Genomic DNA, 115,343 nt, shown 5'->3' on the forward strand with positions numbered 1-115,343 from the left:
TCTTTGCAAGACAAGATCAAACATTAAAAAATGCTCCAGGGACGATAAGAAATGATTTAGTAGCAGCAAAAGGCGTTATGGATAGTGCAGCTGCATTTACTGACTTTTTAATGAATCCAGGTGTAGAACTAAATATTCCTGACTTGTCTGGAATGAATGGATTACCTGAATTCCCAGCGAGACCAGATCTTTCTAAGTTGAATAGTGATGGTTATAAGAGTATAGCGCAAAATATTAATCAAACAGTAAATAATGTTTTAAGTTCATCACGTGCAGGAACAGCTTATGGAAAAAGTGTTTTAAATGGATTGCAAAATGGTCAGTTTGATCCAGAACAAGCAAAGAAAGATTTAAATGCGGTATCAGAACGATTACAAACTGGTACAGATGGTATTTCATATCTTATTAATTTCTTTACTGAACTTCAAAAATCGGCGACTACTGATTTTGGTCAAAGCTTTTTCCAAGGGCGAGTGAATCACTTAACTAATGTTAAAAAAGGTATGGAAAATGCAAATAACGGTATTAAAGATATTGTAAATGTTATTGGCAAAGGACAAGAAGTAAAGAAAGATGTAACAGATGTAGCGAATCAAAAATTAGATGCAGCAAATGGATTAATTGATCAAGCTGAAAAAGATTATAATGAAACGTTTGTAGCAGATTATAAAAAGGCAGTTAGCACAGTCGATCAAGCCAAAGTTGATGCAAATGCAGTATATGATAATGCAAAAGCAGATTACGATAAAGTAAAAAATGGTATTGAGGGTGCAAAAGCAGATTTACAGAAAGCAAAAGAAGATGTACAAAATAGAGGTATTAACGGTTTAGATTCAACGAAAGTAGCTTTAAATAGCTTAAATGGTCAATTCCAATCTGGAATCGGTTTAATTGATGATATGATTCCAGTTCTAGAAAGTACAAATAAGGTTTTAGCGGATGTGAATAGTGATAAAAACCTTAATAATGGAATCGCAAAATTAAACAAAGCGAAAAGCAGCTTACAAAAAGGTGTAGAGGCAACGAATAAGGGAATTACACTTCTTAACAATGGCCAGAAACCTACAAAAGATGTAATTGAAAGTATTAACAATGCTGCGAAGGGCGGATCAGCTCAATTAACAGATGTATTATCGACGTATGATTCAGAAATTGTACCTAATTTCAATACAGCAATTGCTCGTACAAAAGAGATGTCGAAAAATACAACTCAAATTTTAAATGATGCAGACAAAAAGCTTCCAGATGTTAAAAAATTACTAGAAGATTCATCAAAAGGCTTAGTAGACGGGAAAAAGAAATTGGCAGATATTAAAGCTGAAATGCCGGAGACTGAGAAAAAGATTAAAGAATTAGCAGATAAAATTCGTGATTTTGAATCTGAAGAGGATTTAAAAGACATCATACGTTTATTGAAAAATGATGTTGAGAAGCAAAGTGATTACTTTGCGAATCCAGTAAATTTAAAAGAAAATAAATTATTTGCGATGCCGAACTACGGTTCAGCGATGTCACCATTCTATACAGTGCTTGCATTATGGGTAGGCGCATTATTAATGGTTTCATTATTAACGGTAGAAGTACACGAAGAGGGCGCAAATTATAAGAGCCATGAAATTTACTTCGGACGTTTATTAACATTCTTAACGATAGGTCTTTCACAAGCGTTTATCGTATCGATGGGAGATATATTCTTACTCGGTACGTACGTAGTCGATAAGTTCTGGTTTGTGTTATTTAGTTTATTTATTGGAGGAGTCTTCGTTTGTATCGTATACTCACTCGTTTCTATTTTCGGAAATGTTGGGAAATCGATGGCGATCATTTTACTTGTACTACAAGTAGCAGGATCGGGCGGAACATTCCCAATCCAAATGACACCAGCGTTCTTCCAAGCGATTTATCCGTTCTTACCATTCACATACGCAATTAGCGCAATTCGTGAAACAGTTGGCGGAATGCTTTGGGATATCGTAACGCGCGATTTACTTGTGTTAAGTGCTTTCGTAGTAGTTATGATTGTTGCTGCGTTATTACTGAAAACACCAATTAACAAATCAAGTGAAAAATTTGTTGAGAATGCAAAAGGAAGTAAAATCATTCATTAAGAAAAGGTTCCTACCGTGAGCGGTAGGAACCTTTTTGTTTAATCGAACTTTAATTTTTTTTAATGCGTCTGTTTGGTGATTCTTAAACGAGTTATGTCAATTATGGCTGATATATAAGGTGATCCTTACTGCACTTCTTGAAAACTGTGGTATATTAAACGGTATATAGTTAGTAAAGGAGTTTGAATAAATGGCAAAGAGTGTAGTAATTGCTGAGAAACCATCAGTTGCACGTGATATAGCAAAAGTATTAAAGTGTACAAAAAAAGGTAATGGATTTTTAGAAGGTGACAAATACATCGTGACTTGGGCTCTTGGGCATTTAGTGACGCTTGCAGATCCTGAGGCTTATGATAATAAGTATAAAACATGGAATCTTGAAGATCTTCCAATGCTTCCAGAACGTATGAAATTAGTTGTTATAAAACAAACGGGAAAACAGTTTAATGCTGTGAAACATCAAATTACCCGAAATGATGTTAATGAGCTGATTGTGGCTACCGATGCAGGAAGAGAGGGCGAATTAGTCGCACGTTGGATAATTGAAAAAGCAAAAGTAAATAAACCAATTAAGCGTTTATGGATTTCTTCTGTAACAGACAAAGCCATTAAAGAAGGTTTTAATAATTTGAAACCAGGTAAAGCTTATGACAATTTATACGCTTCAGCTGTTGCACGTTCAGAAGCAGATTGGTATATCGGTTTAAATGCTACTCGTGCACTAACAACAAAATTCAATGCGCAACTAAACTGCGGTCGTGTCCAAACACCTACTGTTGCTATGATCGCTAATCGTGAAGATGAAATAAAGAACTTCAAAGCTCAAACTTACTACGGCATTGAAGCACAAACAACAAATCAGTTAAAACTAACTTGGCAAGATGCAAATGGCAATAGCCGCAGTTTTAATAAAGAAAAAATTGATAGTATTGTAAAAGGTTTAGATAAACATAATGCTAATGTTGTGGAAATTGATAAAAAACAGAAGAAGTCATTCTCTCCTGGTCTTTATGATTTAACTGAATTGCAGCGTGATGCAAATAAAAAGTTCGGTTACTCTGCAAAAGAAACATTAAACATTATGCAGAAATTATATGAGCAACACAAAGTGCTAACATACCCTCGTACAGATTCGCGTTACATTTCATCTGATATCGTTGGAACACTTCCAGAACGTCTAAAGGCGTGCGGAGTTGGAGAATATCGTTCTTTAGCACATAAAGTATTACAAAAGCCTATCAAGGCTAATAAATCATTTGTTGATGATAGTAAAGTAAGCGATCATCATGCGATTATTCCAACAGAAGGATACGTTAACTTCTCAGCATTCACAGATAAAGAACGCAAAATTTATGATTTAGTTGTAAAACGTTTCTTAGCTGTTTTATTCCCAGCATTCGAATACGAACAACTAACGTTACGCACAAAGGTCGGCAATGAAACATTCATTGCACGCGGAAAAACGATTTTACATGCTGGTTGGAAGGAAGTATACGAAAATCGATTTGAAGACGATGATGTAACTGATGACGTAAAAGAGCAGATTCTACCTCACATTGAAAAGGGCGATACATTAACTGTAAAGTTACTTATGCAAACATCAGGTCAAACGAAAGCACCTGCACGCTTTAATGAAGCAACTTTACTTTCAGCAATGGAGAATCCTACAAAATATATGGATACGCAAAATAAACAACTTGCTGATACGTTAAAATCGACTGGTGGATTAGGTACTGTAGCGACACGTGCAGATATTATCGACAAACTTTTCAACTCTTTCTTAATTGAAAAACGTGGTAAAGATATTCACATTACATCAAAAGGTCGTCAATTACTTGATTTAGTACCAGAAGAATTAAAATCCCCTACACTAACTGGTGAATGGGAACAAAAACTTGAAGCAATTGCAAAGGGTAAACTGAAAAAAGAAGTATTCATTTCGGAAATGAAGAACTATACGAAAGAAATTGTTTCTGAAATAAAATCGAGTGATAAAAAATATAAACATGACAACATTTCAACAAAGTCTTGTCCAGACTGCGGTAAACCAATGCTAGAGGTAAACGGCAAAAAAGGAAAAATGCTCGTTTGCCAAGACCGTGAATGTGGTCATCGTAAAAATGTATCTCGTACAACAAACGCTCGTTGTCCTCAGTGTAAGAAAAAATTAGAATTACGTGGTGAAGGTGCAGGACAAATCTTTACATGTAAATGTGGCTATCGCGAGAAATTATCCACATTCCAAGAAAGACGTAAAAAAGAATCTGGAAACAAAGCTGATAAGCGCGACGTTCAAAAATATATGAAACAACAGAACAAAGAAGAAGAACCATTAAACAACCCATTTGCAGAAGCATTAAAAGGATTGAAGTTTAATTAAAGTGGATTCTTAATGAATACCAATGGATTGTCAAAAGATAAATTGTTTTATAATTTAAAAGAAACCAATGTACTTTTATTTTAAAGTTTAGTTCTTGTTTAGAAGCTTCGAAAGGAAACACAATTGATTTTTTTCCTAAACAAAACAAGAAACCAGAAGGCTGCAAAGCGCTTTTTCAAGAAAGCTTTGCGGTCTTTTTATTTTTCAAAGCCATGTGTTATAACAGTCTATAAGAACCCAGCTTATCCTGTAGCAATTGAACAGTTAAAAAAAGAAAAAAGCATACCTGATGGTATGCAATTTAGACAACAAAAGTACTTGAATAACATAGTAGAACAAGATCATCGCTTTATAAAGAAGCGATGATCTTGTTCTATGCTAGGGTTCAAATGTTTTGATACAGCTACATCCATTCTTTCTGGAGTAGGAGTCAAAAAGAACAGCTTGATTTACGGGACCAGTCTGTCCAAAATCAGAAAGAATTCATTCAGCAATTGTTTGGATTTGCAGCATAAGCTACAATTCCGTTAGGAATATATGCGCTTTATGCTCTTTTATTTTAGCAATAGAACTAGAATTACTTACTATTCTTTATTAAAAATACTCAGGCCATTTTGAACAGTGCGTTGTAATCGTTTAAATTCAAGTTCTAAAACTTCTTTACCTAAGGAGGTTAGTACGTAATATTTCTTCCTATCCATGGATGCTACCTCAACAATTAGCTTTTCATTCAATAACTTTTTTGTATTCCCATACAATGTACCAGGTCCAAGTTTGACTTCTCCATGTGTAAGAGTTTCTACCGCTTGCATAATTCCATAACCATGTAGGGGTTTTAGTAATGATAATAAAATATAGTATTTTGCTTCTGTTAATGGGATGTATTGCCCTGCTGCATTATTTATTATAGCCACCTCCGATATATCGTTAATCGATATTTTAAGGCGTTTTTCCAATAAAAGCAACCAATGTTATTTTTAATATATACATTGGAAGAAAAAATTGAGGCACGTTCAATTAATCTGTTTTGAAAGTGCACTCTAAATAAAGGTGGTGCTCATGCCGTTAATTTTGGGCATAGATAGTTTTAGTATTAAAGGACAGGTTTGAATCTTTATATTACCACTAAATTTTTTTTTGATTACTAGTTACTAAATGAATATGCATTATTGCATATTCATTATTCGTAATTTTGTGTTATCCTTAAATTGTTATATATGGTATTTATTTATTATTTTCCTCCCAGATGATGGGTGGAAAATAATAATTAAAAATCATATATTGAATCATTTATTTTGTTTATATATATAATTTAATAAATGATTTTTAGTTGATGCCTCTGAAGGATAAATGAAAGGAGATGAACGAATAATGTTATGTCTAAAATTCTTAGAAATTGAAACTGAAGAATTAAATTGCGGCTGGTGCATGGGCGCTGGAGTAGTTGTAGGTGCAGGTGCCTCTGTAGGAGTCGGTGTTGGCATTGCTATATTAACATAAGGAATGATTAATGTAATTATGAAAAAATTATACTTTAAAGAAATTCAATTAGAAGAACTGAACTCGACACCATTATGGGCTCAAACAGCAGCTATGGCTGGGGTAGGAGCAGCAGCAGGCGTTGGGGTACTTATTATCGTAACCTGATTATGTGTATATTTCATTTTGTAAGGAGGTGAAAAGAATGAAGAAATTATATTTTAAAGAAGTTGAATTAGAAGAGTTAAATTCGTTCTGGGAGGGAGTAGCTACTGGAGCAGCTATTGGAGCAGGTCTTGCCGGTGGATTACTTGTAATTACATGATCACAGCAGTAAAAAAATAAAAAATTCAAATAAGGAGGCGAAAAAGTATGAAGAAATTATTCTTTAAAGAAATTGAATTAGAGGAATTAAATTCACATGGTACGGACTTCTGGACTGGAGTGGGCATTGGAGCAGGTGTTGTGGGTGCAGGAGCTACAGTAGCTGGAGTAATACTTACATGATTAATATCCATAATCAGTATATATATATTATAATCCCTGCATTAATAGTGTTAGGATTGGTTGCTATTATTAATAGTACTAATTTATACATTAATATTCTTTTAGGAACGTTAATGACTATAGGCTCTGGGATTTTAGTAAGTAATGTACTACAGAAACGTAATAATTAAATTAAATAGATTGTAAGATAAAAAACTTCAGAGGTATCAACTAGAAAAATCAGGGGGACAAACTTATGATTGGAATTTCTTGTGTAATTGAGGAGCAAGGTTTATTTAAAAATGCATTAGAAAGTAACTCAAAAGAGTTACTTTCTAATGCATCTATCGATATACATTTTGATAAATTTGATTTTGATAATAACACATTTATTGATTTTGTTGACTATCTAGATTTTCAAGAGTATCAAAAATATATATTTATCGTCAGTGGTAGCTTGGAAAGAATATATAAGTTAGTGGGATTTTTAGAAAAGGAAGTAGAAGGAACTGAATTTTATATAGTAAATGATAATTTAGAAATGAAACATGGTAATTTAGAGTTGCTAGATGTATTACAGCCTTTAAAAGGAAAATTCCAAATAGATCAAGAAAAGATGAAGATGACTCATTTACTATATTTAAGAAATGGGTTAATGTCATTGTTCTCAGGGGTATACCCGCATACTATAAATAAAAATTTATTAAAACATCTATACATGGATAATAGCAAAAATATTAAAAGTATTAACGCGGAAGTTTACTATAATATGGCAATTAATAGCTCGATTTTTATAGATCAATCAAGTGAGGAAGTTGAATTTGAAGCGGATTCCTTGAAACAAGTACCTAATATTATTCTTTTTAACAATACATTAACAAATTTTCAAAAAGAGGATTTAATTTCTGTAGATAAAGATGAGTTCGATACCTTAATAAGCAAGTTTAAACAAACGAGTGTAGTCGAGAACATGCAAAGTAAAAAAGCAATTTTTGATTATGCAAGTTTGACAGAAACTATTACAAATAATAGATTATTTTTCTTTTCGGATGGAATTTTCAATGATTATATGAAAGAGAATCTAGTTTCAAGAAATATTAATTTAAGTTATTTTGATATTTTGTCAAAATATCAGACGAATAATGGAGAACAAGATAAGTATGATTCTGTAATTAAGAGTATATTTCCATTGATATTCAATCTATCATCATCATTTAAGGGGGATGAAACCACCTTTATTACGCCATATACAAAGAATACATTGGATCCATTAATAGATACAATTGTTGAATTTAAGCTAATTGGTATTAAAAACAATAAAGGTTCTTTTGTTTATAATATCCAGACAAATAAAATTTTTGAAACAAACGCAACGTTCCTTGAAATTTTAGAAGCGGATCAAAAAAATAATCATAATTTTCTAAAGGAACGTTTTAATGAACAATATGATGAGATTTTGAATGAATATAAGGGATTGGTGGAAAATGCATAGTAAGTATATATTTGGTCCCTTTTTGAAGAAAATACAGAAGGGGAACGTGGAAATTTCAGATAACATTTATTCAGATTCACATTTTGCTGAATTTTATAACCTTTCGGTAGGTGATAAATTTGAAATAAATGATTTAGATTTTTATAGAGAAAAAATAACTAAACGTGATGTAGTACTGGAAATAGGATCTGGTAACGGAAGGGTATTTAATGTTTTATCTAGAGAAGGTTTCAATATTTATGGTGTTGAACCACAATTGGAAATGATAAAATATATAGACCCTAAATATAGAGAGAAAATTTTTACTATTGGCATTGAGGATTTAGAAACTATTAATAAAAATAATTTCACAAAAATTATTATACCAGCTACAACTGTATCTTTATTTTCAGAAGAACAGTTTAAAAGCTTTTTAATAAAGGCTAAAGGTATTTTGGATAATCATGGGGAGATAATATTTGATTTTCTTAATCATAATTATATCAAAGATAATTATGGAGAAGTTTTGAATTATAAAACAGATGATAGTATGTTTTTTATAAGTAATTCCATTATAGATAATAAGTATGTTTTGAATATTTACATGGAGGGAAATGGTGTGAAAAAGGTAGGGTATTCAGTAAAGTTTTTACATACCATGGAATTCTTTAAGGAAGTTTCTCGAGAACTAAATTATAAATTAAAGTTATTATACAATGGGAAAATGTTGTATTTTTTGGAGCTGAAAAATAATGAAAAATAATACTTATGTTGTTCCAATGGGAAGTATTACTCAAACCACCTTTTATAATATCGAACTTGAGGAAGCTAAAGATAGTTATTTATTTGATACTAATGGAAAAAAATATTTAGACTTAAGAAGTGGTCTATGGAATGTCTCATTAGGATATAATAAAGAGTTATATCAAAGAGTATCATCTCAATTCGATTCGTATTTACAAAAATCATTGCCTTTTTTAGATATCCATGCTTACAACCATCATATTTACAGTGATTATAGTGATGCTTTATTAAATTTTATTAATGAAAAAGATTTTGTATATAATAAAGTCTTTTTTACTAATAGTGGTTCGGAAGGAACAGAATTGGTTACAAAAATTGTAAGGCATTTAAACATGAATGACAAAAAAATAGTTACTTATGATAAAAGTTATCATGGAACATTTTTTGCGGGTATATCAGCTAGTGGATTAGATGATCAGATTACTGAAGAATACAAACCTAAATTAGAAGGGTTTTGGAGTATTAAAACACCTGAAAATCAGGATGATGAAGAAAATGTGCTGAATTTTATAGAAGAAAATCATCAAAATATATCAGCCTTTTTATTTGAGCCCATTATTGGTTCAGGTGGGGTTTTTATTTTTAATAAAAAATTTATTATCGAATTATATAGAACATTAAAAAAATTTGACATATTACTGGTTTTCGATGAGGTTGCAACAGGTTTTTATAGAACAGGTAATCGTTTTTTCTTTAAAGAATTAGGAGTGCAGCCTGATATTTTAATTTTAAGTAAATCTATAAACAATGGAATTCTTCCTTTTGGGGCAGTAATAATTTCAAAAGAAATAGAAGACGCGCTCAAAAATAAACATATAGAGCACTTCTCTACTCAAAATGGTAATTTGCTAGGAGTTTTATCAGCGAAAATGACATTAGATTATATTCTAGAAAATGAACAATTCATTATTAGTAATGTACAAGAAATAGATAATATTGTATCAAATACTCTAAGTAAGCAAAATATCACTTATACGGGTATTGGAGGAATGTTTTCTATCCCTATAAATGATCAAATCAAAACTATAGAATTAGTTAACAAGTTAAAAGAGTTAGGTATCTTAGTATACCATTATATGAATAACGAAGATGATAATGGTATTACATTATTTCCTACGCTTTTAATAAATACTAATGTATTGTCAAAAGCTATGAAAATAATTGCAAAGAGGGTATTAGTTTGAAAGAGGTACATAATTTAAATGTTTGCAATGTAAACCTTGAATACTACATAGAAGATTATGTTTATATATATAACCCTAAAAATGAAAGAATGTTACAAGCAGATCAGAATACATTAGAGTATCTTAAAAGTTATAATATCGAAACAAGTGAAAAAGTTGAAGGGTTAGAAAGATTTTTATTTGGTAATAAAAAATATAACCTTTTAAATTTTAAGTTACTAACTTTAAGTGTAAGCACAAAGAGGTTTGAGACATTATATAAAATAGAAAACATTAAATTTTTTAAATACTTATTCCTATGTTTACTTATAATTTTTGGAACGACTTTTCCTTTTGTTATTAAGGAGGCTTATTCATTTTACAATAGCAACTCAATGAACTTTAATGTGTATTATTTATTGTATATATACATAGCTCAGCTATTTATAATTTCGTTTCATGAATTTTCTCATTATTATACCTATAGAAAGTATATAAATTCTAATAATATGCGTTTTGGAATAATAATTAGATATTTCTTTTTATTGTTATTTTTCACAAATGTTAACTATATGAGAACGCTTGAAAGAAAACAGAAAATATCTATAATGTTATCAGGTATTGTTGGCCAAATGCTTTTAGGAAGCTTATTAGCCATAGTGTATTTCCTTTCAAAATCCGATGTAATATTATATGTATATTTAATAAATTGTATAATTATTTTTATTAATATGATGCCGTTTTTAAAATTAGATGGTTATTGGGTTATAAATCTAATTATAGGTTCAGAAGATTATATGAAAAACTTCAAAAAATTTATATTAAATAGACAAAAGATAAAGTCTTCTGAGTTACTGTTAGGGCTAGTAAATTTTATTCTCATAACAGCAGTTATTTCGAGTGGTGTATATTGGGTATTCGATATTGTAAGGAGAGGAATAAATTGAGTGGTAATATACTGATACTAGGTGCTAATGGATTTATCGGTAAAGATTTACAATTAGAAATTGAAGATACAAAAAATATATACTGTATCGATAAAACTTATAAAGAAAAAAGAATGAAAGATACTAATAAATTCTATTTTAAATTAGATGTTAATCAAGAAGAAGATATTAGATTTTTATCCAATTACTTAGAAGAGAATAATATAACTATAGATTGTATTATCAACTTGATAGGGCTTAATACTTTATCTAATTTTTATAATGTGACAAATGCAGAGTGGGATAAAACATTTGATTTAAATATCAAGTGTTTTGTTTTTTTACTCAAATCCTTATACAGTTCATTTTCACAACGTGTCTCAATAATTAGTGTAGCCTCACAAAATGGTATAGTGGCACATGAGGATAGAATTGCATATGGGGCATCGAAAGCGGCTCTAATTCACTTAACTAAAAATTTAAGTATTGATTTTTTGAAGGATAAAAAGAGAGATATTAAAGTTAATTGTGTGTCACCTTCCTATATTATAAACGATAGTAACGAAAATTTATTGAAATCTTTTGAAGGGGATAAGTTATTAAAAAAGATACCGTATAGAAAATTTGTTGAAATTTCCGATGTTACAAATGTCATTTTATTTTTAATGTCTGATAAGAGCGATGCAATTAGGGGACAAAATATTGTGGTTGACTATGGATATACAATTGTATAAAAAAATCATTTTGGGGATTAAGGGTGTGGATAATGACTTTAATAATTAAAGATTTAACAAAGAAATTTGATGATCATGTCGCGGTAAATAATTTGAATATCGAGATACCGAAGGGTGAAATATTTGGATTCCTGGGTGGGAATGGAGCTGGTAAAACTACTACATTTCGAATGATACTTGGACTATTATCAAAATCAAGCGGATCTATTTCATGGAATGGTAAACCTATAAATTATGATGTTACTGATAAGATTGGCTATTTACCAGAAGAACGTGGTCTTTATGCGAAAATGACTGTCAAAGAACAAGTTAACTTTTTTGCAAAACTAAAGAACATGAAAAGTAAAGATGCAGAAAAGGAGCTTCTATATTGGCTGGAGCGTTTTAATATATCAGAGTATTTGAACAAAAAAGTAGGAGAACTTTCAAAAGGTAATCAACAGAAAATCCAGTTAATAACAGCGATTATACATAAGCCTGAACTTTTGATTTTAGATGAGCCATTTAGCGGTTTAGATCCAGTAAATGTTGAAATGTTAAAAGAAGCTGTTCTTGATATGCAAAAACAAGGTTCGTCAATTCTTTTTAGTTCGCATCGTATGGAACATGTGGAAGAGTTATGCCAACACATTTGTATCATGCATAAAGGAGTACCTGTTGTTCAGGGTGACATTGCTAAAATTAAAAGTGATTTTGGTAAAAAGAATGTTGTAATCGTTGGCGATCATGACTTTGACCATTTGAAAGAAATAAAAGGTGTAGAAAGTATTAAGAAACGTAAGAATGCGGTTACTCTTAAAATTTCGTATGAAGAAGTTTCACATGTTTTATTTAAAGAAATAACGAAGTTAGGGTATGTTAAAAAGTTTGCAGTAGAAGAGCCTACACTAAATGATATCTTTATTGCGAAAGTAGGTGCACAATATGAGTAGTTTCTGGACAATTTTTTTACAAAACTATAAATCTAAGGTGAAATCAAAATCATTTATTGCTATTACAATAATAATTTCTATGTTAATTATAGGATTGATGAATGTTGACAAGATTTATGACTTTTTTGTGGGGAATGGGGAAGAAAACGTTGTTGTTGTTACAGAAAAAGAAGAATTATATACAACAATTCATCAAGTATTTAAAAATGTCGATAGTAAATTACATGTAAAGCACAGTACGGATAAACAAAAGGCAGAATCGGGCGTTAAAAACGGTGAATATACATATGCAATAGTTATAGAGGAATTGGATAATAAACAGCTGAATGCTACGTATATAGCTGAGACAGATGTAAATCAGGAAGATGTTACAAAGGTTCAAACTATTTTATCTCAAATACAATCTTCAAATTTCGCTCAGCAATTGAATCTTTCGCAAAGCAATTTAAAGGTACTAACTACGCCAGTAGAAATACAGACCAAAACAGTTTCAGATAAGATTAAAGATGGAGAGCATAAAGAAAGTGTAGCAATTTTAATTAATGTATTTATTTTCCTTAATTATTTAATGATACTAATGTATGCTGCACAACTAGCTACAGATGTTGCAACTGAGAAATCTTCGCGTGTAATGGAGTTAGTTGTTTCAAGTATATCGCCTACAAAACATTTATTTGCAAAGCTCTTTTCAACATTATTAGCTGGGATTACTCAAATAATAATTTGGGGCTTTGTCGCAACTGTAGGCTATAAAACAGCAATTAATGGATCGAAGAATGATATTTTAAATGGAATTGATTTATATTCATTCGCTCCTACCTTAGTGGTGTATGGGATTATATTCTTCACTTTAGGATTTTTATTATATGGCTCATTATCTTGTCTATTCGGCTCCATTATTAGTCGTATAGAGGAAGCTTCTCAAGCAGTTATGCCGCTGACAATCATGTTACTTGCTGCTTTGTATATCGCACTTTATGGCATTTCAAATCCAAGCAGCTCTTTTATTACCATTACTAGTTATATACCATTCTTCACTCCTATTGTTATGCTCGTACGAATTGGATTCTTGAATATCCCAGTATGGGAAATTGCTCTTGCATTAGTTATTCTATTAACAACAATATTTATAATGATAGGTTTAACGAGCCGTGTTTACCGCGGGGGGGTACTATTATATGGTAAAGGTGCATTCAGTAATATAAAAAAAGCAATCAAGTTAGGAAAGTAATTGTAGTCCCATATGGTGTATTGATAATTGTTAGCTAGGTAGTCAACTTGATTAATTCATCTGAATACTCATTTTCATTTTCAGATTCTTTTAGCTTGGCAGATCTGTCTATTTTGGGTGAGCACACTTTTAGTTCTGAAATTAAAGCGATACGGTTAAAATCATTAATGTTTAACCTCGTACTAGAAGAATTTTTGAAGAGTGTATCTAATACTTTTATTACAGTAAATAAATAAGAGGCACATAATTTAAAGATAAATTATGTGCTTCTTTTTATGTACAATTATAAAAGTATTAGATACCACAGTTAAATTAAGGATGAAAGGTGTTTTAGGATTTATGTGCAATTATATTTTATAGAGATAAATCCGCGTCTGTTGCTACAATAATTTCATTTACATCTTTTCGAAGTAGCTGACTTTTTACAGCATTAAATTGTTTACCAGTTTGTTTAATAACCGTTAATTTCAAACGCTCAGGTAGCATCGGTAAATCTTCTAAATTCCACTTTTTATATTTCACATCATAACTTTCTGGATCTGCTAATGTAACGAGATGACCTAAAGCCCAAGTTACAATATATTTACTACCTTCAAGGTAGCCATTTCCTTTTTTATCGCACTTAAGTATACGAGCAATATCTCGTGCAACGGAAGGTTTTTCAGCGATTACAACGCTTTTTGACATATTAAAAACATCCTTTCAAATTTCCATAAGTTAAATATAGCATACATCTTCTTGAGATTCAGTTTCGCTCCATATTTGATCGGTTTTTAGTGGGATGAACAAAACACTCACTGATTAAAGTTTCACTTGATTATGTTTATTGTTATATAGGTTGCTTCTATATTAAATAGAAAAGTAAAAAACTTGTTATTTTAGTAGAATAAGAGTAGACTTTGAAGTAGATGAATAATAAGCACATGGGAGTTTGTGGATGCAAACTGAGAGTATGACTAGTCCGTCATTGACCATTTGAACCTGTTGGATAATGCCAGCGTAGGGAGAGTGTAAAAGTACATGTTCAGGCACTTTGCGTACGCGCAAAGTGTCTTTTTGTGTATCTCCCATCATTATAGTTAGGAGATGAAAAGGATGAATATGAAAGAAATTAGTAAAGTAGTGGATTTGGTGAGAGAATCTAATCCGCTCGTTCATAATATTACAAATGTTGTTGTAACAAATTTTACTGCTAACGGTTTGTTGGCACTTGGAGCATCGCCTGTAATGGCGTATGCAAAAGAAGAAGTAGCAGAAATGGCTAGCATTGCTGGAGCGTTAGTATTAAATATGGGGACACTTCGTCCTGAAGAAGTAGAAGCGATGTTACTCGCGGGTAAATCAGCAAATGCGAACAATGTGCCAGTACTATTTGACCCAGTTGGTGCAGGAGCAACTTCGTATCGAACAGAAGTTGCGAGACATATTCCAGCCGAAATAGATTTAGCAATTATCCGCGGAAATGCGGCTGAAATAGCAAATGTTATTAATGAGAAATGGGAAATTAAAGGGGTAGACGCTGGTACTGGAAATGGCAATGTTGTAAGTATTGCAAGGCAGGCAGCAGATGAACTAAATACAGTTGCGGTCATTACTGGAAAAGAAGATGTTGTTACAGATGGAGAGAGAACTATTGTTATTCGAAATGGTCACCCTATTTTAACGAAAGTTACGGGAACAGGTTGTTTACTAACTTCTGTAATAGGAGCATTTGTAGCAGTGGAAAAAGATTATGTAAAAGCAGCAGTAGCCGCATTAACGTTTTATGGTGTAGCTTCGGAACTGGCAGCTGCTAAGGCGGTAGAAAAAGGGCCTGGTAGTTTCCAAATTGAATTTTTAAATCAATTAGCGAATACAACTTCAGGTGATATTGAGAAGTATGGGAAGATTGTGGAGTTAGAGTAAGAGGGAGTGAAAGAAATGGCACGCATTGAAATAGATAAAATGTCTAAGCTATTGCAAGTGTATTTTATTATGGGAAGTAATAACTGCACGAGGGATCCTTTAGCTGTATTGAAAGAAGCGTTAGATGGTGGAGTGACACTTTTTCAGTTTCGTGAGAAGGGGGAAGGTTCTTTAATCGGAGAAGATAGAGTGCGCTTTGCAAAAGAATTGCAGACGCTTTGTAAGGAATATAGTGTTCCTTTCATTGTAAATGATGATGTAGAATTAGCCATTGAATTAGATGCAGATGGTGTTCATGTTGGACAAGATGATGAAGGAATTACATCTGTTCGTGAAAAAATGGGAGATAAAATTATCGGCGTATCTGCTCATACAATTGAAGAAGCACGTTTTGCAATCGAAAATGGAGCGGATTATTTAGGTGTTGGTCCTATTTTCCCAACGAGTACGAAAAAAGATACGAAAGCGGTTCAAGGAACGAAAGGATTAGCTTATTTTAGAGAACAAGGAATTACAGTGCCAATCGTTGGTATTGGTGGGATTACAATTGAAAATACAGCGGCAGTTATAGAGGCGGGTGCGGACGGTGTTTCAGTTATTTCAGCAATTAGTTTAGCGGAATCTGCGTATGAAAGTACGAAAAAATTAGTTGAAGAAGTAAAGAGAAGTTTGTAGGGAAGGAAGTGTAGTATTTTAAGTGCTACATGAAGAAATAGACTGCCCAAAATTTAAACAAATATTTGATTAAAAAAGCACAAACCTTTTTAAATAAAGGTTTGTGCTTTTTCTTTAAAACATAATTGAAATTAAGAGCATTCCAATTCCGATAGAAGTAAATGTTGCAATTAGGCCCGGAATCATAAAACTATGATTTAATACGTATTTACCGATACCTGTTGTACCAGTACGGTCAAAGTTAATGGCAGCAACGATTGTTCCATAGTTTGGAATGAAGAAATATCCATTTACTGCAGGGAACATCGCAATCAGTAGCGCTGGTGGAATACCAAGAGATAGTCCAAGTGGCATTAAGGCACGAACTGTTGCTGCTTGGCTGTACAGTAAAATAGATAGAATGAATAGTGCGATAGCAAATAGCCAAGGTGCACTTGTTACTAAATGCTGAATCGATCCTTGAATCATATTTAAGTTTCCATTAAAGAAAGTATCTCCCATCCAAGCGATACCGAAAATAGCAACAACTGCTGTTGCTCCTGCTTTAAAGACGTTACCAGATACAATGCTTTCTACATTTGGTTTACAGAAAATAATAATAAGAGCCGCGATAGTTAACATAACCATCTCAATTGTGTTCGGCATGGAAAGACGGGCTAACTTCCCATCAACTATCCATCCTGGACGAAGTGCTTCAAATGAACCAAGAAGTACAACAAGGAAGGTTCCTACAAGGAAAAGGATAACTGATAATTTTGCGCCCTTTACACCTACAAATTCTTTTTTCTCTTCAAGCTTAGGAATTAATCCTTCTTTTAATCGTTTTAAGTATTCAGGGTCTTCATTTAATTCTTTTCCCATCTTACTAGCAACAAATGCAGCTATCATACAAGCGATGAAAGTAGAAGGGATACTTACTTTTAAAATATCTAATAAGGTGATTTTATAGTCAGCTAACATTGCTAAAAGTGCAACTGTTGCAGCTGATATAGGACTAGCTGTAATTGCTTGTTGGGAAGCAATTACGGCAATGGACATTGGTCGTTCTGGTCTAATTCCGGATTCGCGAGAGACTTCAGCGATAACAGGAAGTACAGAATAAGCAACGTGACCAGTTCCTGCACAAAGTGTAAATAAATAAGTAACAATTGGAGCAAAGAATGTAATGCGTTTTGGATTTTTTCGTAATGCCTTTTCAGCTAGATGAACAAGGTAGTCCATTCCTCCAGCGGCTTGCAAAGCACCAGCAGCTGTAATTACTGCCAAAATCATAAGCATTACATCGATAGGAGGCGCCGTTGGTTGTAAGTGGAAGACAAAAACGAGTATTGCCATACCAACTCCACCCATTACTCCTAAACCAACTCCGCCTAGGCGTGCACCAATAAAAATACAGAGTAACAAGGTAAGAAATTGTAGCCAAAACATGATAAACTACCTCCGAAATTCATTAGTTAAGATATATTCGAATAGTTTAATTTGATTGAAAATTAAATAAATACCCGAAAAAATCCTTGTTATTAATACATTTTTTATTATATAACACAAAAAAAGTAACATTCACGTACTTTTTGAAATTATTTTGAAAAAACAACGCGTTAAAAATTTGTATTTATATCTCTAAATAAGTAGACATTTTGATTTATATGTTGTAATCTTTGAAAGAGAATAAATTAATTCTCATAGAACTCCCATATCGTTCAACTCGTTCAGCGAGAAAGGCAAACTGATGGAAACATGAGGACGCAAAACTACAGGAGCTAAGGTCGAAAGGCTATGCTAGCCAGTTACCGGACGGATAGGGTTGGTCTTGGCCAATGCTTTTACATTGGCTTTTTTTTATTCTCGAACATATTGAGAAACATTTTCAAACAAAATATTCATATATTTTGTTTTTTTGTTTATGTTAGTTAAGGAAGGTGGATATTAATGAAAAAATATTGGCATAAGTTATCGTTCCTTCAAAAGAACGTCTTATTAACCGTACTAGTTATTTTGACGCTTGTTGGAAGTATGGGTGCGTTAAGTTTCAACATGTTTCAAAATAGTATGATGTCTTTATTTGAAAGGCAGTCTATTGAAACAGGAGAAATAGTATTAAAAAAATTGGATTTAGAGTTAGTTAGAGACATGGCGAAAGATCCTACAGCCGAAAAAGTGAAAAAAGAAAAGTTAACAGAGAAATTAGATGAAGTTTCAAAAGAATTGAAAAGTGTTGGACAAACGTATGTTACAGGAGCAAAGCCGAATGAAAAGCGAGAATTACAACTCGTTGGTTTGACTACAGAGTTAACAAATGCGTTTCCTATAAAGCCGGGAGATTATTATGAACAACCCGCTCATTGGATGAAGGCATACGATAAAGTGATTGATACGAAAAAGGCCCAAATAACAGAAGTATATGAAGATGAAATAGGTTCGTGGGTGACAATATTAGAACCAATTACAGATGGAGAAAACAATATTGTTGCAATTATTGCGGCTGACTTAGATGCTTCCATTGTTCCTATTACAAAAGAGAAGTTTATGATACAGGGCTTACTCTTTATCATTATTTCATTAGCAATTGCGACTATTACTCAATTCTTTATCGTGCGTCACTCGTTAGCTCCATTAAAAGATTTACGAGAAGGGTTACGTAAAATTGGTGAAGGTGACTTAAGTGTTAAATTAAAAGAAAGACCAGATGATATTGGAATTATTAATGTTTATTTCAATAACACGATTGAAAAATTTAAAGGGATTATAGATAAAGTAAGGCAAACTGCTGAGCAAGTTTCTTCTTCTTCACAAGAATTGTCGGCGAGTACAGAGGAAAACAGCATGGCAGTTCAAGAGATTGCAAGTTCGATTGAAGGTTTAAGAGTAGGGGCACAGTCTCAAAAAACTTCAGTACAACAATGTTTAGGAATTGTACATGGAATGGAAGATAAGGTAGAAGAAATAACTGGGGCTGCAAAACAAGTTGCGGTTGCTTCTGAAGGTATGGAACAACATTCAATTGAAGGTAATGAAGTGATTGGACAAATTATTAATCAAATGAGTTTAATCCAAAATGCAGTACAAGATTTATCTTCCATCATTTATTCGTTAGAAACAAGGTCAAAAGAAATTAGTGATATCGTAACTGTAATTACAGGTATTTCAAATCAAACAAATTTATTAGCTTTAAATGCTTCTATTGAGGCTTCACGTGCTGGAGCAGCTGGAAGAGGGTTTGCAGTTGTTGCTGATGAAGTACGAAAATTAGCAGAACAAACGGAAGCGTCTGCTAAAGATATAGCGAAATTAATTGGTGAAACACAAGCTGAGACAGAAGATGCTGTAGTTTCCATGCAAAAAGGTTCAAGAGAAGTAGAAACTGGAATTTCGCTTGTTCAAAGTAGTGGAGATTTCTTTGAAAAAATCTCAAAATCAGCGCAATCTGTTACAGATCAAGTAAAAGCTGTTTCTGGTAATTCGAGTGACATTTTACAAAATAGCCAGAATATTGTTCAAGTCGTAAATGAATTATCACATATTGCAAATACTTATGCCAACAGCAGTAGTAATGTCGAAGAAAGCATGAAAGAGCAAGAAATATCAGTACAAGATATTGCAGAATTAGCGACTTCTTTAAGTTGGCTTTCTCAGGAATTACAAGAGCTTATTGGTGAGTTTAAAAGCGAATAAGGAGAAAGTTCAATTCTAATCAAGGGGGTATCTCCGCTACTGATTATGAATTGAACGAATCTGCCCTTTAATAAGGGATGAAAAAGGTGTGAATTTTCACACCTTTATTATATTTAAGAGAGGAATTTACATAAATATGAAATTAGCAATTTCTTATAATGAGATGGTAAAAGAATTTTTAGGAAAAGTAGAAGGAAGTATTAAAATACCTAAAGATGTGCAAGGAACAGAACTTAGGATAAAAAGGAAAACGGAACTGTTTTCAAATTTGACTCACATTGTAGATTTAATAGGAGCGACTGCAACGTGGTTATATCATATTTCTAAAGAAAAACATATTGTCGTGCTTTATCATGTAAGAGGAAATTTATTTCCAATTACTATTGAAGTTTCTAATTTTCTCTCCTATGAAAGTTTAAATTTACAAATTGAAGAGCAACTGGAGCAAATTAAAGAAATGAATGAGGAAGAAATAGAAGAGTTTCAAAACGGTAATACATTATATGAAATGTCACCTATTATTATTGGTGAAACATATTATGAGCTAAAAGACACGAATACATTACAATTTGTATTTAGTAAAAATATGCAAAGTGTAGAAATAATATTTAATAGTGTTAATTGGAAAGAGACAACGATTACTCGTTATGCACAACAAATACAAGGTGTTTTAGTTGATATATCACAAAATACTAATAAGTATATAAAACATTTTAATATTATTACAGAGGCCGAGATGGCACTTTATAGTCAAGTGAATGATACGACAGCAGTATATCCTGAGAAAAGTATCGTCGATATGTTCTATAATACTGTTACTCAATTTCCAAATCGTATAGCTTTATCTTCAAGGGAAGGTACTTTAACTTATGAGGAGCTAAATAAAAAAAGTAATCAAATAGCTCATATGTTAATTAAAAACGGCGTCCAATTAGGAGACTATGTTGGAATATTTATGAAACGTAGCATAGACACAGTAGTAAGTATGGTAGCTATATTAAAAGCTGGTGCAGCGTATGTTCCAATTGATCCAGATTATCCCGAAAGTAGAATACAGTACATTATTCAAGATAGCCAAGCGAAAGTTATATTGATGAAAGAGACGCCTATAACATGTGATGGGGTTCAAACAGTTTCAATGTATGATAGTGAAACTTATGAAGATATAGATGTAAAGTTGTCTATTCATTGTGACGATGTAGCTTATATGATTTATACATCTGGTTCAACAGGGAATCCAAAGGGAACGATGTTAGCACATAGAGGCGTTGTTAATCTGTACACTTGGATGAAAAAGCAATATGAATTGACAGAAGAGGATGTATTTGCTCAATTTCCTTCCTTTAGTTTCGATGCTTCTGTATGGGAGTCATTTGCTTCTTTATTCTGCGGAGGAAACTTGTATGTACTATTAGAGGAAGAGCGATTGTCTGTAGAGGCATTTGCAAATGCAATCTATAAAGTGAAAGCAACTTCAATCTTGGCATTAGCAACAATTTTTGTTCGACAAGTAGCAACTTATTTAGCAGAAGAAGATATATATAAGCTAGCTTCCCTAAAAAGAATTGCGATTGGTGGTGAAATGTTACCTGTAGAGGTTATTAAATTGTGGAGAGAAAGAATAGGTACAAATGTTGAAATTTATAATGTATACGGACCGACAGAATGTACTGTAGTGACGACAACCTATAAAATACCTAGTCAGTTAAATGAGGATGTTGCGAGTATTCCCATTGGTAAACCATGTGCTAATTATCAAGTTATGATTTTGGATGAGAATATGAATCTTTGTCCAATTGGTGTACCTGGTGAATTATATATAGATTCAGTGGGATTAGCAAAAGGGTATTTTAATAAGCCTAATAAAACAATTGAAGCTTTTATTCCGAACCCTTTTAATCCTATAGTTAATATATATAAAACAGGTGATATCGTTAAGTTGCTAGAGGATGGAAATATAGAGTTTTTACATCGGAAAGATGATCAAGTAAAAATTAGAGGACATCGTATTGAACTAGGAGAAATCCAAAGTAAAATTTCTCAAAATCATAATATAAAAGAAAATGCTGTTTTTGCTAAGAAGAGTAAGGAAGGTAGCCAATATTTAATCGCGTTCTATACAACTTTAAATAAAAAAGAAATACCAGAATTAGTTTATCAGTTACAAGAGCAATTACCAGATTATATGGTGCCATCTAAACTAATTTATATTAATGAATTACCACTTACACCTAATAAAAAGATTGATGTTAAGAAGTTAGCTCAGTTAGAAGAAAAGTATGAACCGGTTCGGCTACAAGAATATGTTGCACCTTCTAATAAAGCAGAAAAACAAATAGCGAACGCCTGGGCGGAAGTATTAGGAATTTCAAAAGTTGGAGTGCATGATGATTTCTTTACAATTGGTGGACATTCATTAAAAGTATTACGAGTCTTAACATTGTTAAAAGAAGATTTCTCACATTTAACAATTCAAGATTTCTTTAAAGAAAGAACGATATATGGATTAGCTCGAATTGAGCGAGAAGTAAAAGTAGAGAAAGAAGAAGTATTTCGTGAATATAAAGTGATTCACGAGCCAGATACTATCACGTATGCAAACGTTTTGGAAGAAACCCAGATTTCAAATGTCTTTTTAACAGGAGCTACTGGTTATTTAGGATCACACATATTATATGAATTGTTGAGAGATACATCTGCTACTATTTATTGTTTAGTAAGACCAACCAAAGATGTGCAGCAAAGAATTATAGATACATTAACAGGCTACTTTAATGATATATGTGAAGAATGGTTACAGCGTATACAGGCCGTAGCTGGTGATCTGGGAGAAGAGTATCTTGGGATGAGCGAAGAAGAATTTATGTTCATCAGTTCTAAGATGGATACGATAATTCATTGCGGTGCAGATGTAAGGCATTTTGGAGATGTAAAACAATTTGAAAATATAAATGTCCAAGGAACTAGCCGTATGCTAGCATTAGCGGAGAAAGGTGCTACATTCCATTTTATTTCTACAATTGGTATCCCGTTAGAATTAGCGGTAGATCAATGGGATACATACATGAAAACTGGTGATTTTAATTACAGTGTAGACTTAGAGAATGTATATTCAAATAGTAAACTACAAGCGGAAAACATTGTTCGTGAAGCAATGAAAAATGGTTTGCGCGGAAATATTTATCGTGCAGGTAATTTAGCATGTCATTCAGAAACAGGTTCGTTCCAACAAAATATTGAAGGAAACGCATTTTATCGTCTTATTAAAACAATGCTATTAATTGGGAAAGCACCAAATGTGAAGTGGAAAGTTGATTTCACACCAATTGATTTTGCTAGTAAATCAATTGTATCGTATTTACAAGATGCGCAAATTGTAGGAGAGACGTTACATATTTGTCATCCACATCAAATTGAGTTTGAACAATTTATACAGCTAATTGGAGAGTGTGGATACAATCTTGAAATGGTTCCACTTTCAGAATATGTAAATACCGGACTTGCATTAGCGAAGGGAAATGAAGTAATAGCAGAGTTAATTGCTTCTCAAGTTGCAGGAGATGGAGCACAGCAATCTGAAATTGTAATGGGTACACGTAGAACGAATGAATGGATTAAGAAAAAAGAATTGATAGTACCAGCAATTAATAAAGAATTTATACAGCAGTTATTAGCTCATGGTGAAAAAGTTGGTTATTTTCCAAAAATAATGAAATGATTATGCATGCTTTTGTTTGTTCAATAAAATAAATCATGCTACAATGAAAACGAATTAAGGACCGGGGAGCCAATTGGCTGAGAGGATGTAAGTAAACATCGACCCTCAACCTGATCTGGATAATGCCAGCGTAGGGAGTTACTTAAAGTGATGTAGCATATGTTATTCTGTAATAACTTGCATACAAGGCTTTCCTACGCAGTAGGAAAGCCTTTTCTTATTTTTGAAATTTAATTTTATAAGGGGGATTTTATTATGTCACAACAAGTTACAATGTCATTTTCAGTAGTACCACAAGCGAAAACGAAAGATGTATATTCTGTTGTCGATAAAGCAATTGAAGTTGTGCAACAATCGGGAGTTCGTTATGAAGTAGGGGCAATGGAAACAACTTTGGAAGGAGAATTAGATGTACTTCTTGATGTCGTTAAACGTGCGCAACAAGCTTGCGTCGATGCTGGAGCAGAAGAAGTGATTACTTCTATTAAAATCCATTATCGTCCAAGCACTGGTGTAACGATAGATGAAAAGGTTTGGAAGTACCGTGATGAATATGCAAAACCAGAAGCAATCTAAACTTATTACAACTATTTGGCTTATCCTTCTCATTGCGATATGGGAAGGATCTGTTTCATTATTTAAAATCGAACCGTGGATTTTACCAAAGCCTTCTGCCATTGTTCAAGAATTAATTGGGATGAAAGATTTACTATTACCAAATACGATGCAAACACTGCAGGAAGTTATAATTGGACTATTCTTTGCAATTTTATTGGGGACGAGCATCGCAATTATTATGGATGTTATACCGTTATTTCGTATTTTAATAAATCCATTGCTCGTTATTTCGCAAACAATTCCAATTGTTGTACTTGCACCGCTATTTATTATTTGGTTTGGATATGGGATGTTGCCGAAAGTAATGGTCGTAATACTCGTTTGTTTCTTCCCAATTGCGCTTAGTATTTTAGAAGGTTTTCAAACAGTAGATAAAAATATGCTGAAACTGTTACAAACAATGAAGGCGACGAAATGGCAAGTTTACCAGAAGGTAAAATTTCCAGCAGTGCTCCCATACTTTTTCTCAGGTTTAAAAATTGCAGTTACATATAGCGTAATGGGGGCAATTATCGGAGAATGGCTCGGTGCAAGTGAAGGATTAGGCGTTATGCTTACGAGGGCTACAAAATCCTTTTTGACTGCCCGAGTATTTGGTGTTGCAGCAATCATCGTTATGGTGACATTATGCCTGTATTTTATCGTAGAGTTTATGGCAAGAATAACAGCACCATGGATATATAGAAAGGACGGCAGAAAATGAAAAAAGGTTTGAAAGTTATGTTAGCTGCCTTAGTAGCGGTAGGTGTGGCTGGATGTAATCCGGCGAAGAAAGAAGAAAGTGCAAGTAAAGATCAAAAAGTAAAAGTAGTATTAGATTGGTTTCCAAATACGAATCATACTGGCTTGTATGTAGCGAAAACGAAAGATTATTACAAAAAGCAAGGATTAGATGTAGAAATTATTCAACCAGGTGACAATGTAACAGCAGAGCAAATGATAGCATCAGGAAAAGCAGACTTCGCAATAAGTGCACAAGAAAATGTAACGTTAGCTCGTGTAGAAGGAATTCCTGTTGTATCTGTAGGAGCGATTATTCAGCATAACACTTCAGCGTTTGCATCGCTTAAGAAAGACAATATGACGTCACCGAAAGATTTTGAAGGTAAACGTTACGGCGGCTGGGGAGGACCAGCAGAAGAAGCGACATTAAAGACGATTATGGATAAACATCAAGCTGATTTTAATAAAGTTGAAAAAATCATCTTAGGACAAACAGATTTCTTTAAATCAATTGGCCGTGATGCAGATTTCGAATGGATTTATTACGGTTGGGATGGTATTGAAGCGAAGCGTCAAGGAAAAGAGTTAAATACAATTATGGTGAAGGACTTAGATCCAGCGCTTGATTTCTATAGTCCTGTTATTATTACGAGTGAAAAACATACGAAGCAAGATAAAGACTTTGTGAAAAAGTTTATGAGTGCAACGACAGAAGGTTATAATTTTGCAATTAAGGAACCGAAAGAGGCTGCTGATATTTTAATTAAAGCTGTTCCAGATGTGAATAAAGATTTAGTTCAAGAAAGCCAAAAATGGTTAAGTACGAAGTATCAAGATGATGCTAAAGCATGGGGAGTACAGAAGGAAGAAATTTGGACGAATTACATGAATTTCTTATATGACAACAAAGTTATTAAAAAGAAAATCGATGTAAAAGATGCTTTTACAAATGAATTCCTTCCAAGTGAAAAATGAGCGGATTACAAATAAAAAATATAGTGAAATCTTTCGACGGAAAGAATGTATTAGAGAATATTAGTGCCTCTATACAAGAGGGAGAGTTTGTTTCCTTTGTAGGACCGAGTGGTTGCGGGAAAAGCACATTATTAAACATGATTGCAAATGTTGAAAAACCAACAAGCGGGAACGTAACGTATAACGATAAGCAAGTACAAGAGCAAGATGTTGTTAGTTATATGCCACAACAAGATTTATTACTACCGTGGCGATCAGCTTTGCAAAATATCGTTCTTCCGTTAGAAATTGAAGGAAAGCCGAAAAAACAAAGGCTGACAGAAGGAATGGAAGCATTAAAGCAGTTCGAACTAGATGAATATGCAAACCATTATCCAGATGAATTGTCTGGTGGTATGCGTCAAAGAATTAGTTTTCTGCGCACATATTTATGTGAAAAGCCAATTATGCTGCTTGATGAGCCTTTTGGTAAATTAGATGCATTTACAAAAATGGAAGTACATAGCTGGCTTTTAAACTCTTGGCATCAAGAGAAGCAAACAATCGTTATGGTTACACATGACTTAGATGAGGCAATCTTGCTTTCAGATCGCGTATTTATTTTATCTCAAAGACCAGCGTCAATAGTTGGCGAGGTACAAGTGAAATTACCTAGGCCGAGAACGATGGATATGTTAACATCACTCGAATTAAAAAAGGATAAAGAAGAGATTTTAAGTGTGTTAGCTCCTTATATGAAAAAATAGAAAAAGCTGATGTTTTAATTTTAGACGAACGGACTAATCATTTGGATGTAGAAACTAAGATGGCTTTACAGGAAGCGTTACAACAATACAAAGGAACGGTTTTAATTGTCTCACATGAACCTTCTTTCTATGAATCGTAGATAACAAAATTATGAAATATAGAAGAATGGAATACTCAACAATATGAATAAAGAAAAGGCATTAGCTTTTATGAGCTAATGCCTTTTCTTTGTGATTAACATGATTTTCGAGAACTCTTACATGAGAATTGTATGAAGAAGCACTCTTATGGTGCGCTTATAAGCGTGCTTTTTCTTTTGTTATATTTATAATACGAAAGCCTTTCCCTAACAGGTGACTATCTTTCTTTATATATATAGATAGTTAAAAATGGAATAAAAATAATTCCTTTATGTAAAGGATAATATGGATATTATAGGAAGACAATAGAAATTAAAGGAAATTCATGTAAAATTCAAATGAACTTCATATAAACTTCATATTAGAAATTAAATATAATTATAATAGGTTATTGTGATATTTTTGATTTTTCATAAAATTAAAAGTTTGAATTTAGGAGGTATTGCTCAAACCTAAATTCAAACTTTATTGAAGTAATTAATGGATATTACGTCTAGTTTTCGCTAATGACGGCATTTAAAAGTTCGGCAGGATTACCTGTTCCTGCACCGCCAATTGTAATAGATCCACCAGGAGGAATTTCACCATTCCATCCTGCGTTCGTAATTACATAATGATTATTTGTTTTACTACTAATTTTAGAATCCCAAACTTGTGTTAAATTGCCGCTATAATCAAATTCTAATTTCCAATTTTTAATAGGAGTCGTTCCATTATTTTTGATTATAATCGAGAAGTTATAACCGCTGCCCCAATTCGAAGTGACTGAAAATGTAGCAGTATCATTTCCATCAGGAGGTGTCGTATTAGCTTCATCCGTTTTGACAGTAAGAGCGGTAGGTTGTGATTTATTTCCAGCAGCATCTTTGGCAATTACCGAAAATTTGTATTCCGTATTAGGTTTTAAGTTTTTAATTGTAATGCTATTTGTTGTTGTACTCCATTTCTCTTCTCCAGCAGTAATTTCATATTCCGTAACTCCTACGTTATCAGTAGATACAGTCCAGTTTAATTGAACTGAGTTTGAATTTTTATTCGTAACTACAATGTTTTTAACATTCGTTGGTGGCTCAGTATCTTTTTGACTAATAGGTCCACCAAGTAATTCTTTTACTAGCGTATCAAGTAATTTTGGACCACTGCAACTATATTTTGGACTTGTACGGCAATCTCCGCTTAGTTCCCAAAACATTGCTCCACTTAAACCTTTCGTCTTTATATAGTCTGTTTTGTATTTCATAGATTCATTGTCATCGTAGCTAATAAATGTGCCTGTAGTTGCATTATATAAGTAAGGTACTTTAGCTGTGTCATTCCAGTAGCGTACAAAACCATTTTTATTAACGTAATTGGCTGCTAAATCACCGTAATCATACACACCTGTGTCACCGGTAGAGTAATCATCCCAAGTACCTTTAGAAGCAAGTTTCCCATCACTACCTGGTTTGCAAGGTTGATATTGTCCGTTATTTTCTTTGCCACAACTTTTCCAGCCACGTCCGTAAAAGGGTACGCCTAATACTAGTTTATCGACTGGAACACCTTCATTTGTATAAACATTTATAGCACCATCTACGTAAAAATTCGTATTTGCTGCTGGGTCATTTGGATCCTTATATAGAGCTGCATTATGATTAGAAGTAGCTTCCCATCCGCCGTGGAAATCATATGTCATAATATTAATCCAATCGAGTATTTGAGAAATTTTCTTTAGTTCTGTATGATCAGCGTAGCGTTGACTTGCACCTGAAGCGATTGTTAGTAAATATTGTTTGCCATCTTCAGCACCTGCTTTATTCAAAGCATTTCGGACGTCTTGAAGAAGGAGAGTGAAATTTTGTTTATCTTCAGGACGATAACTACCACCAGGAATCGTTTCAACGCCCGGATATTCCCAGTCTAAATCTACGCCATCAAACCCATATGCGCGAAGAAAAGCTACTGTAGATTCAGCAAATACTTTTCTTGTTTTTTCATCAGCGGCCATATCAGAAAAGCGGTTAGACCAAGTCCAGCCACCAACGGAAATAATTGTTTTTAAGTGAGGATATTTAGCTTTTAATCGTTTTAGTTCCCCGAAATTTCCGCAACGGGCATATTTATCGCAATCTTCCCAAGTTGTCCCTGAGCCAGGATACGATTTGGTAACATCAGCCCATGGTTCACCGAGTACAAGAGTACCATTAGGAACCTCTTTATTTTGCAATGGTACACCAGATTCTTTACAGTTCCACGTTTGTTTATTTGGATTATCAGGATGAGTAGAAGGGTTTCCATGTTTTCCATTCCAACAAATATCCGCGAAAGCATAGTTAAGGTGAGTAAGTTTTGATGCATCAATGTCAGCAACTTGATAATTACGTCCGTAAACGCCCCACGAAGGAAAGTACCCAACAATTTTTTGACTTTGCTTTGGTGAATCTGCTAATGCGAGATTTGGAGTAATAAAATTTGTGAGAAAAAGAGGTAAGAAAAGTAGTAGGGATAGTAATAGCAGTGTGAATTTTTGAGACCTCATAGCCATTTCTCCTTTCAAAATAAAAGATATATTTAAAGGCATACGCCAATAAATCAAAATGAATCTAGACGTGTGAAACGTCTAGATAAAATGATCAGACATCACGAAGTCTATACAAGGGAGCTGGGGGTGATTAAATCGTAACAAATGTAAGATTTAGTGTAAACGCTTTATTAAGTTAAAAAAGACTTTCTCAATACAAAAAGGCTTGAATACAAACTATATATGAAAACGAAAGATTGGTATGGGAGGAAAAAGCTTATTATAAATAAATTTGAGAAAAAATTGTATGGAGCCAATTATTAAAGACGTAGAAAGATAAGGAAATATCATGTAAAATAATAGTAAAAATATGTAAAGGAGGGAATGGTGTGGATGTGTTTTTGAACATTGCTGAAGAAAAAATTCGACAAGCAATACGGAATGGTGATCTTGATTATCTTCCGGGAAAAGGAAAACCACTACAATTAGAAGATCTTTCAATGGTACCTCCAGAACTTAGAATGAGTTATAAAATTTTAAAAAATGCGGGAATGATTCCACCAGAAATGGAACTACAAAAAGATATATTAAAAATAGAGGATCTAATTGCTTGCTGTTATGATGAAGAAGAGAGAAAGAGATTACGAGAAGAGTTAACAGCAAAAACGCTTCGTTTTCAGCAGGTAATGGAAAAGAGAAAGATTAAAGATAGTTCAGCTTTCGTATGTATCAAGACAAAGTATTTCGTAAATTACGCTAAGAGGGATAAGATGACTACATTTAAAACGATAGAAGAATTAGCGACCTATATTGAAGAACAACAATTGGTACTTCTGTTTATTAAAACGGAAAATTGTGGTGTTTGTGATGTTATGCTAAGAAAAGTAAATTGCGTATTAGAGAATTATGATTACGTAGAGAAAATAGAGATATTACTACAAGACATGCAGGAGATTGCGGGGCGATATGGAGTATTTACAGGGCCAACAATTTTATTATTTCATAATGGAAAAGAAATTCTTCGTGAATCACGCTTCATTTCACTTGAAAATTTAGAGAGAACCATTCAATTATTCGAGGAATAAGGGAGGCTTTTAAATGGAATTTATTATTGTCATACTATTATTTGTTGTAGTTGGAACAATCGTAACAGCAGTTCGATCGAACAAAAAGAAGGTAAATCTTACAAAACAAAATAACATTCATAATTCATCTAACAGCTCATCACCATTATTTTTCTTTGCTGGATCTGATAATGATAGCTCGCATGATGGCGGCTCACATGATTGTGGAGGATCTTTTGGGGGAGATAGCGGAGGAAGCTGTGGTGGCGGTGGTGATTGATAAAAATGCGCCTTATATAGGCGTATTTCTTTTTAAACAAACGTTTGATTAGTCGGCTTACATATGCATAAACACAGTTAAACAAACGTTTGTTTAATATTTTTAACATACTAAGGGGAATGGAAATGAAAAGGGAACCGAAAGTGAAAAATAAGGGGAAAGTAGTGTTATTTTTATTAGCTGCAGGAGGCGTATTTCTTGTTAAATTAGCATTTAAATTTGGAACCATACATATGATTCGAACTTGGTTTGAAAGTACGTTTTCTTAAATAAGGAATATAGCCTCTTGCGATAGAGGTTTTTGATTTGTTATTATTAGACTGAACGGTCGGTTTAAAGAGGTGTGAATATGAGAAGAAGCGCAGAAGAGATAAAGAAAGAAATTGCATATAAAGCAGAAAGTCTATTTTCACAGAAGGGCTACGCAGCTACATCTATGGAAGAGATTTGTGAAATTACAGAGCGAAGTAAAGGAAGTATTTATTATCACTTTAAAAGTAAAGAAGAATTATTTTTATTTGTAGTGAAACAGCATACGTATGATTGGATTGAAAAATGGAATGAAAAAGAGAAGTTGTATAGCACTAGTACTGAAAAACTATATGGTCTCGCGGAATATCATGTAGAGGACATACAGCAACCAATTTCAAATGCAATAGAGGAATTCTCTATGAGCCAAGTTGTAAGTAAAGAGATTCTGGATGAACTGTTAGCTTTAACTAGAGAATCATATGTTATGTTTGAGAAATTAATTGAAGTAGGTATACAGTCTGGAGAGTTCCGTGAAGATAATACTCGTGATCTTATGTATATTGTAAACGGATTATTATCAGGACTTGGAGTGCTTTACTACGAATTAAATTATAAAGAGCTGAAACGTATTTATAAAAAGGCAATAGATGTATTGTTAAAAGGAATGGCAGCTGAATAATAGGTCAGTTGCTTTTCTTACAAAATAAATTAGACCGAACGGTCGGTTTATGAAAGGGGAATGAAAATGAACGCTTTATTTAAAAACCGAGCATTTATGCTCGTTATGGCGTCTGATATTTTACAACAATTTGCAATTTGGATCAGAAATATGGCTCTTTTGTATTTTATAATGGAGCGAACGAATAATGATCCAGTTTCTGTTTCGTTGTTATCAGTTATGGAATATGCACCTATTTTTATTTTCTCGTTTATCGGTGGTGCGCTAGCTGATCGCTGGAATCCGAAAAGAACAATGGTCGCTGGAGATGTATTAAGTGTACTGTCTATTATAGGAATTGTCTTGTTGTTAAAGCTGGATTATTGGCAGGCTATATTTTTTGCAACACTCATTTCCGCGATTGTAGGTCAGTTTTCTCAGCCCTCATCTTCGCGTATATTTAAGCGCTATGTAAAAGAAGGAGAGGTAGCAAATGCGATTGCATTTAACCAAACATTACAGTCATTATTTCTGATTTTTGGACCAGTGGTGGGATCGCTTGTGTATACACAACTTGGTTTATTTACATCACTATATAGCTTAATCATTTTATTTTTGTTATCTGCTATCGCCCTTTCATTCTTACCGAAATGGGTTGAAAAAGAGCAGGTGGCGAGAGACTCATTAAAAAATGATATAAAAGAAGGTTGGAAGTATGTTCTTCATACGAAAAATTTACGTATGATTACGATCACTTTTACAATTATGGGTTTAGCTGTTGGATTAACGAATCCATTAGAAGTATTCCTTGTAATTGAACGTTTAGGTATGGAAAAAGAAGCTGTTCAATATTTAGCGGCAGCTGACGGAATAGGTATGTTACTCGGTGGTATTGTTGCTGCAGTTTTCGCTTCAAAAGTGAATCCGAAAAAGATGTTTGTATTCGGTATGGGTATATTAGCCCTTTCATTTTTAGTAGAAGGGCTATCTACATCATTTTGGATTACTAGTTTCATGAGATTTGGAACAGGTATTTGTTTAGCTTGTGTTAATATTGTTGTCGGTACGCTTATGATTCAACTTGTACCAGAAAATATGGTTGGAAGAGTAAATGGAACGATTTTACCACTGTTTATGGGGGCAATGCTAATTGGAACTTCATTAGCTGGAGGATTAAAGGAACTAACTTCACTAGTTACTGTGTTTTGTATAGCGATGGCACTTATTTTATTAGCGATAGGGCCAGTTGTACGTATGCAAATAAAGAAAGAAGATATCGCTAACAAAGAGGCACTAACAAATTCATTAGCTTCAAAATAACTATTGTAAGGGAGCAATATTGCTCCTTTTTTCTTTGAGGAACTTTTGACAACTATATGAGCCAATTATATACTGATGTTGTAAAAACGATTTTACAGGTTAGGAGCAATGGTGTGAAAAATCAAATCTATGAATTACGCACTGAAAATAATATTTCACAAGGCGCATTAGCTGATAAATGTAAGGTTTCTAGACAAACGATAAATGCAATTGAGAATAATAAATATGATCCAAGCTTAGCGTTAGCGTTCCGTTTAGCTGAAGTATTAGGAACAACTGTTGATAAATTATTTTTGTACAAGCAGTAGAGTCGTTCATTATAAGGCGCACCTTTAAAAATAAAAAAGATCCTCTTCTTATGAGAAGAGGATCTTTTCTTATAGCGTTTTAGTCTTTGGACTAGGTGGTGTAACGGATGTATTATTTTCTGGAACTCTAGTTAGTAAGAATCCTCCGATAATAAATAGAACAATAATACTAAGAACACCAGCGTTTGTTTTTCCTGTTAATTGCGTTGTAACACCGACTAATACCGGACCCATAATTGCGGCAAACTTCCCAAATATATTATAAAATCCGAAGAATTCATTAGCAGATTCTTTTGGTACTAGTTTTGCAAAGTATGAACGACTTAGTGCTTGAATACCACCTTGAGATGTAGCAACTAACATTGCTAAAATCCAAAAATCAAGTGTCGTTTTTAAAAAATAAGCATATGTGCAAATAATGATATAAATAATGATACCGACATATAGCATTTTTTTGCCAGTAAATGTTTCAGATAATTTTCCGTATAGTAAAGCAAATGGACAAGCGACAATTTGTGTTACAAATAATATGATTAATAGATTCGTTGCACTAATACCGAGATCGGTTCCGTAAGCGGTAGACATAGTAATAATTGTATCGACTCCGTCAATATAGAAAAAGTAAGCGATTAGAAACATAAATACAGTTTTATATTCTTTAATATTTTTAAAAGTATCAGCAAGACGTTTGAAGCTCATTCTAATAGGTCTTGGATGACGCTCAATATAGTGTGTTTGCTCTACGTTTTTTAGCATTGGAATTGTAAATAACCCCCACCAAAGAGCTGTTATTGCAAAGGAAATTTGACTAGCAATGCCGACCGATAAGGGAATAGTTCCTTTTTGAGAAAGAATAATAAGAGCGATACAACCGATAAAAGGAATTGTACTCCCGATATAACCTAATGCAAATCCTCTTGTAGAAATTCGGTCCATTCTATCTTCAGAAGTGACGTCTACTAAAAATGCATCATAGAAAATGTTTGCTCCAGCAAAGCCGATTAAGGCGAGCATATAGCACCCTAGCAATAAGTACCACTGAGAGGTTGGAACGACTGCTAACATACTTGTAAATACGATACCGAGTCCAAAGAAGAATGTGAAAAAACGTTTTTTAAATCCTTTATAATCAGCAACTGTGCCAAGAATAGGAGCAAGTATAGAAATTAAAAGTGTTGCGAATGAGTTTGCATATCCCCAATATGCTGTTGAAGTTGCCCCAGATAGTCCAGCTTCTTTTGCAGCTGCTTTAAAGTAAATTGGAAATAATGCAGTTGTAATGACGAGCGAGTATACAGAGTTCGCCCAATCGTATAATATCCAGCTTTTTTCTTGTCTGGACATTTTTTTCATATAATGTTCCCCCTTAAATTTGTTTTACTAACAGTGTACAAAAATAAAAATTATAAAAAGAGAAACAGTGATGAATTTTACATAACTTTTACATATATACACAGTTCTTTACAATTGGAGTAAATCCTCTACAATTGCTCCGTCTGTTTCACCTAAGTGTAAACCGAGTAGTCTAGCGATAGTTGGACCTTCATCAATAAGTCTCATATACGGGACGGTAAAGCCACTTTTTATTCCTTTCCCAGCAGCGATAAAAATTGTTTCATAGTTAGGTTTTGTTGGAGAGTATCCATGCGTACCAAATGTATATTTTTTACTAGGCGTAACATCTTTTTCAGTAATTTCTTTTATAAAATCTCCTGTATAGTTTTCAGTGAAATAATACCCTTCTCGTGCTTCTAACATGAATAAACAATTACCGTCTGCACCGCAGTCTTTGGCAGCTTCATCATGAAGTATAAATTCAATTCCGTTTTGTTTATTTTGAAGTAGTTCTTCAAGGAGTAGTTGTACCTCCCGGATTGTATCCATATCATTTTTGTCCTTTACATATACATAGGCAGAGCCGTCGCAACTTTGGCAATAGGCTTTCCAGTCTACTAATTTTCCTTTTTTATTAAGAGATATAAGTCCTCTTTGATGGAATAGCACATTTAATTGGATGGATTTGTTTTCACTTAAAGCGCTATGATCACCAAGGGCAATAATTGTACTTTCTTCGTATAGGTTACTTTCTTTTAGTGCTTGAATAATTTTCCCTAGACGTTTGTCGTGTCTCTGGATAGCAGCTGTTGTTTCGTTAGATTCAAAGCCGTGATAGTGTCTTTGTGTGTCTAGATCGGTGAAATGTACGAACATGACATTAGGCTTTTTCGTCTGGATTGTATGCACAGCAGAGGCGAGGACGAAATCATCCAGCTCTGGTTGTGATAAACCATTTCTTATATGGCCGAAACGACGATTTAAATCTAATTGGTATAGTGGGCTACCGCTAAATAAGGAAACTAACACTTGATTTTGCCAAGGTCTATTGGGGAAAATTTCTGGTAAATTGTAATCGATGTTCGCTCTTCCAGTAACAGGCCATAGAAGGGCAGCTGTCGTTAAATTTGCTTTGCGCGCTTCATCATACAATGTTGTTCCTTTTATTGATTTTCGGTACCAATGCCAATCAGGTGATTCACGCCCTGGTTGAAGTAACGTATTGCTAACAACACCGTGCTTGTTAGGGTAATTACCAGTTACGATTGTTGAGTGGCTTGGATATGTTACAGAAGGATAAATTGGTTCTACTTTTTCGACAACCGTGCCCTTTTTTATTAGAGATTGGAAATGAGGTAGTTTTTGTAGTATAGGAAAATCTAAAGCTGATAAACAGTCGAATGATAAAATGATGACGTGGTTTGTTAATGCTTTATCCATAAAGTTCCCTCCTGATTATATAAAACCTATTATTATATATTACTATTAACACCTAGTAATAAATATATATTTTTAGGTGAAAGTTTATTATTTATTTTCAGAAAAATTAAACATATAATTAAGTATAAGGGAATCTATGGAGGGAGGGAACACTATGGATTGGTTAGATGAATTTGGTATTTTTTACATCATTGGCGGAATCACGATTATCCTTGTATTTGCTATTTCATATTTACTAAAGAAACGGTTTCCAGACAAACAGTTTGATATTATATTTGCACTTAGTTTAATACTTCTTTGCTTAGCGTCCTTTCCCGTTACAATGATGGTTATTGGTGGGTGGGAAGGAATGGGATATGGATTTATTGGTTTCTTTGTCCTACTTGGTACACTTATCGGTATGATTGCACATCAACTTGTGAAAATTACGCGGAAAAGCTACGTATAAAACTGCAAAAAATGAAAAGGATATATAAAAATAAGAAAATTAGCTATTGTTTTAAAAAAGAATTTGTATTATGATAATCAACAAATTTATTTCGTTATAACGATGAAAAAGGACTAGTACATGTTCAACCTTTTTAGCAGAGAGAGAATCCGTCAGGCTGAAAGATTCTTAAAAAGGCAATATGGAACCTGCCTTTGAGTTCTGCATATGCAGCGGGAATTTCCCGTTATCAAAAAGAGAGCATGCGCAATTTTTGTGCATGAATCAGGGTGGTAACGCCGGCAAAGCTCGGTCCCTATTTAGGGACGCGGGCTTTTTTGTATTTTCTAGAAGGAGGAAGACTGACTATGGCAAAAGAACAAGTGCAAGCCATTACGAAGATGGAAGAGGACTTTGCGCAGTGGTATACCGATATTGTAAAAAAAGCCGAACTTGTTGATTATTCAAGTGTAAAAGGGTGCATGATTTTACGTCCGTATGGTTATGCCTTATGGGAGAATATGCAGAAGGTGATGGATGAGAAGTTAAAAGGAACTGGCCATGAAAATGTATATATGCCAATGTTTATCCCAGAGAGTTTATTGCAAAAAGAGAAGGATCATGTTGAAGGATTTGCTCCTGAAGTAGCATGGGTTACGCATGGTGGAGATGAAAAGTTAGCGGAAAGACTTTGTGTACGTCCTACATCTGAAACTTTGTTCTGTGAGCACTTTTCAAAAATTGTGCAATCCTATAATGATTTGCCAAAGTTATATAATCAGTGGTGTTCAGTAGTTCGTTGGGAGAAGACAACTAGGCCATTCCTTCGTACGACTGAATTTTTATGGCAAGAGGGTCATACAATCCATGAAACGGCAGAAGAATCGCAGACTGAAACATTAAATATTTTAAACTTATATGCTTCTTTTTGTGAGGATTATTTAGCGATACCAGTTATTAAAGGGCAAAAAACAGAAAAGGAGAAGTTTGCTGGAGCAAAGGCAACTTATACAATTGAAAGTTTAATGCATGATGGAAAAGCGCTTCAAACAGGAACCTCTCATAACTTTGGAACGAATTTCTCTGAAGCATTTGATATTAAGTTTTTAGATCGTAACGGTAAGTGGCAATATGTGCACCAAACATCTTGGGGTGTATCAACAAGAATGATAGGCGGGCTAATAATGGTTCATAGTGATAATAATGGACTTGTAATGCCACCAAAAGTCGCTCCAGTGCAAGTTGTTATTGTACCGATTGCTCAGCATAAAGAAGGAGTTTTAGCAAAAGCAACAGAGTTACAAGGACATATTCAAAAGGTTGCACGAGTAAAAATAGATGCTAGTAATAAAACACCAGGCTGGAAATTTAATGAGTATGAAATGAAGGGGATTCCAATTCGATTAGAAGTTGGCCCTAAAGATATTGAAAAGAATCAAGTTGTACTTGTAAGAAGAGACACGAAGGAAAAAGAGTTTGTACCAATGGATCAATTAGAAGAACGTATTCCAGCATTACTTGAAGAAATTCATATTGCTTTATTTGATAAAGCAAAAGCATTTCGCGATGAGAATACGTATGTTGCGACAAATTTCGAAGAGATGAAAAAAATAGCTGACGAAAAGCAAGGCTTTATTAAGGCAATGTGGTGCGGGGAATTAGCTTGTGAAGAAAAACTAAAAGAAGAAGTTGGAGTATCTTCACGTTGTATGCCTTTTGAGCAAGAGCATTTAGCTGAAGAATGCATTTGTTGTGGTAAAGAAGCTAAACAAATGGTGTATTGGGGAAAAGCGTATTAATACTTTTTCTGATAGGTGATAAAAAGGACTTTGGGCTGCATAATAAAATGCAATCCAAAGTCCTTTTTAGTTTTATAAAGTATTTCATGTATTCTTTAGATGGAAGTATGTTGCTCTTATTTTACGTTTTTACGACGAATAAACAGTAACATACCAATTAGGAATGTTGAAAGACCCATTAAAATAGATATAGGGTAATGCGTTGCGGTATTCGGTAATTTATCACCTTGTTTTTTCGTATTATCTTTTACATTACCCCCTTGAGAACCGTTGCCCTCCTGAGAATTGCTATCGCCTTTAACACGATTGCCCCCTTGAGAGCCATTACCGCCGTGTGAGCCACTGCCACCAGAACCATCGCCACCAGAACGGTTACCACCAGAACCGTTACCGCCAGAACCGCTGCCACCAGAGCCGTTGCTACCAGAACGGTTACCACCAGAACCGTTACCGCCAGAACCGCTGCCACCAGAGCCGTTGCTACCAGAGCCAGAGCCACCAGAACCGTTATCGCCGGAACCACTGCCACCAGAGTCATTGCCACCAGAACCACTGCCACCGGAACCATTACCGCCGGAACCGTTGCCGCCAGAGCCGCCAGAACCACTGCCGCTAGAACCGTTGCCACCAGAACCGTTACCGCCAGAACCACTGCCACCAGAGTCATTGCCACCAGAACCGTTACCGCCAGAACCACTGCCACCGGAACCGTTGCCGCCATCGCCACCAGAACCACTGCCGCTAGAACCGTTGCCACCAGAACCGTTATCGCCGGAACCATTGCCGCCAGAGCCACTGCCATCAGAACCGTTACCGCCGGAACCATTGCCGCCAGAGCCATCGCCACCAGAACCGTTTTCACCAGAACCGTTTTCACCAGAGCCGTTTTCACCAGAGCCGCTGCCACCGGAACCACTATCGTCCTGAGAACCGTTATTTCCTGGAGGTTTATTATTATCCTTTGAGTTTCCTTCTGCAAAATGATCGCTATTTTGTACAATAGCGTTTGTTAATGGTTGGAAGTTTTCAGTTGCAGCATTACCGATATTTAAACCGCTAAAAAAAGATAGAGAGAGTGTTGATGCTAAAATGAAGATTTTCGTCATGGTTTTCCTCCTAAGAAATGAATGTTCCATCTAAAATACATCCCTTTGTAATATTTCTTAGGAAAAAGAGTTTTATGCAAAAAAAACTATATATAGAAAAAGGTGGTATATTTGTCAAAGCAGAAAAGAGTTAATGTAGATTTCCTACAAATAATAGAGGTGGAGAATTTACATTCATAACGGTAGAGGAAGTGGCAGTAGATGAAAGAGTATATAGCGTTTGATATTGGCGGTACGCAAATTAAGTATGGCATTATTTCAGAAGCAGGGAGAGTATTAAAGCGTAAAACAGTTGCAACAGAAATTCACTTAGGCGGAGAACAAATTATTCAAAAACTCATTCTTTTATCAAAAAAATTAATGAATGAACATACTATTGCCGGAATTGGTATTAGCACTGCGGGAATTGTTGATATTAATAAGGGAATTGTGACGGGAGGCGCGGATCATATTCCAGGATATAGTACTATTCCTATTATTAATAGATTGCAAGAGATATTAAAAGTTCCAGTATCGATTGACAATGATGTGAATTGTGCAGCGTTTGGAGAAAAGTGGAATGGTAGTGTAAGAGAGAAAGAGAACTTTATTATGCTCACCATTGGAACAGGAGTTGGGGGAGCAATTTTTATAGATGGAGAATTGTACCGAGGACATTCATTTAGTGCTGGTGAATGGGGGAATATGCTAATAGAAGGAAAAACATTTGAAGAGGTTGCTTCGATTTCAGGATTAATTCGGCTTGTAAGAAAATATAAAGGCAAAGGCGAGTGGAATGGGAGAACAATTTTTGAGTTGTATGATAAAGGAGATAGAGAAGTTGCTCAAGCAGTTGGGATTTTCTTTAAACATTTGGCAATCGGAATTAGTAATCTTGCTTATATTTTTAATCCAGAAACAATTATTATTGGGGGAGGAATTACCGATAGAGGAAATGAGTTTTTAAAAGAAGTAAAAGAAGAGGTCAGTAAATACTTAAATCAAGAGATTTATAATAATTGTGAGATTGAACTTGCACAAAACGGTAATTGTGCAGGAATGATTGGTGCTATTTACCACTTATTACATCATCATAAGTAAATTATATGAATGTTTTCATATAACTGAGAATTTATCCTTTTTATCAATAGGTAAATAATGCTACAATATAAGAGAAGAATACAATATTTTCCGATATGGAAAATGCTTTGTAGAAAGGGAGAAACTTCATGCCTATTATTTTAGAAAAAGGTCAAAAGATCGATTTAACGAAAGGACAACCAAAAGTAGCAAAACTACAGGTTGGCTTAGGCTGGGATCCAATTGGGCAATCAGGTGGATTTCTGTCTTCATTATTTGGAAGTAAACCAAATATAGATTGTGATGCATCTGTTGTTATGTTAGAAGGAGATCGTTTTTTAAACAAAAATGATTTAGTTTACTTCGGAAACAAACTTTCTACTTGTGGTAGTATTATTCATTCAGGAGATAATTTAACAGGTGAAGGCGAAGGTGACGATGAAACAATCTTTGTAGAATTACATAAAGTCCCAAGTCGTATTAACCGTTTAGTATTCGTTGTAAATATTTATGACTGTGTAAACAGACGTCAAGACTTTGGTATGATTCGTAACGCTTATATTCGTATTCAAAATCCTCATACAGGTGAGGAATTAGCACGTTATAATTTATCAGAAAACTATGCTAGTAAAACAACTTTAATTGCAGGAGAAATGTATCGCTACGAAAATGAGTGGAAGTTTTCAGCAGTTGGAGAAGGCACGCAAGATAAAAACTTAAGTGAGATTGTATCACGTTATCAATAGGATAAACTAAGGAGGAATTTTTAAATGGCATCTATTTCTTTAAAAAAGGGACAAAAGGTAGATTTAACAAAAACAAATCCAGGTTTATCAAAGGTACTTGTAGGGCTTGGCTGGGATACAAATCGTTATGATGGACAAGCTGATTTCGATTTAGATGTTAGTATCTTTTTAGTAGGTGCGAACGGTAAAGTTTCAGGAGCAGAAGATTTCGTTTTCTATAATAATCCCAAAGGTGCGAATGGTGCTGTAGAGCATTTAGGAGATAACCGAACTGGTGAAGGCGAAGGCGATGATGAAGCGATTAAAATCGATTTAAAAAATGTTCCTGCTCACATCGAACGTATTTGTTTCACAATTACAATTTATGATGGAGAAGGCCGCAGCCAAAACTTTGGTCAAGTTTCTAACTCATTCGTACGTATTCTCGATGAAGAAAAGAATGCAGAGTTAATTCGTTACGATTTAGGAGAAGATTTCTCTATTGAAACAGCGGTAGTAGTAGGTGAATTATACCGCCATGCAGGTGATTGGAAGTTCAATGCAATCGGAAGTGGATTCCAAGGTGGGTTAGCGTCTCTATGCAATAACTTTGGTTTAGATGTAGAGTAATAGATTCAATTTATATATCCATTGGTGAAATGCATGTTTACTGATGGGTATATTTTTAAAGATAAAAATATAGAGGTGAATATAAATGGCTATTCAGTTACAAAAAGGACAGAAGATTGATTTAGGTAAGACGAGTCCTGGTTTAACAAAAGCAGTAATTGGTCTTGGATGGGATATTAAATCTTATGATGGCGGAGACGATTTCGATTTAGATGCATCTGCTTTTTTATTAGATGCGAACGGGAAATGTACGAAGGAAACTGATTTTATCTTCTATAATAATTTAAAGTCTCCTTGTGGATCAGTTTTACATACTGGCGATAACAGAACAGGTGAAGGCGAAGGCGACGATGAGCAACTTGTTGTAGATTTGAAAAAGGTTCCAGCAGACGTTCATAAAATTGCTATTACAGTTACAATTTATGATGCGGAAGGCCGTAATCAAAACTTTGGACAAGTAGGAAACGCATTCGTTCGTTTAGCGAATGAAGAGACGAACGAAGAAGTTCTTCGTTTTGATTTAGGGGAAGACTTCTCTATCGAAACAGCAGTTGTCTTTTGTGAATTATACCGTCATAATGGACAGTGGAAGTTTAATGCAGTAGGAAGTGGATTCCAAGGTGGTTTAGGTGCGCTTGTAAGAGCGTATGGCTTGGATGCATAGAAAGGAAACGATATTCGTTTCCTTTTTTTGACCTTTCTATAAATCTAGCAAAGAATAGGGGATAAAGGTAAGATGAGTATTTTGCAAGGAATCCTTGATACGTATGCTCAGTTTTTCGACTTGGACATGTGGATTAAAGTGTTGCAAGATCCAGTATCTTGGGGATTAATTGGTACACTTGTTGTACTTGAAGGGTTGTTATCTGCTGATAACGCACTTGTGTTAGCGGTAATGGTAAAACACCTTCCTGAAGAGAAACGTAAAAAAGCATTATTCTATGGACTTATTGGAGCTTATATATTCCGCTTTATTGCAATTGGAATCGGAATGTTCTTGATTAAATTATGGTGGGTAAAACTTCTTGGTGCACTTTACCTTGCTTGGTTATCAGTAAAATACTTTATTGATAAGCGTAAAGGTGCAGGTGAAGAAGAGGAAGCTCATGGTATGAACCAAAACAGTATTTTCTTCAGAATGTTCGGTGTCTTCTGGGGAACAGTTGCCATGGTCGAATTAATGGATATCGCATTCTCTGTAGATAGTGTACTTGCTGCATTTGGTGTATCTAATGAAGTTTGGATTTTATTATTAGGCGGAATGCTAGGTATTTTAATGATGCGTGGTATTGCCGGTGTATTCTTGAAATTATTAGAACGTATTCCAGAGCTTGAAACGACAGCATACATTTTAATCTTAATTATTGCATCGAAAATGTTACTGTCTTTAATCGAGATTGAGATTAGTCATACACTATTCTTTATTATTTTAGTTGTAGCATTTGGAGCAACATTTATAATTCACTACATGAAGAATTCTGGACAAGCTAAAGAAGAAGTTGCAGCTACTAAAGAAGATAATAAATAATTGAAATGGGTTTGCTCGTTTTGCGAGCGCCCATTTTTTATAACAAAAAATAGTTTATAATAGAAGAAGGACTTAGAAAAAACGTAACTGTTTTTGGAGGTGAACTGTTGTGTTTTCACGTTTTACACTTCAACCATATGCATTAAAAGATGAATCAGATTTAAAGCAATTTGAAACGCTTTTAGAAAAACGTCCACAATATGAACTGACAGAGAATGAGATGAAATTTAGTTATATAGCATGTCGAATCCTTGGCGTTCCTAATGATGTAGATGAATATTTTAATGAACTGTTTGATTATAGTGAAGCGAAAGGAATCGAAGTTTTACACGAACAAAATTTAAACAAAGTGATTGATTCGGAAAAGCTTCGTCATATTCAAGAAGTGTTCGGATTACATCAAGAAGCACCAAATGGTCTGACAGTAAATAGGTTAGTTGCACACTTATCTGGGAAACAACTTTTACCGAAAGTAGACAATCCTGATTTACAGCATTACATACATACGACGTTTATTTCACTATTGAAATTATATGAGAAACAACATAATCAGTCGTTAAAGACAGAAGGCTTCCGTCGTTTCTTAATCGACATAATTAAACTAAGCGAAAATTATGTAGCGAAGTGGTTTTCTACGATTAATTATAAGAAACAGATGCCGCGTATCGTTTGGTATGGTGATGCACAGGAAAGCCGTATATATTTCTTATACTTTCTTATTATGCTCGGTTGTGATGTGCTTTATTATCACCCAGAAGGAAAAGATGGATTTGAGAATGTTGATGAAGAGGGAAGGACCTTTATTGTGTCTCATCCAGGCCGTATTTCTCTTGAACCATTTCCAGATCGCCGCCGCGAGCGTGTGGCAACAGTAGCGTATCAAGCTTCAAAAGAAATTGAGCAAGTACTTCACCACGATAATTCACTGCTGTACAAGCCGTGGCAATTCCGTTCCTATACGCCTGTAGCTCGTACACTAAAAACAACATATGATGAGCTCTTTTTAATTACGAAAGAAAAGGCGTTTGTACGCCCGACATTCTTTGTTGAAAATAAACATATTTATATCCCTTCTTTATTTGCGAAAATATCAGGCGTTTCAAAGAATGATAAAGAGTATTTTCAACGATTAAAGGCTGTTACATCATTTGATAACAGTATACTAGTTAATACATTCCCATTTACGAAAGAGCAAAAAGCAAACTTCCAATATCATTATCGAGATGCATTAGACCGAGCTGGGAAATTACATCCGGATCTAATTATGAATAGCCATTGGTGGCCGCATAAGCGTTTACCGGAAGGTTTACAACATGGGATTGCAGAAGCGATTATCCATACGTGTGAAAGTGAAATGTGCAAACCAATTGCGAAAGAGACAAAACAAGATGTAGCGCTATATGTTTTCGCGCAACTTTCTCAAATACCACCGAATATTTTAGAACAGCTTGAGAAATTTGATTATTCACAAGATGTGCCGAAAATTGTTATATTTAATAATGAGAAGAGTGGAGAGTTAACTCGTTCTGATGCTGTTTTATTACTATTTTTAAATCAAATTGGAGTAGATGTATTCCATTTCAATCCAACGGGAAGAAACGATATTGAACCGTATATTGAAGCGGGGGCATTTGATTCCCATTGGCTTGAAGAGGTTAATTTCGATCTTGAGTTTCATGGTTCATCAGCCTATAAAAATTTATCACAAACAATAAAAGGACTATTTCGTCCATTTTTATAAGGAAAGGGAGAATACCATATGAATAACCCAGTCGTACTAGATCCGAAAACAGAATTAAATGAGCAAACAGCACAAGATGTTCGCTTGCAACTTAGACAAGATGCGGATGTACAACGTATTTATAATGCGGTAGATATTAAAGATCAATTAGAATTAATTGAACTTGGAAAAGAACCTTCTATGGAAATTTCACGTTTTGCTGATCAAATTTTACATACAATGTCATTATCAAAGATAGAAGATTCTGGTGAATTATTAAAACAGCTTGGTAAAATTATGGACAGATTTGATAGCAAAGACTTTGCGGAAGAGAAAAGTGGTTTCTTCTCACGTATGTTCAAAAAAGCGGATAAAATGATTGAACAAATCTTTAGCAAGTATCAAACGATGGGCCGTGAAATTGATAAAGTGTATGTGGAAATTACGAAGTACCAAGATGAGATGAAAAAATCAATTGGTACGTTAGATGGCTTGTATGAGCAAAACTTAAAATATTATTTAGACTTAGAGAAGTACGTAGTAGCAGGAGAAATGTTATTAGAGCGTTTAAATACAGAGTTAGTTCCGATGTATGAAGAGCGTGTGCGTAATAATGATCAATTAGCAGGTATTGAATTAGAGTCGCTTAAAAACTCGGTTGAAATTTTAGAGCAACGTATTGATGATTTAGAAAAAGCGCGTATGGTTGCGCTACTTACAGCACCACAAATTCGTATGATTCAACGTGGTAATAATAAATTAATTGGTAAAATTAATACAGCATTTATTACAACGATTCCTATCTTTAAAAATGGTATCATTCAAGCGGTAAATGCGAAGCGTCAAAAGCTTGTTGCAGATTCTATGGCTGAACTGGATCGCCGTACAAATGAATTACTTAAGAAAAATGCACAAAATATCGCAACGCAAAGTGTAGAAGTAGCGAGATTATCAGGTTCTTCTAGTATTAAGATGGAAACACTTGAGGAAACTTGGAACATTATTTCAAGAGGTATGCAAGAAACACAACAAATTGAAGAACAAAACAAACGTGAGCGTGAAGAAAGCCGCAAACGTATGGCTACATTAACAGAGAATATCAAAAAAGAATTACAAGGATAAAGTGAAACTTTAATCAGTGGGGTTTTGTTCATCCCCACCGATTATTAGCCTTCACAATTGGACATTTATGGGCAGTTAATCTACCACCTAACTTCTTTGCTCAAACTGAATTTTGAGGTGGGAGTTTTACTGCACGGAAAATAGTAGGGTAAATGAAAAGGCAATGAGGACTATTCCTCATTGCCTTTTAGTTTCTCTTCACTAATTTAATAATCTCATTCACAATAAGTGGAATGATACTTAATAAGAGAACAAATCCCCAATCTCGCATCGTTAATGCATGTACACCGAATATATTTGCAAGGGGCGGGATGGAGATGATACAAACTTGCATAAGAACACCGATAAGAAGGGAGAAGACTAAATATTTATTTGTAAAGATCCCAATGGAAAAAATTGATTTCGTTCTTGAACGCAAGTTAAATGAATGAACGAGCTGAGAAAAACTAAGAACGACAAATGCCATCGTTTGAGCGTGTAATAGAGCATCCTCATCAATTTGCTCTGGGAAAAGAGGGAATAAATGTGTATCTCCAGTATAGAACTTTGCTCCGGCGATAAAGGCTATTAGCGTCAAAAGCCCAATGACAATCCCATTGAAAATAAGGAAAGGAACGCTACCACTAAATAAGCTTTCTTTCGCATGTCGTGGTTTTTCCTTCATCACATCAGGATCTTCAGGATCAACCCCAAGTGATAATGCAGGCAGGGTATCTGTAATTAAATTTACCCACAAAATGTGAATAGGTCGTAGTGGTGTTGCCCAGCCGAGTAAAATGGCTAAAAATAAAGTGATAATTTCTCCGAAGTTACAAGAGAGTAGGAAGAGAATTGATTTTTTTATGTTACGATAAATATTTCTACCTTCCTCAACAGCCTTCACAATAGATGAGAAATTATCATCTGTTAACACGACATCTGCTGCCCCTTTTGCAACGTCTGTTCCTGTAATGCCCATCGCTACGCCAACATCCGCTTGCTTTAAAGATGGAGCGTCATTGACACCATCACCAGTCATAGAAACGATATTTCCCTTTGCACGCAATGCCTTTACAATTTTTACTTTATGTTCTGGAGAGACTCTGGCGAATACATTTAAATGATTAATTTTGCTTGCTAGCTCTGTATCTGAAATGTTATCTAATTCAGTTCCGATCATAATTTCCGATATTTCTTCAGCAATACCAAGTTCTTTGGCAATTGCAAAGGCGGTATCTTTATGGTCACCAGTAATCATAACTGTGCGAATACCGGCTTTTTTACATTCTTTAATTGAATCTTTCACTTCAGTTCGCGGTGGATCAATCATACCGACAAGACCAATAAAGATAAGGTTTTCTTCAAGATGATTTATATCCATATCGTTTGAATCGTATTGTTTAAATGCGAATGAAAGTACTCTTAAAGCTTCTTGAGACATTGATCCGGCAGCTTCTAATATTTGATTTTTATCAGAATCAGTTAAAATCTCGATTTTGCCGTTTTTAAAAATATGGGTACATCGAGGTAAGAGCTTATCAATAGCGCCTTTCGTCATGCTATAGTAGCTTCCATCGTATGTATGTACGGTTGACATCATTTTACGATCTGAATCGAAAGGTACTTCGTTAACACGTTCATGTATTTTTTCTAAATAATCTTTTTGCATGTTAAAAGTGGTTCCAGCAACGAGAAGTGCAATTTCAGTCGGGTCTCCCGTTTGTGATTCGTTATTATAAGACGCATCATTACATAGCACCATATTTTCTAACAATAGACGTTGCGCATTATTATTTACATTTAAACTTTCTAAGCGATCGTATGTGTTATCACTATAAAAGTGAGTAACGGTCATTTTATTTTGCGTTAACGTACCTGTTTTATCTGAACAAATAATTGTGACAGAACCGAGGGCTTCAACAGCTGGTAGTTTCCGAATGATAACGTTTTGTTTAATCATACGTTGCACACCAATTGCAAGAACGATGGAAACGATAGCTGGCAAGCCTTCTGGAATAGCTGCAACGGCTAAACTAATAGCAGTCATAAACATTTCTAACGTATCCCGGCCTTGTAAAAAACCGATGAGGAACATAATGATACAAATAGCTACAGCGACAAAGCCTAAATATTTTCCGACTTGTGCTAAGCTTTTTTGAAGTGGTGTCATATCATCGTCTGCTTCATGTAAAAGGGTAGCAATCTTACCAATTTGTGAGTTCATTCCAGTTTCAACAGCAACACCGACGCCTCTTCCGTATGTTACAAGAGTAGACATAAAGGCCATGTTTTTTTGATCGCCGAGTGGTACTTGTTCATCACTTTGCATGGAAGGGTGGTAGATTGCATCTTTATCAACAGGGACAGATTCACCAGTTAGAGCAGATTCTTCAACTTTTAAATTTGCGGTTTCAATAAGGCGTAAATCGCATGGGATATATCGTCCGGCGTCGAGCATAACGATATCACCTGGAACGACGTGCTCAGATGGAATTTCTTTTAGTTCACCATGTCTCTTGACGATGGCTTTAGGTGTTGCCATCTTTTTTAGTGCCTCTAAAGCTTGTTCTGCTTTAGATTCTTGGACAACACCGATAACAGCATTTAAAACTACAACAAGCGCGATAATACTGGCATCCGCCCATTCACCTACAAAGGCAGAAATAAGGGCAGCAATAATAAGGACATATACGAGGACGTCATTAATTTGGGCGAAAATACGCTGCCATAAAGTGCGTTTTTGTTTTGTAGCTAATTCATTAGAACCGTATTGCTTTAAACGTTCACTTACAATTTCATCTGTTAAACCGTGTTGTTCGTTTGTTTCTAGGTCAATTAATGTTTGATCTTTCGTCTTACTGTACCAATTGCTCATAAGTAAGCACCTCCAGTAAAAACAGTTAGCAATGGTAGTGTTGCTATTATTTGTGAGTAGTATGTATGGAGAAAAAATCTAAGATGAGGTTCTACTTCTATTGTACAATATTTTACAGTTGGTTGAGGGAAAGAGATGAGTTGTCATGAATTTGTTGGAAATAAAAAAGAGCCTCATATAAGAGAGGCTTTTTTACTTTTTAATTAATGTACCTAATTCTTCTGTAATAGCTTGCATTTCACTAATGCTGAATGTTTCACGTTTCATAACATGATCATAAATGTCACGTAAATCTTCGTACATTTCTTCGTTAAAACTAGCAGCTCTCATCGCTCCAGCATTAACCATACGTAATTTTTCTTTAATAGCTTCGACCATATATTCAACGTTTTCTTCTGACTTTACGGATAAATCCACCGAAGTGTCCCCCTTTAAAATAACATAAGGCTATCTTAACATTTTTTATCATTTTCGTTAATGAATCTTTTCAATCCCATTAAATTAGTAGGGATTTCCTTTATATTTAATAATTGGTTGTTTATACTATAAGTATATATTAAGAAATGCACCAAGAAGGGAAGAAACAAAAGTATGGTTCAAGTATTGTTTGTTTGTCTTGGGAACATTTGCCGTTCTCCGATGGCAGAAGCGATTTTTCGAAATCTTGTCGTAAAAGAGGGACTTGAAGAGAAAATTGTCATTGATTCTGCAGGAACTGGAGATTGGCATGTTGGCCATCCGCCACATAAAGGAACACAAAAAATTTTAAAAGAAAATGCAGTCACTTTTGAAGGAATTAAAGCAAGGCAAGTAGAAAAAGAAGACTTAACAAAGTTTGATTATATTATTGCCATGGACAACAAGAATATAGCAGATTTAAAAAGTTTAGGTAAAACTGGAGGCTATATTGGTAGGCTGTCCGACTTTGTTCCAGACGGTGGCTGGACAGACGTTCCTGACCCTTACTATACAGGGAATTTCCAAGAAGTATATGACCTTGTAACAGAAGGGTGTGCAAAGCTATTAGCTTTCATTCGAAATGAACAAGGAATATGAGGAAGCTTAGAAAGAAATACTTTCTAACATAAGAAATGAAAGGGTGAAGGAATATGGCAAAGAAAAATAATATTGCTCGAAACATTGCGATTGGTGTAGCGGCAGGTGTAGCTGTATCCATGTTAAAGAAAGAAAACCGTGAAAAAGTAAAAAATACAGCAGAAAAAGCAAAAACAAAGATGATTGAAATTGGTGAAAATGCAAAGATCAAAGAAAAAGTGCAAACTGTTACAGATAAAGGACGCGAACTTGCTGATTTCAATGTGGTAAAAGCGAAAGTAGCAGAAATTAAAAAATTAACGCCATCTGTTGTAGAGACGTTAAAAGAAACGAAAGAAATTTTTAGTAAGAAAAAAGTTGAGCCAGAAGAAAAGCCAGAAACGATTGAAATTCAAGCTGTATCTCCAAAGGTAGATGAGCTGAAAGCAGAAGAAGAGCCAGTAGTTGCTGAAGATGGTGGTATGAAAGAAGCGCGTGAATTATTTATGAAAGACTCAAATGCAGTGGAAAAAAAAACTGAAGCGTACATTGAGTTAAAGCAAGATAAAGAAGAGAAGAAAAGCGTTTAAACATATATGAGAAAAATTTTAGAAAAGGTGAGAAGAAATCGTACTTATTCGTTTGGTAAAGATTTATATGACCGGACGATGCGCGATGATGTAGCGGGCTTGGCAGCACAGCTCGCTTATTTCTTCTTGCTTGCAATTTTTCCTGGGCTCGTTTTCTTAATTACGCTTCTTGGATTTATTCCCATTCAAACAGAGGATGTGCTTAGTTTATTAGAGGTTTATGTACCAGATGATGCAATGAACTTAATTGAGGTAAATGTAGATAAAGTTGTAAACCAGCAAAATGGTGGTTTATTATCATTTGGTTTATTATCCATGTTATGGTTTGCCTCAAATGGTGTTAATGCGGTTATGAATGCTTTTAACCGCGCTTATGACGTGAAGGAAACACGTTCTTTTATTACAACAAGAGCGTTATCAATTGTGTTTACATTAGCTATTATTTTTATGATTGTCTTTGCGTTAATTGTTCCGGTATTCGGACAAGTTATTGGAGCAGCAGTGTTTAAAGCACTCGGTTTATCAGATAGTTTTTCTTTCGTGTGGAGCATTACACGATTAGTAGCGAGTTTCTTCGTGCTATTTGCTTTGTTTAGTTTCTTATATACATTTGCCCCAGATCGAAAGTTAAAAAGAAGAGAAGTTATTTCAGGGGCGTTATTTGCTACTGTAGGATGGATTGTGGTATCGTACTTATTTGCTTATTATGTAGATAAGTTTGCGAATTACGCCAATACATATGGTGGTCTCGGTGGTATCATTATTTTAATGTTATGGTTTTACTTAACTGGATGGGTAATTTTACTTGGCGGTGAAATTAATGGTTTACTCCACCATTATAGAACCGGTGACAATAATTCCCGTAATGAATAATGAGCTCTTGTTCCATAATAAAAAGGAACAGGGGGGATATTTCATGAGTAATAATAAAAAGAACCATAATAATAAAAGTAATAATAAACAAAAGAGCAGTTCGCATCCAAAGCATAAAACGAGTAGCAGTGCGAACGGTCATAATAGCTATCATTAAAAAAAACGGGTCCTCTATGAGGGACCCGTTTTATTTGCTGCCTTTTAATAATCGTAAGCCATTCAAAATGACAAGAATCGTACTTCCTTCATGGCCAATAACACCGAATGGAAGAGCTAAAAATTGCAAGAAGTTTGAACAAATTAGCATGGCAATAACGGCTAGCGAAAAGATTACGTTTTGCTTCACAATACGGTTCATTCGTTTTGATAAACGAATTGCTTGGGAAAGACGAGATAGTTCGTTCTTCATCAGTACAACATCCGCAGTTTCTAAAGCTACATCTGTTCCTTCTCCCATTGCGACACCAATGCTAGCAGTAGCTAGTGCAGGTGCATCATTTATACCGTCTCCGACCATTGCTACTGTACCGTATTTTTCTTTTAACTTTTTAATCGTTTCAACTTTTGTTTCTGGTAAACATGATGCGTAATATTCCTTTATATTACTTTCAGAGGCAATTGCTTTTGCCGTTTCTTCATTATCTCCAGTAATCATAATTGCTTCGACACCAATGCTTTGTAATTCACGAATAGCAGCTATTGTTTCTTGGCGAAGCGTATCTTTTAAAGCGATAAGTCCAAGAATGCCTCCCTCATCACTAATATAAACGACAGTTTTACCTTCCTTTTCAAGTGAGGCAGAAATACCATTATGAAATGTTTTTGTTTCTTCACCGATAAAATCAGCTTTACCTATTTTATAAGCGTTGTTTTCGAATATTCCTTTTAGCCCAAAACCAGTTACATCTTCAACCTTTTCAGGTTTTTTTAATGTAATGTCGTACGCATGTTGTGCATATTTAACAATAGATGCAGCCAAAGGATGTGTAGAGTGACTTTCAATGGATGCTGTAATAGAAAGTACTTCTTTTTCTGTCATATTTTCTCGAACATATACATCTGTTACGCTAGGTTTTCCTTCTGTTAATGTTCCTGTTTTATCAAAGGCGATTGCTTTTACTGAAGCGAGGCGTTCTAAATGTATGCCACCTTTAAAGAGAATTCCATTTCTTGCTCCGTTAGAAATTGCAGATAACGTTGCTGGTGTAATGGCAGCAACGAGTGCACAAGGAGATGCGACTACAAGTAAGATCATAGCGCGATAAAACGTTTCATTCCAGCTCCAGTCAAGTAAGAAATGAGGAACGAACATCATAAGCGCAACAACGAGTAGTACACCTTTTACGTATGTTCCTTCAAACTTTTCGATGAATAGTTGTGATGGTGATTTTTCACTTTGTGCACTTTGGACGAGACGGATAATTTTTTGGAATAATGTTTGATCGCTTGGCTTCGTAATTTTAACTTCGATAGCACCACGTAAATTTACAGTACCTGCAAATACTTCATCGCCATGTCTTTTCTCATTTGGAATAGGTTCTCCCGTGATTGCTGCTTCATCAATATTTGTTTCACCGTTATGAATCGTACCGTCAGCGGGAACACGTTCACCTGGTTTAATTAAAATAATGTCGTTAATTTGTAACTCTCCAACAGGAACACGTTCCTCCGTTCCGTTGGAAATGCGTAATGCTTCTTCGGGTTGTAAGTCAAGAAGAGCGGAAATTTCTTTTTGGCTCTTACTTAATGTATAAGATTCCATAGCACCGCTGAGCGCAAAGATAAAGATTAAGATAGCCCCTTCTGCCCAGTAGCCAATAATTGCAGCACCAATAGCTGCAAAGAGCATTAGCATTTCAACATTTAGCTCTTTTTCTTCAATCGTATCTTCAATGCCTTCTTTCGCTTTTGCATATCCACCAACTATATAAGCAAGGATATAGCAAGTAATACCTACATTCATTACATCGTTCTTTGTGAATAACCAGCCAACTAAAATAAAAATACCAGATGCTACTGCAAATACAAGTTCATAATGTTTTTTTAATGTGTCCCATAAAGAGGGATGAGAAATTGGTTCTTTTGACTGTAACGTTTTTACTTCTGAGTTCATTACTACCCGCTCCTTCCGCATTCTTATTGAGAAAAATAATCAAAATCGAAACCCCTATAAAACGACGAAAGCTGCCATCCATAATGGATAGCAGCATTTCTGTTGAATCTGTTTTTAATAGTTCTTATGTTGTAATTATTCTATAGTATATCATATGTTTTTATGAGATGGTACGGTTTTGTTTCAAGTATAAACGGAAAACTTGTGTTTTCGCAACTCCTCTGGTATATATGAATATTGTTCATAAAAAGATCGGAAAGGAAGACAACAAGTGAAGACAGAGAAAATTTTTACCCATCCGATTGGCGTATTTATTGCTGCAATAGTAGCAACTTTTTTATGGGGAAGCGCATTTCCTTTTATTAAATTAAGTTATGTTGAACTTGGAATTCAACCACAAGAAGTTGGAGAGCAAATATTATTTGCCGGTTATCGTTTCTTTTTATCTGGAGTCATGCTCTTATTATTCTTTAAAGTGTTAGGAAAAGATATGAGCTTCAAAAAAGGAACAGGGAAACAGTTAATACAAATTGGTTTATTCCAAACGTTTCTTCAATATATCTGTTTTTACATTGGAATGAGTTATAGTTCAGGAATTGAAGGAGCTATCATTTCAGGAACATCATCATTCTTTCAAATTTTACTCGCCCATTTTTTATATAAAGATGATGCTCTCAATATGAGAAAATTAATTGGGGTATCTATTGGTTTTTGTGGCGTCATTTTAGTAAATGTGCCGAGTGATGGTAGCTTATCATTTCATTTTGGGATCGGAAGCTTATTACTTCTTAGTGCAGCAATGCTGTATTCATATGGAAACATATTAGCAAAAGAAGGTAGTAAAACATTAGATATTGGTTATATGACAGCATACCAAATGATTTTTGGTTCTACAGGATTATTATGTATAGGGGCTTTACAAGTTGGAGTCATGCCATTTACATTTAGTCTACATGCACTACTTATGCTAATTTATTTATCTTTCTTATCTGCAGCTGGTTTTTGCATTTGGAATACAATTATGAAGTATAACAAGGTTGGAAAAGTATCTATGTATATGTTCTTTATACCCGTATTTGGTGTGTTATTATCGAGCATGATTTTAGGTGAAGCAATTCATTCATTTGTGCTACTCGGTTTAGCATGTGTAGCCGCGGGAATCATTGTGGTAAATAGGACACCAGCTAAGCAAAAAATGGAGCAAGAAAAACAAGTAGCATAGAGAGCAGAAAAGCGATTACAATGGAAGAACAGTACTGTTCTTCTTTTTTTATAGAAAAAGGATAATAGACTAAGTGTAACGAAAAAAGATACAAAAAGCATTTATTGAGGAGAAAATATTATGAATCTACTTTACGTGGTGTTAATTGGGCAAATATTTCTTTTTTTTATTGGTGCAATTTATGCAATGGGGCAGACAAAAAGAACGAAAGATAATATGCCGTTACCTTTAGCAATTCGTCTTATTCTTAGTTTTTCTTTAACAGGTAGTGCAATTTGCATATGGTTACAAGATCCATCTGTAGAGTATAGTACGTGGGTTGCACTTGGTATGACTTTATCAACTGTGGGAGATTTGTTTATGGCTGGGCTGATTCCAATTGGTCATCGATTAATTGGAGGGATGGTTACTTTCGCTGTTGCTCATTGTTTTTATGTAAAAGCATTTTTGCAAACAGGAATTTCATGGAATGGTTTTTGGATTGGCTTACTCGTATATGGGCTCTTTCTAATTGTAGGATGGTTCTTCTTTATCCGAAATGATAAACAGGATAAGTTGTTTACGATAGGAGCTCTAATTTACGGATTGTGGGTTGGAGGAATGGCTTGCTTTGCATTCGCCTTATATTATGAAAATACAGGGATATGGTGGATACCAGCGTTTGGTGGCTTACTGTTTGTAATTTCTGATTTCATTATTGGCGTGACAGATATCGGAGGGCGTAAATTGAAGTATGAGCCACTTTGGATTTGGTTTACATATGTAGCTGCTCAAATGTGTATTATATATGTGGGATTATAAAAAGATACTCTCAAAATAGTGGATAGACTATTTTGAGAGTATCTTTTTTGCTTGTTAATTTAATCAGTATTTTTATTTTAAAATTTCTAATATTGTAATTTTATAATTCAGAATTTTGTAGAAAATCATCAGTCGTATTATTTATAATAAAAGTAAAAAGATGATGAGTTGGTGAAATGATGCAAAAGAAAAAACGTTGGCGTGAATTCTTTGGAACTATTGCAATTGCATGTTTATTGGTGTTTTTGGCGAAATTTTTTGTGTTTTTTCCGACGACTGTAAAAGGAGCATCTATGAGGCCAACGTTGCAAGATGGAGATAAGGTGATTGTTAATAAGTTAGCAAAACAATTTGAAAGCTATGGGAGAGAAGATATTATTGTTGTGAAAACAGATAATTTTTATGTCAAAAGAGTGATTGGATTGCCTGGAGATATAATTGAGATGAGAAATGATCAATTATATGTAAATTCTGAAGTGAAAGATGAAGAGTATTTGGATAGTAATAAAAAACAAGCAGAAAAAAAACTTATGAATTTAACAGAGGACTTTGGACCGATTACAGTTCCTAAAAATAAGATTTTTGTTATGGGAGATAATCGCTTAATAAGTAAAGATAGTAGAAATGGTTTAGGTTTTATTGATAGAGAAGATGTGTTAGGAAAGTTAGCAGGCATTTATTATCCGTTTGAACATATGAAAATAATAAAGTAAAAAAAACCAAGCAAATTTTAGTTTGCTTGGTTTTTTTGTTAAACAATAGGAGATTCGTTTGATACAAAGATATCTTCATGTTTCTTTGTAGTACTTAAAACAAATTTATGTTGTAGTAATTGTAGTTTAAATAACGCCAAAGGATCATGATATGTTTCTGGATTGCTTCTTAGCGTCGCTAATGTTTGCTCGTCTTCCTGTATCTCAAGTTGAGCTGCATCTACATTTTGTTTCAATATATTAAGTGGATCTTTGAAGAACATCATGATATCACGTTCTAATGCACCTTCAAATACTTCAAATTGAAGGAAGAATTGTTTGGAAATTGTGTGAGCAATTTCTGTATAGTCTTCTGTTTCAATATATTGTTTATATTTGTTGGCGAGCATAGATTGGTTTTTTTGCATATTACCAAATAATTTTCCGGCACTTTTTAAGAAAAACTGTGTCGGTGTAAAGCGTAATAAAATATTGATGTTCGTTACTGTAATTCGATTTGTCATTCGTGCAACATCTCGATTCCAATCATCTAATAATTTGAAATCGCAAGGAAGTTTCATACGTTCTTCTTTATATAATTTATTAAACGTTTCACTCATTTCATCTAAATAAGCTTGAGCTTGAATAAATTCATTATGTGCTGTTTCAATCCATTCTTGAATAGACCCAGTAAATTTAGGAAGAAGTACCTGTTGTACATGCTTTTGAACACGTTCATTCATTGCAGCATTTAATTCTTCATGAACTAGTTTGAAATCACTATCTTCTTGAACAAGATCAGAGCAACTCTGTAATAATTCAGGAATTTGAGAATGTATATCTCGTGTAATTTCTTCTTTCGTTAAAAGATAGGATTCGGTAATAGAGCGAATTTTATCTTTTTCAAGAGCAGTAAGGTTATTAATAAATCCAGTAAGTTTCACTGAGATGTGTTTATTCCAGCGTACGGATTTTACTAATGTATTTTCTAATTCCACACGTTCATTTATGAGATAAGCAATTGTCTTTTGTGTAAACCATATTAGCTTTTCTATACGTTCTTTTTCTATATCGCGTTTTGCAAGATTAGAGAGAATAGATTCTGTTACATCTCCAAGTTGCTGGCTACTCTCTTGCGAAGGAGAGTATGGGAAGAATTGTGCATCTGGAAAATGTACTTTAAGTTTACTAATTAGTTTTTCATTAGTAGTCGTATTATTTGTGTGTAATACGAAGTGAATTTGTAAGTTTGGTACTTGTTCACGTAAATAAATTAATGTATCAATTTCTTTACTATGCAATGGTGAAGAAGAATTTAATACGTAAACAAGACTATCTGCTGCTTGTAAGTATTCAAAGTATACATTGTTTTTATCCAATTGCTCTTGAATGGATGGTGTAAGAAGAAATGTAAACTTATTTTTTCTTAAAAACCTACTTGGTAGCTTAATTTCTATACATTTTTTCTCAAGTTCTGACTGAGCAGATGTAGCCGTTATTTGATGGAATTCATCAAGGTTAGGGATATTTCGTATATCTAACTCGGTAAATTCTGTTATTTCAGTTTGACTAGCGTCTTTAAATAGAATAGGAGTTGTTAAAGTTTCAGTTAAGATGTTCTCTCCCAATATTGAATTAACAAATGATGTTTTATCATGGTCACTAGTTCCAGCTATTAGTAGTGGTGTGACATTTAAATCACATAGTTCATGGACTAGTAGCGTAAATTGATGACTTAAATCTACATCATTTTTCTCAGCCCATACAGCGATTGTTTCGAATAAATGAGAAACTGTTTCCATATTTACATCTGCTTCAGCTGATGTATTAGAAAGTAAGGATCCAGCACTTTTTACGAGTAATGATTCTAAAGTTGTAGGTGAGACTTCATTCCATGCTAACACTGCTGCAGAGACAACTAGAGAATCTTTTGCTTTCGTTAAACTAAACCAATTTGTTAATAAATTTGGTACAAGTCCGTTTAATTCATGCATAAAATGATTTCCGGTAATTAATGCAAAGTATGTTTCTTGATAGCGAGTAGAAATTTCATTCCAATCGTCATTATTGTCTGTTTCAATATGCAAGAATAAATGATTAATACTTTGAATCCAAGGAAGGTATAAGGATTCATGTTGATAGCTATTCCAAAGAGCAATAACAAGCTCTTTAAATTGAGCTTGATCAACAGCATATAGAGCTTTTAAAGACTCATAGAAATATTCAGGCTTAATATTTTTTGTAAATCCTTTGTTTATGTAATTTATTAACGTATCAAACCAGTGTAAAGATTGTGTTCGAATACCTTCTTGAACAGCTAGTTCGATAGCGTTGTTCCAATCTTCTTGTTTTTCATAGAAAGAACGTGCAATTGCAGTAATATTTGGATAATCCGGTTGGAATGCAACAGCTTCACTAATCGTCTTAAAAGCGAGTCCTAAACGATCTTGTTCGATATAAAGAGAAAGAAGTTGTAAGGAAACCTCCATCGTAAGAGTTGTATCTTCCGTTTGAATAGATTGATAAATTTCTTCTGCCTTTGGTAAGAATCCTAGTTCAAAATAAGCATCTGCAATATTTTTTGTCGCCCAAAGTGCAAGAGCATTATTTACTTTTTCCCATTTAAATATAGCTGCTTCAAAATCTTTATTTTGATAATAAAATTCACCTTGAGCAAATCGAATATTAGAAATGTTGGAGAATTCATTTTTAGATTCATTTATATATGCTTCACCGAGTACTTCGGATGCAGGAGTAGAAGTTTCTTCTGTTAAAAATGTTTTATAGTAAACTTTTTGAATAAATTGATTTTCAATGGTCATGTTCGTTCCCCCCTGTATAATTTAGAAAAATGATGTCGTATGTAAAAGGGTGTATGTTCTTTTAATAGGTAGAAGTTGCATTATATAGACCAAACTATGTTTTTGCTAGATATATCATTTTTCTTGAGAGTTAAACCGTTGCGAAAAGTAACTTTCCTTTATTGTAACAAAAAAACACGCATATGAATTTTTATTTTTTATCGGGTTATTTGCGGGCAGTAAGAATCTAATCTCAAAATTGTTGAATGTAAGTAAGTTATGTGGGAGTCGGGATGTCTGTAGAAGCAAGATTGGCATAGGTTAATAATTAGTAGAGGATGAACAAAACTCCCACTGATTAAAGTTTCACTTTATCTTTGTTAAAGGAAAGAATAGAAGTAGAGTTCATTATAAAAACAATGTATAGTGAATATGTATACCATGTTTGCCTTAAAGATAGAAAGGGTACAATGTGGAATAACGATCGTGCATAGGATGTGTCTTCCGAATGGAACAACATATTGGCGAGTTAATCGCGCATTATGGCTATTTTGGAATTGTTATAGCTTTGGCTGGTGGGATTGTCGGATTACCGATACCAGACGAGTTTTTATTGACCTTTGTTGGTTATAATGTTTCAAAAGGAGTTATGTCAGGAACTGCTGCTTTTTTAAGTGGGATGGCTGGTGCGATGTTAGGGATCACGTTAAGCTACATATTAGGTTTAAAACTTGGGCTCCCTGTTTTAAAGAAATATGGGCCGAAAATTAGAATTAAAGAACATCACATTGAAAAAACACATATTTTATTTGAAAAATATGGGCCATTTCTTTTAATGATTGGTTATTTTATACCGGGAGTACGTCATTTAACGGCATATTTTGCTGGGGTATCAAATTTGACACTTTGGCGTTTTTGTTTGTACGCTTACGGTGGTGCGCTCATTTGGATAAGTGTTTTTATTGGGCTTGGCTGGAAGTTAGGCGAGAAGTGGCGCTTCGTTGAGTATAGTTTACATCATTATGGAATATGGATTTTATTAATTTCAGCAGTTGTTACATGTGTTGTATGGTTGTACATAAAGAAAAAGAAAAACCGCTAATAGCGGTTTTTTTAGCTGAAAGCAATAAATAATACACCAGCTGTAATAAAGACTACACCAACACCGGTCATAAAGTTTAACTTTTCACCGAGGATAATCATAGCGAGAATGATAGAAAATACGACGCTTAATTTATCGACAGGAGCTACTTGTGAAACCTTTCCTGTTTTGAGGGCAAGAAAATAAAATAGCCATGACGAAGCACCTGCAACCCCACTTAATGTGATAAATAGCAGTGCTTTTTTATTTAGCAGTACGTCGCCGATATTTTGAAATTTACCTTGTATGATAATAACGCCTATCATAAATAATGCCATAATAATAGATCGAATTGTTGTTGCAACGTTTGCATCGATTCCGTCTAAACCAAACTTTCCAAAAATAGATACAAGGGCAGCAGCAATTGCTGATAATAGTGCAAATAAGAGCCACGAACTCATAGTAAAATTCCTCCAATCTTACAGTATTATACATGAAAATGATTCTCATGTATAAAGTTGAAGCAATTGAGCTTTATAGGAAGTGCGACTTCAACTTAACTTCTTGCTCCACCTGAATTTTAAGGTGGGAGTTTTACTGCCTGTAAATAGTGGGCTAAATAACGAAATAATCCCCACCTTATATTTTTAATAAGGTGGGGATTATTATACTACTCTGCAATTTCCTCATATAAAAAGTACGTTACATTATAAATATGTTCTACTTCATCGTCTGTCATAAACAATAATTCGTCACGCTCAATCCCTTTTTTCTTTTCAATAAACTCAATCATATTTTTGCGTTCTTCTCTCTTCATCAATTTTATTTCTCCCCTCAATCTGTTTTAATACAGTTTATTTAAGTTACTGCTATTATATAACAGAATCTTTGGAAAGTTCCACCTATTTTATTATTTTTTTTAAAAGAACTTTTCGACAAAACAAGCCCACCTAAGGGGGGGGCTTGTTTTATTTTATAGTCGTAAAAACTCAGGCTCCGTCGTACCCGCACCATCAATGTAATAAATTGTGTCGGGATTGATTTTGATCAATACGTAATTAGGGTCTTCAGGACCGAGTAACCAACGTTTTAAGCTATTATTCCAAAACTTGTTTTTTAATGTTGAGTCTTCCTCGATTGAAGCTAACCCTTCAACTTCAATATAATCTTCATCTAATTTTTTTCCTTCTCGTCCGAGTAGTACATGGACATTAGGATTTTGTTCAATATCTGTTATCTTTTTTGATTGTCGATCTGTTGCAACATATAGTACAAAATCTTCATGGAAAAACATCATAAAGGCGCTATGAGGTTTCTCATTTCGTACTGTAGATAATACACCAGTACGTTGACCTTGAATAATAGTTGCGATTTTTTCTTTTAAGTGCATAATTTTAACCCCTTTTCACAATTTATAATTCTGTCTGTTTAAACAAGATAATTTAAATATCTTTCATACTGTTTTCTTCAATCCGATTTTTTAAACGTAATTGTGATGAAATCGGACAAGTTAGGAGAAGAATAATAATAATATTGAGGAGAAATACATACGATGGAAGGATGAAAAGCATGTTTAATAAAATATTTCTTATAGTAGCGCTTATAGGTGTACCACTATCTGTACTTGGAAAAACACTTCATTGGCCAGAAACAATTATGTTCGCTGTGTATTGTATTACGATTATCGCATTAGCTGGTTTTATGGGGAGAGCAACAGAGAGTCTAGCAATTGTTTCTGGTCCTAGAATAGGCGGATTATTAAATGCTACTTTCGGTAATGCTGTTGAACTTATCATTTCAATTTTTGCACTTCAAGCAGGGTTAATTGAAGTGGTGTTAGCTTCTTTAACCGGTTCTGTACTTGGAAATTTATTATTGGTAGGAGGGTTATCTTTCTTTGTTGGAGGTCTTAAATACAAAAGACAAAGTTTTAATGTATATGATGCAAGGCATAATTCAGCTTTATTAATATTTGCTGTTGTTGTGGCCTTTGTTATTCCAGAGATCTTTTCAATGAAGATGGACGCTGGCAAGACGTATCAATTAAGTATAGGTGTTTCTATTATTATGATTATCATGTACCTTGCTGCATTACTATTTAAGTTAGTTACGCACCGTGGTGTATATCAACATAAAAGTGACGAAGTAGCGCATGAAGAAGAGCCAGAGTGGTCAAAAGGGAAGGCGCTCCTTATTTTAGCGATAGCAACACTGGCAGTAGCTTATGTGTCAGAGGCACTCGTACATACTTTTGAAACTGTTGCAAAGTCATTTGGTTGGTCAGAGTTATTTATAGGGGTTATTATCGTTGCGATTGTTGGGAATGCAGCGGAACATGCGTCTGCAATTATTATGGCTTATAAAAATAAAGTGAATATTGCAGTCGAAATTGCAATAGGCTCTACATTACAAATCGCCATGTTTGTTGCTCCTGTATTAGTATTGCTATCTATGTTCTTCGCGCAAAGGATGCCTTTAGTATTTACTATACCAGAACTTGTGTCTATGATTACAGCCGTTTTCTTAACGATTGCGATTTCCAATGATGGAGATACAAACTGGTTTGAAGGTGGCACTTTACTAGCGGCGTATGTCATTATGGGAATTGGTTTTTATTTATTATGAAAAATAGGCATAACAATTGCGCTCAGAGAAAACAATAAACGAAGTAGTATATATACCTACATAGGAAGGAGCCAGACAGGTGAAACGAGTATACAGCATATGTCTTTCAACTATGGTCTCGTTTATTTTATTATTTCCTAACATGAGTTTTGCAAAGACAACAGTAGGAACAAAAATGCCTTCATCTGTTTTAAATATTTCAAAAGACAATACATTTCCAAATGATGCGCAAGATTTGCCACGTTTACAACCAAGTAAATTTGCTCAAGAGCTATTGAAAACGGCTAATATTAAAATTGAAAATCCAGACTTAATTCGGATGTTTAATGAAACGACAATTTCAAATGCGCCGCTTGCAGTAGGGTATCGGGCAAAAATTTATTTGGGTCAATGGGCTTTACATTATGAATCAGTAGACACATCGATTAATTGGGAATATAAACAAGTGAATCGAAATGTGTATGATAATCGCGGAGGAGACCGTTTATATCCACTTCGCTATAAGCAAGAAACACAAAAGACGGTTGAAGGCGATTTAACAGCAGATATGAAAGATGCTGCAGATGTGAAAAAAATGATGCTTCTCAAAGCACTTGAAAAAGTACAATTACCCCTTTCGTTTAAAACGACCATTGGTTATGGTACTGGACATGAGCGTGTGTATAATATTAGTCCGAGTCAACTCGGATATTTATACGCTTATACACCAGCAGTAAATGAAAAAGGAAAAGTAACATTTGGAGAAGTGTATCTTGTATTAAAGGGAAATCAAAAAAGACTTGTTGTGAAAAATATTACTTCTCAAGGAATTGGAGCTGCTATTCCAATTCATGATCATTTGTATTTTAAATTCATTTCTTCTTCCCACTCGCAATAACATGAAAAAACGTCAGCTTATAAGCTGACGTTTTTTTATAATGTAATGTTTGCTGTTTTTGATAAGAAATCTTCTGTCGGATAGTAGCTGTTTTTTACAAGAACATTTGGTCCAAGACATTTTACTGCAGGACAGTGACAGCTTAATGATTTTGCAGTTTTTGAAGCGCTCCATTTTTCATACGCTTCTTGTAATGTGTTTGTTTGTATGTTTCCTAGAAGTGGAACATCACCAAAATCAGTAACGATAATATTGCCATCAAAAATATTTACATTTAAGCGTGAACGACCATCTGGATCGTTACGAACAGTTACATTTTTGCTCCCTTGTAACTTTTTAAATGTGGCAATGTCTCGCTCGTCATCGCTACAAGCATAGAAAGGTAAAGTTCCAAATAACATCCATACATTTTCATCGCGAATTTCTAGTAAATGCTCAATCGCATCACGAATTTCAGCTTTTGTTAAAATCTCTAGATTACTCGCGAAGTCACTTGGATACATTGGATGAACTTCATGACGTTTACAGCCCATCTCTTCGACGATTTGGCGGTGAATATGTTCAATATGTGGTAGAGTTCTTTTGTTTAACATTGTTTCGGCAGATACAAGTACACCTGCATCTGATAGAGCCTTACTATTTGTAATCATTCTTTCGAATAATTTTGCACGTTGTTCGTAAGTAGGCTTACGCTCCATCATTGCAAATCCGCCTTCAACGAAGTCATCAATTGTTCCCCAGTTATGAGAGATATGCAATACGTCTAAATAAGGAATAATCTGTTCGTAACGTGCTAAATCTATAGTTAAGTTAGAGTTGATTTGAGTGCGAACGCCTCGTTCATGGGCATATTTTAAGAGTGGTGTTACATAGTTGTCGACGGATTTTTTTGAAAGCATAGGTTCTCCGCCAGTAATACTTAAAGAACGTAAATGAGGAATCTCATCTAATCGTTTTAATAAAAGATCCATCGGAAGCGGATTTGGGTCTTTCGGCTGTAACGTGTAACCAACAGCGCAATGCTCACAGCGCATATTGCATAACGTCGTCGTTGTAAATTCAACATTTGTTAATAGTAGTTTGCCGTACTCTTCAAGGTCCATATACGCTTCCCATGGATCGTAAGAAGGAGTAATCGGCTTCATTTTTTGTGATATCGTCATATGAAATACTCCTTTGACTATTGAAATAACAATTTGTCCATTCTCTATAATAGAAGAATATGTGCTTTTTATAAAGTGAAACTTTTTAGCATGAAAAGAGAGAGGGCTTACATTATAGTGGATGACTGTGACAAAATTGATGAAATTTCATGCCCATAGCAATCGTTTTTGCGGTATAATAAAAGCAACTCGAATTAAAAGGAGAGTGCCTTCATGGGAAAAGCAATTCAAGATAAAGATACACAATTAGTATATTTAAAAGAACGTTTAAATATGTTCATTGAAGTAATTGATACAATTGAACCCGAAGAAGTAGAATTAGAAGATGTAGATCGTCTTCTTGCAATGTTAGATGAATTAGAATTAAAATGTGAGCAATTTAAAAAAGACGAATAATATATTAAAAAGGCTACCAATTCCAATTTGGTAGCCTTTTTCTGTTCGGGTAATAGAAGGACGATAGAAAAAGAGGTATAATCAAGTTGTGAAAAATTTCATTTATGCTCTAATAGCGTGAAATAAATAGCTAAAGAGCATAACAATTGAATTTTCAGCTCATAACGTTTTGGTAGCGTTCACAATTGAGGGGGAAGTAACAATGGAAAAGCTTCAAGAAAGCATGTATCAACTAATTGTTGAAACGTCAACGAACTTACCGAAAGATGTTCGTCGTGCGATTCAACAAGCGAAAGAGCGAGAAAATGCAGGGACTCGTTCTGCGATGGCACTTGGCACAATTACAAATAATATTAAAATGGCTGATGATAACATCTCGCCGATTTGCCAAGATACAGGGATGCCAACGTTTAAAATTTATACACCAGTTGGTGTGAATCAATTAAAGTTGAAGGAAGCTATCTATAATGCGCTTGAGCGGGCGACAAAAGATGGTAAACTTCGTCCCAATTCTGTTGATTCTCTTTTTGGAGATAATAGTGGAAATAATTTAGGACCAGGTACACCGGTGATTAAGTTTGAACAATGGGAAAAAGATTATATTGATGCACGTTTAATCCTAAAAGGTGGTGGCTGTGAGAATAAAAATATTCAATATAGCTTACCGTGTGAACTAGAAGGACTTGGACGAGCTGGCCGTGATTTAGAAGGGATTCGTAAATGCCTTCTTCATGCAGTATATCAAGCACAAGGGCAAGGATGTAGCGCTGGTGTAATTGGTGTTGGTATCGGGGGAGACCGCACATCAGGTTATGAATTAGCAAAAAATCAATTATTCCGTACATTAGATGATGTCAATCCAGTACCAGAGTTACAACATCTTGAAGAGTACGTATTAGAAAATGCGAACAAGCTTGGCATTGGTACGATGGGATTTGGCGGAGAAACAACTTTACTTGGTTGTAAAATTGGCGTCTATAATCGTTTGCCAGCTAGTTTCTATGTATCTGTTGCGTATAATTGCTGGGCATATCGTCGCCTTGGTGTGAAAATCCATCCTGAAACAGGAGACATTATGGATTGGCTATATCAAGAAGGGGAAGATACACTTCAGCATGAAGTACAAGAAAAAACAGAGCAACGTGAGATTGTATTAGAAGCACCAATTACAGAAGAGCAAATTCGTGAACTTCGCGTTGGTGATGTTGTAACAATTAATGGCATGATGTATACAGGTCGTGACGCAATCCATAAGCATTTAATGGATAATGATTGTCCAGTAGATTTAAATGGACAAATTATTTACCACTGTGGTCCAGTTGTTGTGAAAGATGACAATGACAATTGGCAAATTAAAGCGGCAGGTCCAACGACAAGTATTCGTGAAGAACCGTACCAAGGCGATATTATGAAGAAATTCGGTATTCGCGCTGTCATTGGAAAAGGCGGTATGGGTGCGAAAACATTAGCGGCTTTAGAAGAACATGGCGGTGTATATTTAAACGCAATCGGTGGTGCAGCGCAATATTATGCTGAATGTATTAAAGAAGTGAAAGATGTTGATTTCTTACAATTTGGTATTCCAGAAGCAATGTGGCATTTACGTATCGACGGTTTTAAAGCAGTTGTAACGATGGACTCTCATGGTAATAGCTTACATGCAGATGTTGATAAAACATCACTTGAAAAATTAGCTAGCTTTAAAGAGCCAGTATTTAAGTAAATAAAAAATGCATCTCGAATGATTCGAGATGCATTTTTTTGGTATATATAGAAAAACATGTTCAGCATGAAAGAATGCGTTGCAACAGAAACTACAAGTACGATTATATATGGAAAGGAGACTATTTATGAAATATAAATGGTTATATATCGGTCTCATTTTTTCAATTATGATGGCACTTGTTCCAGTTTCAGCACTGGCTTATACAAATACTCCACATAACTGGGGAATCCCGCGTCCTAAAAATGAAACAGTACCAGATGCAGGAAAGTTATATACAGATTTACTACAAAAAAATGGCGGGTTTTATTTAGGAGATACGAAGAAAAAAGATATTTATTTAACATTTGATAATGGATATGAGAATGGATACACAGGGAAAATATTAGATGTATTAAAAGAGAAAAAAGTACCAGCAACTTTCTTTGTAACGGGACATTACATTAAAACACAAAAAGATTTATTGTTAAGAATGAAGGATGAGGGACACATTATTGGAAACCATTCTTGGAGTCATCCTGATTTTACAGCGGTAAATGATGAGAAACTTCGTGAAGAATTAACGAGTGTAACGGAAGAAATTAAAAAAGTAACTGGGCAAAAAGAAGTGAAATATGTACGTCCTCCGCGCGGTGTATTTAGTGAAAGAACGTTAGCTCTTACGAAAGAAATGGGCTATTATAATGTATTTTGGTCACTTGCATTTTTGGATTGGAAAGTGGATCAGCAAAGAGGATGGCAATATGCGCATAATAATGTTATGACGATGATTCATCCAGGATCTATTTTATTACTTCATGCAATATCAAAAGATAATGCAGAAGCACTTGCAAAAATCATTGATGATTTGCGCGAGAAAGGGTATCATTTTAAAAGTCTAGATGACTTAGTAAAAGGCAATCAACCGTAAGCATGTATGCTTACGGTTTTCTCATGCTATAATGATGTGTAAAAAGGATGGGGAAACGTATGTGGAGCGAGCATGTTACGTTAGAGTATCCGTATCATTTTGAAGAAGTATTAAAACGTTTATCTTTTGATCCTCTTAACGTCATTCAATTAGATGAGAAAGTTATTTATATCCCGCTTTGTATAGACGAGGAACAGGTTGTTGTTCGCTTACAAGGGATTGGTACTGTTCAAAATCCACAGTTTTGGATTTCTAGTCAGACAGGAGATCCAGAGAAAGTCATGAAACGAATGAGAGCCATTTTTCATTGGAATGAACCGTTTCAAGATATACAAAATCATTTTTTAAACACATCATTACGTCCACTATTTGAAACATATGCTCATACTCCAATTATTTTAGAATTTGATTATTTTGCTTGTCTGCTTCGCTGTATCATTCACCAACAAATAAATTTGAAATTTGCTACTGTGTTAACAGAACAATTTGTGAAACGGTATGGAACAGAGAAGAACGGTGTATTCTTTTTCCCCACTCCGGAAATAGTAGCAAATATTTCAATAGAAGAATTGAGAGAGCAGAAGTTTAGTCAGCGAAAGGCTGAATATATAGTAGGATTAGGTCGAAGTATTGTCAGTGGTACATTAAATTTAGCGAGTATAGAAAATGGGACGGAAGAAGACATTTCAGCACAATTGTTGCCAATTAGGGGAATTGGTGCATGGACAGTGCAAAACTTTTTAATGTTTGGGCTTGGACGGAAAAATATGTTCCCGAAAGCGGACATTGGGATTCAGCGTGCAGTGCAAGGTATATTTCAATTAGATGATAAACCTGATGATGCATTTTTAGAAAAATTGAAACAAGAGTGTGAACCATACTGCAGTTATGCAGCGTTATATTTATGGAAAAGTATAGAGTAGAGGTGTAATAATGATACAAAAGCAACATGAGAGTAAGTTGGAAGTTGGTCAAACGTTTCCTGTGACAATTAAACGTCTTGGGATTAACGGAGAAGGCGTTGGTTATTTTAAGAGACAAGTTGTTTTCATTCCAGGGGCATTACCAGGAGAAGAAGTTGTTGCAGAAACAACGAAAATTCAGCGTGGCTTCGCTGAAGCGAAAGTGAAAAAAGTTCGTAAAGCTTCACCGCATCGTGTGAAAGCACCGTGTCCAGTATATGAGGAGTGTGGCGGTTGTCAGCTGCAACATTTAGATTATAAAGAACAATTGAATCAAAAGCGTGATATCGTTGTACAAGCATTTGAGAAGTACATGAAAAATAGTATGGAAGAGAAAATTCGTCCAACGCTTGGCATGGAAAATCCATGGCATTATCGTAATAAGAGTCAATTACAAGTGGGGCGTAAAGACGAAAAGGTTATTACAGGGCTATATAAACAAAACTCACATCAGTTAATTGATATCGCTCACTGTATGATTCAACATAAAGCAACGAATGAAGCGACAAAAGTTGTAAGACGTATTTTAGAAAAATTAAATGTTTCTATTTACAATGAGAAAAAACAAAAAGGTTTAGTACGCACAATTGTAACACGTACTGCAGTTCAAACAGGTGAAGTACAAGTTACACTTATTACAACAAAAGAAGAATTACCAAATAAAGAACAATTTATTGCAGAAGTACAAAAACAGATGCCAGCGGTTAAATCAATTATGCAAAATGTAAACTGGCGTAAAACATCTGTTATTTTTGGCGACAAAACATTTAAATTAGCTGGAAAAGAAGTAATTCAAGAAACACTTGGTGATTTATCATTTGAATTATCAGCACGTGCGTTCTTCCAGTTGAATCCAGAGCAAACCGTTGTTTTATATAATGAAGCAAAAAAAGCCGCTGCGTTAACAGGCGATGAGAAAATTGTAGATGCGTATTGTGGCGTTGGTACAATCGGTCTTTGGCTTGCAAATGATGCAGCGGAAGTACGTGGTATGGATGTAATTCCAGAAGCGATTGCAGATGCAAGAAAAAATGCAAAGCGTCACGGATTTACAAATACGAAATATGAAGTAGGTAAAGCTGAACAATGGTTACCGAAATGGGTAAAAGAAGGATGGCGTCCAGATGTAATTGTTGTCGACCCACCACGTACAGGTTGCGATGATAAATTACTGGAAACAATTTTAAAAGTGAAGCCGAAACAAGTTGTGTACGTGTCTTGTAATCCTTCTTCATTAGCACGTGATGTACAAGCATTAATGAAGAGCTATGAAGTGGAGTATGTGCAACCAGTTGATATGTTCCCGCATACAGCTCACGTAGAAAATGTAGTGAAGCTTGTTAGAAAGTAAAGTTTATTAATATTCCCTCATGGTATGAGGGAATATTTTCTATGAAGGAGAATATTATGCATAATTATAAATTAACAATTCAGTACGATGGCGCACGTTTTAAAGGATGGCAACGTCTCGGTAATAACGATAATACAATTCAAGGAAAAATCGAAAGTGTCATATCTGAAATGGTCGGAAAAGAAATTGAAATTATTGGTTGTAGTAGAACAGACGCTGGTGTACATGCTTTGAATCAAGTTGCTAACTTTCAAAGTGATGAGAAGTTAGTGGAACATAAAGTGAAAAAATATTTGAATCAATATTTACCTAATGATATTAGCATTACGAATGTGGAAGAAGTACATGATCGTTTCCATGCTCGTTACAATTCTAAAGCAAAAACATATCTGTATAAAATTTGGAATGAAGAGCATACAAATCCATTTATGCGTAAATACAGCATGCATGTGAATAAAAAATTAAATGTGAAAAGCATGAAAGCCGCTGCGAAACATTTAGTTGGTTCACATGACTTTACTGCTTTTTCAAATGCGAAATCAAAGAAAAAATCTATGGTTCGAGAAGTATATACACTTGATGTGATGGAAGAGGCAGGGTTTGTACAAATTAGAGTAAGTGGTAACGGCTTCCTTCATAATATGGTAAGAAAAATTGTCGGGGCATTAATTGAAGTTGGATTAGGACAATTAGACGCTGAAGCAATTCCAAACATTTTAGAGGAAAAGCAGCGCAATCAAATTAATTGTCTTGCTGAGGCAAGTGGGTTGTATTTAGAGAATGTTGAGTTTTAATGGCAAATAAAAAAATCGGGCTAAGTAGCTCGATTTTTTTAGTATTACGAAGATTTCTCGTTTTTTATACGTAGCTTCAAATTCCAAAAAGCAGCAAGCATAATAGCTGCAAAGGAGCCACTAATTGTTGCTAATAGCTTTGCATAAGGAAAGCTACTTATATCACCATTAATGAATAACATTATACATAGAACAGCAGGGAGAAGGTATAAGTAGTGTAATAACTTTAATTTTTTATCATTACTCATATATAGCCCCTTTCTAGCATGTTATATGTTTATTGTAACATATTTTACCAAGTTATTTTTTGCACTTGGAGACATGTTTATTTCATATGTGTAAATGCAGTTTTTTAATTCGATATTGTAAGTTTTGCCTACTTAATCCTAAAAATTTTGCAGCTTGTGAGATGTTGCCATGATTTTCTTTAAGAATTTGGTTAATGTAGTTCTTTTCCATTTTTTCTATTGTGTGTTTTAAAGTTTTAGGTGCATCAGTATTGTGATTAGTTAGTGCATGTTGCATATTGAATTCTGTTTTTATTCGTTCACGAAAGCGAGTAGGCATATGAAACGCTGTAATGATGGTTTCATCTTCTATCAAGTTCATGGAACCTTCAATTATATGTTCCAACTCCCGTACGTTTCCAGGCCAATCATATGCATAGAAAAATTCTCTTACATTTACATCTACATCGGTTACATTGAGCCCGAATTGAGTATTATATTTTTCAATAAAGTGCTGAACAAGATCTGGAATATCTTCTTTTCTTTCACGTAAAGGCGGAAGACATAAAGTAACGACGCTTAATCGGTAATATAAGTCTTCTCTTAATCGATTATGTGCGATGGCTTCGAAAGGATCTTCATTGATAGTTGCTATAATACGAACATCAATTTCTTTTTCGTGTGTGCCTCCGATTCTTCGTATTGTTTTTTCTTGTATAGCTCGTAGTAACTTCGCTTGAAGTGCTGGACTTAATGAGTTGATTTCATCTAATAACAAAGTTCCTCCGTTCGCTTCTTCGAATAAGCCTGATTTATCTATTGCTCCTGTAAAGGCACCTCGATTTGTGCCAAATAGTAGGCTTTCCATTAAGGTATCAGGTATAGCGGCACAGTTTTGTGAAATAAAGGGTTTGGTTGAACGCTGACTTTCATTATGGATGCTTTGTGCAAATAGTTCTTTACCAGTGCCTGTTTCCCCTACGAGAAGTATGGAGGAAGATGTACGAATTACTCTTTTTCCTTCTGTAATGATTGATTGAATGGCTTCAGAATCACCAATTATGTGATCAAAGGTAAATTTAGTGCTTTGTTTTCGAGAAGGACTTATTTTTATCGTTTGTTTTAAGTTACTAATTTCTTTTGATATTTCAATAGCGCCTTTAATTTTTCCGTTTTCTATTATAGGGAAAGTATCGTTAATCGTTGTAATTTCTTGTCCTTTATTGTTAAAATACGTTTGTTTTATATTTTTCTTTGTTTTTCCAAATTTTAATGCCTCTATAAGAGTACTATTTTTATTTTCTTCAAATGCAAATACCTCTAAAGGATTTTTATATAATACATCTGAGCGTTCCATTGATTCAATTTCCATCATTTTGCGGTTATAGACAATCGTTTTACTTTCCTCATTAATAATATGAATCCCGATATCGAGTTCATTGATTAAAGTTTCATATAGCATATTCATTTCAATAAGTTGTTTGAAATTAATTTCTTCTGTATGCATGTAACATCTTCTCCTCATTTCACCCTATGAAGACTGACTTTTTATAATTTTATTAAAATTCTTATAAAATCGCAAAAAAATTTTGCTATTTTTCGTTTAAAACTTTTTAAATGATCGAAAAATTTTGCGGTTGTGCACATTTTTTTGTATGAAACTCTCATTTAATATATGAATTAGAGACTTGGTACGTATTTTGCATAAATAATATTCGAAATCTCTAGAGGGGAGAATATGAATTTTTACAGGATATACAACGTTTTGGTGTCAATTAATAAGAGGGAGGAATTTATAAAGTGAAGACAGTTATAGAAGGTGTGTATAGTCCTTGTTATGGAAAAGTAGAGAAGTTATTTGTGACGGAAAGTTCTTACGTATACGAGTGGGAGAAATTAGCATTAATTGAAACAATAGATAAACAGAAAGTAGAAATTAAGATAGGGATCAGTGGTTATATTGAATCATTAGAAGTAGTAGAAGGACAAGCTATTGCTGATCAAAAATTATTAATAACAGTAAGGGATGACCTTTTAGTAACAGGCAGTGATTAATGTAAGTGACGTGTATTTCGCTCTTTTCAATCATTATTTTTACAATGAATACTTTTAAAAACGCTTACATTAAATGGGTTGGCAAAGTGAAAAGGGGGGATTTATATGGTGGATCAAAACCAAGGATTAAAAAGAGAATTGAAAAGTAGGCACATATTTATGATTGCACTCGGTGGAGTTATTGGTACAGGACTTTTTTTAGGGTCAGGTTATACGATTCATGAGGCTGGACCTGGAGGAGCAATTGTAGCGTATCTTGTCGGTGGATTTGTAATGTATTTAACGATGCTCTGTCTTGGAGAATTAGCTGTTGCGATGCCTGATGCAGGGTCTTATCAAACGTATGCGACAAAGCATATTTCCCCTGCAGCAGGTTATGTAGTGGGATGGATGTCATGGTTAAACTGGTCTGCTACGATAGGTATTGAATTAATTGCAGTTAGTATTTTGATGAAACGTTGGTTTCCTGATGTACCGTCATGGATTTGGTGTGTAGTGTTCGCGGTACTGCTCTTTGCTATCAATGCATTATCTTCAAGAAGTTTTGCAGAAGTTGAATTTTGGTTTGCAAGTATTAAAGTAATTACAATCATTGCATTTATTATTTTAGGCGGGGCGGCAATGTTTGGTTTTCTAGATATGAAAGGAAATGAACCAGCACCGATGTTCTCTAGCTTTACTGATTACGGGGGACTGTTTCCGAATGGATTATCAGCCATTTTAATTACGATGATTGCAGTTAATTTTTCTTTCCAAGGAACAGAACTAGTCGGTATTGCAGCAGGTGAGAGTGAAAATCCAGAAAAAACAATCCCAAAGGCAATTAACAATACAGTTTGGCGTATACTTGTTTTCTTTGTACTATCTATTTTTATTCTTGCTGGACTATTCCCATGGCAGCAAGCAGGAGTGATAGAAAGTCCATTCGTAGTTGTATTTGATAAAATTGGTATTCCTTATGCAGCTGATATTATAAACTTCGTTATTATTACAGCGGTACTATCCGTTGCGAATTCAGGATTATATGCAACTTCTCGTATGCTATGGTCTATGTCTAATCAAGGAATGATTAGTCCGATTTTTGGTAAGTTATCTAAAAATGGTGTTCCTATTTATGCATTGATTGTAAGCACGATTGTAGGCTGTCTTTCATTACTATCAGGTATTTATGCGGAAGATACAGTTTATTTATGGCTACTTTCTATTGCCGGATTTGGGGCGATATTAGTTTGGGCATCTATTGCTTTATCTAACTTATTAGCTAGAAGGGCATATGTTAAGCAGGGCGGAGATGTGAAGGACTTGAAATTTAAAACACCGCTATATCCATTCGTACCACTTCTGGCATTAGCATTAAATATAACAGTTATAGTTGCTATGGCTTTTATCCCAGAGCAAAGAATGGCGTTATATTGTGGAATTCCATTTATGATTGTTTGTTTACTGTTTTACCGTGCGACAAGAAATAAGGTACGTAAAGTAGAGCATATTGAAAAGATCAATACAACAAAAGTAGAAAGTTTATAATATTGAGTAATTTGGAGACTGTAAAATTGTAAACAGTCTCTTTTTTTGTGAAAATAAAGCTGGAAACATACTATGTATGCAAAGGGGAATTAGCGATGAATCAAGAAGTTTCACAGCTATTAGAACAGATTGATTTACGAAAAGATGAGTTACTAGAGCTTACAAAAACCTTAATTCGTTTTGAAACACCAGCACCGCCAGCGAGAAATACAAATGAAGCGCAAGAATTTGTTGCAGAGTTTTTAAGAAAACGAAATTTTAGTATTAATAAATGGGATGTATATCCGAATGATCCGAACGTTGTTGGGGTAAAAAAAGGAATAAAAAGTGACTCATATAAAAGTCTTATTATTAATGGGCATATGGATGTAGCTGAAGTGTCAGCAGATGAGGCGTGGGAAACAGATCCATTTGATCCATTTATAAAAGATGGCTGGTTAGTTGGACGTGGCGCAGCAGATATGAAAGGGGGATTGGCTGGGGCACTATTTGCTATTCAGCTTTTACAAGAAGCTGGTATTGAATTACCTGGAGATTTAATCTTTCAATCAGTAATAGGGGAAGAAGTTGGAGAGGCAGGAACACTTCAATGCTGCAGGCGAGGTTACGATGCTGACTTTGCAGTCGTAGTGGATACGAGTGATTTACATATGCAAGGACAGGGCGGCGTAATTACTGGATGGATTACTGTGAAAAGCCCGCAAACGTTTCATGATGCAACACGTAGGCAAATGATCCATGCAGGGGGACGTTTATTCGGAGCGAGTGCGATTGAAAAAATGATGAAAATTGTGCAAAGTTTACAAGAATTAGAGCGCCACTGGGCAGTCATGAAAACATATGAAGGCTATCCATCTGGAACAACAACAATTAATCCAGCTGTTATTGAGGGGGGAAGGCATGCGGCGTTTATTGCGGATGAGTGCCAGTTATGGATAACAGTGCACTTCTATCCGAACGAAACACATGAACAAATAATAAAAGAAATTGAAGAATATATTGGAAAGGTAGCAGCTGCCGATCCATGGTTAAGTGAAAATCCGCCACAATTTAAGTGGGGTGGAGAATCAATGATTGTAGATCGTGGTGAAATTTTCCCTTCATTAGAAGTAGATAGGGAACATGCAGCTGTAAAAAAACTTAGCTCAGTACACGAGTCTATTTTATCAAAAAATGCAATTTTAGATATGTCTGCAACGGTAACTGATGGCGGTTGGTTTAGTGAGTTTCACATTCCAGCGATTATATATGGACCAGGTACATTAGAAGAAGCACATTCTGTAAATGAGAAAGTTGAAGTTGAACAGTTAATTGAATTTACAAAAGTAATAACAGCATTTATATATGAATGGTGCCACACGAAAAAATAGATTTGCATAGTAAAATCGTACGAGTATGTATACTTGTACGATTTTTTATTGAACTATTTCAGAGTTGAATATAAACAACTGAAATAGTTCTTTATTTTGCTATGTCTTTCGTTTTATTTCAAGTAATTTCTCTTTTGCTAATTCAACGGCGATCGCATCATCTAAATAGCCAATTGGAAAGAGATAGTCGGGAATAATATCTGTCGATAAAATGAAATAAAGTAATGCGCTCCCAAGAACTGCACGTTCTTCTTTTGAAATGGTTTTATTGCAAAATTGTTGATACATATCTGTTAATTGTTCAATAAAAGGACCAGCACTATCAATTTGCTCTAATTTGCTTGCGAAACTGTTATGAATACGTTTTTCGCCTTCTGTTGTCTGGGCATAGCGTTCGTAATTTTCGAGTTCTTGTTTTACGCGAGTTGTAGTGTAATCGAAATCGAATAAGTTAGAGGATTGCAGCGTTTGCTGAATGGTATCAAGAGATGTGTACATATCTGTTTTTTCTTTATTAATGTGAGGAGAATCAGGGTACATTTCATCAAATAACAATTGGGGTGGAACTTGAAGACATTCTGCAAATTTTTGTAGATGTTTTTGTTTTGGCGGTTGCTTACCATTAATAATTCTTGAGACTGTTGCAGGATCAATATTTGTAAGTATTCCTAGTTGGCGCATAGATAAGGCGCGTTCTTTTAAAAGTTTTTTTATTAATTTGCCAAGCCGATCATTCGGGTTTTCATTAGCCATAGTGTAGGCACTCCTTTTTTAGTGTTGAAAAAATATTGAGCATTTATTACAAGTATATGAAACAGACAGGCACAGTTGCTCAACATTTTCATAATATGCATTGAAAAGTGAGAAAAAGGGGTGACTATTTATGAGTACGGTAGGCTTATTTTCAATTTTTTTAATCGGGATCGCTTCTAATTTAGATAATGCAGGTGTTGGAATTGCATATGGCATTCGTAAAATTCGTATTTCGTGGTTTAACAATTTTATCATCGCATTCTTTGGATTTTTATTTACTTTACTAGCTGGATTTTTTGGAAACTGGATTGCGTTATTTATTTCAGAGTTTACAGCAAATCTGATTGGAGCAATCGTTTTAGGGATAATCGGTGTGTTTATTTTATGTCAGCCTTTCTTGGGCCAAAAAAATACTGCAGGTTCTAAAGATGATAATGTACTTATGGGAATTTTACGTGATCCGGAAAAAGCAGATTTTGATGGTTCTAAAACAATTAGTTTCTCAGAAGCAATTGTTTTAGGAGTTGCGTTGTCTATTAATAATATTGCAGGTGGATTTGATGCAGGGGTAACAAATTTAAATCTTTGGCTTACAGCGACTATTTCTGGGGTGTTTAGTTTTATTTGTATTAGTGGTTTTGCGTATGTAGGAAAACGATTTTTAGCAGAATACTTAGGGAAATGGGCGACAGTTATCGCAGGAGTGTTATTAATTCTTATTGGGATCGATCAGTTGTTGTAAGGAGAGTAGAAAACAAGGTTCGAGTATTTCCTTGGAAATACAGCAAGAGATTGCATATATCGACGTACTTTTCTCCATACTAATACGGATTTCTTTTAAGAAAGGGGGATTTGTATGGGACGCGGGAAAGCATTTGATCATAAGAAAAAAGGGCATGATCATCAACCACCTAAAGGTGCGTTCATTCATAAAGATGTAAATGAACATACTTTGGAAGAGGAAGAGCTACCAGTAAATATTGAGGCGTATAAAAATAGTTTAAAAAAACATTAAAAGCACCTACATAGGTGCTTTTTTACCGTATATCTTCAATTAATTGTTCGGATTCTTCATGCATACTGTACTCACTTAATACTTGAATGCAAAGCCACTTTAATTCCTCAATCGTATGCTCAAGTTCTTCAGGAAGCACATGATAAATGTCTTCAAGTCCCATCCCGAAATGAATAAGTTCAAGTACTTGATCATCGATGTTCCGATCCATTAATAATTCAAGTACTTCTAAATTGAATATGTATCGGTGAGCTTCGTCGAGTGAAACAACTTTTAACTTCAAGCTTTCTACAATACTCAGTATAAAAAGAAGGATTGTTTTTTCAAGAACAGGTTGTTTTCCCATTTGAAATATTAGTTTCATCTTTCACACCTCCACATATAGCGCTAGGTTGTACTATATTATTCAGGAGGGGGGAACAAATATGCATGATATAGAGAAACTTTCAGCACTGTTTTTGTAAGAGGATTGATAACTGACAAAAGTGAGGTTTTGGCGAAATAAAAAATCCTGCTAGTATAGCAGGATAACTCGCGATTAAAAAATGCTCCAACCTTCTTGAGCAGAAAGAAGTTCAAGGATTTTAAAACCGGCAATACTATTTCCGTTTGCATCTAAAGCTGGTCCGAAAATACCGATTCCCATGTCTCCTTTTACGCAGCCAAAAATACCACCGGCTACACCACTTTTTGCAGGAATACCAACACGAATTGCAAATTCACCAGATTCGTTATACATACCACATGTGACCATAAATGTTTTGCAAATTTTTGTAATATGCTTAGGGATAATTTGTTTTTTCTTATATGGATCATATCCATCCATTGCAAAAATTAAGCCGATACGTGCTAAATCGATGCAGTTTACTTCAACTGCGCATTGACGAGTATATAAATCCATAAGTTCTTCAATATCACAATCGATAATTCCGTTTTGTTTCATATAATAACAAAGTGAACGGTTTAGGTAAGCTGTCTCTAGTTCTGAATCGGCAACTTTAGAGGAATAATTAATAGTAGGATTATCTGTTATTTCACGTACAAAATGAAGAATACGTTCCATTTTTTCCTCGTTATCTTTTCCTGCTAACATGCTTGTAATAGCTAAAGCTCCTGCATTTATCATTGGATTAAGGGGTTTGGACGGACTTGTCGTTTCTAACTTAATAATAGAATTAAATGGGTCACCCGTTGGTTCCATTCCAACTTTAGAAAATACATATTCTTCACCACGGTCTAAAAGGGCAAGGGCAAGTGTAATTACTTTGGAAATACTTTGAAGAGTAAATAGTGTTTGTGAGTTGCCTGCATGGATATATTCTGTTTCTTTATGGAAAATGGCAATCCCTAAATCGTCTGGATTTGCATTTCCTAGTTCGGGGATATAAGTAGCAAGTTTTCCTTTTTTCGTATATGGTTTTACTTGTTCTAACAACTGTTGTAAGTTGTTTGTTTCAATGCACTGCATAGTACCAACGCTCCTATTTTGAATTAACTAAGTTTACTTTTCCCGATATGCTCGGAAATAAATAATAACATGAAAAAGTGGAATGATAAAACGAAAGTTCAATGTGCTATAATAGGTCTTTCGTTTCGAGTATTCTGTATTTTAAAAAGGAGAATTTTCCTTTTATATAACAGTTTGGAAATAGGAGATTTATCCATAAAAAGTTCAGAAATAAAAACTACACATCTATACAACTATATGTTATTATGGTTATGTAATAGAAAGCGTTTTCTAAAGCGTACTTATAATGATAACGATTTCATAAATTTAATTAGGGGGAATTAAAATGTTGCAGTTTTTACAACGTATTGGTAAAGCTTTAATGCTTCCGATCGCAGTACTACCAGCAGCAGGATTATTGCTTCGTTTAGGGCAACCAGATGTATTTGATATTCCTGTTATGGCACAGGCCGGCGCAGCAGTTTTTGATAACTTAGCACTTATTTTTGCAATTGGTATTGCAATCGGTCTTTCAGTGGATGGTAGTGGTGCAGCAGGTCTTGCAGGTGCAATTGGTTATCTTGTTATGAAAAATAGTATTGATGCACTTAGCAAAGGGTATTCAACTGCTGAATTACAAGGTAAATTAAGTAAAGTCCAAGATTTAATAGGTAATAGCGCAAATGTAGATCCATCTAAGCTTGCGGATACAATGACACAAGTATCTAAGGCTGCTGAATTATCGACTAAAGTAGATATGAAAGTCTTAGGTGGTATTATTGTTGGTGTTATAGCAGGACTTCTTTATAATAAATTCCATAAGATTAAACTTCCAGAATGGTTAGGTTTCTTTGCTGGAAAACGTTTCGTTCCAATTGTTACATCAGTCGTGATGCTGATATTAGGAATTCTATTTGCACAAATTTGGCCAACAATTCAAAATGGTATTGATGCATTAGCTCATGGAATTGTTAATTTAGGTGCAATTGGTTCAGGATTATTTGGTTTATTAAACCGTTTATTAATCCCAATTGGTTTACACCACGTAATGAACACATACTTCTGGTTTGTATTTGGGGACTTTACAAATGCAGCAGGTAATGTTGTTAATGGTGATATTGCTCGTTTCCTTGCAGGTGACAAAACAGCAGGTATGTTTATGACTGGTTTCTTCCCAGTTATGATGTTCGGTTTACCAGCAGCATGTTTCGCAATGATTGCAGCTGCTAAACCAGAAAAGCGTAAAGCAGTTACTGGTATGTTAGCTGGTCTAGCATTAACTTCATTCTTAACTGGTATTACAGAGCCTATTGAATTCTCATTCATGTTCTTATCACCAGTATTATATGGTATTCATGCTGTATTAACAGGTCTTTCTTTATTCATTACAACATCGCTTGGCATTCATGATGGTTTCTCATTTAGTGCCGGTGCAATCGATTACGCTTTAAACTTCGGTATTGCAACAAAACCAGTCTTACTAGCAGGTATCGGTTTAATTTACGCAGCAATTTATTTCATAGTATTCTACTTCTTAATTAAGAAGTTCGATTTAAAAACTCCTGGTCGTGAAGATGACGATGAGTTAGTTGAAGATGGTGAGGCACCAGTTGCAGGTTCAATCGGTGAAACTTACGTAGCAGCTTTAGGCGGAAAAGAAAACTTAACAGTTATTGATAACTGTGCAACACGTCTACGCTTACAAGTAAAAGATGCTGGTCAAGTAAATGAAGCAGCATTAAAACGTGCTGGTGCAAAAGGTGTTATGAAATTAAGTAATACAAGTGTACAAGTTATCGTAGGTACAAATGTTGAATCTGTTGCCGATGATATGAAAAAACACGTATAAATAATGAGATAAGAGGATGTCCAAAAAGATTGATAAAATCAATTTTTTAGAGGATATCCTCTTTTTTTTGTTAATAATTTAACGGGAATCTTACTTTTGTAAATTTTCTTTTTCTTTTTTGTACATATAGGTTGGTAATATGTGCAGTGCGTGATAAAGTAGGGATGATATAGAATGGATTATCCATAATCTACTAAAATAAATCTTTAATAGAGGAATTAAATTATTGGTGAGTAAGGGGAAAAAAGCAATTATGGATCAGGAAAAAAATAATGCGAATGGGAAAGTACGTCGGCCGATTGTATACATAAAAAGAACAATCATTCTCGTCTTACTATTATCACTTGTATATTTTATGTATACAAAAATTGTTGCGCATAATAAGAAAGAAGAAACTTTAAAAGCGGCAGCAGAAATGAAGAAACAAGAAGAGCTAAAAAAGAAAGAAGAAAAAAAGAAACAAGAAGTACAGAAGCAAAAACAAAAAGAGCAGGAAGAACAAGTGAAGCAAGCGCAAGCTGTGGAGAAGCTTCCCGAGGGACCACCTCAAGAAATTAATGAAAACGCTCAATTAGACCAGTATTTACAAAACGCAGGATTTAGCGGGACAGCTGTTATTGTAAAGAATGGAAAAGTTCTTTTGAATAAAGGGTACGGTATGGCAAATAAAGAACAGAAAGTACCGAATAATTCAGAGACGACTTTTTATATTGGTTCTATTTCAAAGGCATTTGTAGCAACTACTATTATGCAGTTGAAAGATCAAAATAAATTACAAGTAGAAGATACTGTTGCAAAGTATATTCCAAATTTTCCTCAAGGTAATAGTATTCAGCTAAAACATCTATTAACACATACATCAGGGATTCCCGAATATGAGCAGGGAAAAGAAGATATTTCTCATGAAGAACTGATAAAGCGGATAGGAAATCAAAAGCGTATTGGTGGTCCAGGAGAAAAATGGAAGTATTCTGACTCGAACTACTCTATACTTGCATACATTGCCGAGAAGGTAAGTGGACAGTCGCTCGAAGAATATATTAAGCAACATATTTTTGCTATTGCGGGTATGAAACATTCTGGTTTTGGCACAGCGTTAGAACAAACAAGATTCCCATCAACGGGTTATAAAATAGTAAATAATAATATGACAACACCTAATATTCCGAGCATGTCACAACTATATGGTTGTGGTGATATATACACAAGTGCGCATGATTTATATTTATTTAACGAAGCACTATTCTCTGGTAAATTAATTTCAAAAGAGAGTTACGATCAAATGTTTACGGGTGGAAAAAAGGATTACGGGTTTGGATGGTACGTAGACCCAGGAAGCTATTCGAATCACGGTGTAATGCCAGGATGGAATTGCTTAAACGGATTTAGTAAAAATGGTAGTGTATATGTTGTTTTATTATCTAACATTCAAAATAACATTAAATCATTTGGTAAAGTGAATAACGATATTTATTCGATATTGCGGAATATTGAAGTGTAAGAAACTATCCTTTTGGATAGTTTTTTTTATGCCTTGAACCAAATATTTCTTTTAGAAAATGTATGTCTTACCTATCACAAAAATATCTATTTTGTATACATTAAGATGTATGGATGTGAAATTTTATAATCTAAAAATAATAGGAGGAGAAGTGTATGTGTCTGTTCAGAAAATATTGGAATAAATTATCGAGATTGTTTAATAGGCAATTAGATTATTTTTTAGATAATAAGTTATTACCTGCTGTGGAAAGACTTTTATTTTCACAAAACTTCGCGAGATTTATTCAAAGAAACTCTAAGCAAGCTACTGAAGAAGTTATTGAATCAAGTAGATTTCAATCTATTATTTGTAACATTTTAAAAGAATGTACTACATCACCTTTTAAAGAAATTGCAGAGCAGTATTTAGGTAAAAACGTAGAAATTACTGTGACAGTGGGACAGTTAACAGGCGTTATTGTAGCAGTTGGTGATGACTTCTTAACATTGCAAGAAGGAATAGGAACAGAAGTTTTATTACCATTTACAAGTATTATATCAATTAAAGAAGCGTAAGAAAGGAGCGTTATATATGTTATTTACTGATGAATTACGTAACCATGTTGGGGAACTAGTGCAAGTTGTGACAGCTGTAGAAATCATTGCAGGCGTTCTTTTATCTGTGACGGATGGGGCAGTAATTGTTCGTACTTCTCCTTCTTATGGACCACCAGAAGATGTAGTTGTGCGTATTCCTATTATTGCTTATGTTCGCTTGGAAGGGTAAGAGTGATACAAGTATGAGAGTGTCAGTTGTTATTCCAGTGCATAATGAAGCAAGTACTTTATCAAAAGTTTTAGTAGAAGTAAGAAAGCTCGAACCATATGAAATTATCATAGTAGATAATGGATCGACAGATGGTACGAAAGAAATAGCGCTACAGCATAATTGCCGTGTAATTTATTATAGATATTCCCTTGGTAATGATGTGGGACGGGCAATTGGTGCTAGAGAAGCAAAAGGTGAAATTGTTTTATTTTTAGATGGTGATATCGTCATGAAAAGTGAAGAATTATACAATTTTATTAAAGGAATACAGCAAGGACATGAGATTGTTTTAAATAATTTAACATGGTCCGTTTATTTGAAGATGAGACCGCATTATACGACGGTTGGAAAATATATGTTAAATCGTTATTTGAACAAGAAGGAGTTTGTTGTAGGATCTTTAATTGCAATACCACATGCGATAAGTCGTAAAGTGATTGAAAAACTGGGGTGGTGGAATTTAGCAGATCCAGCATTATTTCAAGCGATGGCGATGTCTAGAGGAGTAGATATTTCTGATATGGCTTCAGTTGATGTCATTTACACAAATAAAGTTCGTCCTGTCCATACGGGCACATCACCTGGCTCTCCTTATCCGAAAGCGACTAGTCGTATTATGGGTGATCATTTGCGTGCTTTACAATACGTAATCGAAACATACGGTAATCGCGGTGGTTTTTCAGAGGACAATAGAGATAGAGCGTTTGTAGGAAAGTATAAACCAGTTTTATTACAAAAGAAAAAAGCGAAATATAGTGCCATTATCCCGGTATCAGAAGAAAAAATAATTATAAGGTCTGTTATACAAGAAGTGAAAGAAGCAGGTGTAGATGAAATTATAGTTGTCGCAAATGGAGCAGATGTTGAGACTGTTAAACAGGCAAAGCTAGAGAATGTTATTGTAGTTGAATTTACGAAGGCGCTTGGACATAATGTAGCACGAGCAATAGGGGCTATGCATGCTACGGCAGATATTTGTTTATTCGTTGATGGTGATTTTGTTATTCCAGCAAAAAAACTCACTCCATTTTTACATGCTGTTGAAGATGGAAATGACGTGGTGTTAAATGATTTACAATGCTTATTAGATATGTTTCATCCAGCAGATCCAATTAGTATGGGAAAATACTTTTTGAATTTGGTAGCGAAAAGACCAGATTTATGGAATAACTCACTAACTGCTGTACCACATGCCATGCATAAGAAGGTAATAGAGAAAATAGGATATGACTCCCTTATCATTCCGCCATTAGCACAAGTGAAAGCTATTTTAGAAGGATTCTCTATTACAACAGTAGAGTTAGTAGATGTTATAAAAACAAATCGAGTACGTCCAGAGCAACACGAATTTGTAAATGGGCGTATTTCAGCGTTTGATCGTATTTTCGGTGATCAACTTGAGGCGGTTACGTATTTATTACAACGTACGGACGAACGTGGTGGCTTTACTGATGGAGATAGAGATAGAGATATCATTCAACAATTGAGAAGGGAAGAAGAGAATACAAATGAATAGTAGTAAAGTAGCTATTATTGGGTTAGGGTATGTTGGCCTTCCTTTAGCGGTACATTTTGCAGAAAGAGGGCATACAGTACTTGGATTAGATAAAGATATTAGAAAAATAGACTCAATTATAAAAGGAGAAAGTTATATTCCAGATGTTTCTTCTAAAGAGTTACAAAGTTTATTGACGAAAAAAAAATTAACAGTAAACACACCGGATCAAGGCATTGCTGATTTTCAAAGTAGTGATTATGTTATTGTCACTGTCCCGACTCCAATTAATGAACAAAGAGAACCAGACTTAAGTGCCCTCATTTCAGCTTCGCATTATATACAACAAAACCTTCAAAAAGGACAAACCTTCATTTTTGAAAGCTCCACATATCCAGGCACACTTGAAGAAGTCATCATACCTATTATTTCTCAAAATAGTAACAAGGTAGGGGAAGATTTCTATATCGGATATTCCCCTGAGAGAATTGATCCAGCAAATAGTCAATATTCAGTTCAAGCTATTCCAAAAGTTATTAGTGGACAAACAGAAAAGTGTAGACAAAAGGTACAGGATTTATATAGTACCATTTTTGACGAAGTTGTACCTGTTAGCTCTCCGAAAGTAGCAGAGATGTGCAAGCTATTTGAAAATATTCAGCGCTTAGTTAACATTTCTTTAGTAAATGAACTAAACACACTATGTGAAAGTTTAGGCATTGATTTTTATGAGGCCATTGAAGCGGCATCTACAAAACCATTTGGGTTTACTCCATATTGGCCAGGGCCAGGGATAGGGGGACACTGTATTCCAGTAGACCCTTTATATTTTCAATGGAGAATAAAAAAGAATGGGGCAATTAGTCAATTAATTGAGGCAGCACATATAATTAATGAAGAAATGCCAGAGAAAATGGTCCGGAAAGTAAAAAGTGTGGTGCAATCACCTGCAACGGTGTTAATTGTAGGGATTGCGTATAAAAAAGATGTAAATGATTTGAGAGAATCACCAGCGTTACCGATTATTCAATTATTAAGAAATCAAGGATACGAGATAGAATATCATGATCCTTATATTTCTTTCGCGGAAATTGGAGATAAGGTGTATCAATCTGTTTCTTTAGATGAAGAAAAAGTTAAAAAAGCGGATTGTATTTTAATTTTAACGGATCATTCTAATATTGATTGGAAGCTTTTTAAAGGAATGGACCGAGTAATAGATACACGCGGGATTGTAAAGAAGGTGAGTAAATGAGTAAGAAATGTTTAATTACAGGTGGGGCCGGATTTATCGGGTCGCATTTAGCTGAAGAGTTGATGAGAAGAGGTTATGAGGTCACTGTTGTGGATAACTTTTATAAAGGTAAAAATAAGTACCATAAAGAGTTAATGAAAAAAATCCGTGTTATTCCAATAAGTGTTTTAGATAAAAATTCTATTTATGAATTAGTAGATCAGCATGATGTCGTGTTTCATTTAGCAGCAATTTTAGGTGTGAAAACAACAATGGAAAAAAGTATAGAGCTCATAGAAACGAATTTTGATGGGACGAGAAATATTTTACAAGCAGCGTTAAAAGGAAAGAAGAAAGTAGTTTTTGCTTCTACTTCAGAAGTATATGGTAAGGCCAAGCCGCCTTTCTCTGAAGAGGGAGATCGATTATACGGGGCAACTTCTAAAATTCGTTGGAGTTATGCAGTTTGTAAAACGTTGGAAGAGACATTATGTTTAGGATACGCATTGGAAGGTTTACCGGTAACGATTGTTCGATATTTTAATATTTATGGTCCAAGAGCGAAAGATGGTCCGTATGCAGGGGTAATCCCGCGATTTATTAGTGCGGCTTTGCAAGGAGAAGACATTCTCGTATATGGAGATGGAAAGCAGACACGTTGTTTTACGTATGTGAGTGATGCGGTAGAAGCAACAATTCGGGCAATGGATGAGAAGGTAAATGGTGAGATTATTAATATAGGTTCTGAGAATGAACAGAGTATAAAAGAAGTAGCAGAAGTAATTAAAAAATTAACGAATTCTTCTTCGAAGATTGTACAAGTGCCTTTTGAAGAAGTATATCCTCATGGTTTTGAAGAAATTCCAAATAGAAGACCAGATGTAACAAAATTAAAAAAGCTTGTTCAATTTCAGGCGAAAGTAACGTGGGAAAACGGATTGAAGGAAACAATTAAGTGGTTTCGTGAACAAAACAATGGCTAAGTCATTATCTGTTATTATTCCTGCATGTAATGAGGTCGATACGATTTCAGACGTTATTCAATCGGTAAGACCATTAAATCCAGTAGAAATTATTGTAGTAGCAAACGGTTGTAATGATGGAACAGAAGATGTTGCAGATCGTTTAGGGTGTAAAGTAATCAAACATACAGAGCTACTAGGGAACGATGTTGGACGTGCAGTCGGCGCAAAACATGCGATAGGTGATGTATTACTATTTATAGATGGTGATTTTGCTATTCAAACTTCAAAATTAAAATTATTCCTTAATCCGATTTTATACGATCAGGCAGATGTAGTTTTAAATAATTTGGATGCATTATTTTTAAAAAGGCAAAAACCTACTTCTATTACAGTATGGCGCCAAATATTAAATGCAATGTTAGAGCGTGAAGAATTAAAAATTAATTCTTTATTAGATGTACCTCATGCGCTGACGAAAGAAGTCGTTCAAAGCATCGGATATGAATGTTTTGTTAATCCTATTGTGGCTCATTTACGCCTACTTCAAAGTAAATGGAGAATTAGTCGTCATTGCGCCATTGACGTTATTACGCCAAATAAATTTCGTCCATTCCAGCATGCTGCATATGGAACAAATCTTTCCCAATCTGAAAAAAGAATGATAGGTGATCATATAGAAGCAGTAGCGGCACGGATATTAAGCAGTGATGAGCGCGGAGGATATTATGATGGAAATAGGAAAAGGGATAGTGTCTATCATACTTTAAGTTTTGAAGAGTTTTATCAAGGATGGGGCGTCACATCTAATTTGTATAAAGGAAAGCAACTATCTGTTGTTATTCCCGTACAAGATGAAGAGAAAACAATTGGAAACGTTATAGAAGAGCTTCGCAAAATTGAACCCTTCGAAATTATCGTTGTCGTAAATGGTTCGTCAGATAAAACGAAAAAAATTGCAAAAGACAAAGGGGCAACGACAATTGTATATAAAGAAGCACTCGGAAATGATGTAGGGCGCTCACTTGGAACTTATTTTGCCAAAGGAGAAATTGTGTTATTTATAGACGGCGATTTTATTATTCCAGCGAGTGAGCTATATCCTTTTGCAAAAGCTATAGCAGATGGAAAGGACGTCGCATTAAATGATTTAAATCACTATTTAGATTTAAGAGTACCGCTTCATCTTGTAACTGCATTTAAGTATGCACTAAATTTAGCTTGTGATAGAAAGGATTTAGGGGTAGGCTCACTTATTGCGGTACCTAATGCATTTAGCCAAAAGTGTTTGAAAGCAATTGGGTATAAATCTTTATTGTCACCTTGTGTAGCACAAGTGAAGGCTCTTCTGTCTGGATTTGAAATTGCATGTGTATATCGTGTTGAGGTTGATAAGATGAACCGTATTCGTCCCAGTGAACATTTCGCAAAAATAGGTCACCCTCCAGCTGTACTTCGAATTATAGGTGATCATATAGAGGGGCTAGAGCAAATAATTTCATTAACAGACAATCGTGGCGGATTCTATGATGGCAATAGAAAAAGAGATGTTTTATAGAAGTAACAAAAAAAGTGTACAACATGTGTACACTTTTTTGTTCTGTTATAAAAACTATAACAGATTAGGAGATAAGAGTATTACAGCTCTACAATGGGTATTGTTCTTATATTACAAAATAGGACTCGTATATAAGGATACCAAAAAAATACAATTAAGGAAAGGGTTAATTTTAAAGACTTTTAAATGAAGTTAACACTATATATATAGTAGTTTGCTCAACATTTCACAAACATGTCACAACTATTTCGTTCACTTTCGTAAAAAAGTAGTATTCTAAGTGTGTAAGCTGTTATATAAAAAATCTTAGTCCTGTACTAATCAAAAATGGAGGAGATTAGGATGACTCAAGTATTAGAAAATGTTAAAAACGCATGGGAAAACTTTAAAGGTGAAAAATGGAAAGCAGAGATTGATGTTCGCGATTTCATTTTAAATAATGTAAACGTTTTCGAAGGAGACGAATCTTTCTTAGCAGAAGCAACTGAAGCAACGAAACAACTTTGGGATCAAGTAATGGATTTAACAACGAAAGAACGTGAAAACGGTGGCGTTCTTGATATGGATACAAAAATTGTTTCTTCTATTACATCACATGCCCCTGGATACTTAAATAAAGATATTGAAAAAGTAGTCGGTTTCCAAACTGATAAACCATTTAAACGTTCTTTACAACCATATGGTGGTATTCGTATGGCAGAACAAGCTTGTGAATCTTATGGATACGAAATGGATAAAGAACTTAGTCGTATTTTTAGAGATTGGAGAAAAACTCATAACCAAGGTGTATTTGATGCATACACACCAGAAATGAGAAATGCACGTAAATCAGGTGTTATTACGGGTCTTCCAGATGCATACGGACGTGGACGTATTATCGGTGACTATCGCCGAGTAGCGTTATATGGTATTGATCATTTAATTGAAGCGAAAAAAGCTGATTTAAATTTAACTGGCGGTGTAATGAGCGAAGATACAATGCGTTTACGCGAAGAGTTATCTGAGCAAATGCGTGCACTTCAAGAGTTAAAAGAAATGGCCGCTTCTCATGGCTTCGATATTTCTAAGCCAGCAACAAACACGCAAGAAGCATTCCAATGGTTATATTTCGCATACCTTGCAGCGATTAAAGAGCAAAACGGGGCTGCAATGAGTCTTGGGCGTACTTCTACATTCTTAGATATTTACATTGAAAGAGATTTAGCAAATGGTACTTTAACAGAAGAAGAAGTACAAGAAATTGTAGATCACTTCATTATGAAATTACGTCTTGTGAAATTCGCAAGAACACCTGATTATAATGAATTATTCTCTGGTGACCCAACTTGGGTAACTGAATCTATCGGTGGTATGGCATTAGATGGTCGTCCATTAGTAACAAAGAACTCATTCCGTTTCTTGCATACATTAGATAATTTAGGACCAGCTCCAGAACCAAACTTAACTGTTCTTTGGTCTAAACAATTACCAGAGAACTTTAAAAACTACTGTGCGAAAATGTCTATTAAAACATCAGCAATTCAATATGAAAATGATGACATTATGCGCCCTGAATACGGTGATGATTACGGTATTGCATGTTGCGTATCTGCAATGAGAATCGGTAAACAAATGCAGTTCTTCGGAGCTCGTGCAAACTTAGCGAAAGCATTATTATATGCGATTAACGGTGGTAAAGATGAAAAATCTAAAGCACAAGTTGGTCCTGAGTACGCACCAATTACTTCTGAAGTATTAAATTATGAAGAAGTTATGCATAAGTTTGATATGACAATGGAATGGTTGGCGGGTCTATATTTAAACACATTAAATGTTATCCATTACATGCATGATAAATATAGCTATGAACGTATTGAAATGGCACTTCATGATACAAACGTTCTTCGTACAATGGCAACAGGTATTGCTGGTCTATCTGTAGTAGCAGATTCATTAAGTGCAATTAAATACGCAAAAGTAAAACCAATTCGTGATGAAAATGGTATTGCAGTTGACTTCGAGATTGAAGGAGATTTCCCTAAATACGGTAACAATGATGATCGTGTAGATGAGATTGCTGTAAATCTTGTAAAAACATTTATGAATAAACTTCGTAAACATAAAACATACAGAAATTCTGTTCATACAATGTCAATCTTAACAATCACATCTAACGTTGTATACGGTAAGAAAACTGGTAATACTCCAGATGGCCGCCGTACTGGAGAACCATTTGCACCAGGTGCGAACCCAATGCATGGACGTGATACAAAAGGTGCATTAGCTTCATTATTATCTGTGGCTAAATTACCATATGAAGATGCACAAGATGGTATTTCTAATACATTCTCTATTATTCCGAAAGCACTTGGTAAAGAAGATGATGTACAAGTACGTAACTTAGTATCAATGCTTGATGGCTATGCAGTAAAAGAAGGCCACCACTTAAATATTAACGTATTTAACCGTGAAACATTAATGGATGCAATGGAACATCCTGAGAAATATCCACAATTAACAATTCGCGTATCTGGTTACGCTGTAAACTTTATTAAATTAACTCGTGAACAACAAATTGATGTAATTAACCGTACAATGCATGAAAGCATGTAAATGAAAAAAGTGTCCCTTCGCTCTTAATATATAGCGAAGGGAGGCTGTTTCAATAAAGGAGGAAGTAACATGGTAAAAGGAAGAATACATTCTGTAGAGTCTTGTGGTACTGTTGATGGCCCAGGGATTCGTTATGTCATATTTACACAAGGGTGTTTATTACGTTGTCAATATTGTCATAATGCTGATACGTGGGAAATCGGTAAAGGTAAAGAAATAACAGTTGAAGAAGTGATGCAGGATGTGACATGTTACCTTCCATTTATTGAAGCTTCCGGAGGCGGTATAACAGTTAGCGGTGGAGAGCCATTATTACAGCTAGACTTTTTAATTGAGTTGTTTAAAAAGTGTAAAGAGGCTGGTATCCATACAACAATCGACTCTTCTGGTGGTTGTTATTCTGAGGAACCAGAATTCCAAAATAAGCTAGATATTTTAATGGATTATACAGATTTAGTTTTATTGGATCTGAAACATATCGATTCCAAAAAGCATCGTAAATTAACAGGGAAACCAAATGAACATATTTTACAATTTGCTCGTTATTTATCGGATAAGAATAAACCGATTTGGGTACGACACGTATTAGTTCCTGGTGTTACGGATAATGAAGAGGATCTACAAAAACTATCTAGCTTTATTCAAAGTCTGTCTAATGTTCAAAAAGTTGAAGTGTTACCATATCATAAGCTTGGTGTATATAAATGGGAGGCGCTTGGACACAAGTATCCACTCGCAAATGTAGAACCACCTACTGAGAAAAATGTAGAACATGCTAAATATATTTTACAAGCGGTCTAATCCAAATATTGGATTAGGCTTTTTGCTTTCTTTACAATAAAATCTAGAGTATATATTGATAAAAGAGTATACTGAAAATAGAATATCCATAATTTTGTACGGAATAAATGGAGAAATTTACATAATTGTAAAGGGAAATCAAAATAGTAAAAAGAATTAAGAAGTAAAAGAGTGAGTATCATGGAATAGAGAACATTTGTAAGTTATTGCGAAAGCTCTTATAGGAAAGTATAATGTAAAGATATGAGCACAGATAGGATTAAGGGGTCAATCTTATATGCTTTGCATATCCACGACAGGTACATAGCTGAAAGGGAATTATTAGAATCTGTTTATGTAATTTTTAAGGAAAATGTTTTTCCTATTGTCGTATATGCAATATGGAGAAACAAAAAGCTAGGAGTGGATTTGTTTGATAAAAAACCCCAAGGTTTTAATATTAACTGCACATTACGGTAATGGTCATGTGCAAGTAGCAAAAACATTAGAACAAACATTTCGCCAAAAAGGAATTGAAGATGTTATTGTATGCGACTTGTTTGGAGAATCACATCCATTTATAACTGACATTACAAAATATCTATATTTAAAAAGTTATACAATAGGAAAAGAATTATATCGTTTGTTTTATTACGGGGTAGAAAAAATTTATGATAAGAAAATAGCATCTTGGTATGCGAACTTTGGAAGGAAACGTTTGAAAACACTTTTACAGGTGGAGAAACCAGATATTGTAATTAATACATTTCCAATTATCGCTGTACCAGAATTAAAGAAACAAACAGGTATTTCAATTCCTGTCTATAACGTATTAACGGATTTTTGCGTGCACAAAATATGGATTCATCGAGAAGTAGATCGTTATTTTGTTGCAACGGATCATGTGAAAGAATTGATGGTTGATATCGGTGTACCTGCGGAACAAATTGTTGAAACAGGAATTCCAATTCGGAGTAGTTTTGAGTTAAAGGTAAATCCAGAAATCATATATAATAAATATCAGTTATGTAAGAATAAAAAGATTTTACTAATTGTAGCAGGTGCTCATGGGGTATTAGGAAATGTAAAAGAACTATGCCAATCATTTATGTCAGTGCCTAATTTACAAGTAGTTGTCGTTTGTGGGAAAAATGAAGCTTTAAAACAGGATTTATTAAGTTTACAGAAGCAAAATTCCGATGCATTAAAAGTGTTTGGGTATGTTGAAAATATTGATGAATTATTCCGTGTTACTTCTTGTATGATTACGAAGCCAGGCGGAATAACATTAAGTGAAGCAGCAGCGTTGCAAGTACCTGTCATTTTATATAAGCCTGTTCCAGGACAAGAAAATGAAAATGCGATGTACTTTGAAAGAAAGGGAGCAGCAGTTGTCATTCGCGATGATAGTGAGGTTTTTGCAAAAACAGAGGCATTATTACAAGATGATGTGAAGCTTCTTCAAATGAAAGAAGCAATGAAAAGCATCTATCTTCCAGAGCCAGCTGGCCATATTGTAGATGCAATTTTGGCGGAAAATCATGCAGAACCGCGTCATATACCTATTAAATCACCTGCTCTTGCACAATCTTTTACTTAATATGAAACCCTCTTTGTATATGTAAAGAGGGTTCTTTATTATTTTTAAAGAAAATTTAGTGAGTTATCCACAAAAGGATTGCGCTTTCATTAAACAGTAAAGTCGGAATATTAACAACTATATCCACATTGTCCACAATTTTTAGAAAAATATCCACAATTAAAACAGCTGATATATGCTTTAATATAGAAAAATATTAAATGTTTTTGAAAATTACTAACAATTTCATCGGTTTTGTGGATAAAGTTGTCCACAGCAAAAAAGTCCCTTATGTATAAGGGGCTTTTTTGCTTACTTCTATCAGTCGAGAAAATTATGTAATGAAAATGAATAATTAGGGGGGAAACTTCTAATTATTCATTTTCACTTTAAATGCTTTTCGAGCGATATCCTGCTGCACGATCTGCTTTTTGAAATTCGCGTTGATAGAGAACTTCTTGTGTACTAGATAATGTGTTTTTTGCTTTATCACGTTTCTTTTTATCCATTACAAATCACCTCGTGTCTTAAAGTTACTATTTATCGTTTCCAAAGACATGAGGGGATATACGCATATGGAAAATGTTAACGATTGATTATCATTTCAGAAAATTTAGATTACGCTTCTTTTAATTGATGAGCATCTTGGAAGGTTGTATCTCGCATTGTAGCAAGTGTGTATTGATCTTTTGGAATTTCATATAAGTTATACACTTCTTCGTTTGCGTTAATTTCATCATATACGGCTTTTCTTGTTTCGTTTGCTAGATTCACATATTGCAGTTTTTCTGCAGCTTTAATAGAACGAATATTTATTTTACGAATACGCATGAAAATTGTTTCAATATCTAATTCATAGAAAAGTTCACTAAAAAATGAATCTTTCGCCAATTTGTTATAGCCTTTTCCATGATATGGTTTGCCAAGCCATGTCCCGAGAAATCCAGCTTTTTCTTGCACATCAAATAAAGTAATTGTTCCGATAGGGTTACCCCATTCATCTAAAATTGTGCGTGAAATTAATTCACCACGCTCTTCAGCTTCAATCGTTTGTTTCGTTAAGAATAAATATTCTTCATAAGAATAAGCCTTTTGACGCACAAAAGGGAAGACAGCTGGATCCACCATTAACTCGTATAGAACGTGGCTGTCGTGTAAGTCGCGTTTTTTCAACATACTAACTCCTCCTCACACGAGGGTAGCATGACGAAAAAACACCCCACCCTCGAAATTTTTATATCAATCTTTAAAAAATTTCGGGGTGGGAATCGAACCCACTAGAACCAGTTTCTAACGCTGGTGGCGCACCATTTGCCTTCCCCATTCATCAATTTGAAAATGATAATCACGACACAAATTGATTATGGTTTCATTCAGTTTATAATCGTATAATACTTTATCTAGTCAAAAAAATAAACTAGTTTTTTTTATTTTTTTTGTAAATTATTTTTCCATCAATCATAGTTAGTACAGGCTTGGCTAAATAATGGAAAGGATGATGAGTCCATAGCACGAGATCGGCGTCTTTTCCAACTTCGATGCTTCCAATTCTATCCTCTAAACGCAAATTTCGTGCTGGGAATATGGTGATTCCTTCTAGTGCTGTTTTCTCGTCTAACCCTTCTCTTACTGCAACAGCAGCGCAAACATTTAAATATTGAATGGGTGTATAAGGATGATCTGTTGTGATAGAAACTTCCACACCATTTTTTGATAATATATGGTAAGTATCCCATGTTTTATTTTTTAGTTCGATTTTAGAACGGCGTGTCAGAGTGGGACCAACTGAAACCTTCAAATTGTGTTTTGAAAGTTCTTCAACAATAAAGTGTCCTTCTGTGCAATGTTCAATACGTAAATCGAGATTGAATTCTGTTGCAAAGCGTAGAGCAGAACTAATATCATCTGCTCGGTGAGCGTGGATACGTACGGGTATTTCACGACGTAATGCTTTTAAAATAGGAAGCATTCGAAAATCAGCTTCGTGCCCGTAGTGTTGTGCTTCATAGAATGATTCCCGAAGTAACCCCATAATCCCCATACGTGTAATGGATTCTTTTGTTCCATTACTATGGACTTTTTTAGGATTTTCTCCAAAGGCAATCTTTAAACCAGCAGGTTCTTGAATAATCATATGATCAATACAAGTTCCAGCTGTTTTTATTACACAAGTAGTACCCCCGATAATATTTTGACTGCCAGGCATAACGTGAACGGTTGTAATTCCGTTTTGTACAGCGTCTTGAAAGGCAATATCTAAAGGATGGATTCCATCTAAAGAACGAATATGTGGTGTTGAAACTTCAGATGTTTCATTGGCATCATTTCCAGCCCAACCAGTACCTTCATCATAGAGACCAAGGTGAGTATGGACATCAATAAAGCCAGGTAAGAGATGGAGTGCTCGTGCATCTATAACGGTCATATCTTGAGTAGGTGGAATAAAAGGTTTGACCTCGGTAATTCGCTCTCCTGTAACGAGTACATCTCCTTGAAACTTTTGAGATGTAATAGGGTATACAATGGCTTGTTTGAGCAATATTTTCATAGGTACCTCATTTCTGTTACTTTATAATGCTAATGGAAGTTAAGGGAAAGTAACTGAAAGGTTATTTGTATGGTAATGCTTCGGATCCTAGAAAATGAAAGTTTTGAAAGAGCCCATGTAAAATTGTGTTTTAGAAGTACTACATTGTATGCGAAAGTATATTTTGTAATGCATGGTCTATTTCTGGAAATGTGTATTGGTATCCATGTTCAATTGCTTTAATGGGTAATACACGTTGCCCTTCTAGTACAAGTATGCTCATTTCACCTAATAAAGTTTGAATGATAAAAGAAGGTACAGGCAACCAATGAGGCTTTTTCATTATAGTTGCAATGGTTTCTCCAAATTCCTTCATTCTTATAGGTGTTGGTGCTGTCATATTAAGAGGACCATCAATTTCTTTTTTGTGTATAATGAAATCCATCATACGAACGACATCGTCTATATGAATCCATGATAACCATTGCTTCCCAGAACCAATGGTGCCGCCGATATAGAATTGATAGGGAAGTAGCATTTTTGGAAGAGCTCCTTCATTTGCACCTAATACAACTCCAAATCTTGCGTAGATTGTTCGTATTCCGAGAGAACGTGCTTTAGATGCTTCTTGTTCCCATGAATATACTGTATTTGCTAAAAAGTCATTTCCAGGAGTCTCATGCTGTTCTGTAAAAGACTCTATTTCAGACGTTCCATAGTATCCAATAGCACTTGCGTTAATAAATGTGTGTGGCTTTGTATGGAGTCCCTGCAATTGTTTAATGAGTCCTTTTGTTGTTTGAATTCTACTGTTTAAAATGGCTTTCTTTTGTTGCTTTGTCCATCTACTATTAATAGACTCTCCGGCTAGATTAATAACTACATCAATAGAAGAGAGGGGGAAGGTTTGTAAATCTGGTGTCCATTGAACATACTGAAGGTTAGGATCGGAAGTTTCAGTAGTTTTTTTTCGTGTGAGAATGTAAACAGTATATCCTTTTTGAATAAAAAAAGTAGAAAGGGATTTGCCGATAAAGCCTGTACCACCAGAAATTGCGATTTTCACAAGTATTTCCTCCTCATTATATATATTCTTGAAAAGAAAAAATGTTCCTCGACTATGTTAAAATAATAGAGAGGTGAGAGTATGGCTGTCATTACAAAAATAGAAGTACAAAAACGATCGAAAGAACGATTTAATATTTATATTGATAAAGGTCAAGGCGAAGAGTACGGATTTAGTGTGGATCAAGTAATCTTAATAAAACATGGATTACAAAAAGGCTTAGAAATTGATGAAATCGAGTTAGGAAATATTTTGTACAATGAAGAAGTGCAAAAAGCATATTTACAAGCAATCTCCTATTTATCCTATCAAATGAGAACAAAACAAGAAATAGAAGATTTTTTACGAAAAAAAGAAGTGGGACAGGCCATCATCTCTGAAGTCGTTTCGAAATTATTACATGACCGATATATTAATGATAAAGAGTATGCTGTTTTATATACGCGAACGCAAAGTAATGTGAATCGAAAAGGTCCAACTGTTATTAAAAGAGAGTTATTAAATAAAGGTGTTCAGGATTTAATTATTACACATAGTTTACAAGAATATCCGAAGGAAAAGCAAATTGAGAATGCCTTGTTTCTCATAGAGAAGAAGAAAAAATCTTATCAAAAACATTCTTTTTTACAAATGAAACTAAAGTTAGATGAGATGCTTGTTCGAAAAGGATATTCTAGAGAAGTAATTCAAATTTGTTTGGAAGAATTGAAAGACGAAAAAGATGACGAAAAGCAACAAGAAGCGTTACACTATCATGGGAATAAATATTATGAGAAATATAAGAAGCATGATGGATGGACATTTGAAAACAAGATGAAACAAGCGTTATATCGAAAAGGATTCTCTATTGATGAAATCGAGATATTTTTGCAAATGAAACGCGAAGAGGAATGAGGAGAATAAGATGAATATGCCAAAACGCTACAGTGAAATGACACCGCATGAGCTAAGGGAAGAAATTGGCGCTTTGAAGGAGCAAGCAGTAAAAGCTGAGCAGCTTGGGATTGTCAATGAATTTGATGTATTAATGAGAAAAATGGCAATGGCTCGTGCTTATATGACGGATATAAACAAATTCCGTATTGGTGAAACATATGAATTAGTAGAAGAACCTGGTGTATTATTTAAAATTACGTATTTCAATGGGGTATTTGCTTGGGGATATAAGCAAAATGATAATGAAGAGATTGGCATACCAATTTCCTTATTGCAAGAAAAATAAAAACCAGAGAGCATATCTCTCTGGTTTTCATCTTTGGTAGGCGTTAAAGGAGATAGGAGATTCTAAAATTGGCGTTTTTTACATTCATTTGCCAATATAATGAGAGACTGGGTTTGTTGCGTCTGTCCGTTAACTTGCGCTTTCGCATGTTTTGGACGAGTCCACGTATGGTTAAATAATTCAGAACGACTATCTAAGCGATCACGGTAGCTCATCTTTATCACCTCGTGTAGGAAGTTAATTTAATTTGTATTACTCTTCCTGCTGATTTGCAGCACGCATACGTTCTTGTGGGTGCGTGTTAATTGTGCCGTTAGGTCGTTTCGAAGCGAAGCGTGATTTCGCTTTCGGTTGACCGTCGATTTTGCTGTTGTTTTTTGACTCAGACCAAAATTCGGCTTGTTTACCCATTACGAACGCCCTCCTCATTATCGGTTGATACCTCTTTAAGAAGTATCAATTATAGAATGTGCAAAATTGAAGAAACTATCCTTTAGAAATGAAGGGATAAATAGGTAAAAGGAGATTATAATATGAATGATATTTATGAAACATTAACGAAAGAATTATTAGACAAGAATGACAAGCTTTCTTACGCACAAGCTCGTGCGTGGGTTGAGTTACTATGGGAAGATTTTCAAACAACTTATGCAAAATCAGGTCGTTATCAAGGCGATGAAATGACGGAACAAGTGGTACGATCATGGATTAATAATCATGGTGTACGCCTTCATGAAATGCGTACAAATAATCCGAAGTATAGTCATTTAATTAATCAAGAAGATCATTTGAAACATTAAAAAAAGCGACTTAAGTCGCTTTTTTTTAATGTGGAAGTAATTCCAGTTTTTTTCGAAGCTTTTCTTCACTAAAGATCCATCCTGTATAGGAACTAATAATATTTAAATTGTGGTCGAGCTGAACGATTGCAACAAATGGATAATAATCTTTACTTCGATATCGTAAATCAATGAATCGTACTTCATAATAATGGTCATGATCAAAAATATCCCAGCGATATACAGGAGAGAAAGATAGAAAGGCCGAGATGTTTTCATCTTGTTTAGCTGCTCGCATAATATTATTGTCTGGGAACGGTACCCGATCGAACTTATCATATATCATGATGTTACCACGGTGCCATCTCGCAACGTAGTAATAATCAGCCGTAACGATTGCTAAATGGTAATGGTAAAATCGGTAAGAAGGAGAAATGATAATCTTTTCGACATTTTTGAAACGTTTGTGTACAACGCTTCTTATATTTCTGTGCATCATAATCCGTCCGATATAGTAAACAATCATTAATATATATGCCGCTAAAGCTGTATATCCCTTATGAGAACCGACGAGCATGCAAGCAATTGCAAGTATATGGATAAAGAAAATTACGGTGTCGAATGTATTAATCACGCCGAGTGCGACCCATTTTTTTGTGAAAGGCCGTAATGCTTGTGTACCATAGGCATTGAAAATATCTACAAAGACGTGAAGGAAGACAGCAATAAATGACCAAAGCAGTAGATGAAGATATGGAGCGTCTGAAAAGAAGGCGAAAGAGATGCCACTTATAAGGAATGACCAAAGAATTACCGCAGGAATAGAATGAGTAATTCCACGATGATTTCTTATATATTTAGCGTTATTACGCAATTTTAAAACTGTGTCAATGTCAGGAATGTTGGAACCAGCAATTGTAGCAAGCATAACAGCTTGGGGGCCAATATCACTTTGTGCTATGGCTGGATCTAATGTTGCTAAGCTACCTAAAGTGATACCCATAACAAGGTGAGTGGCTGTGTCCATAGAAATCCACCTCCGTTTTTTATTAATGTAACTCTTTTTATTCGATACCTCAAGTCCTTTGCCTTCTATTTCCTGTATCATCTTACTTAAATTTTTTCCTAAAATCTTTATAATAGTACTTATATGCAAAAAAATGAGGGGGATCAAGTTTGACACTTGAAATACTAAACAATTTTAATATAGAGCAGTTTCAAAATGATTTAATTGGTTGGTTTGAAGAAGAACAGCGCGACTTACCATGGAGAAAGAATAAAGATCCATACCGCGTTTGGGTTTCTGAAATTATGTTACAGCAAACAAGAGTAGAAGCTGTAAAACCATATTACGCAAATTTTATGGGGAAGTTTCCTACACTTGAAGCGTTAGCGAACGCAGATGATGAAGAAGTATTAAAAGCATGGGAAGGTTTAGGATATTATTCTAGAGCACGTAATTTACATGCGGCAGTAAAAGAGGTAAAAGAAGTATACGGCGGAGTTGTACCAAGTGATGTAAAGAAAATTGAAAAGTTAAAAGGAGTGGGACCATATACAAAAGGTGCTATTTTAAGTATCGCATATGGTATACCAGAGCCGGCAGTTGATGGAAATGTTATGCGTGTATTATCTCGTATTTTATCAGTATGGGATGATATTGCAAAACCAAAGACTCGAAAAGTTTTTGAAGAGATTGTGCGTGAAATTATTTCAGTAGAAAACCCATCTTATTTTAATCAGGGATTGATGGAATTAGGTGCACTAATTTGTATTCCGAAAAATCCAGCATGCTTACTTTGTCCTGTACGTGAACATTGCAGAGGATATGCTGAAGGTGTTCAAAAAGAATTACCAGTAAAAAGTAAAGCGAAAGCTCCTAAAATGGTACCTATTGTTGCAGGTGTACTTCAAACTGAAGACGGTCGTTACGTTATTAATAAACGTCCAAGTACAGGTTTGTTAGCTAACATGTGGGAGTTTCCGAATGTGGAACTTGGAGAAGGTATTCGAAATCAGAAGGAACAGCTTATAGATTATATGAAAGAAAAATTTGAGCTCGAGGTTTCTATTGATGAATACGCAATGAATGTACAACATACGTTTACACATCGTACTTGGGATATATTTGTATTTTACGGAAAAATAACCGGTAATATTGTTGATACAGATACATTAAAATTTGTATCAAAAGAGGTATTTGAGCAATTACCTTTCTCAAAATCACACCGTACTATTTATGAAAATTGTGTGGAGAAAATTACAATGCAATAAACAAAAAAAGTGTTCCCAATCTAGGGAACACTTTTTTAATCGTAAGAAATTTTTGTCCCATGAGTCCAACTAGCTTCACCTTCTTGTAAGCCGCCTCTTGATTCGATTTCTACTACAATTTCTTTGTAAATACTTTGCCCTTCTACATTTAAATAAGGCAGAACCTGTTGTAGTGAGTGATGAAAATAAGCTAATTCATCTTCTTTCCATTCATTTTTTGAAATCATCGTTAGTTCAGTCATATCGCGTCCTATATACATATTTACACCTCCATTTTCTATAGTTTGAATGAGTAACAAAAGTTATATGCGGAAATTTTAAAAAAGAAAATTACGGATAGCTTCTAAGTGAATTGGTTACATTATTGATTGTGGAGGTGAGAAAGATGAGTAAAAAACAACAAGGTTATAACAAAGCAACTTCTGGTGCTAGCATTCAAAGTACAAATGCTAGTTATGGTACAGAGTTTTCAACTGAAACAGATGTACAAGCTGTAAAACAAGCAAACGCACAATCAGAAGCAAAGAAAGCACAAGCTTCTGGTGCACAAAGTGCAAACGCTAGTTATGGTACAGAATTTGCAACTGAAACAGACGTGCATTCTGTGAAAAAACAAAATGCTAAGTCAGCTGCAAAACAATCACAATCTTCTAGCTCAAATCAGTAATGAAAGAAAAACACTTCTCTAATTCGGGAGAAGTGTTTTCTTTTTGCGTGGATCGTTGTAATGAAAAGAAAGCGAACGACATAACTTCTAATAAGTCAACAAATGTAGTCAAAGGAGAAGGAAGTTAACAATTAGAATTATGTAATTAGGAATAATAACTGATGAATAAGTCCAAAAGGGGGTAAGTAATGAACGATTTTGATAAGTTGGTAGGGGAGCAATTAGAAACGATGGATGAGTTGTTAAAGTTACAAGCACATCTAGAGAAGTATCAACAAATCGAAATGAATGAAAAAGATACGTGCGATAAAAAAGAACTGCATTTTATCCGTCAGGAAATATATAGAACAGAAGTAGCGTTGAAGATGTTACATGAGAAATTTGAAGAACAAACGAATAGTGTAATTCAATCTTTTGCAACTGAAAAAATGATTTCAAATTTAGGGTAAGATATATTGTTATCTTCAGGTGAAAAGTCCTTCTTTGTATGGAAATAGAGAAGGGCTTTTTCTATTACATGTCCTCGCTTATAAATAATGCAGTACAATCCCTATCTCTTAAGAAGAGTTGGGGCATAGTATTCAACGATAAACCTCCTGCATATTCAATTTGAAAAATAGAGTCTTATCCCTTTAGTTTTAAAATTTCGACAAAAAAGTTATAATAGAAAAAAAGTGAATGCCGTTCAAAGGGCATTTGCAGTTGAAAGAAGGGAGCATATATGGGATTTCCCAAAGAAGGAGAAAAAGTACAAATACATAGTTATAAACATAATGGCTCCATTCATAGAATGTGGGAAGAAACAACAATTTTAAAAGGGACACAGAGTCTTGTAATCGGAGCGAATGATCGTACAGTAGTTACAGAATCGGATGGCCGAACATGGATTACTCGTGAACCAGCAATTTGTTATTTTCATGCCAACTATTGGTTTAATGTGATTGGGATGCTTAGGGAAGATGGCGTATATTATTATTGTAATTTAAGCTCACCTTTTGCGTATGATCCTGAAGCATTAAAGTATATTGATTATGATTTAGATATTAAAGTATATCCAGATATGACATATACGCTTCTAGATGAAGATGAGTATGAAAAACATAGTCAAATTATGCAGTATCCACCTGTTATTGATACAATTTTAAAACGAAATGTAGCACATTTAACACAGTGGATTCATCAAAGAAAAGGTCCATTTGCACCAGATTTCGTAGATATGTGGTATGAACGATATTTAATGTACAGAAATTAAAACAAACCTGCAGGGGGCTTCCCGGCAGGTTTGTCCTATTAGAGGGGGGATTATGTGCAAGGCATAAAAAGATATTTACAATTTGTTAAACCATATCGATGGCTTATTGCTATTACAATTATTATTGGACTAGTTAAGTTCGGTATCCCACTTATTATGCCGTGGTTATTAAAGTATATTATCGATGATGTAATTCAAGGCGCAGGCTCACTTCAAGATAAAACATCTCAATTAATAACAGCGATTGGAATTGCTTTTTTTATTTTTGCGGTATTAAGACCACCGATTGAATATTATCGTCAATATTTCGCCCAACGTATCGCAAATACAATACTATATGATTTGCGGAAGCATATTTTCGGTCACTTACAAAAGTTAAGTTTACGTTATTACTCCAATACAAAAACAGGGGAGATTATTTCGCGTGTCATCCATGATGTAGAACAAACGAAGGATTTTGTAATTACTGGTTTGATGAACGTCTGGTTAGATACTGCAACAATTGCTATTGCTATCATTGTTATGTTTTCTATGAATATAAAATTAACATTTGTTGCGTTATTGATTTTACCTATTTATGTAATTGCAGTGAAATATTTTTTCGGACGTCTTCGGAAATTGACGAAAGAGCGTTCACAAGCGTTAGCGACGATGCAAGGGTATTTGCATGAACGTATTCAAGGAATGCAAGTGACACGTAGCTTTGCGTTAGAAGAGTATGAGGGGAAGCAGTTTGAAAAAAGAAATAATGAATTTTTAACGAAAGCATTAACCCATACAAGTTGGACGGCAAGAACATTTTCGGCAGTAAATACGTTAACCGATTTAGGTCCGTTACTTGTGATTGGTTTTGCAGCACATGAAGTAATTCAAGGGCAGTTAACGCTAGGAACGATGGTAGCTTTTGTTGGATATATGGATAGTTTATATAGTCCGCTTCGCCGCCTTGTTAATTCATCCACAACATTAACACAATCTTTTGCATCGATGGACCGTGTGTTTGAACTGTTAGATGAAAAATACGATATTGTTAATGTACCAAATGCGGTACAAACGAAAAAATTAAATGGAGAAATTGTATTTGACAATGTTTCTTTTCGTTATAATGCAGATGAAAAAGAGATATTACACAATTTGTCATTAACTATGCAGCCTGGAGAGAAAGTAGCGCTTGTAGGAGCGAGTGGGGGGGGAAAGTCATCTCTTGCTAGTTTGATCCCGCGTTTCTATGATGTTTCTGAAGGCGCGGTTTATGTAGATGGCATAGATGTAAGAAAGTACAATATGAGAAATTTGCGTAGTCATATTGGAATTGTACTGCAGGATAATTTATTGTTTAGCGATACAATTGGAGCTAATATTTTATATGGGAATCCGAAAGCTACAGAGAAAGAAGTGATTGCAGCTGCCAAAGCTGCACAAATTCATGATTTTATTATAGACTTACCAGATGGTTATAATACTGTCGTTGGAGAACGTGGTGTGAAGCTATCAGGCGGGCAAAGACAACGCGTGGCAATTGCACGAGTGTTTCTAAAGAGTCCGTCGGTACTTATATTAGATGAAGCAACTTCAGCATTAGATTTAGAAAATGAAAGGTATATTCAAGAGGCGCTTCAGACGTTAGCTGCTGACCGGACAACGATTATAATCGCACATCGATTAGCGACGATTACGCATGTTGATACGATTATTTACATTGAAGACGGTGAGATTAAAGAGACTGGTTCTCATGAAGAGTTAATGCGAAAAAGAGGATTTTATTACAATTTATATCAACTTCAACATATAACAGAAACAGCTCCTTTACCATAAAAGGAGCTGTTTTTTTATTCGTCTTCTTTTTTATCATCGATTTGGAGTTCTTTTTCTGGTTTATGATATGTGTAGAAGCTATCTACAAGCAAATCTAAATGCTCTACTTCTTCGCTATAGTTAATGATGGAAGAAATAAGAGGGAAGAGATGTAACCATGTTTTATATGCTTCTTCATCGTCCTTATTTTGATATTCCATAAAGATATCAATTAATTCTTGTTTACCTGTTTCAACTTCATCAAGCATTTCAACTGATTGTTGTTTTTTTGCTTTACCAATAAATTTTAATAAAACTTGTTCATGATAATGCGTTAATGAGTCAAGTTCATTTTGGATAGATTCCTGAAATTCTTCCGGCATATAGCGCAGTTCATTTTCAGTACGGTGTAATGATTTTAACGTACTTAAAGCACGGCTTGTTGTCGCTAACATTTGTCTGAATAAAACGAGCTTACGAATTTTTGCGAACTTTACTTTTTTCGTATAGCTTCTTTCTTCTTTATACAGCAAATAGTAATGATTTAGTTTAATCATTTTTTCTTTCATACGATCAATATCAGTTTTTAGCGTTGTAAAATCAGAAGCCTGCCTGCTATTCATTCGAATCCATTTTACAATTTCTTCTGTATTATCAACGATACGATGATAAAGTTTTGTTTCATATTTTGGCGGCATAAATACTAAATTTACAAGTGAAGCCGCAATAATACCAATCATAATCGTCGCAAATCGAAGTAAGGCAAAACTAAAGAAATCTTCGCCTTGATACTCCATAATGGCGATAACTGTTACTAAAGCAATTGATATTGTGTTTTCTAATCGTAATTGTAATGTAAGAGCAATTACTAATATACATGTTAATCCAATAATAAAAGGATTATGTCCAAAAGCAGTAGCAAATGCGATAGCAAATATCGCACCAATTACATTTGCTTGAATTTGTTCAAGTGCTGTTAAATAAGAACGGTATACAGACGGTTGAACAGCAAAGATAGCTGAAATTCCCGCAAATACCGGACTCGGTAATTGAAGTAAAATACAAGCAAATAAAGCTAACGTGATGGCAATACCCGTTTTTAAAATGCGAGCACCAAGTTTCATACCCTTAATAAGATCCTTTCTCTTGTCATAATGAATGTACAACATGATACTATACATTCATTACAATATGTTAGCAAGTGATATTTTAGTGACGTTAAAAGAAATTAGTGTTCATTTTATCCCGCTAATTGTGAGTAGTAAGATTCCTGCCTCAAAAATTAGAAGCTAGATGCCGGTAAACGCTCGATTGGTGTAGGCTAATTAAAGTTTCACTTTATAATTTTTCCTAATTCCTTTTAAACATCAGTTTTTAGTAAAAAAACCTGCTGAATTTCAGCAGGTCTCAAATTGTTACTATAGATTACTATGAGAAGCGTACTTCGTCAATTTTTTCTTAATAATGAAAATTACTCATTTTACTCTGTTGAGATAGATGGGTCTGCCTGTTCTTTTTTCGGGATAATCTCAAAAAACTGGTTCTGTATATCATCTAATAATGCTGTTAATAAAGCAACTTCCTCATATTGCTCATGTTCGTTTAGTACACGAATATAGTCTAGCAATAATTCAGTTACATCTTTCAAACCATTTTTACTAATTGGTTGTAATGTAACATTTGCCCCTTTTGCAATTCTTCTTTTTAAGGCCTGTTCTGTTAGGCCTAAGTTTGAATCATGACGCAAATAAACAACACCGCCAGTCATGCCAGCGCAAATCCATGGACCAGGGTCACCTAAAACAAGCGCTCGCCCATTTGTCATATATTCAAAAGCAAAACCTTTAATATTGGAGTATGCCCCTATATTTCCTTGCTCTTTTTCACGGAGTGGTTTTGTTATTCTACCTCCAATTATCATGTCTGCCCCAGAAAGGCGAATGCCAGCGCGAGCATCAGCGTTCCCTTGCACGTATAGTGCCCCTTTTTGTGCACCATATCCAAATCCTTTTCCGACAGAACCGTTATAATATACTCCGTCTTTTCCTTTTGATTTCGTTATATAAATCCCACCACCAAAGGAAGTTTTACCAATGCCATCTTGTGCGCCCCCATTTACGTGTATAAATAAATTTTCACTATTGTAAGCGCCTAACCCATTTCCGGGAATAGAACCATTCGTATACTTTAATGTAAGTGGTTCAAGTTGAGTAGCTTCATATAGTTTACTGCGAACGCGATAACATGATTCTAGACCACCCATAACGCGTTGCTCTACACCAACGCCTACTAATTCTTTTGAGTCAGCGGAATGAACTGTCTTAAATTGTTTTTCTGGTACACCATCTGTTGTTGTAACAGATGGATGTTCTATTATTTGTAATAAATTACGTAAGTTTAATAAATTTTCGCCTCGAACTTGCTCTAATAAATCAGAACGCCCAACAATTGCTTGTAAATTTGTATACCCAAGCTGTCCTGTTAATCGTTTTAGTTCTATACCGAAAGAGGTGAATAAATTTAGCAGGCCAGTAACTGCGCTTTCTAATTCGCGTGGGACGAAGCGGCGTAACCCATGTTCCTTTGCTTGTGCTTCAGACTCGATTTGTGTTGCAATTCCGACATGGCAAGTATCTAGATGACACCCACGGCAAGTAGTGCAGCCGATTGCAATCATTGATAGTGTGCCAAATCCAATACGGTTTGCTCCGAGAAGCATGATTTTCAAGGCATCATTTACACTTCGAATACCACCATCTGCCCAAATCTCTACTTTATGTCTCATGCTCGCTTCTAATAAAGCGTTGTGAGCGGCTTTAACACCAATTTCTACAGGAAGACCTACATGTTGCAAGGCGTGAATACGTGCAGCACCTGTTCCGCCATCGAATCCGCTAATGTTAATAAAATCAGCACCAGCTTTGGCGATACCGACAGCAATTGTTCCGATATTAGGAACGACAGGGACTTTCACGGCTACTTTGGCAAGTTGATTAGCTGTTTTAATTTCCGTAATCATTTGAGCTAAATCTTCAATTGAATAAATATCATGGTTATTAGAAGGTGAAATTAAATCTGAGCCAATTGTCGCATTACGTGCTTCAGCGATTTTGGCTGTTACTTTTGAACCAGGTAAATGCCCACCTTCCCCAGGCTTTGCGCCTTGACCAATTTTGATTTCAATTAAGTTCGATGAGTTTAGTAGTTCGGCATTTACTCCAAATCGCCCAGATGCCACTTGTTGTCCACGTGTATGTGGATATTTTCCAATCATATCTTTAATTTCGCCGCCTTCACCGTTCAAGCTAATCATATTTAGCTGATCGGCCGCTTCTGCATATGCGCGAAAGGCAATTTCGTTTTGAGAACCAAATGACATAGAACTAATAATAAATGGAAAATCATGGTTTTTAATGCCGATAGATACTTCTTCAGTTGGAACGACATGTTTTGTTTGTTTCGTTTGAACAAGGTGTCTGATTGCGGTGGGATTATTCTCTTCTAGTTCACTTAACTTGTCACGGTAATCATCATAAGAATTTCCTTTTGCAACATCGCCGATTGCTTTCCAAATTCGCGGGAATATATGAAATGATTTTCGCATTCTAATTTTAGGATTGTTATAATCATCCGCTCGCATTTTTGCATCTTCAGCAAGTGATTCAAGTGAAAAAGCTAAATCATTTGAACCGAAGAAATTTGTAATCTGTAATATATTTGCGATTTCTTCATGTAACCCAATAGATGAATAGAGACGTCCGTAACCACGTAACTCATGAATTCCAATTGTTGAAATGACTTTTTCTAATCCTTTATTAAGTGCATTATACAGATTCGTAATTGGTGTTTTTGTTCCATCATTTACAGTCGCGAATAATAAATATGGATTAATACTATCTGCTCCTAATCCATATAGCGTGACAATGTCATGTAAGGAGCGAAGGGCACCAGAACGTATAACGAGAGAACAATTGCGGCGTAATTTATTTTCACTTAATGCTTGATGTACTTTAGCAGTAACTAAATGTGGATCAATCCACAATCTTTCATTTAGATGGGCTTTTGCGTCATCTAATACTAGTAGGGAAGCACCATTGTTAACAGCAGCTATCGCTTCAGAACTAATGCGGCTTAATGCACATTGTAGAGTTTCTGACGAGCTGAATGTAGCAGAGATTGTGGCGATAGAGTTATGAGTTTTAAATAGCTCTATGAGTTGTTCGTACGTAATTGTGTGTAATTCCTCTGCAATAGGTTGTGCCACGCTGCCTTCTAAAATAATTGGTGAAAGCATTTCAACTACAAATGGCCGTTTTGCGCCACTTAATAAACTTGGACGCTCTCCAAGTACAGTACGTGTAGAGAAGTGTTCAATTTCACGGTCACGGTCAATTGCAGGGTTTGTAACAACAGCTACACTTTCTTTAATGAAGTCAGCGATATTTCGTCTATCAGTATCAAGTGCGGCAAGTGGTGAGTCATGCCCAAGTGAGCGTATTGGCTCAACGCCTTTTGTTGCCATCTGTTCAAGGAGTTGAATATGTTCTCGGTCCCATCCGAAAGCGACGTATTGTTTCGTTTCAACTTGAACAGAATCACATAGCCCTTGGATTTTTTTTGTTTCAGGGATAGATAAATTTAAATGGTAATTGGTAGTATCAATTCGCTTTTTAAAACGGTTATATACTTGGATTTGATATTTGTCATATTCATAAAGAACAAGTTCATCTTGTTCATTCCATTTTAATCCGACTTTTTCTCCAGGAGCGAGTGGTTTTGGTTCTGCTACATATTTAGTTGGTGATACAACTCCAGGTTCAGAAGAGAAAATATAAGAGCTCTCTGTCTCTACTTTCCATACTGGGCGTAATCCAAGGGAATCAACGCTGAAAACAGCTTCATCTTTAAAACGGGAAATGATGCCAGCTGGTCCTTGGGCAAAATGTCCCCATGCTTCACGTATATACGTATATAAATCTTGTAAAGGTGTTTCATAAAGTTTAATTTCATTAATAATTGGTGGGAATAGAATTTCCATTGCTTCAAATAAGCTGTAGTTGTATTGAACAAGTAGGGTTTCTAAGGTGCGGTTTAAATCTTGAGAGTCACTGCCTCCTGCAGTAAGTGGTACATCAATCATTTCAGCTTGATCGCGTAATTTCGCAATTGTGTTAATTTCACCATTATGTCCGAGAATGCTAAATGGTTGTACACGAAAAAAATTAGATAATGTATTAGTAGAGTAGCGGTTATGTCCTAATGTCATAGTTGAAGCGATAAGCGGATGTTGTAAATCATTATAGTAGGCAACAAGCGTATCACCAGCACCTAGAACTTTATATACAACATGATTACGACTTAATGAAGCAACATGAATTGCTTCGTTTTCCTCTATTTTTATTGTGACAGAAAATAATGTTTGCTCAATATTTGTAATTTCGTTTTCTGCGATAAGGGCAACTTGCCAAAATAAAGGTTCTTCTTGTTTACCAAGTGGACCGAGTGCATCTGAGTTTGTTACATCATCACTTTCGAAAATGATAGTAAAGTTTTTGTTGTTTAATTGCGTACGAATATAATCTTTTAAGGCAGTAATGTCTTCTTTTTTATTTAGAAAAAAATGTCCAACGATAAAGTGGGGATGATCCACAATCGTTGGATTATATCCGCTACTTTTTAGTTTTTCATTCCAAAGCGTTTTTGGTATATCAATGTGAATGCCGATGCCATCGCCCTCACCATTAATGAAACCAGCTCTATGATTCATTTTGACGAGTGATTGTATGCAAAGGTCAATGTTTTCTTTTGTAGCAATTTTTCGTTTCTCCATAACGGAAACGATTCCACACGCATCATGTTCTGCATTTCTATAATCTCGAAATAAAGACGGTGTCCATGTATTTTTTTTATTGAGCATCCGTCAATCCCCCCTCTTGTAAAAGTTAGAATAATCTTACTATTTAAGGTGCGAATCACCTTGTACACAGAGATAGTAATGCTGTAAAAGAATATAAAACAGATAATTATGAATAATTATACTATTAATACGGAATTTATGAAATAGAAAAAAGGAAAAAAGAAAGGTGAGCTTTCTTTTTTCCTTTTAATGACGGGATTATTTATTGTCTGCTAGGGCAGCAAATGCTCTGCCGACAGCTTCGATTGTATATTCAATATCTTCTTTTGTATGTTCTGTAGTTAAGAACCATGCCTCGTATTTAGAAGGTGCTAAGTTAACTCCTTCTTGAAGCATAAGCTTGAAGAATTTACCGAACATTTCACCGTCTGTATCTTGTGCGGCATCGTAATCTTCAATTGTATTTGTTGTGAAGTATACAGTTAAAGCACCTTTTAGACGGTTTAATGTAATATCGATATTATGTTTCGCTGCTTGCTCTAAAATTCCTTTTTCAAGCATTGCACCAAGTTCATCTAATCTCTCATAAAGCCCTTCTTGTTGAAGCACTTCTAGACAAGCGATACCTGATGCCATAGAAGCAGGGTTTCCTGCCATTGTACCAGCTTGGTATGCAGGTCCAAGCGGAGCAACTTGTTCCATAATTTCTTTCTTACCACCGTAAGCACCGATTGGTAAGCCGCCGCCAATAACTTTACCAAGCGCTGTTAAGTCAGGTGTCACACCAAGTAAGTCTTGAGCACCACCGTACATAAAGCGGAAAGCAGTAATAACTTCATCATAAATTACTAATGCGCCAGCTTCGTGAACAAGTTCATTCACTTTTTCAAGGAATCCTGGTTTAGGCTCTACAATACCGAAGTTTCCAACGATCGGTTCTACAAGGATAGCTGCTACTTCATGACCCCATTTATCTAAAGCCTCTTTTAAAGTTTCGACATTATTAAATGGAACGGTAATAACTTCTTGTGCAATACTTTGTGGTACGCCAGCTGAGTCAGGAGTTCCTAAAGTAGAAGGACCAGATCCAGCTGCCACAAGTACTAAATCAGAATGACCGTGGTAACAACCAGCGAATTTCATAATTTTTGTGCGACCTGTATAAGCACGAGCAACACGAATCGTTGTCATCACTGCTTCTGTACCAGAGTTTACGAAACGGACTTTATCTAATGCAGGCATTGCTTCTTTTAACATTTTTGCGAATTTTACCTCTAGCGCTGTTGGTGTTCCATAAAGTACCCCATTTTCAGCAGCTGTTGTAATTGCTTTTGTTATATGCGGATGAGCATGTCCAGTAATAATAGGACCGTATGCTGCTAAATAATCGATATATTTATTTCCGTCTACATCCCAGAAATAAGCGCCTTTCCCACGTTCCATAGCAACAGGAGCGCCGCCGCCAACTGCTTTAAAAGAACGAGAAGGACTATTAACACCGCCAACGATATGCTCTAAAGCTTCTTTATGTAATGCTTCTGACTTTGTGAATTTCACTACAATTCATCTCCTTACAAAAATCTATGTATTATTCTAACATGTTTTTCGAAAAGACGTATTGTTTGTGATAGCGAAGGCAGTTGGGTAAACTATTCGTTGTGACATTTAGGAGGGGGGTCCGATTATGAAATCGGTAATTGAGGTACAAGGGTTACGTAAAGAGTTTACAGCCTATTCAAGTCGTCCGGGCTTAAAGGGTGCATTTCGCGATTTATTAAATCGTAATTATAAAATAGTACCAGCAGTAAACGATGTATCTTTTACTGTAAAGCAAGGTGAAATGGTTGGTTATATTGGTGAGAACGGTGCTGGTAAATCAACAACAATTAAAATGCTTACGGGGATTTTAACTCCGACATCAGGGCAAATCACAGTAAATGGAATGAACCCACATAAACAAAGAGAAGAATTTGTAAGAACAATTGGTGTTGTTTTTGGACAGCGTTCGCAACTTTGGTGGGATATTGCAGTACAAGAATCGTTTCGTTTATTAAAGAAAGTATACGGTGTATCAGACGCTCAGTATAAGGAGCATATGGAGCACGTAATTGAAACGTTAGATATAGGGCCTTTATTAGATAAACCAGTTCGAAAATTATCTCTTGGTCAAAGAATGCGTTGTGAATTAGCGGCAGCCTTAATTCATAATCCACCGTTATTATTTTTAGATGAGCCAACAATTGGGTTAGATGTACTTGTGAAATTGAAAATACGTGAATTTTTAAAAGAAATGAATGAACGTTATAAAACAACAATTTTATTAACAACACACGATATTACTGATATTGAAGCTTTATGTGAGCGCGTTATCATGCTGGATGAAGGGAATATTATGTATGACGGTTCTTTAAGTAATCTTCGTACGCAGTGGGGAGCAGAGAAGGAAATTCACTTTCAGTTTGTTGCACCAGTTTCCTATCAGGCTTTATCAATGGTTATGCCAGATAATCATGTCGTTTGGTCGAAAGCGAAAGAGGAAAATGCATGGGTTGCAAAAATTCCGAATGAAGAAGTTATTATTTCAATGCTTATTTCTAAAGTAGTACAAGCATTTCAAATTAAAGATTTAAAAATTAACGAAGTGTCTACAGAGGAAATTATTCGTAACATTTATGAAGAAGGTATTACGCATGGGTAAGTATATTGAAATGATTCGAATTCGCTTTTTAATGATGCTTGCGTATCGTACAAATTACTATAGCGGGATTTTAATTTATACGATTAATATCGGTGCTTACTATTTTTTATGGCAAGCAATTTATAGCGGAAAAGAGAATATTGAAAGTTTATCTATTTCGCAAATGACCACGTATATCGCAATCGCGTGGATGGCACGTGCCTTCTATTTTAATAATATAGATAGGGAAATTGCGATGGAGATTCAAGAAGGACGTGTGGCTGTAGAATTAATTCGTCCGTATAACTATTTGGGAATGAAAGTTATGCAAGGTCTTGGCGAGGGAATATTCCGTTTTGTCTTCTTTTCCATGCCAGGCATGGTTATCGTTACGTTATTATTTTCGTTGCAAATTACAACGAATTTTCAAACTTGGTTATATTTCTTCTTATCTTTAATATTTAGCTTTATTATTAATACACAAATTAATTTAATGACGGGAATGCTTACGTTTTTCCTATTTAATAATAGTGGAATTATGTATGCAAAACGCGTTGTTATTGATTTATTTTCAGGTCTATTATTACCAATTAGTTTTTATCCGTTATGGGCCCAAAAAGCAATGATGTTTTTACCGTTTCAGGCTATTAGTTATATTCCAAGTATGATTTTTTCTGAAGGTATACAGGGGAGTAAGTTGTATGAGGCTTTAGTATTTCAAGTGATTTGGGCGATTGTACTTATTATTCCAATTGTACTCATGTGGAGAACGGCGAGAAAACGTCTAATTGTACAAGGGGGATGATGAGATGCTATATATAAACTTATTTTTACAATATGCAAGTCAATATATAAAAACGAAATTGGAGTATCGAGGCGATTTTATCGTTGGTTTACTTTCTGATTTATCGCTTCAAGCAGTTAATTTAATATTTATTCTCGTTGTATTTGGGCATACACAAGCATTGAAGGGATGGAGTCGAGAAGAGGTAATCTTTATTTATGGTTTCTTTTTAGTACCATTTGCCATCTTTTCAGCTTTCTTTAATATATGGGATTTTAATGATCGATACATTATTAAAGGGGAGATGGATCGTGTATTAACGCGACCGATCCATAGCCTATTTCAAATTATATTAGAAAGAATGGAACTTGAATCTTTAATTGGAGCTATTACAGGGATTGTTGTAATGGGATATGCAGCTGTGGAGTTACAATTATCTTTTTACTGGTATGATTTCTTCTTATTTATATTGATGGTAGGAGGAGGAGCACTTGTATATGGAGGGATATTTGTTACGTTGGCGAGCCTTGGTTTTTGGTCGGATGCGAAAAGTTCAATTATGCCTCTTATGTATAACATAGGTAATTACGGGCGCTATCCTGTTAATATTTATAATCGTGTAATTCGTTTCATTTTAACGTTCGTTTTACCGTTTGCGTTTGTTGGA

General features: G+C 34.8%; 108 protein-coding genes, 4 pseudogenes, 3 riboswitches and 1 other annotated feature (2 of these 116 running past the window's edge). Of the genes and pseudogenes, 81 read left to right on the forward strand and 31 right to left on the reverse strand.

The genetic code is table 11. From position 1 onward, the window contains the following. The 3 genes and pseudogenes from BHV55_RS02215 to BHV55_RS02225 form a co-directional block, all read left to right on the forward strand. Positions 1-2,108 carry the 3' portion of a YhgE/Pip domain-containing protein gene (locus BHV55_RS02215; protein ID WP_070758052.1) on the forward strand. The gene continues 754 nt to the left of window position 1, outside the view, so only the last 2,108 of its 2,862 coding nucleotides appear in the window; the start codon falls outside the window, past its left edge; its stop codon occupies positions 2,106-2,108. 190 nt (positions 2,109-2,298) lie between these two features. Continuing rightward, entirely contained in the window at positions 2,299-4,488 is a 2,190-nt protein-coding gene (gene topB, locus BHV55_RS02220) for a DNA topoisomerase III (RefSeq protein ID WP_063262188.1), read from the forward strand. Positions 4,489-4,595: 107 nt separating this feature from the next. Then, positions 4,596-5,003 (forward strand): annotated as a pseudogene (locus tag BHV55_RS02225) (DDE-type integrase/transposase/recombinase); the annotation flags it as partial. A gap of 69 nt (positions 5,004-5,072) precedes the next feature. On the opposite strand, the gene BHV55_RS02230 reads toward BHV55_RS02225, so the two are convergent. Continuing rightward, entirely contained in the window at positions 5,073-5,393 is a 321-nt protein-coding gene (locus tag BHV55_RS02230; protein WP_063262218.1) for a PadR family transcriptional regulator, read from the reverse strand. Between the two features lie 466 nt (positions 5,394-5,859). On the opposite strand from BHV55_RS02230, the gene BHV55_RS27620 reads away from it, so the two are divergent. The 10 genes from BHV55_RS27620 to BHV55_RS02265 all read left to right on the forward strand — a co-directional run bounded on the left by BHV55_RS27620 (position 5,860) and on the right by BHV55_RS02265 (position 13,714). Beyond that, entirely contained in the window at positions 5,860-5,988 is a 129-nt protein-coding gene (locus BHV55_RS27620) for a hypothetical protein (protein ID WP_257150069.1), read from the forward strand. An 18-nt stretch (positions 5,989-6,006) separates the two neighbouring features. Beyond that, positions 6,007-6,135 carry a hypothetical protein gene (locus BHV55_RS27625; protein WP_257150070.1) on the forward strand — a complete coding sequence of 43 codons (129 nt, stop codon included), beginning with the start codon at positions 6,007-6,009 and terminating at the stop codon, positions 6,133-6,135. A gap of 204 nt (positions 6,136-6,339) precedes the next feature. After that, on the forward strand, positions 6,340-6,474 hold the full coding sequence (locus tag BHV55_RS27630) for a hypothetical protein (RefSeq protein ID WP_257145089.1): 135 nt from the start codon (positions 6,340-6,342) through the stop codon (positions 6,472-6,474). Positions 6,475-6,709: 235 nt separating this feature from the next. Continuing rightward, entirely contained in the window at positions 6,710-7,945 is a 1,236-nt protein-coding gene (locus BHV55_RS02235) for a hypothetical protein (RefSeq protein WP_063262187.1), read from the forward strand. Positions 7,946-7,991: 46 nt separating this feature from the next. Then, a complete protein-coding gene (locus BHV55_RS02240) occupies positions 7,992-8,687 on the forward strand; it encodes a methyltransferase domain-containing protein (RefSeq protein WP_235608005.1) in 696 nt (231 codons plus the stop codon). Beyond that, positions 8,677-9,912, forward strand: coding sequence for an aminotransferase class III-fold pyridoxal phosphate-dependent enzyme (locus BHV55_RS02245; protein ID WP_063262186.1), 1,236 nt, complete (start codon positions 8,677-8,679; stop codon positions 9,910-9,912). The genes BHV55_RS02240 and BHV55_RS02245 overlap by 11 nt, the downstream gene beginning before the upstream one ends. After that, positions 9,909-10,838 (forward strand): M50 family metallopeptidase, encoded by a 930-nt coding sequence (locus BHV55_RS02250; RefSeq protein ID WP_063262185.1) that lies wholly within the window; start codon positions 9,909-9,911, stop codon positions 10,836-10,838. The genes BHV55_RS02245 and BHV55_RS02250 overlap by 4 nt, the downstream gene beginning before the upstream one ends. Next, positions 10,835-11,551, forward strand: a complete 717-nt coding sequence (locus BHV55_RS02255; RefSeq protein ID WP_063262184.1) for an SDR family oxidoreductase — start codon at positions 10,835-10,837, stop codon at positions 11,549-11,551. The genes BHV55_RS02250 and BHV55_RS02255 overlap by 4 nt, the downstream gene beginning before the upstream one ends. A 32-nt stretch (positions 11,552-11,583) precedes the next feature. Next, the gene (locus BHV55_RS02260; protein WP_063262183.1) at positions 11,584-12,483 is read left to right on the forward strand and encodes an ABC transporter ATP-binding protein; all 900 of its coding nucleotides are present in this window, start codon (positions 11,584-11,586) and stop codon (positions 12,481-12,483) included. Beyond that, a complete protein-coding gene (locus BHV55_RS02265) occupies positions 12,476-13,714 on the forward strand; it encodes an ABC transporter permease (RefSeq protein ID WP_063262182.1) in 1,239 nt (412 codons plus the stop codon). The genes BHV55_RS02260 and BHV55_RS02265 overlap by 8 nt, the downstream gene beginning before the upstream one ends. 369 nt (positions 13,715-14,083) lie before the next feature. Here the strand turns inward: BHV55_RS02265 and BHV55_RS02270 are convergent. Further along, positions 14,084-14,401: pseudogene (locus BHV55_RS02270) on the reverse strand (toprim domain-containing protein); the annotation flags it as partial. A gap of 226 nt (positions 14,402-14,627) precedes the next feature. Further along, a riboswitch (TPP riboswitch) is annotated at positions 14,628-14,737 on the forward strand. A 72-nt stretch (positions 14,738-14,809) separates the two neighbouring features. Here BHV55_RS02270 and thiM point away from each other — a divergent pair. Both thiM and thiE read left to right on the forward strand, forming a co-directional pair. Continuing rightward, a complete protein-coding gene (gene thiM, locus BHV55_RS02275) occupies positions 14,810-15,619 on the forward strand; it encodes a hydroxyethylthiazole kinase (RefSeq protein ID WP_001056095.1) in 810 nt (269 codons plus the stop codon). Between the two features lie 15 nt (positions 15,620-15,634). Then, positions 15,635-16,294: a thiamine phosphate synthase gene (gene thiE, locus BHV55_RS02280; protein ID WP_000090965.1), complete on the forward strand. Its 660-nt coding sequence runs from the start codon at positions 15,635-15,637 to the stop codon at positions 16,292-16,294. Positions 16,295-16,408: 114 nt separating this feature from the next. Here the strand turns inward: thiE and BHV55_RS02285 are convergent, their stop codons facing one another. Next, entirely contained in the window at positions 16,409-17,722 is a 1,314-nt protein-coding gene (locus tag BHV55_RS02285) for an anaerobic C4-dicarboxylate transporter family protein (protein ID WP_000498691.1), read from the reverse strand. 282 nt (positions 17,723-18,004) lie between these two features. Then, a riboswitch (cyclic di-GMP riboswitch) is annotated at positions 18,005-18,089 on the forward strand. A gap of 134 nt (positions 18,090-18,223) precedes the next feature. On the opposite strand from BHV55_RS02285, the gene BHV55_RS02290 reads away from it, so the two are divergent. From BHV55_RS02290 to BHV55_RS02315, 6 genes are all read left to right on the forward strand, one after another. Beyond that, positions 18,224-19,966, forward strand: coding sequence for a methyl-accepting chemotaxis protein (locus BHV55_RS02290; protein ID WP_070758056.1), 1,743 nt, complete (start codon positions 18,224-18,226; stop codon positions 19,964-19,966). Between the two features lie 136 nt (positions 19,967-20,102). Beyond that, positions 20,103-23,684 (forward strand): non-ribosomal peptide synthetase family protein, encoded by a 3,582-nt coding sequence (locus BHV55_RS02295; protein WP_070758058.1) that lies wholly within the window; start codon positions 20,103-20,105, stop codon positions 23,682-23,684. 52 nt (positions 23,685-23,736) lie between these two features. Further along, positions 23,737-23,838, forward strand: a riboswitch (TPP riboswitch). Between the two features lie 101 nt (positions 23,839-23,939). Beyond that, complete coding sequence (locus BHV55_RS02300; RefSeq protein WP_000082906.1) at positions 23,940-24,260, forward strand: MTH1187 family thiamine-binding protein; 321 nt, start codon at positions 23,940-23,942, stop codon at positions 24,258-24,260. Next, positions 24,232-25,005: an ABC transporter permease gene (locus BHV55_RS02305; RefSeq protein WP_001057166.1), complete on the forward strand. Its 774-nt coding sequence runs from the start codon at positions 24,232-24,234 to the stop codon at positions 25,003-25,005. Before BHV55_RS02300 ends, BHV55_RS02305 begins: the two co-directional genes overlap by 29 nt. Further along, positions 25,002-26,000, forward strand: coding sequence for an ABC transporter substrate-binding protein (locus tag BHV55_RS02310; RefSeq protein ID WP_000715568.1), 999 nt, complete (start codon positions 25,002-25,004; stop codon positions 25,998-26,000). The genes BHV55_RS02305 and BHV55_RS02310 overlap by 4 nt, the downstream gene beginning before the upstream one ends. Then, positions 25,997-26,746 (forward strand): ABC transporter ATP-binding protein, encoded by a 750-nt coding sequence (locus BHV55_RS02315; protein ID WP_000016085.1) that lies wholly within the window; start codon positions 25,997-25,999, stop codon positions 26,744-26,746. The genes BHV55_RS02310 and BHV55_RS02315 overlap by 4 nt, the downstream gene beginning before the upstream one ends. A gap of 634 nt (positions 26,747-27,380) precedes the next feature. Here the strand turns inward: BHV55_RS02315 and BHV55_RS02320 are convergent. Next, entirely contained in the window at positions 27,381-29,405 is a 2,025-nt protein-coding gene (locus BHV55_RS02320; protein ID WP_070758059.1) for a glycosyl hydrolase family 18 protein, read from the reverse strand. Positions 29,406-29,776: 371 nt separating this feature from the next. Here BHV55_RS02320 and BHV55_RS02325 point away from each other — a divergent pair. The 7 genes and pseudogenes from BHV55_RS02325 (at position 29,777) to BHV55_RS02355 (ending at position 33,269) form a co-directional block, all read left to right on the forward strand. Continuing rightward, a pseudogene (locus tag BHV55_RS02325) lies at positions 29,777-30,147 on the forward strand (DnaJ family domain-containing protein). Between the two features lie 10 nt (positions 30,148-30,157). Further along, positions 30,158-30,472 (forward strand): thioredoxin family protein, encoded by a 315-nt coding sequence (locus BHV55_RS02330; protein ID WP_000206517.1) that lies wholly within the window; start codon positions 30,158-30,160, stop codon positions 30,470-30,472. 13 nt (positions 30,473-30,485) lie between these two features. Further along, positions 30,486-30,731 (forward strand): hypothetical protein, encoded by a 246-nt coding sequence (locus BHV55_RS02335; protein WP_000394369.1) that lies wholly within the window; start codon positions 30,486-30,488, stop codon positions 30,729-30,731. A gap of 125 nt (positions 30,732-30,856) precedes the next feature. Continuing rightward, positions 30,857-31,000 (forward strand): hypothetical protein, encoded by a 144-nt coding sequence (locus tag BHV55_RS02340; protein WP_000817981.1) that lies wholly within the window; start codon positions 30,857-30,859, stop codon positions 30,998-31,000. Between the two features lie 80 nt (positions 31,001-31,080). Further along, positions 31,081-31,662, forward strand: coding sequence for a TetR/AcrR family transcriptional regulator (locus BHV55_RS02345; RefSeq protein WP_070758061.1), 582 nt, complete (start codon positions 31,081-31,083; stop codon positions 31,660-31,662). 66 nt (positions 31,663-31,728) lie between these two features. Further along, complete coding sequence (locus tag BHV55_RS02350; RefSeq protein WP_000992568.1) at positions 31,729-32,961, forward strand: MFS transporter; 1,233 nt, start codon at positions 31,729-31,731, stop codon at positions 32,959-32,961. Positions 32,962-33,017: 56 nt separating this feature from the next. Then, a complete protein-coding gene (locus BHV55_RS02355; protein WP_002023181.1) occupies positions 33,018-33,269 on the forward strand; it encodes a helix-turn-helix transcriptional regulator in 252 nt (83 codons plus the stop codon). Positions 33,270-33,338: 69 nt separating this feature from the next. On the opposite strand, the gene BHV55_RS02360 is transcribed toward BHV55_RS02355, so the two are convergent. Both BHV55_RS02360 and BHV55_RS02365 read right to left on the reverse strand, forming a co-directional pair. Next, positions 33,339-34,622, reverse strand: a complete 1,284-nt coding sequence (locus BHV55_RS02360; protein WP_000738812.1) for an MFS transporter — start codon at positions 34,620-34,622, stop codon at positions 33,339-33,341. 108 nt (positions 34,623-34,730) lie between these two features. Continuing rightward, a complete protein-coding gene (locus tag BHV55_RS02365; RefSeq protein WP_000356419.1) occupies positions 34,731-36,044 on the reverse strand; it encodes an alkaline phosphatase family protein in 1,314 nt (437 codons plus the stop codon). Positions 36,045-36,198: 154 nt separating this feature from the next. Between BHV55_RS02365 and BHV55_RS02370 the strand changes: the two genes are divergently transcribed. Together BHV55_RS02370 and proS are read left to right on the forward strand one after the other, a co-directional pair. Then, positions 36,199-36,492 carry a YesK-like family protein gene (locus BHV55_RS02370; protein ID WP_070758064.1) on the forward strand — a complete coding sequence of 98 codons (294 nt, stop codon included), beginning with the start codon at positions 36,199-36,201 and terminating at the stop codon, positions 36,490-36,492. Positions 36,493-36,585: 93 nt separating this feature from the next. Continuing rightward, positions 36,586-36,792, forward strand: a binding site (T-box leader). A gap of 47 nt (positions 36,793-36,839) precedes the next feature. Beyond that, on the forward strand, positions 36,840-38,270 hold the full coding sequence (gene proS, locus BHV55_RS02375; RefSeq protein WP_065704939.1) for a proline--tRNA ligase: 1,431 nt from the start codon (positions 36,840-36,842) through the stop codon (positions 38,268-38,270). 116 nt (positions 38,271-38,386) lie between these two features. On the opposite strand, the gene BHV55_RS02380 is transcribed toward proS, so the two are convergent. Then, complete coding sequence (locus BHV55_RS02380) at positions 38,387-39,376, reverse strand: LPXTG cell wall anchor domain-containing protein (RefSeq protein ID WP_168369330.1); 990 nt, start codon at positions 39,374-39,376, stop codon at positions 38,387-38,389. 201 nt (positions 39,377-39,577) lie between these two features. On the opposite strand from BHV55_RS02380, the gene BHV55_RS02385 reads away from it, so the two are divergent. The 7 genes from BHV55_RS02385 (at position 39,578) to BHV55_RS02415 (ending at position 46,160) form a co-directional block, all read left to right on the forward strand. Beyond that, on the forward strand, positions 39,578-40,456 hold the full coding sequence (locus BHV55_RS02385) for an ROK family protein (RefSeq protein WP_070758068.1): 879 nt from the start codon (positions 39,578-39,580) through the stop codon (positions 40,454-40,456). A 128-nt stretch (positions 40,457-40,584) separates the two neighbouring features. Continuing rightward, positions 40,585-41,181, forward strand: coding sequence for a TerD family protein (locus BHV55_RS02390; protein WP_001121578.1), 597 nt, complete (start codon positions 40,585-40,587; stop codon positions 41,179-41,181). A gap of 24 nt (positions 41,182-41,205) precedes the next feature. Next, positions 41,206-41,790: a TerD family protein gene (locus BHV55_RS02395; protein ID WP_000146720.1), complete on the forward strand. Its 585-nt coding sequence runs from the start codon at positions 41,206-41,208 to the stop codon at positions 41,788-41,790. Positions 41,791-41,875: 85 nt separating this feature from the next. After that, positions 41,876-42,454, forward strand: coding sequence for a TerD family protein (locus BHV55_RS02400; protein ID WP_001007532.1), 579 nt, complete (start codon positions 41,876-41,878; stop codon positions 42,452-42,454). A 72-nt stretch (positions 42,455-42,526) separates the two neighbouring features. After that, positions 42,527-43,318 (forward strand): TerC family protein, encoded by a 792-nt coding sequence (locus BHV55_RS02405; RefSeq protein WP_000025688.1) that lies wholly within the window; start codon positions 42,527-42,529, stop codon positions 43,316-43,318. A 109-nt stretch (positions 43,319-43,427) separates the two neighbouring features. Beyond that, entirely contained in the window at positions 43,428-45,059 is a 1,632-nt protein-coding gene (locus tag BHV55_RS02410; RefSeq protein WP_000492864.1) for a YceG family protein, read from the forward strand. An 18-nt stretch (positions 45,060-45,077) separates the two neighbouring features. Beyond that, positions 45,078-46,160 carry a toxic anion resistance protein gene (locus BHV55_RS02415; RefSeq protein ID WP_001064409.1) on the forward strand — a complete coding sequence of 361 codons (1,083 nt, stop codon included), beginning with the start codon at positions 45,078-45,080 and terminating at the stop codon, positions 46,158-46,160. 187 nt (positions 46,161-46,347) lie between these two features. On the opposite strand, the gene BHV55_RS02420 is transcribed toward BHV55_RS02415, so the two are convergent. Together BHV55_RS02420 and BHV55_RS02425 are read right to left on the reverse strand one after the other, a co-directional pair. Then, positions 46,348-49,014 carry a cation-translocating P-type ATPase gene (locus BHV55_RS02420; RefSeq protein WP_070758070.1) on the reverse strand — a complete coding sequence of 889 codons (2,667 nt, stop codon included), beginning with the start codon at positions 49,012-49,014 and terminating at the stop codon, positions 46,348-46,350. Between the two features lie 192 nt (positions 49,015-49,206). Beyond that, the gene (locus BHV55_RS02425) at positions 49,207-49,431 is read right to left on the reverse strand and encodes a DUF1128 domain-containing protein (protein WP_000366196.1); all 225 of its coding nucleotides are present in this window, start codon (positions 49,429-49,431) and stop codon (positions 49,207-49,209) included. A gap of 174 nt (positions 49,432-49,605) precedes the next feature. Between BHV55_RS02425 and BHV55_RS02430 the strand changes: the two genes are divergently transcribed. From BHV55_RS02430 to BHV55_RS02440, 3 genes are read left to right on the forward strand one after another with little or no spacing between them, the layout of a single operon-like run. Beyond that, positions 49,606-50,070 (forward strand): low molecular weight protein-tyrosine-phosphatase, encoded by a 465-nt coding sequence (locus BHV55_RS02430; protein ID WP_000250916.1) that lies wholly within the window; start codon positions 49,606-49,608, stop codon positions 50,068-50,070. Between the two features lie 53 nt (positions 50,071-50,123). Beyond that, a complete protein-coding gene (locus tag BHV55_RS02435; RefSeq protein ID WP_001085388.1) occupies positions 50,124-50,639 on the forward strand; it encodes a DUF4075 domain-containing protein in 516 nt (171 codons plus the stop codon). A 6-nt stretch (positions 50,640-50,645) separates the two neighbouring features. After that, positions 50,646-51,512 (forward strand): YihY/virulence factor BrkB family protein, encoded by an 867-nt coding sequence (locus BHV55_RS02440; RefSeq protein ID WP_070758072.1) that lies wholly within the window; start codon positions 50,646-50,648, stop codon positions 51,510-51,512. Positions 51,513-51,699: 187 nt separating this feature from the next. Here BHV55_RS02440 and BHV55_RS02445 read toward each other — a convergent pair whose 3' ends face one another. Then, a complete protein-coding gene (locus BHV55_RS02445; RefSeq protein ID WP_070758075.1) occupies positions 51,700-53,625 on the reverse strand; it encodes a heavy metal translocating P-type ATPase in 1,926 nt (641 codons plus the stop codon). 271 nt (positions 53,626-53,896) lie between these two features. On the opposite strand from BHV55_RS02445, the gene BHV55_RS02450 reads away from it, so the two are divergent. The 3 genes from BHV55_RS02450 (at position 53,897) to lepB (ending at position 56,361) form a co-directional block, all read left to right on the forward strand. Further along, positions 53,897-54,847 carry a DMT family transporter gene (locus BHV55_RS02450; RefSeq protein WP_000845729.1) on the forward strand — a complete coding sequence of 317 codons (951 nt, stop codon included), beginning with the start codon at positions 53,897-53,899 and terminating at the stop codon, positions 54,845-54,847. A gap of 120 nt (positions 54,848-54,967) precedes the next feature. Next, entirely contained in the window at positions 54,968-55,648 is a 681-nt protein-coding gene (locus BHV55_RS02455) for a lysoplasmalogenase (RefSeq protein ID WP_001051073.1), read from the forward strand. Positions 55,649-55,824: 176 nt separating this feature from the next. Next, complete coding sequence (lepB, locus tag BHV55_RS02460; protein ID WP_000983302.1) at positions 55,825-56,361, forward strand: signal peptidase I; 537 nt, start codon at positions 55,825-55,827, stop codon at positions 56,359-56,361. Between the two features lie 38 nt (positions 56,362-56,399). On the opposite strand, the gene BHV55_RS02465 is transcribed toward lepB, so the two are convergent. Next, positions 56,400-59,162 carry a tetratricopeptide repeat protein gene (locus tag BHV55_RS02465; protein ID WP_070758077.1) on the reverse strand — a complete coding sequence of 921 codons (2,763 nt, stop codon included), beginning with the start codon at positions 59,160-59,162 and terminating at the stop codon, positions 56,400-56,402. Positions 59,163-59,649: 487 nt separating this feature from the next. Here BHV55_RS02465 and BHV55_RS02470 point away from each other — a divergent pair, with 487 nt between their 5' ends. Beyond that, complete coding sequence (locus BHV55_RS02470; protein WP_000434878.1) at positions 59,650-60,243, forward strand: DedA family protein; 594 nt, start codon at positions 59,650-59,652, stop codon at positions 60,241-60,243. Between the two features lie 11 nt (positions 60,244-60,254). Here BHV55_RS02470 and BHV55_RS02475 read toward each other — a convergent pair whose 3' ends face one another. From BHV55_RS02475 to BHV55_RS02485, 3 genes are all read right to left on the reverse strand, one after another. After that, on the reverse strand, positions 60,255-60,683 hold the full coding sequence (locus BHV55_RS02475; RefSeq protein WP_000100296.1) for an EamA family transporter: 429 nt from the start codon (positions 60,681-60,683) through the stop codon (positions 60,255-60,257). A 209-nt stretch (positions 60,684-60,892) separates the two neighbouring features. Continuing rightward, the gene (locus BHV55_RS02480; protein ID WP_000817786.1) at positions 60,893-61,039 is read right to left on the reverse strand and encodes a BH0509 family protein; all 147 of its coding nucleotides are present in this window, start codon (positions 61,037-61,039) and stop codon (positions 60,893-60,895) included. A gap of 156 nt (positions 61,040-61,195) precedes the next feature. Beyond that, positions 61,196-61,612 carry a pyridoxamine 5'-phosphate oxidase family protein gene (locus BHV55_RS02485; RefSeq protein WP_000550220.1) on the reverse strand — a complete coding sequence of 139 codons (417 nt, stop codon included), beginning with the start codon at positions 61,610-61,612 and terminating at the stop codon, positions 61,196-61,198. Between the two features lie 179 nt (positions 61,613-61,791). On the opposite strand from BHV55_RS02485, the gene cax reads away from it, so the two are divergent. Together cax and BHV55_RS02495 are read left to right on the forward strand one after the other, a co-directional pair. Continuing rightward, positions 61,792-62,847, forward strand: coding sequence for a calcium/proton exchanger (cax, locus tag BHV55_RS02490; protein WP_000482133.1), 1,056 nt, complete (start codon positions 61,792-61,794; stop codon positions 62,845-62,847). A gap of 79 nt (positions 62,848-62,926) precedes the next feature. Then, positions 62,927-63,724, forward strand: a complete 798-nt coding sequence (locus BHV55_RS02495) for a YfkD famly protein (RefSeq protein ID WP_002102695.1) — start codon at positions 62,927-62,929, stop codon at positions 63,722-63,724. A 35-nt stretch (positions 63,725-63,759) separates the two neighbouring features. Here the strand turns inward: BHV55_RS02495 and yfkAB are convergent, their stop codons facing one another. Beyond that, positions 63,760-64,887: a radical SAM/CxCxxxxC motif protein YfkAB gene (gene yfkAB / locus BHV55_RS02500; RefSeq protein ID WP_070758078.1), complete on the reverse strand. Its 1,128-nt coding sequence runs from the start codon at positions 64,885-64,887 to the stop codon at positions 63,760-63,762. 213 nt (positions 64,888-65,100) lie between these two features. Here yfkAB and BHV55_RS02505 point away from each other — a divergent pair, with 213 nt between their 5' ends. The 6 genes from BHV55_RS02505 (at position 65,101) to truA (ending at position 71,023) form a co-directional block, all read left to right on the forward strand. Next, positions 65,101-65,283, forward strand: coding sequence for an SE1561 family protein (locus BHV55_RS02505; RefSeq protein WP_000513558.1), 183 nt, complete (start codon positions 65,101-65,103; stop codon positions 65,281-65,283). Between the two features lie 202 nt (positions 65,284-65,485). Further along, positions 65,486-67,006 (forward strand): class I fumarate hydratase, encoded by a 1,521-nt coding sequence (gene fumA / locus BHV55_RS02510; protein WP_000413520.1) that lies wholly within the window; start codon positions 65,486-65,488, stop codon positions 67,004-67,006. Between the two features lie 127 nt (positions 67,007-67,133). Next, positions 67,134-67,916 (forward strand): delta-lactam-biosynthetic de-N-acetylase, encoded by a 783-nt coding sequence (gene pdaA / locus BHV55_RS02515; RefSeq protein WP_000875956.1) that lies wholly within the window; start codon positions 67,134-67,136, stop codon positions 67,914-67,916. Positions 67,917-67,975: 59 nt separating this feature from the next. Beyond that, positions 67,976-68,839 carry a DNA-3-methyladenine glycosylase family protein gene (locus BHV55_RS02520; protein ID WP_000269418.1) on the forward strand — a complete coding sequence of 288 codons (864 nt, stop codon included), beginning with the start codon at positions 67,976-67,978 and terminating at the stop codon, positions 68,837-68,839. 10 nt (positions 68,840-68,849) lie between these two features. After that, positions 68,850-70,229, forward strand: a complete 1,380-nt coding sequence (gene rlmD / locus BHV55_RS02525) for a 23S rRNA (uracil(1939)-C(5))-methyltransferase RlmD (RefSeq protein WP_070758080.1) — start codon at positions 68,850-68,852, stop codon at positions 70,227-70,229. Positions 70,230-70,285: 56 nt separating this feature from the next. Then, entirely contained in the window at positions 70,286-71,023 is a 738-nt protein-coding gene (gene truA, locus BHV55_RS02530; RefSeq protein ID WP_000553118.1) for a tRNA pseudouridine(38-40) synthase TruA, read from the forward strand. A gap of 44 nt (positions 71,024-71,067) precedes the next feature. Here truA and BHV55_RS02535 read toward each other — a convergent pair whose 3' ends face one another. Continuing rightward, on the reverse strand, positions 71,068-71,271 hold the full coding sequence (locus BHV55_RS02535) for a hypothetical protein (protein WP_048568174.1): 204 nt from the start codon (positions 71,269-71,271) through the stop codon (positions 71,068-71,070). 82 nt (positions 71,272-71,353) lie between these two features. Further along, positions 71,354-72,757, reverse strand: a complete 1,404-nt coding sequence (locus tag BHV55_RS02540) for a sigma-54 interaction domain-containing protein (protein ID WP_048568175.1) — start codon at positions 72,755-72,757, stop codon at positions 71,354-71,356. A 293-nt stretch (positions 72,758-73,050) separates the two neighbouring features. Here BHV55_RS02540 and BHV55_RS02545 point away from each other — a divergent pair, with 293 nt between their 5' ends. The 3 genes from BHV55_RS02545 to BHV55_RS02555 all read left to right on the forward strand — a co-directional run bounded on the left by BHV55_RS02545 (position 73,051) and on the right by BHV55_RS02555 (position 76,202). Next, complete coding sequence (locus BHV55_RS02545; RefSeq protein WP_000859489.1) at positions 73,051-73,305, forward strand: biotin/lipoyl attachment domain-containing protein; 255 nt, start codon at positions 73,051-73,053, stop codon at positions 73,303-73,305. A 105-nt stretch (positions 73,306-73,410) separates the two neighbouring features. Then, entirely contained in the window at positions 73,411-74,832 is a 1,422-nt protein-coding gene (locus BHV55_RS02550) for an amino acid permease (protein ID WP_048568176.1), read from the forward strand. A gap of 95 nt (positions 74,833-74,927) precedes the next feature. After that, positions 74,928-76,202 carry an acetylornithine deacetylase gene (locus BHV55_RS02555; protein WP_048568177.1) on the forward strand — a complete coding sequence of 425 codons (1,275 nt, stop codon included), beginning with the start codon at positions 74,928-74,930 and terminating at the stop codon, positions 76,200-76,202. Positions 76,203-76,301: 99 nt separating this feature from the next. On the opposite strand, the gene BHV55_RS02560 is transcribed toward BHV55_RS02555, so the two are convergent. Beyond that, positions 76,302-76,955, reverse strand: a complete 654-nt coding sequence (locus tag BHV55_RS02560) for a DUF1232 domain-containing protein (RefSeq protein WP_001262776.1) — start codon at positions 76,953-76,955, stop codon at positions 76,302-76,304. A 130-nt stretch (positions 76,956-77,085) separates the two neighbouring features. Between BHV55_RS02560 and ytaF the strand changes: the two genes are divergently transcribed. Both ytaF and BHV55_RS02570 read left to right on the forward strand, forming a co-directional pair. Further along, complete coding sequence (ytaF, locus tag BHV55_RS02565; protein WP_000108728.1) at positions 77,086-77,697, forward strand: sporulation membrane protein YtaF; 612 nt, start codon at positions 77,086-77,088, stop codon at positions 77,695-77,697. 114 nt (positions 77,698-77,811) lie between these two features. Further along, a complete protein-coding gene (locus BHV55_RS02570) occupies positions 77,812-77,970 on the forward strand; it encodes a hypothetical protein (RefSeq protein ID WP_000532409.1) in 159 nt (52 codons plus the stop codon). A 22-nt stretch (positions 77,971-77,992) separates the two neighbouring features. Here the strand turns inward: BHV55_RS02570 and BHV55_RS02575 are convergent, their stop codons facing one another. Both BHV55_RS02575 and glsA read right to left on the reverse strand, forming a co-directional pair. After that, the gene (locus BHV55_RS02575; protein ID WP_000766604.1) at positions 77,993-78,334 is read right to left on the reverse strand and encodes a DUF3969 family protein; all 342 of its coding nucleotides are present in this window, start codon (positions 78,332-78,334) and stop codon (positions 77,993-77,995) included. Between the two features lie 174 nt (positions 78,335-78,508). Continuing rightward, entirely contained in the window at positions 78,509-79,438 is a 930-nt protein-coding gene (glsA, locus tag BHV55_RS02580) for a glutaminase A (RefSeq protein ID WP_001149850.1), read from the reverse strand. A gap of 69 nt (positions 79,439-79,507) precedes the next feature. Between glsA and BHV55_RS27710 the strand changes: the two are divergent. The 13 genes and pseudogenes from BHV55_RS27710 to BHV55_RS02640 all read left to right on the forward strand — a co-directional run bounded on the left by BHV55_RS27710 (position 79,508) and on the right by BHV55_RS02640 (position 93,798). Further along, positions 79,508-79,622: pseudogene (locus BHV55_RS27710) on the forward strand (transcriptional regulator). 141 nt (positions 79,623-79,763) lie between these two features. Further along, complete coding sequence (gene nagE / locus BHV55_RS02585) at positions 79,764-81,266, forward strand: N-acetylglucosamine-specific PTS transporter subunit IIBC (RefSeq protein ID WP_000938903.1); 1,503 nt, start codon at positions 79,764-79,766, stop codon at positions 81,264-81,266. 253 nt (positions 81,267-81,519) lie between these two features. Then, a complete protein-coding gene (locus BHV55_RS02590) occupies positions 81,520-82,767 on the forward strand; it encodes a serine hydrolase domain-containing protein (protein WP_048568178.1) in 1,248 nt (415 codons plus the stop codon). Between the two features lie 155 nt (positions 82,768-82,922). After that, entirely contained in the window at positions 82,923-83,324 is a 402-nt protein-coding gene (locus BHV55_RS02595; protein ID WP_000335548.1) for an LSm family protein, read from the forward strand. Positions 83,325-83,340: 16 nt separating this feature from the next. Then, positions 83,341-83,535: an LSm family protein gene (locus BHV55_RS02600; protein ID WP_000899469.1), complete on the forward strand. Its 195-nt coding sequence runs from the start codon at positions 83,341-83,343 to the stop codon at positions 83,533-83,535. Between the two features lie 13 nt (positions 83,536-83,548). Next, positions 83,549-85,093: a glycosyltransferase family 2 protein gene (locus BHV55_RS02605; RefSeq protein ID WP_001266461.1), complete on the forward strand. Its 1,545-nt coding sequence runs from the start codon at positions 83,549-83,551 to the stop codon at positions 85,091-85,093. Beyond that, a complete protein-coding gene (locus BHV55_RS02610) occupies positions 85,086-86,327 on the forward strand; it encodes a nucleotide sugar dehydrogenase (protein ID WP_001088932.1) in 1,242 nt (413 codons plus the stop codon). The genes BHV55_RS02605 and BHV55_RS02610 overlap by 8 nt, the downstream gene beginning before the upstream one ends. Further along, positions 86,324-87,289, forward strand: a complete 966-nt coding sequence (locus BHV55_RS02615; RefSeq protein WP_000037023.1) for an NAD-dependent epimerase/dehydratase family protein — start codon at positions 86,324-86,326, stop codon at positions 87,287-87,289. Before BHV55_RS02610 ends, BHV55_RS02615 begins: the two co-directional genes overlap by 4 nt. Further along, positions 87,282-88,826, forward strand: a complete 1,545-nt coding sequence (locus BHV55_RS02620; protein ID WP_002100715.1) for a glycosyltransferase family 2 protein — start codon at positions 87,282-87,284, stop codon at positions 88,824-88,826. Before BHV55_RS02615 ends, BHV55_RS02620 begins: the two co-directional genes overlap by 8 nt. Next, positions 88,795-89,016 carry a hypothetical protein gene (locus BHV55_RS02625; protein WP_002094217.1) on the forward strand — a complete coding sequence of 74 codons (222 nt, stop codon included), beginning with the start codon at positions 88,795-88,797 and terminating at the stop codon, positions 89,014-89,016. The genes BHV55_RS02620 and BHV55_RS02625 overlap by 32 nt, the downstream gene beginning before the upstream one ends. 152 nt (positions 89,017-89,168) lie before the next feature. Continuing rightward, positions 89,169-91,418 carry a formate C-acetyltransferase gene (pflB, locus tag BHV55_RS02630; protein WP_000195464.1) on the forward strand — a complete coding sequence of 750 codons (2,250 nt, stop codon included), beginning with the start codon at positions 89,169-89,171 and terminating at the stop codon, positions 91,416-91,418. A gap of 69 nt (positions 91,419-91,487) precedes the next feature. Further along, a complete protein-coding gene (gene pflA / locus BHV55_RS02635; RefSeq protein ID WP_000238467.1) occupies positions 91,488-92,219 on the forward strand; it encodes a pyruvate formate-lyase-activating protein in 732 nt (243 codons plus the stop codon). A 412-nt stretch (positions 92,220-92,631) separates the two neighbouring features. Then, the gene (locus tag BHV55_RS02640) at positions 92,632-93,798 is read left to right on the forward strand and encodes a diglucosyl diacylglycerol synthase (RefSeq protein WP_000594688.1); all 1,167 of its coding nucleotides are present in this window, start codon (positions 92,632-92,634) and stop codon (positions 93,796-93,798) included. Positions 93,799-94,166: 368 nt separating this feature from the next. On the opposite strand, the gene BHV55_RS02645 is transcribed toward BHV55_RS02640, so the two are convergent. From BHV55_RS02645 to BHV55_RS02660, 4 genes are all read right to left on the reverse strand, one after another. Further along, on the reverse strand, positions 94,167-94,286 hold the full coding sequence (locus BHV55_RS02645) for a YfhE family protein (RefSeq protein ID WP_000358482.1): 120 nt from the start codon (positions 94,284-94,286) through the stop codon (positions 94,167-94,169). Positions 94,287-94,395: 109 nt separating this feature from the next. Then, entirely contained in the window at positions 94,396-94,953 is a 558-nt protein-coding gene (locus tag BHV55_RS02650; protein ID WP_000914737.1) for a GNAT family N-acetyltransferase, read from the reverse strand. A gap of 241 nt (positions 94,954-95,194) precedes the next feature. Next, on the reverse strand, positions 95,195-96,325 hold the full coding sequence (locus BHV55_RS02655) for an amidohydrolase (RefSeq protein ID WP_000698315.1): 1,131 nt from the start codon (positions 96,323-96,325) through the stop codon (positions 95,195-95,197). Between the two features lie 139 nt (positions 96,326-96,464). Further along, complete coding sequence (locus BHV55_RS02660) at positions 96,465-97,370, reverse strand: TIGR01777 family oxidoreductase (RefSeq protein ID WP_000684380.1); 906 nt, start codon at positions 97,368-97,370, stop codon at positions 96,465-96,467. Positions 97,371-97,451: 81 nt separating this feature from the next. Between BHV55_RS02660 and recX the strand changes: the two genes are divergently transcribed. Beyond that, positions 97,452-98,264 (forward strand): recombination regulator RecX, encoded by an 813-nt coding sequence (gene recX, locus BHV55_RS02665; protein ID WP_000268502.1) that lies wholly within the window; start codon positions 97,452-97,454, stop codon positions 98,262-98,264. Between the two features lie 10 nt (positions 98,265-98,274). Further along, positions 98,275-98,592, forward strand: a complete 318-nt coding sequence (locus BHV55_RS02670) for a YfhH family protein (protein ID WP_001057024.1) — start codon at positions 98,275-98,277, stop codon at positions 98,590-98,592. Between the two features lie 62 nt (positions 98,593-98,654). On the opposite strand, the gene BHV55_RS02675 is transcribed toward BHV55_RS02670, so the two are convergent. Together BHV55_RS02675 and BHV55_RS02680 are read right to left on the reverse strand one after the other, a co-directional pair. Continuing rightward, positions 98,655-98,807: a YpzG family protein gene (locus tag BHV55_RS02675; protein WP_000122093.1), complete on the reverse strand. Its 153-nt coding sequence runs from the start codon at positions 98,805-98,807 to the stop codon at positions 98,655-98,657. Positions 98,808-98,844: 37 nt separating this feature from the next. Further along, a complete protein-coding gene (locus BHV55_RS02680) occupies positions 98,845-99,003 on the reverse strand; it encodes a small, acid-soluble spore protein K (RefSeq protein ID WP_000517891.1) in 159 nt (52 codons plus the stop codon). A gap of 122 nt (positions 99,004-99,125) precedes the next feature. Between BHV55_RS02680 and BHV55_RS02685 the strand changes: the two genes are divergently transcribed. After that, positions 99,126-99,392 (forward strand): YfhJ family protein, encoded by a 267-nt coding sequence (locus BHV55_RS02685; RefSeq protein WP_000998166.1) that lies wholly within the window; start codon positions 99,126-99,128, stop codon positions 99,390-99,392. Between the two features lie 25 nt (positions 99,393-99,417). On the opposite strand, the gene BHV55_RS02690 is transcribed toward BHV55_RS02685, so the two are convergent. Further along, complete coding sequence (locus tag BHV55_RS02690) at positions 99,418-100,398, reverse strand: metal-dependent hydrolase (protein ID WP_000379106.1); 981 nt, start codon at positions 100,396-100,398, stop codon at positions 99,418-99,420. Between the two features lie 149 nt (positions 100,399-100,547). Between BHV55_RS02690 and mutY the strand changes: the two genes are divergently transcribed. Then, complete coding sequence (mutY, locus tag BHV55_RS02695) at positions 100,548-101,645, forward strand: A/G-specific adenine glycosylase (RefSeq protein WP_000171394.1); 1,098 nt, start codon at positions 100,548-100,550, stop codon at positions 101,643-101,645. Positions 101,646-101,680: 35 nt separating this feature from the next. On the opposite strand, the gene BHV55_RS02700 is transcribed toward mutY, so the two are convergent. Further along, the gene (locus BHV55_RS02700) at positions 101,681-101,905 is read right to left on the reverse strand and encodes a hypothetical protein (protein WP_000275436.1); all 225 of its coding nucleotides are present in this window, start codon (positions 101,903-101,905) and stop codon (positions 101,681-101,683) included. A gap of 125 nt (positions 101,906-102,030) precedes the next feature. On the opposite strand from BHV55_RS02700, the gene BHV55_RS02705 reads away from it, so the two are divergent. The 4 genes from BHV55_RS02705 to BHV55_RS02720 all read left to right on the forward strand — a co-directional run bounded on the left by BHV55_RS02705 (position 102,031) and on the right by BHV55_RS02720 (position 105,379). Further along, positions 102,031-102,312 carry a gamma-type small acid-soluble spore protein gene (locus BHV55_RS02705; protein ID WP_000039046.1) on the forward strand — a complete coding sequence of 94 codons (282 nt, stop codon included), beginning with the start codon at positions 102,031-102,033 and terminating at the stop codon, positions 102,310-102,312. A gap of 188 nt (positions 102,313-102,500) precedes the next feature. After that, positions 102,501-102,761, forward strand: a complete 261-nt coding sequence (locus tag BHV55_RS02710) for a YgaB family protein (protein WP_000997575.1) — start codon at positions 102,501-102,503, stop codon at positions 102,759-102,761. 272 nt (positions 102,762-103,033) lie between these two features. After that, positions 103,034-103,564: a nucleoside tri-diphosphate phosphatase gene (gene ntdP / locus BHV55_RS02715; RefSeq protein ID WP_000506624.1), complete on the forward strand. Its 531-nt coding sequence runs from the start codon at positions 103,034-103,036 to the stop codon at positions 103,562-103,564. A 54-nt stretch (positions 103,565-103,618) separates the two neighbouring features. Then, positions 103,619-105,379: an ABC transporter ATP-binding protein gene (locus tag BHV55_RS02720; protein WP_048568179.1), complete on the forward strand. Its 1,761-nt coding sequence runs from the start codon at positions 103,619-103,621 to the stop codon at positions 105,377-105,379. Positions 105,380-105,393: 14 nt separating this feature from the next. Here the strand turns inward: BHV55_RS02720 and BHV55_RS02725 are convergent, their stop codons facing one another. From BHV55_RS02725 to hemL, 3 genes are all read right to left on the reverse strand, one after another. Further along, complete coding sequence (locus BHV55_RS02725; RefSeq protein WP_000765787.1) at positions 105,394-106,482, reverse strand: aromatic acid exporter family protein; 1,089 nt, start codon at positions 106,480-106,482, stop codon at positions 105,394-105,396. Between the two features lie 356 nt (positions 106,483-106,838). Then, positions 106,839-111,275, reverse strand: a complete 4,437-nt coding sequence (locus BHV55_RS02730; protein ID WP_048568180.1) for a glutamate synthase-related protein — start codon at positions 111,273-111,275, stop codon at positions 106,839-106,841. A 198-nt stretch (positions 111,276-111,473) separates the two neighbouring features. Beyond that, positions 111,474-112,772 carry a glutamate-1-semialdehyde-2,1-aminomutase gene (gene hemL / locus BHV55_RS02735; RefSeq protein ID WP_061140037.1) on the reverse strand — a complete coding sequence of 433 codons (1,299 nt, stop codon included), beginning with the start codon at positions 112,770-112,772 and terminating at the stop codon, positions 111,474-111,476. A gap of 127 nt (positions 112,773-112,899) precedes the next feature. Between hemL and BHV55_RS02740 the strand changes: the two genes are divergently transcribed. The 3 genes in view from BHV55_RS02740 to BHV55_RS02750 are tightly spaced (at most 4 nt apart) and all read left to right on the forward strand, a layout consistent with a single transcriptional unit that may run on beyond the window. Beyond that, positions 112,900-113,913, forward strand: a complete 1,014-nt coding sequence (locus tag BHV55_RS02740; RefSeq protein ID WP_000843658.1) for an ABC transporter ATP-binding protein — start codon at positions 112,900-112,902, stop codon at positions 113,911-113,913. Beyond that, positions 113,906-114,697, forward strand: coding sequence for an ABC transporter permease (locus BHV55_RS02745; protein ID WP_048568182.1), 792 nt, complete (start codon positions 113,906-113,908; stop codon positions 114,695-114,697). Before BHV55_RS02740 ends, BHV55_RS02745 begins: the two co-directional genes overlap by 8 nt. Before the next feature lie 4 nt (positions 114,698-114,701). Beyond that, positions 114,702-115,343, forward strand: partial view of an ABC transporter permease gene (locus tag BHV55_RS02750; protein ID WP_000965772.1) — the 5' portion only. It continues 144 nt past the right edge of the window; only the first 642 of its 786 coding nucleotides appear in the window; the start codon lies at positions 114,702-114,704; its stop codon lies off the right edge, out of view.

It is taken from the genome of Bacillus sp. RZ2MS9 (assembly GCF_001816185.2).
In the GTDB taxonomy this organism is placed as follows: Bacteria; Bacillota; Bacilli; order Bacillales; family Bacillaceae_G; genus Bacillus_A; species Bacillus_A cereus.

Coding starts and splice junctions, on each gene's coding strand:
- topB (WP_063262188.1), top strand. CDS start 2,299: ATGGCAAAGAGTGTAGTAATTGCTGAGAAACCATCAGTTGCACGTGAT.
- BHV55_RS27620 (WP_257150069.1), top strand. CDS start 5,860: ATGTTATGTCTAAAATTCTTAGAAATTGAAACTGAAGAATTAAATTGC.
- BHV55_RS27625 (WP_257150070.1), top strand. CDS start 6,007: ATGAAAAAATTATACTTTAAAGAAATTCAATTAGAAGAACTGAACTCG.
- BHV55_RS27630 (WP_257145089.1), top strand. CDS start 6,340: ATGAAGAAATTATTCTTTAAAGAAATTGAATTAGAGGAATTAAATTCA.
- BHV55_RS02235 (WP_063262187.1), top strand. CDS start 6,710: ATGATTGGAATTTCTTGTGTAATTGAGGAGCAAGGTTTATTTAAAAAT.
- BHV55_RS02245 (WP_063262186.1), top strand. CDS start 8,677: ATGAAAAATAATACTTATGTTGTTCCAATGGGAAGTATTACTCAAACC.
- BHV55_RS02260 (WP_063262183.1), top strand. CDS start 11,584: ATGACTTTAATAATTAAAGATTTAACAAAGAAATTTGATGATCATGTC.
- BHV55_RS02265 (WP_063262182.1), top strand. CDS start 12,476: ATGAGTAGTTTCTGGACAATTTTTTTACAAAACTATAAATCTAAGGTG.
- thiM (WP_001056095.1), top strand. CDS start 14,810: ATGAATATGAAAGAAATTAGTAAAGTAGTGGATTTGGTGAGAGAATCT.
- thiE (WP_000090965.1), top strand. CDS start 15,635: ATGGCACGCATTGAAATAGATAAAATGTCTAAGCTATTGCAAGTGTAT.
- BHV55_RS02285 (WP_000498691.1), bottom strand. CDS start 17,722: ATGTTTTGGCTACAATTTCTTACCTTGTTACTCTGTATTTTTATTGGT.
- BHV55_RS02290 (WP_070758056.1), top strand. CDS start 18,224: ATGAAAAAATATTGGCATAAGTTATCGTTCCTTCAAAAGAACGTCTTA.
- BHV55_RS02295 (WP_070758058.1), top strand. CDS start 20,103: ATGAAATTAGCAATTTCTTATAATGAGATGGTAAAAGAATTTTTAGGA.
- BHV55_RS02300 (WP_000082906.1), top strand. CDS start 23,940: ATGTCACAACAAGTTACAATGTCATTTTCAGTAGTACCACAAGCGAAA.
- BHV55_RS02305 (WP_001057166.1), top strand. CDS start 24,232: ATGAATATGCAAAACCAGAAGCAATCTAAACTTATTACAACTATTTGG.
- BHV55_RS02310 (WP_000715568.1), top strand. CDS start 25,002: ATGAAAAAAGGTTTGAAAGTTATGTTAGCTGCCTTAGTAGCGGTAGGT.
- BHV55_RS02315 (WP_000016085.1), top strand. CDS start 25,997: ATGAGCGGATTACAAATAAAAAATATAGTGAAATCTTTCGACGGAAAG.
- BHV55_RS02320 (WP_070758059.1), bottom strand. CDS start 29,405: ATGAGGTCTCAAAAATTCACACTGCTATTACTATCCCTACTACTTTTC.
- BHV55_RS02330 (WP_000206517.1), top strand. CDS start 30,158: ATGACTACATTTAAAACGATAGAAGAATTAGCGACCTATATTGAAGAA.
- BHV55_RS02335 (WP_000394369.1), top strand. CDS start 30,486: ATGGAATTTATTATTGTCATACTATTATTTGTTGTAGTTGGAACAATC.
- BHV55_RS02340 (WP_000817981.1), top strand. CDS start 30,857: ATGAAAAGGGAACCGAAAGTGAAAAATAAGGGGAAAGTAGTGTTATTT.
- BHV55_RS02345 (WP_070758061.1), top strand. CDS start 31,081: ATGAGAAGAAGCGCAGAAGAGATAAAGAAAGAAATTGCATATAAAGCA.
- BHV55_RS02350 (WP_000992568.1), top strand. CDS start 31,729: ATGAACGCTTTATTTAAAAACCGAGCATTTATGCTCGTTATGGCGTCT.
- BHV55_RS02355 (WP_002023181.1), top strand. CDS start 33,018: ATGAGCCAATTATATACTGATGTTGTAAAAACGATTTTACAGGTTAGG.
- BHV55_RS02360 (WP_000738812.1), bottom strand. CDS start 34,622: ATGAAAAAAATGTCCAGACAAGAAAAAAGCTGGATATTATACGATTGG.
- BHV55_RS02365 (WP_000356419.1), bottom strand. CDS start 36,044: ATGGATAAAGCATTAACAAACCACGTCATCATTTTATCATTCGACTGT.
- BHV55_RS02370 (WP_070758064.1), top strand. CDS start 36,199: ATGGATTGGTTAGATGAATTTGGTATTTTTTACATCATTGGCGGAATC.
- proS (WP_065704939.1), top strand. CDS start 36,840: ATGGCAAAAGAACAAGTGCAAGCCATTACGAAGATGGAAGAGGACTTT.
- BHV55_RS02380 (WP_168369330.1), bottom strand. CDS start 39,376: ATGACGAAAATCTTCATTTTAGCATCAACACTCTCTCTATCTTTTTTT.
- BHV55_RS02385 (WP_070758068.1), top strand. CDS start 39,578: ATGAAAGAGTATATAGCGTTTGATATTGGCGGTACGCAAATTAAGTAT.
- BHV55_RS02390 (WP_001121578.1), top strand. CDS start 40,585: ATGCCTATTATTTTAGAAAAAGGTCAAAAGATCGATTTAACGAAAGGA.
- BHV55_RS02395 (WP_000146720.1), top strand. CDS start 41,206: ATGGCATCTATTTCTTTAAAAAAGGGACAAAAGGTAGATTTAACAAAA.
- BHV55_RS02400 (WP_001007532.1), top strand. CDS start 41,876: ATGGCTATTCAGTTACAAAAAGGACAGAAGATTGATTTAGGTAAGACG.
- BHV55_RS02405 (WP_000025688.1), top strand. CDS start 42,527: ATGAGTATTTTGCAAGGAATCCTTGATACGTATGCTCAGTTTTTCGAC.
- BHV55_RS02415 (WP_001064409.1), top strand. CDS start 45,078: ATGAATAACCCAGTCGTACTAGATCCGAAAACAGAATTAAATGAGCAA.
- BHV55_RS02420 (WP_070758070.1), bottom strand. CDS start 49,014: ATGAGCAATTGGTACAGTAAGACGAAAGATCAAACATTAATTGACCTA.
- BHV55_RS02430 (WP_000250916.1), top strand. CDS start 49,606: ATGGTTCAAGTATTGTTTGTTTGTCTTGGGAACATTTGCCGTTCTCCG.
- BHV55_RS02435 (WP_001085388.1), top strand. CDS start 50,124: ATGGCAAAGAAAAATAATATTGCTCGAAACATTGCGATTGGTGTAGCG.
- BHV55_RS02440 (WP_070758072.1), top strand. CDS start 50,646: ATGAGAAAAATTTTAGAAAAGGTGAGAAGAAATCGTACTTATTCGTTT.
- BHV55_RS02445 (WP_070758075.1), bottom strand. CDS start 53,625: ATGAACTCAGAAGTAAAAACGTTACAGTCAAAAGAACCAATTTCTCAT.
- BHV55_RS02455 (WP_001051073.1), top strand. CDS start 54,968: ATGAATCTACTTTACGTGGTGTTAATTGGGCAAATATTTCTTTTTTTT.
- lepB (WP_000983302.1), top strand. CDS start 55,825: ATGATGCAAAAGAAAAAACGTTGGCGTGAATTCTTTGGAACTATTGCA.
- BHV55_RS02465 (WP_070758077.1), bottom strand. CDS start 59,162: ATGACCATTGAAAATCAATTTATTCAAAAAGTTTACTATAAAACATTT.
- BHV55_RS02470 (WP_000434878.1), top strand. CDS start 59,650: ATGGAACAACATATTGGCGAGTTAATCGCGCATTATGGCTATTTTGGA.
- BHV55_RS02475 (WP_000100296.1), bottom strand. CDS start 60,683: ATGAGTTCGTGGCTCTTATTTGCACTATTATCAGCAATTGCTGCTGCC.
- BHV55_RS02480 (WP_000817786.1), bottom strand. CDS start 61,039: ATGAAGAGAGAAGAACGCAAAAATATGATTGAGTTTATTGAAAAGAAA.
- BHV55_RS02485 (WP_000550220.1), bottom strand. CDS start 61,612: ATGCACTTAAAAGAAAAAATCGCAACTATTATTCAAGGTCAACGTACT.
- cax (WP_000482133.1), top strand. CDS start 61,792: ATGTTTAATAAAATATTTCTTATAGTAGCGCTTATAGGTGTACCACTA.
- yfkAB (WP_070758078.1), bottom strand. CDS start 64,887: ATGACGATATCACAAAAAATGAAGCCGATTACTCCTTCTTACGATCCA.
- BHV55_RS02505 (WP_000513558.1), top strand. CDS start 65,101: ATGGGAAAAGCAATTCAAGATAAAGATACACAATTAGTATATTTAAAA.
- fumA (WP_000413520.1), top strand. CDS start 65,486: ATGGAAAAGCTTCAAGAAAGCATGTATCAACTAATTGTTGAAACGTCA.
- pdaA (WP_000875956.1), top strand. CDS start 67,134: ATGAAATATAAATGGTTATATATCGGTCTCATTTTTTCAATTATGATG.
- BHV55_RS02520 (WP_000269418.1), top strand. CDS start 67,976: ATGTGGAGCGAGCATGTTACGTTAGAGTATCCGTATCATTTTGAAGAA.
- rlmD (WP_070758080.1), top strand. CDS start 68,850: ATGATACAAAAGCAACATGAGAGTAAGTTGGAAGTTGGTCAAACGTTT.
- truA (WP_000553118.1), top strand. CDS start 70,286: ATGCATAATTATAAATTAACAATTCAGTACGATGGCGCACGTTTTAAA.
- BHV55_RS02535 (WP_048568174.1), bottom strand. CDS start 71,271: ATGAGTAATGATAAAAAATTAAAGTTATTACACTACTTATACCTTCTC.
- BHV55_RS02540 (WP_048568175.1), bottom strand. CDS start 72,757: ATGCATACAGAAGAAATTAATTTCAAACAACTTATTGAAATGAATATG.
- BHV55_RS02550 (WP_048568176.1), top strand. CDS start 73,411: ATGGTGGATCAAAACCAAGGATTAAAAAGAGAATTGAAAAGTAGGCAC.
- BHV55_RS02555 (WP_048568177.1), top strand. CDS start 74,928: ATGAATCAAGAAGTTTCACAGCTATTAGAACAGATTGATTTACGAAAA.
- BHV55_RS02560 (WP_001262776.1), bottom strand. CDS start 76,955: ATGGCTAATGAAAACCCGAATGATCGGCTTGGCAAATTAATAAAAAAA.
- ytaF (WP_000108728.1), top strand. CDS start 77,086: ATGAGTACGGTAGGCTTATTTTCAATTTTTTTAATCGGGATCGCTTCT.
- BHV55_RS02570 (WP_000532409.1), top strand. CDS start 77,812: ATGGGACGCGGGAAAGCATTTGATCATAAGAAAAAAGGGCATGATCAT.
- BHV55_RS02575 (WP_000766604.1), bottom strand. CDS start 78,334: ATGAAACTAATATTTCAAATGGGAAAACAACCTGTTCTTGAAAAAACA.
- glsA (WP_001149850.1), bottom strand. CDS start 79,438: ATGCAGTGCATTGAAACAAACAACTTACAACAGTTGTTAGAACAAGTA.
- nagE (WP_000938903.1), top strand. CDS start 79,764: ATGTTGCAGTTTTTACAACGTATTGGTAAAGCTTTAATGCTTCCGATC.
- BHV55_RS02590 (WP_048568178.1), top strand. CDS start 81,520: ATGGATCAGGAAAAAAATAATGCGAATGGGAAAGTACGTCGGCCGATT.
- BHV55_RS02595 (WP_000335548.1), top strand. CDS start 82,923: ATGTGTCTGTTCAGAAAATATTGGAATAAATTATCGAGATTGTTTAAT.
- BHV55_RS02600 (WP_000899469.1), top strand. CDS start 83,341: ATGTTATTTACTGATGAATTACGTAACCATGTTGGGGAACTAGTGCAA.
- BHV55_RS02605 (WP_001266461.1), top strand. CDS start 83,549: ATGAGAGTGTCAGTTGTTATTCCAGTGCATAATGAAGCAAGTACTTTA.
- BHV55_RS02610 (WP_001088932.1), top strand. CDS start 85,086: ATGAATAGTAGTAAAGTAGCTATTATTGGGTTAGGGTATGTTGGCCTT.
- BHV55_RS02615 (WP_000037023.1), top strand. CDS start 86,324: ATGAGTAAGAAATGTTTAATTACAGGTGGGGCCGGATTTATCGGGTCG.
- BHV55_RS02620 (WP_002100715.1), top strand. CDS start 87,282: ATGGCTAAGTCATTATCTGTTATTATTCCTGCATGTAATGAGGTCGAT.
- BHV55_RS02625 (WP_002094217.1), top strand. CDS start 88,795: ATGATGGCAATAGAAAAAGAGATGTTTTATAGAAGTAACAAAAAAAGT.
- pflB (WP_000195464.1), top strand. CDS start 89,169: ATGACTCAAGTATTAGAAAATGTTAAAAACGCATGGGAAAACTTTAAA.
- pflA (WP_000238467.1), top strand. CDS start 91,488: ATGGTAAAAGGAAGAATACATTCTGTAGAGTCTTGTGGTACTGTTGAT.
- BHV55_RS02645 (WP_000358482.1), bottom strand. CDS start 94,286: ATGGATAAAAAGAAACGTGATAAAGCAAAAAACACATTATCTAGTACA.
- BHV55_RS02650 (WP_000914737.1), bottom strand. CDS start 94,953: ATGTTGAAAAAACGCGACTTACACGACAGCCACGTTCTATACGAGTTA.
- BHV55_RS02655 (WP_000698315.1), bottom strand. CDS start 96,325: ATGAAAATATTGCTCAAACAAGCCATTGTATACCCTATTACATCTCAA.
- recX (WP_000268502.1), top strand. CDS start 97,452: ATGGCTGTCATTACAAAAATAGAAGTACAAAAACGATCGAAAGAACGA.
- BHV55_RS02670 (WP_001057024.1), top strand. CDS start 98,275: ATGAATATGCCAAAACGCTACAGTGAAATGACACCGCATGAGCTAAGG.
- BHV55_RS02675 (WP_000122093.1), bottom strand. CDS start 98,807: ATGAGCTACCGTGATCGCTTAGATAGTCGTTCTGAATTATTTAACCAT.
- BHV55_RS02680 (WP_000517891.1), bottom strand. CDS start 99,003: ATGGGTAAACAAGCCGAATTTTGGTCTGAGTCAAAAAACAACAGCAAA.
- BHV55_RS02685 (WP_000998166.1), top strand. CDS start 99,126: ATGAATGATATTTATGAAACATTAACGAAAGAATTATTAGACAAGAAT.
- BHV55_RS02690 (WP_000379106.1), bottom strand. CDS start 100,398: ATGGACACAGCCACTCACCTTGTTATGGGTATCACTTTAGGTAGCTTA.
- BHV55_RS02700 (WP_000275436.1), bottom strand. CDS start 101,905: ATGTATATAGGACGCGATATGACTGAACTAACGATGATTTCAAAAAAT.
- BHV55_RS02705 (WP_000039046.1), top strand. CDS start 102,031: ATGAGTAAAAAACAACAAGGTTATAACAAAGCAACTTCTGGTGCTAGC.
- BHV55_RS02710 (WP_000997575.1), top strand. CDS start 102,501: ATGAACGATTTTGATAAGTTGGTAGGGGAGCAATTAGAAACGATGGAT.
- ntdP (WP_000506624.1), top strand. CDS start 103,034: ATGGGATTTCCCAAAGAAGGAGAAAAAGTACAAATACATAGTTATAAA.
- BHV55_RS02725 (WP_000765787.1), bottom strand. CDS start 106,482: ATGAAACTTGGTGCTCGCATTTTAAAAACGGGTATTGCCATCACGTTA.
- BHV55_RS02730 (WP_048568180.1), bottom strand. CDS start 111,275: ATGCTCAATAAAAAAAATACATGGACACCGTCTTTATTTCGAGATTAT.
- BHV55_RS02740 (WP_000843658.1), top strand. CDS start 112,900: ATGAAATCGGTAATTGAGGTACAAGGGTTACGTAAAGAGTTTACAGCC.
- BHV55_RS02745 (WP_048568182.1), top strand. CDS start 113,906: ATGGGTAAGTATATTGAAATGATTCGAATTCGCTTTTTAATGATGCTT.